The sequence below is a fragment of the Corynebacterium rouxii genome (assembly GCF_902702935.1).
Classification (GTDB): domain Bacteria; phylum Actinomycetota; class Actinomycetes; order Mycobacteriales; family Mycobacteriaceae; genus Corynebacterium; species Corynebacterium rouxii.
In genome coordinates this window covers 1,892,147-2,007,489 of sequence record NZ_LR738855.1, presented here as the reverse complement: position 1 = coordinate 2,007,489, position 115,343 = coordinate 1,892,147, and the positions used below count along the sequence as shown (strand labels likewise).

The following is a 115,343-nucleotide window of genomic DNA, read 5'->3' as shown; positions in this document are numbered from 1 at the left end:
ACCGTCTTTAAACGGCGTGACCAGCATAATGTCCGCAGCACGATACAGTTTATTTAACTCACTGCGATCCATATGACGATGGTGATAATGCACCACAGAACGACCAATAGAACCAAAACGTCCATTGATACGCCCCACGGCCTCTTCAACCTCAGAACGAGCCTGCTTATAATGCTCAATTCGCTCCCGCGAAGGAGTAGCCACCTGCGCAAACACAGTGGTATTCGGATCAACAGCACCGCTTTCGAGCAGCTCCTCAAAAGCCAACAGACGCTGCAAAATGCCCTTCGTGTAATCGAGACGATCCACACCCAAAATCAGCGTCTCTGGGTAGCCAAACTCAGCACGGATCTCATCACGATTACTATGTGTAGCAATCAAAGGCTCCACATCAATAGAAATCGGATACGCTGCCACGCTGACCACGTGGCCGTCGCCAGCCGTCACCGTCGCGCTCACCTCACGGACCTCCGCGCGCCCCTGAGCTTCTAGGCCAAGAGCCGCAGCCAAGTCCAAGAAATTATTCGCGCTGGATGTCAGATGGAAACCAACCAAATCCGCTCCTAACAAACCACGGACGATCTCCTCGCGCCACGGCAACTGGCGGAACAAATCCGAATGCGGGAACGGAATATGTAAGAAAAAGCCGATCGTAAGATCAGGACGAATCTGGCGCAAAATACCAGGAACTAGTTGCAACTGATAATCCTGAACCCACACCACAGCGCCCTCGGCGGCAACCTCAGCAACCGCCGAAGCAAACTTCAAATTCACCTCACGGTAGGCCGTCCACCAATCGCGGTTATACACCGGCGATACAATCAAATCGTGGTACAACGGCCACAAGGTGGCATTAGAAAAGCCCTCGTAAAAGCCCTCAAAATCATGATCGCTCAACGCAACCGGATGCACCCAAATGTTCGTGTCAGTACGAAACGGATCAGGAGCGGGGCCAGTGCCGCCATGCCAGCCCACCCAACAACCACGGTTGCCAGCAAGAACAGGCGTTAACGCAGTGACCAAACCACCAGGGCTAGCCACCCAACACGGCGACCCATCAGCAGACGTGCTTAAGTCAACAGGCAACCGATTAGCAACCACGACAAAGTCGAAAAGTTGCTCGCCCTCATTCGATTCGATCGCAGACACGATGCCCACTAGGCCTTTTTAGTGGTCTTTTTGGTGCTCTTCTTAGCAGTCTTCTTAGCAGCCTTCTTCGTCGTCTTCTTTGTCGACTTCTTGGTGCTCTTCTTTGTCGACTTCTTAGACGTCTTCTTCGCACGAGTCTTCTTAGGAGCGTTAGCTTCCTCGTACTCTGCTGCAACCTTGCGGTATGACAACCCCTCCGGCTCCACACCCAACATGCACATCAACGTCACACCATCAAAGAAATCGGTGGCGTAACCTGCGACAATACGGCGTGCTGCGGCAGCGGTTTCCGCCTCAACAGCATGCAAAGATTCAGCAGAGTTAGTGTGGGTATCAGTGACCTTGGGGGGCAAGGCTCCTCCTTTAGGGAGATAAAGATGTTGTAGCTACTAGTGCAAAACAAGTATTCTACGCTAAAAACCGCGCTTTCGCTTACTAGGACTCGTCATAGGCAGCCGACCCTTAGCAAAACGACGCCGCCTATCCGCACGCTCCTCAGCCTCATCCTGCGCACGACGCTGCGCCGCCAACTGGGCCTGACGGAAAGAATAACGGTGCGAACGTCGAAAAGCCGTATATGGCTTGAAACTCTGTGGCCTGCGAATACGGCGCGCAATCCACTCGCCCAACACCACACCAGCAGCCAACGAACAACAAATAGACAATGCCATCGCAACGTTCGTAAAACCGAGCAACGTCTGCTCATTCAACGCCGCATACATACCCCGATAAATCGACAAACCCGGCAACATCGGCGTAATACCAGCAACCGCAGTAATCAACGGCGGAATCAAAAACCTACGCGCCAACAAACCGCCACCAAAACCAATACACGTCGCCGCAATAGCCGTAGCAACCACAGGGCCAATACCCGCAGGAATCAACAAGTAGTAATACACAAACGAACCCGCAGCAGCAGTCAAACCAGACACCACCACCGCAGACAATTCCGCATAACAACCCACCGCAAAAGCCGCCGACGCCGCAGCACCAGCAAACACCTTCACCCACGACGGACTACCGCCTAACAACGCAGCCTGCTCCAACGGTGGCAACGTAATACCCAACGACGCCGCCAACTGGATACCCACACCAACACCAGCCACAATCGCGCCAGTAATCAGCAACGTCTCAAAAAAGCGCGCACTCGCCGTCACCGGAGCACCTGTAATGCCATCCTGCAACGACTGCACCATCGTCAAATTTGCCATCATCACCACAATGCCAGCGGCAACAATATGGCTCGGCGAAATAGACACCCCATGCGACGTCACCGCACTATAAAGCAACGCCGCTGGAAACGTCGCAATGAAACCACCAAAAATATTCTGGAAAAACAATGGCAACGAATTACGATCCAGCCACACACTGCCGCCCATAATCACCAACGCCACCACGAACGACGCCAACGCCACCAGCCACGAACCCCCCAACAACACCGACACCGCAGCGCCCAAAAACCCCCACCCAAACACTGCCGTACGGAACCGATACTTCGCCCGAGTCTGAAACAATTCATTCAAAATCTTCTCAGCCACATCAGGGGGAGTAGCACCCGCCTGAATCGACCGAATCAACCGGTCAACCTCACTCAACTTAGAAAAATCCGTATTCATCGAGCGCACAACACGAAACACACTCACCGGGATCTTCTTCTCAGACCCAATAGTGGTAAACACCGTAATCGTGTTCAACGTGATATCCACATGGCAATACAACAAACCATAAGCAGCCGTCACCGCGTGAATCTGGGCCTTCGTATCACGATTAGCCGTACCCGCCGACAACAAGATGTCGCCAATACGAGCCGCCAAATCCATCACACCCGCCACTTGGGCAGGATCCGTCAAATCAATAGGAGCCAGCGGCGACGGCGGCGGTGCAGCCTTAACAGCATCAATCGTTGCAATACGGCCAGAACCTGCGAACCAACCACGCAGCTTCTCAAACAGACCCACGATACGGCCCCTTTACTTCCCACACATTTCCAGCCACGACACTACAGACTCTCGCGCGGCTTTGCTTGACGGCCACATATTCCTGTAGACTGTCACCCCAGTGCGAACTTGTAGAAAAGAACGCGCGTGCTGGAGTGGCGCAATTGGTAGCGCAACGCACTTGTAATGCGTAGGTTGTGGGTTCAAGTCCCATCTCCAGCTCAAAACATAAAGGTCAAGTACTGTTTCTGAAATTCAGTACTTGACCTTTTTGGTTAAGTGTCTAAAAAATGTTTGAAAATGCGGGGGAGCGCTGGCGATTCGCCTCCTTGACCTCAAGAACACGAAAACCCAAGGGCGGCAATTTCGGGTGTTTTTCGCGTCCTTGGGTTTTTGTGTTCTCGAGTTCGAGCTCGCGGATTTACAGCATGCGCCACGCGGCCGCCTAGTGGAATACGTTTCGACGTCGTGCGCGCATGATCCGCACCGCCACTTTGCGGTAATGGGCCAGCGACGGTGGGCGTCGTAACCTGCGCGCGATCCATTCACCAAAAACCACACCGGCGGACAATGCGGTAGCAGCGGCAAACGCATAGGTGAGGTTGGAAAAACCGACGAGGATCTGCTCGTTGAGCAAACCGAATAAACCGCGGTAGATCGCAGAACCGGGCAACAAGGGGGTAATGCCCGCGATAGAAATGACCAGCGGGGGGATCTGATAACGGCGACCGAGTAAACCGCCAACTAGTCCGATGATGACAGCAGTGGTAGCGGTGGCTGTGATGTCCTTGACGCCGGTGGGGACTAGCGCGAAGTAGAACAGTGAGGAACCCATCATTGCTGTCACTCCAGAGATGACAACGGATGGCCAGTCGGCGTAGCAGGAGCGAGCGAAAGCTGCAGAGGCGAGGGTGCTGCCGATCACACGGACGGTTTGGCTGGCGAGGTTGGGTACCGGCAATGTTTCCACAGGTGGCAGGGGGTATCCGAGGGTAGCGGCGAGGGATGCGCCGATGGCGATGCCAGCGACGATGCCTGCGGTGATGATGATGGCGTCGAAAAGCCTTGCGGTGCCTGAGATAGGGGCCGCGGTGACCCCATTTTGGATGGCTTGGACAAGTGTGAGGCCTGCGACCATCACGATGATCGAGGTTGCGATGATCATGCTGGGGCGAAGCTGGAGTCCGAAGAAGAGGCCCCATTTGTAGGCGATGGCCGCCAAAATGGCGACGAAGATTCCGCCGGCGGTGTTTTGGAAAAAGATGGGCAGGCCAAGGTCGCTAAGCTTGGCGCTCATCCACATGATGGTGCCACCGGCGAGGGTGGAGATCAGGGCGACGGGGATGTCACCGCCGAGAAGAAGTGCCACGGCACCAGACATGACGGCGAAGGAGGCGACGAAGCCGAATAGTCCCATGGGGTCTTTGGAGCGGTCGATGGCGTCGAGGCGGGTTTCGGCGTCGATGGGGGAGGCCTTGCCGGAGTGGATGTCGCGGATGAGGCGGTCGACGAGGATCAGCTTGCGGAAGTTCTGTGCTGCCGGGGTGATGATGCGAACTACGGCGACAGGATTTCGACGATCATCGGAAACGTTTGCAAACAAACGAATCCGGTTTGAGGTCATATCCACGTGGCAATTCCAGAGTCCAAAAGATTCTGTGACCGCCACCACTTGTCGGGAAGCGTCCGAGTTGGTTGTGCCCGCAATGATGAGGATCTCACCAATGCGCGCAGCGATCTCTAAAGCACCGGTGACCTGCCCACGGTCGGTCAGATCGACGGGGGCGATGGGGGCGAGAGCGGGGGCTGCGGCAACGTCGATAGTTGCGGTGCCTGTCGACGCCTCTTGCCTTCGTTTGAGGGTGCGGAAGAGGGGCGCGTCGAAAAGCTTGAGCATGCTGTCGATTCTGTCACAACTCACGCGGCGGTGTGGGATTGGAGTCGATAGGTGGCGGCGCCGCGGAAATTGGGCGAATGATAGATGTATCAACATAAGAAAGGTTTCGAGTATGGCAAAGAATTTTGCGGAACAAATCGTAGAAAGCTTGGAAAACCAAGGAGTAAAACGCATCTATGGTTTGGTCGGAGACAGCCTCAACCCGATCGTGGATGCAGTACGGACCTCCAACATCGAATGGATCCACGTCCGCAATGAGGAAACAGCAGCCTTCGCAGCAGAAGCAGAAAGCCTGCTCACCGGCGAACTAGCCGTCTGTGCAGCCTCCTGCGGCCCCGGAAACACCCACCTCGTCCAAGGGCTTTACGACGCCAACCGCAACGGCGCCAAAGTACTTGCCATCGCCAGCCACATTCCCTCACGCCAAATCGGCTCACACTTCTTCCAAGAGACCCACCCCGAAGCCCTCTTTGCTGAGTGCTCCGGCTACTGCGAGATGGCAAACTCCGCACTCCAGGGCGAAGTAATCCTGCACCACGCCATCCAATCCACCATGGCTGGCAAGGGCGTATCCGTGCTGGTTCTCCCAGGTGACGTGACCATGCAAGACGTAGAGGACGACACCTTCACCGGTTCGCGTATCTCCAACGCGCGCCCTATCATGTACCCAGACCCAGCTGAAGCCGCTGACCTCGTCAAAGCCATCAACGAGGCCAAAACCGTCACCTTGTTCTGCGGTGCCGGCGTGCGCTACGCCCGCAAAGAGGTACTGGAACTCGCCGAAAAGATCAAGGCACCAATCGGCCACGCACTCGGCGGAAAAATGTACATCCAGTACGACAATCCCTTCGACGTGGGCATGTCCGGCCTGCTCGGCTATGGAGCTTGCCACGACGCTTCCAACGACGCCGACCTGCTGATTCTCCTCGGCACCGACTTCCCCTACAACGACTTCTTGCCACGCAAGAACGTCGCGCAGATCGACATCGACGGCTCCCACATCGGCCGCCGCACCCGCATTACCCACCCCGTGGTTGGCGATGTTGCCGCTACGATCTCGAACATCTTGCCGCACGTCGAGGAAAAAACAGATCGATCCTTCCTTGACCGCATGCTGAAAAAGCATCACCGCAAGCTTAACGACGTGATCGAGGCCTACACCTCAGGCGTAGAAAAGCACACCCCAATCCACCCAGAATTTGTGGCCAACATTATCGACGAAATCGCTGCAGACGATGCCGTATTCACCATCGATACCGGCATGTGCAACGTCTGGGGCGCGCGCTACATTACGCCTAACGGCAAACGCGAAATGATCGGATCCTTCCGCCACGGCACCATGGCTAATGCGTTACCGCAGGCCATTGGTGCGTCTGCTGCTAACCCAGGACGCCAGGTGGTTACCTTCTCTGGCGATGGCGGACTCGGCATGCTCATGGGCGAGTTGCTCACCGTTAAGCTGCACAACCTGCCCATTAAAACCGTGGTGTTTAACAACTCCTCGCTGGGCATGGTCAAGTTGGAAATGCTGGTGCAAGGCATGCCAGAGCACGAAACTGATCACGAGCATGTGGACTTTGATGCCATTGCTGCTGCGGTGGGCATCGAGCACATCAAGATCACCGATCCTGCAAAGGCGCGTCAGCAGCTTCAGGCAGCCTTTGACTATGACGGCCCTGTGCTTATCGACATCATCACCGACCCCAATGCACTGTCTATCCCACCGAACATCACGATGGATATGCTGATGGGCTTCTCTCGTGCCGCTACCCGCACTGTTTTCGGTGGCGGCGTGGGCCACATGGTGGATATGGCAAAGTCCAACCTGCGTAATATTCCAAAGCCTTAGTTCTGGTTGGTGCTGTTGATACAGCAAACCCCTCCGGGTTCTCAATCATGTTGGTTTTCCATGTTGAGAAGCCACGGAGGGGGTTTCTTTTTTATTTACTCAACCTCAGTAAATTTGCGATCCCATGCTGATCGCACTGGGTTGGCATCGGCGAGAAGAATATCGAAGCGGTCGTTAGCGATCTCGACGATTTCGGTGAGGGCTGTTCGGTGCTCTTGCACATCGGAGTTTGCTAGTCGACGCAAGCCGGCGTCCACGATGGAGGCGACGGTGTCGTTGGTGTCGAGGAAGTACACGAATGGCATGTTGAAACGCTCACGGTACGTCTTAGACAGTTCCAACACCTGCTGTATTTCCACATCATCAAGTTCGTTGATACCCAGCGAACCACGATCAGCACTGATTGCTCGAGATTCAGCATCGGTTGCCAGCAGAACTGCTGAGGTATCCGGGTAGTCGTGGATGAGTGCTTCGCGTTGTTCGTTAGGCGCGGTAAGTACTGCCACTTGGATAGCTTCGCGCAGCTCATGGACGTCTGCGAACGGGCGGGATTCCCATGCTTGTTCCAGTGGCCACGTCTCTTTGTTAAACAGTGGGCGCAAAGTTGCTACGAACTCATCGCGGTTCAATGCGTTGATCTCATCGAGTGTTATGCCGTCACCGGAAACGTTGCGTGCAACTGCAGAACCGGACTGCTTTCCTACGTGGAAGAACAGCAAGTTCAGCAGGATTGCGGTGATAGCACCGATGGACATGCCAGAGGAAACGAAGATACGTGCCCATTCTGGGAATGCTTCTGCAACCGATGGTTTGAAGGTAACCAGCATTGCTAATCCCAAAGCAGTGGTAACGATCGCAGCGTTACGGCTATCTGCTAGGTCGGTCTTGGCGATGGTCTGTAAACCAACCCAAGCAACGTTGGCGAACAGCGCGAGGGACGCAGCTCCCAAAACTGGGGATGGAATTGATGCGACGATTGCGCCGGCTTTAGGTAGAAGTCCGAGGATAATCATGAATCCAGCTGCGGAAGCTGCAACCCAGCGAGACTTCACACCAGTGATACGAACGAGGCCAACGTTTTGAGCGAAGCACGTGTAGGGGAAGGAATTCATCACACCACCCAAGAAGGTGGAAAGACCATCGGCGCGCAGGGCTCGCTGCACATCAGACTTGCGGATACGCTTTTTCACGATCTCGCCGGTAGCAAATACGTCACCGGTGGTTTCCACCATGGTGATGATCATGACGATGATCATGGAGAAACATGCGGTGATATTGAACTGTGGCATACCGAAGTAGAACGGGGTGGTAATACCAAACGCTGCCGCATTACCGACTTCGTCCAAGTTGGCATGGCCTAGGAGCAGTGCGATAACTGTGCCGCTGACCAATCCGATAAGCACTGCGAGAGTACCCAAGAATCCACGGAAGAAACGCTGAGCCAAGATGATGACAGCAAGCGTGCCAAAAGCATAGAAAAGATCGCGGGTCTCCGGCTGAGCTTCAGCGTAGTTAATAAAGTCATTTGCCGACACCGCCAAAAGGGACGTACCCATAACCAACAGCACTGATCCAGTAACTACTGGCGGGAAGAACCGAAGGAACTTGGCAAAGACAGGGGTGGCAAAGAAAGTAAACAAACCAGCGACGATGACGGCACCGTAGACGGTAGGAAGCGATTCGACGCCACCTTGGCCATCAGTGACACCTAAACCAATAGCGATGATGGGTGCTACTGCTGTGGTAGTCACGCCTTGAACGATGGGCAAGCGCACACCGACGTGCTTGCCAATGCCTACCGATTGGATCAATGTTGCAATGCCACAGGTCAACAAATCTGCGTTGATCAAGTGGATAGTAGTTGCAGTATCGAGATTAAGAGATGCTGCGATGAGAAGAGGGACGATAACAGCGCCAGCGTAGAATGCAAGAACATGCTGCAAACCCAAAGCTACGAGCTTGGGTGCTGCGGGAACTGCGTCCACGGGATGGACGGGAGCTGCGGACAAGAGGGGACTCCTTGAATGTGTAACCAGTTGCAGACTCGATTACCTTAGCAATCTTCTACTCAATCCCCGAAGGAGAAAGAGAATCTGATGTGCTGCGGAACGAGTAGGGAGGGAAAACAATATCGACATGCGCCGGTAATCGACCACTGTCCCATTGCACGGAATCGATAAATGCACATGCCTGTTCCACAATTAGCTGTCGTTCCGTGGCGCTCAGCGGGGTGGGATTTACGTGGTCGCTCGTCCAAAGACCGTCGGCAAGCGTGAGGATAAATAGTGCTGCGGAATTTTCTGCAATTCCCTCTGACCAAGGCTGCCACGCATCTGTCCAAATGCGTCGAATCTCTGGATCGGGAAGAGACTGCAGCGTGAGGAATAAATCAGCGCGTCTGGCTGAAGTCGATTGATTGATCACAATCGCTTTTAAACGCAACGGTAAATCCAATTGCTGTGGGGGAGCGCCGGCAATGTCCTCCAACGCTTGGGTCCACAAGCTGGCCGAGTATTTGTTGAGCTCGACTTCTAATGCGCGCCGGGACGGGAAATGATAAATCAATCCGGATTTTGAGGTACCAGTAGCTGTGCTCAGGGAATCATAGGTGAGTCCTTGTAACCCATCGGATTCCACGATATCCATAGCGGTTGCCAGCAATTGTTGTTTCTTATTCGTGCGCATATTCAGTTTCCTTAGGGTTGTTGCGGAGCAGCCAAGCCGTAGCTAAGGCGCAGGTGAGCCCAATCGCGGCCGCTATCCAGATCACGGTGGCATACGACTCGTTCATCAAAAGCCTGGCATTGATGTGCAGTTCTGGGTGCTGAAGGCCTTGATCGAACGATGACGCAATTTCTGCTGGAGCGTTAACGCTGTAGAAGAAGCTGAAAAGCGAACCGAACAGGGCCACAGAAATGAGAGCACCGAATTCGTAACTTACTGCTTCCATCGCAGAGGCCATACCGGAATCGCGAGACGGTGCTGATCCAATCACAGCGGTAGAGGAAACGGACATCACCATGCCGGCTCCGAAACCGCATAGCAATAAACCGGTGATCAAGAGTGGGAAAGTGTTGTGGGGAACCGAGAACGCCGTGAGTGCACCTCCCGTACACATAACCAAGAACCCGCCGCTAATAAGAGGGCGGAATCCCACCTTATGTACGATCGCGCCACCGCCAATGGAACTGGGGAATGCTGCGAGCGCAGTGGCTGCAGAAAGTAGACCTGCTTGAAGCGGCGTAAATCCTTCTGCCAGCTGGAAACGTTGGGTGGTAAGAAGCTCGGTGCCGGACAGAATTAACATCGCGCAGGTTGCTGCCAGTACTCCCGCACTAAAGAGGGAATTACGGAAAACTCCGAACCGAAGTAAAGGCTCTTCGAGGTGGAGATGTCGCCACCCAAATAGGGCGGCACCTACAGCCATAAAAGCAAGCCCCAAAGCGAGCATGGCGAAAGATATTGGCGTATGAGCACATTCCTTGATGAGGAGTACAAGGCCCACCATGAAAAACATTGCGAACACTGAGGAGAGGAAATCCCAGCTTCGTTGTGGATTAGGTCGGTTTTTCGGTGCCATGAAGTATGTGCATACCAGCGCGATGATAACGACTGGAACGTTGATGAGAAAGATTGAGCCCCAGTAGTAGTGCTCTAAAAGGAATCCACCGAGGACTGGGCCTAAAGCAGCACCGAGTGTTGCTACTGCTCCCCAAATGCCGATGGCCGTGTTGCGTTCACGAACATCGGTAAAAGTAATTCTCAATAGTGCTAGTGAGGCGGGCATCATCGTTGAAGCGCCTATTCCTAGCAGTGCACGAGCAGCGATAAGTGTTGCTGCATTGGGTGAAGCAGCAGCCAGAATGGATGCACCCGCAAATACCGATAGCCCAATTTCAAACATGCGGCGATGGCCAATTTTGTCACCCAGAGTGCCAGTTCCTAGTAGGAGTCCTGCGAGCACGAGTGAGTAGGCATTGATGATCCACAGGCCTTCGAGCTCCGAAGTATGAAGATGCACGTGGAGCGCGGGTAGCGCCGTGTAGAGCACTGAGTTATCTGCGCCGACTACGAACAGTCCAAGTGAGATAATTCCAAGAAAAATCCACCGCTGGTCGTGGGACTTAAGTCCTGCAGACTTTTCTCCTGTGGGGATGCTGTGCGACGACATGATTGAAACAATACCGAACGTTCGTTATAGTTTCAATGGTAAGGTGTTTGACATGGCTGCAGGGAAGATGTTTTTCTTTAGCGGTGCTGGTCAGTGGGGGGTGGCGAGGGGGGCAGATGGTGCTGAGGTATTCACAGTTTGTTGACAGGTGTGCAGCAGAAACTAGCCAGTTCAATCAGTTGTACTGAGAACCAATAACGATTCATATAATAAAAAATTCAAAATGCTGAGGTAGGCAGGGTAAAAATGGAAACCATGAATGAACATGCAACTCGGGTTTTGGTGGTTGACGATGAGCCAAACATCGTTGAGCTGTTAAAAGTGAGCCTGAAATTCCAAGGCTTTGAGGTAGAAACCGCCCAGTCGGGGCTCGAAGCCTTGGAAAAAGCCCGTTCTTTTCAACCCGATGCTTTTATCTTGGACGTGATGATGCCGGGCATGGATGGTTATGAATTGCTGCCCAAGTTGCGTGCTGAAGGCTTTGAGGGGCCAGTGCTTTACCTGACGGCAAAAGATGCAGTAGAGCATCGAATTCATGGCCTCACCATTGGTGCGGATGATTATGTGACTAAGCCATTCTCGCTTGAAGAGGTGATTACCCGTCTGCGTGTGATTCTGCGTCGTGGATTGCGCCATGATGACGTAGACGATTCCGCAACCTTGGTGTATGCCGATTTAACCTTGAATGATGATACTCACGAGGTGACTAAAGCTGGGCAAGTTGTCGAGCTATCGCCAACGGAATTTAACCTACTGCGCTATTTAATGCTCAATGCAGAAGTGGTGCTGTCCAAGTCGAAGATATTGGACAATGTTTGGCACTACGACTTCGGCGGAGATGGCAACGTTGTTGAATCTTATATTTCCTATTTGCGTCGCAAAGTTGATACTCAAGAACCTGCGTTGATTCAAACGGTTCGTGGTGTTGGGTACGTACTGCGTAAACCTCGGTCGTAGAAGCAAGGATTCGTCGATAGGAAATCTAGACAAACATGAACAATCCTTATGCCAGAGCGGTTGTTTCGGAACCAGTGGATGAATCTCAGTGCTCATCTGCTGGGGATCACCGGTACCCGAAGGATCACCGGTACCCGAATTTTTCCAAGAAAAATCAAGAAGACCACAAACCTTCTTGGATCAGCACAGCAGTGCGTACTCTGCGAATTTCGGCGTCCAATTTTTCGGTGATCGCGGCTATCAAACATCTACGTTTGAGCGGAATTCCCCTGCGCTCAGGCTTGATGGCGATTGTTCTTGTCGTCTCTGCAATTGGATTGATCGGAAGTTCTTTTGCAGTAAATCGAACGATGCAGCAGTTGTCCTATTCGCGCATTGATATGGAACTTGAAAGCGGACTCAACGGCTGGGCTGCGCAAGACTCTTTGTTTGAAACTCAGCGTAACGGTGCGCTAGTTCGCCCACCCACAGAATTCTATGTGGTGAAAATTTACCCCAATGGCACAACGAGCATCTATAACGAGGGAAAATCGAGCCCTGATCTTGGAAGTGTCGTCATTGGTAAAGGGGCACAAACTGTTGATTCCTCGGATGAAAGCGTTGCAAACGTGGAATGGCGGGTTATTGCAGAGCGCCGTGCTGGGGTAGCCATTGTGGTGGCCAAAGATATTACTCAAGAAGCAAATGTCTTGAAACGACTCGCGTTAGGTCAGGTCATCATTGTTCTAGCAGTGCTTTTGCTCATGGCGTTGTTGGCCTATGTGCTTATCCAGCGTGCGCTTCGTCCGTTACGTGAAGTCGAAATGACCGCCAAGGCGATTGCTGCGGGCGATTTGGATCGTCGAGTGCCCAACACTACGGCAGATACCGAAGTAGGAGCGCTGTCGAATGCACTGAACAGTATGATCTCTCAGCTGCAAGGATCCATTGTGGAGCTACGAGACAAAGAAGCTCAAATGCGTCGTTTTGTCGGCGATGCTTCACATGAGTTGAGAACCCCACTGACCTCGGTCAAAGGTTATGCCGAGCTGTATCGCTCGGGTGCCACAACGGACGCAGACCTTGTGATTGAAAAGATCGAAGACGAGGCTAAGCGAATGAGTTTGCTGGTAGAAGACCTCTTAGCGCTCACGCGCGCAGAGGGGGCGCGTCATGACTCTAAGCATGTTGATCTTCTTGACCTAGCCCTTAATGTTTTGTCTTCACTTCGCGGAGCCTATCCCGATCGTGAAATCGATGTTCGTTCTGAATGTGCGGATGTGCCCGTGGTTGAGGGAGACGCAGCACGCTTGCACCAAGTTCTGACCAACCTAGTGGCAAACGCCTTGAAGCACGGTGGAGACTCGGCACGAGTCACCATCAAACTGGCTGATGCGGGATCCAATTTTGCCGTCAAAGTGATCGATGACGGTGTAGGCCTCAGCGAAGAAGATGCCTCGCACATTTTCGAACGCTTCTACAGGGCAGACAGTTCGCGCGCCCGCAGCACAGGCGGAAGTGGACTCGGGCTCGCCATCGTGAAATCACTCGTGGAATCCCACGGTGGTGAAGTATCAGTGGAATCTGAGCAGGGGCACGGAACCACATTCATTGTGGAACTACCCAAAGCTGCACCGAAAGAGCTTAAAGAACTGAAACAATCGGTAACAAAGAAGCGCTCGGTAGAAGAAAACTAGAAAAGTGCTAAAGCACGCGAGGTACTAGTCGCTAGCGGTGTCGGTTTCCGCAGGGTAACCGAGAGCCTCCACAATGACGTCAGCTTGTCGTGGCAGATCCTCGTGGCGAATACCAGTGATCTCAATAAGCTCACCAAGCGCACTAGATGCAGCAGGAACAATGCGGTCGGCAGTCGAATAGATCGACACCAACTCCACGCCATCTGGCAGCGTAGCTGGGATTTCTTGTGTTAATTGAATAACCGCTTGCCCAGTAATCAGCTTGACCACAGGTTTAAATCGCACGGTTCTAGGAACCCCACGAAAAGCGGCACCCAAACCAATGAGTTTGCGCACAAAACCTGGGCGCGCATGAGCAATGCGTAGTCCCTGCAGTCCACCGGCCGAATGGCCGACAATATCGACCTGTTTAATACCCATATCGCGGAGGTGATCCACATAGCGCAATAGCTCGGCAGTCGAACGATCCAAATCGGCGGTGCCATGCTCACCATAAGCAGGGGCAAAAAATGGGCGCCCAAGCTGGGCAAGCCGTTGGGCCGGGCGCTCAAAATTGCCAGGAGATCCCAGCGTTCCATGCAGGAACAATACGGGGACTGAATCAGTGGAGGCGTCGGCAAGCGTTGTAGCTACCCACTTCGGTGACAACGGCAACGTGCCCCGAGCTGGTATCCATTTCAACAGTGCCATGCAAACAGCTCCTCCTATTTCACAGTTCCATCCTCGCGGGTGCCTAGAGCTTCGCGTAGTTTCTCAGCTGCCGCATCCATAGCGGCAGGATCGGTTTCGTCCATGCTCATGGCGCGTGCGAAGTCATAATCACCCATCTTGCCAGCTGGGAAAATGTGAATATGGGTATGCGGAACGTCAAAACCGGCAATGATGTAGCCGGCGCGGGGAGCGTCGAAAGCCGAAACAACAGCCTGACCCACCTTTAGGGCAACCGCATTGAGCTTGGACCACAACTCAGGTTCTAGATCAGTCCACTTGTCAACCTCTTTTACCGGCACAACCAGCACGTGGCCGTAGGCGAGAGGCTCGATGGTAAGAAATGCCACGATGTTGGAATCGCGGTAAACAAATCGGCCAGGAAGTTCACCGTTGATGATTTTGGTAAATACGCTACTCATGGTGTCTACGGTACCGCGCAGTGCGCACTATTGTCAGGGGAGGAATGTCGGACGTAGACCCTGTAGGATCTACAGACCATGCGCATTCTTGTTATCGGTTCGGGCGCCCGTGAGCACGCCCTCGTACTAGGTTTGTCCAAGGATCCTTCTGTTTCTGAGATCCATGTTGCCCCAGGCAACGCAGGCATGGAGTCGATTGCTACGGTTCATGCTGATGCTACCGCCGTGGATGATCCAGCTCAGATGCTGCAGGTCGCACAGGACGTTCAGGCGGATTTGGTTGTGGTTGGCCCGGAGATTCCCCTGGTAGCAGGTGTGGCGGATGTTCTTCGTCAGAACGGTTTTGCGGTGTTTGGCCCTAACAAGGATGCGGCTCGCATCGAGGGGTCTAAGGCTTTTGCCAAAGATGTGATGGAAAAAGCTGGTGTGCGTACGGCTCGTGCTGAGCAGATTTTGCCGGATGCGAGCGATGAGCAACGTGACGCTGCGTTGGATCGTTTCGGTCCCCATTATGTGGTCAAGGATGATGGTCTTGCTGGTGGCAAGGGTGTTGTGGTCACTGATGATCGTGCGGCGGCGCGCGCTCATGTCGACGCGGTGCTAGATGCTGGTAATCCGGTGCTTCTGGAGAGCTTCTTGGATGGCCCTGAGGTGTCCTTGTTCTGCTTGGTTGATGGCGAGACTGTTGTTCCGTTGATCCCTGCGCAGGATCACAAGCGTGCTTACGATAACGATGAGGGCCCAAACACGGGTGGTATGGGAGCTTATACTCCGTTGCCGTGGTTGCCTGCAGATGGTGTGCAGCGCATTGTCGACGAGGTCTGCGTGCCTGTGGCTCGCGAGATGGTGCGTCGTGGTTGCTCGTATTCTGGTTTGCTGTACGCCGGTTTGGCGTGGGGCGCTGAGGGGCCATCGGTGGTTGAGTTCAACTGCCGCTTTGGTGACCCAGAGACTCAGGCGGTGTTGGCGTTGCTGCGTACCCCATTGGCTCAGGTGCTACAGTCGGTGGCTGAGGGGACGTTGGCGCAGGCTCCGGCGTTGGAGTGGCAGGATGGCTACGCCTTGACTGTGGTGTTGGCTGCTGAGGGGTACCCAGAAAGCCCACGTAAGGGTGGCGTGATCACGGGTGCTGATGTGGCTGATGCCTCGGGTGCCACGGCTGTGTTGCATGCTGGTACTGCACGTGATGAGCAGGGCAACGTGGTGGCCAACGGTGGCCGTGTTCTCAATGTTGTGGGTACGGGGGCAACGCTTGCCGACGCCCGTGATAACGCCTACCGCGTGTTGGAAGGCATCAAGCTGGAAGGTTCGCATTTCCGCTCTGATATTGCGCTTCCGGCAGTTGAGGGTCGTATTTCGATTTAAGCGGTTATGTGACTTGCTGCAGGGAGGGCTTAACAGTGCCCCTAGTGTTGTGAGTTGTCGCATGGGCGGAGTATCGTCGCCTCGTGCGTAAGACTCCTGCTCGGCTTGTCGCCGGTTGTTTTGCAGCGTTGGTGCTGTTGGGCACTGTGCTGTTGTTGTTGCCTGTGTCTCGTGAAGGCCATGCCCAGGCTGACGTCGTTACGGCTCTTTTTACTGCGACGTCGGCTGTGTGCCTGACGGGGCTCACGGTGGTAGATACTGCCACTTACTGGTCCCATTTTGGTCAGCTGATCATTTTGGCGTTGATCCAAGTGGGCGGTTTGGGCATCATGACCCTGACCACGTTCGCCGGCTGGGTGCTGGTGGGGCGGATCGGTGTAAAAGGCCGGTTAAATGCGGCGGCTGAGGGCCGTGGTAGGGAATTGGGGGAGGTCACAGGGCTGCTTATCGCTACTATCGGTTTTACGCTCGTTGTGGAATCGACGGTGGCTGTGGCGTTGACCTTGCGTTTTCACGCTATGGGCTTTGATTGGTGGGCGAGTCTGTGGGAGGGGGTTTTCCACGCGGTTTCGGCGTTTAACAATGCGGGCTTTGGCTTAAGGTCAAACAACTTGATGTCTTATGTGGGCGATGGCTGGATCATTTTGCCTATTTCGGCAGCGGTGATCGTGGGTGGTTTGGGTTTTCCCATGCTGTTGGAGTTGCATCGACGTGTGGCTTTTCGTCGTCAAGGCCAAGCTATTCGCCGGATGTCGTTGACTTCGTTGTTTACTATTGCGGGCACGGTGGTGTTGCTTGTCGCTGGCACGATTGGCATTGCGGTGCTGGAGTGGCGTGGCGTGCTTGCCCCGTTTGATGGCCCGACGAAGATGCTGGCTGCGTTTTTTCATTCGGTGACCTCGCGTACTGCTGGGTTTAACTCTATTGATATGTCGCAGTTGCATCCGACGAGTCTGTTGCTCACGGATTCGTTGATGTTTATCGGTGGCGGTTCTGGTGGCACCGCGGGTGGCATCAAGATCACTACTGTTGGCGTGTTGTTGGCAGTGATGGTCGCGGAGGTCCGTGGTGATGATCAGATTCTGATTCGGGGTCGTCGTATCCCGAATCGAACTGTGCGCCAGGCGATGGCTGTGTCGATGTTGGCGGTGTTGACGGTGGGAATCGCAGTGGGTGTGGTTTTGGTTTTGGCCCCTGAGTTTGGTGTTCTCGATCTTTCATTTGAGGTGGTCAGTGCTTTTGCCACTGTGGGTTTGAGCACGGGTATTACGGGTTCGTTGCCCAGTGCTGCACAGTTAGTTTTGGTGGTGTTGATGTATGCCGGCAGGATCGGACCAGTATCCTTAGTGGCGGCGCTGGCTGCGCGTTCAAGTAAGAGGCAGTATTCCTATCCTGTAGAAAGGCTGATCATTGGTTAGCTTCCGTTCTCGTTCCAATCCGGCTGTGGTGATTTTGGGGCTGGGTCGTTTTGGCATGGCTTTGGGGGAGGAGCTGGTGCACTCTGGCGTTGAGGTGATGGGTATTGACACTAATCCGGCGGTGGTGGATAAGGCTTCAGCTATTTTGACGTATGCCGCGGTGTCGGATACGACTAGCGAGGAGGCGCTGCGTCAGCTGGCGGTTAATGAGGCATCACGTGTGGTGATCGGTATTGGCGCAGATATGGGTGCTTCGTTGTTGACGGCTTCGGCGGTGGTGGAGTTTAATATTCCGTCGATTTGGGCGAAGGCGTTGAATAATTCGCATGCGAAGATTTTGAAGCAAATTGGTGTGCATCACATCATTCGTCCAGAGCAAGACACGGGTCGTCGTATTGCGCATCTGATGAACGGTCGGGTGCAGGAGTATGCGGAGTTTGATCGGGATTATGCGATTGTGAAGATTGCGCCGCCGGTGTCTGCCTTAGGTAAGAAGGTGAGTGATTTTGATCGGGTTCAGATTATTGCGGTGCGTCCTGCTGGTGGCATGTTTAGGCAGTCGAAGCCGGAGATGGTGTTGCGCTCGGGGGATCTGATTCTGGCTGCGGGTAACCCCGATGAGCTGGAGAGGTTTGGCACTTTGGACTAGCGTGTCTGCTATGTTTCCGAGTGATCGCAGCCACGTTGACCCGTTTCGAGTGATGCAGATTTTGGGGGAGGCGCAGTTACGCGATGATGCGTTGTTGTTGTGCGTGGGGCAGCCGTCGACGGGCGCGCCGCGTGCGGTGATTGAGCGTGTCCATTCGCGTATCGACGCCTCTGCACTCGGTTACACTGCCACGCTGGGGATTCCTAAGCTCCGAGAGGCTATCGCGCAGTGGCATGCGCAGACGTATGACACCGACACTTCTGCACGCAATGTTGTGGTGACCACTGGGTCTTCCGGCGGGTTTGTTGCTTTGTTCTTAGCTGCTTTAGATCATGGCGATCCGATTGCGATGACGCGTCCTGGGTATCCGGCGTATCGCAATGCGTTGAGGGCTCTAGGTGCAAAGATTATCGACTTGCCCTGTGGCGCAGAAACTCGCTTCCAGCCCACGGTGGACATGCTCGAGGCGTGCGTCGAAAAGCCCAAAGCGCTGATTGTGACCAGCCCTGATAATCCTTCGGGAACGATCATTGATCCTGCTGAGCTGGAGCGCATCGCCGCATGGTGTGAACGTAACTCGTGTCTGCTGATCTCAGACGAGATCTACCATGGCATAACCTATGGTCGTGAGTGTCATAGCGCGCGGGAGTACTCCAACAAGGCGGTGGTCGTTGGCTCGCTCTCTAAATACTTTTCCATGACCGGCTGGCGGCTAGGCTGGCTCATTGTTCCTGACGAGCTGGTAGAAGCCCTCGATAATTTGCAAGCAAACCTTACCTTGTGCCCACCGGCGGTGTCTCAAGAAGCTGCGCTGGCTGCATTTAGCTCTGAGGCGCGCGCCGAACTGGAAGGTCACGTAGCGCGCTACGCTCGCAACCGTGCTTTACTTCTTAAGCGCTTGCCCGAGCTCGGACTAGGTAAGTGTGCGCCACCTGATGGCGGCTTTTATCTCTATATTGATGTATCGGATCATACTGAGGACTCGGAAATCTGGGTGCGTGAGCTTTTAAACGCGACCGGTGTGGCGCTTGCTCCTGGTATTGACTTCGACCCCGTCGACGGACACCGCTTCGTTCGGCTGAGTTTCTGCGGAGAATATGAGGAAATTCTTCAAGCATGTGAGCGTTTGCGCACGTTCATGCCATAATGAGCTACGTGGCTGAGAAGAAGAAGATCGCAAACGTCCTGTCCAACCGCTACGCCTCTGCCGAGCTCACCGAACTGTGGAGCCCAGAGGCAAAGATCCTCCTGGAGCGCCAGCTGTGGATCGCAGTAATGAAGGCCCAGAAGAATCTGGGTGTTGATATTCCAGCAGAAGCAATTTCTGCCTACGAAGAAGTGATCGACCGCATCGACCTCGATAGCATCGCGCAGCGCGAAAAGATCACCCGCCATGATGTGAAAGCTCGTATCGAGGAGTTCAATGCTCTCGCAGGCTACGAGCACATCCATAAGGGGATGACTTCCCGCGACCTCACCGAGAACGTGGAACAGCTGCAGATCTACCGTTCGCTTGAGATGATGCGTAACAAGTCGGTGTCTGTTGCTGCTGCCATCGCACAGCACGCAGCACAGTACCAGTCCTTGGTCATGGCTGGCCGCTCCCACAATGTGGCTGCTCAGGCTACCACTTTGGGTAAGCGTTTTGCTTCTGCCGCCGAGGAAATTTTGGTGGCCATTGACCGCGTTGAGGACCTTCTGAGCCGCTATCCACTGCGCGGTATTAAGGGACCTATGGGCACCGCCCAAGATATGCTCGATCTTGTTGGTGGCGACGAGGCCAAGCTTGCCGCATTGGAAACTCAAATCGCTGATCACCTAGGTATTGCCCGCGTGTTCGATTCAGTGGGGCAGGTTTACCCCCGCTCTTTGGACTTCGATGCGGTGTCTGCTCTGGTTCAGTTGGGTGCTGGCCCATCCTCGTTGGCTCACACCATCCGCTTGATGGCTGGCAATGAGACGGTGACTGAGGGCTTCAAAGAAGGCCAGGTCGGTTCCTCGGCTATGCCACACAAGATGAATGCACGTTCGTGTGAGCGCGTCGGTGGCTTGCAGGTGATCTTGCGTGGTTACCTCACCATGGTTGCTGATCTTTCTGGTCAGCAGTGGAATGAGGGCGACGTGTTCTGCTCGGTTATTCGTCGTGTGGCTCTTCCGGATGCGTTCTTCGCGCTGGACGGCATGTACGAGACATTCCTCACAGTGCTGTCTGAGTTTGGTGCATTCCCAGCAATGATTGATCGTGAGCTTGAGCGCTACCTGCCGTTCCTTGCTACCACCCGCATTCTGATGGCTGCTGTTCGTGCTGGCGTTGGCCGTGAAACTGCGCATGAGGTGATCAAGGAGAACGCTGTGGCGGTTGCCTTGAACATGCGTGAAAACGGTGGTGAGCAAGACCTCATTGATCGCCTTGCGGCGGATGAGCGGTTGCCGATGACTCGTGAGCAGTTGGATGAAGCTTTGGCTGATCGCCATGCCTTTATTGGTGCCGCAGAATCGCAGGTTGCTCGCGTTGTTGACCGCGTGAATGATCTGGTTCGTCGCTACCCAGCGGCTGCCCAGTACACCCCAGGTGACATTCTCTAACAACTGCTTTTAAGTACAAGTCATATCGCATCTGTGGGTGTTGCGATATGACTTGTTCTTGTTTCAAGGTCTAGACTGCTTGATTATGCGTCCTGAACTCTCCCAGTACACTCATGTCTCCGCTGGCAAGGTGCGTGAGATTTACGAGATCGACGATGAACGCCTCCTCATGGTTGTTTCTGATCGTATCTCTGCTTACGACCATATTTTGGAACCAGAGATTCCAGACAAGGGTCGCGTGCTCACTGCTATGAGCATGTACTTCTTCCACAACATCGATTTTCCGAACCACCTTGCAGGGCCTATCGACGACCCCGCAATCCCAGAAGAGGTGCTCGGCCGTGCCATGGTGTGCAAGAAGCTCAAGATGCTGCCTTTCGAGTGCGTTGCACGTGGTTACCTCACCGGCTCCGGCTTGAAGGAATACCAAGAAACCGGCACGGTTTGTGGTGTGGAGCTACCCGAGGGCTTGGTGGAGGCTTCTAAGCTCCCAGAGCCGATCTTTACCCCTGCTACGAAAGCAGAGCTTGGCGATCACGACGAGAACGTCTCTTTCGACGTTGTCGTGGAAAAGCTGGGCGAGGCGCGTGCGAACGAGCTTCGCGACGCTACCCTGCGCATCTATTCCGAGGCCGCAGCGTTGGCGGAAGAGCGTGGCATCATCTTGGCGGACACCAAGTTCGAGTTCGGTTTGGACGAGGATGGCACCTTGGTGCTAGCCGACGAGGTGCTTACCCCAGATTCTTCGCGCTACTGGCCAGCGGATGGCTATGAAGAGGGCAAAGTGCAACCAAGCTTTGATAAGCAGTACGTTCGTAACTGGTTGACCGGACCAAAATCGGGTTGGTCTACTGACGATGTCACCCCTCCGCCATCACTGCCAGGTTCTGTTGTGGAAGCCACCCGTGAACGCTACGTGGAAGCCTTCGAGCGCATTACTGGTAAGAAATTCTCCGAGTGGATCGGGTGCTGCGTTTAAAACGTTGAACTCTCAAGCTTTGTAGTCACAAAAATACTCCCCATGACTGTTGTCGTGGGGAGTATTTTTTAAAGCTTACTTAGCAACCTTCTCAATCAAGGTCAGAAGTTTAGAGATTAGCTCGATGACCTTGGAGATGATGTTTAGATCAGAAGCGGTAGACAGCTCAGCGAGGTGCACAATGGACCTTTCATTCGGAAGTGTAACTTGCCTTGTAATGTAGGCGATCTCTCAGGCAATAGCAAGGTTTCGGGGCTACATTTTCGCTATCGGCTACGATCGTTACCATGCGTGAATCTCACAATGTCCTACCTCCGGTAGCTCCAGTCCGTCCCATTACTCGTACCCACCACGGGATTGATTTCGTAGATAACTACGAGTGGTTGCGGGATAAGGAGAATCCGGAGACGATCCAGTATCTCGAGGCAGAGAATGCTTTTGTTGAGCAGCAGACTGCGCACCTTTCGCAGTTAAAGGACAATATTTATCACGAGATTAAGTCGCGGGTGAAGGAAACAGATATGTCTGTTCCACAGCGTGCTGGTGATTTTTGGTATTACGGTCGATCCGAGGAAGGGAAGAGCTACGGCTATTCTTGCCGTATTCCGGTGAGCGAAGGCGCGGATGCGTGGGTACCGCCGACTATTCCTGAAGGGGAGCCGGTTGCGGGGGAACAGATCATCCTTGATGCCAATGAGTTGGCCGAAGGTCATGAGTTTTTTGCTTTAGGTGCTTCGACGGTGACCACATCAGGGCGTTACCTTGCTTATTCGGTTGACACTGAAGGTGATGAGCGTTTTACCCTGCGGGTCAAAGACTTGACAACGGGTGAACATCTTGTTGATGAGATCCCCGATGTGTTCTATGGTGCCACGTGGGCTGGCGAGGAATACTTGTTCTACCAGCGCGTTGATGCTGCGTGGCGTCCGGATTCGGTATGGCGGCATAAGATTGGCACGGATCCGGCGACGGATGTGCAGGTGTTCCATGAGGCCGATGAGCGTTTTAACACGGGTGTGGGTGCTACTCGCTCGGAGCGTTTTTTGATGATTGAGTCGGCTTCGAAGATTACGTCGGAGATCTGGGTCTTAGATCTGGATAATCCTACGGGGGAGTTCCGTTGTGTGCTGCCACGAAAAGCGGGCGTGGAATATGACATTGACCATGCTGTTGTTGCCGGTTGCGATACATGGATTGTGACGCACAATGCTGCTGGCCCGAACTTTGAGGTGGGCTGGACTCCGGTCACCGACGAGGAGATTTCTCTTGATTCTCTCGAGGTTTTGGTGCCACACCGTGATGATGTTCGAATCGAGGGTGTGGACACGTACCGTGATCACATTGTGTTGGCGTATCGCTCGGGGGCGATCGGTCGCGCAGCTGTGATGCAGTTGTCTGCTGATGGCTTTGGTGTTTTTGAAGAGATTACTTTCGACGAAGAGCTCTACACGGTTGGTGTGGGCGGACACCCTGAGTGGGACACCCCTGTGGTGCGCATGGTGTATGTGTCGTTTACGCAGCCAAGCCAGGTGTTTGATTATTGGATTGCTGATGGGCGACGCACCTTGCTCAAGGAGCAGGAGGTTGTCGGTGGCTATAACGCGGAGGATTACACGGCGTCGCGACTGTGGGTTGAGGCTCACGACGGTGTGCGTATCCCCGTGTCGTTGATTCATCGCTCTGATCTTGATCTGAGCAAGCCGAACCCTACGCTGTTGTATGGCTATGGTTCTTATGAGTCTTCGATCGACCCAGGTTTTTCCATAGCGCGGCTATCTTTGATGGATCGCGGCATGGTATTTGCTATCGCCCATGTGCGCGGTGGTGGTGAGATGGGCCGTGGCTGGTATGACACTGGCAAGACTGTGACGAAGAAGAACACGTTTACGGACTTCATTGCGGTAGCTGATTACCTGATCGAGTATGGGGTTACCACTTCTGAGATGTTGGTGGCAGAAGGCGGGTCTGCTGGCGGCATGCTCATGGGTGCGGTGGCAAACATGGCGGGTGATCGTTTCAAAGCGATTGAGGCTGTGGTGCCTTTCGTAGACCCATTGACGTCGATGTTGATGCCGGAGTTGCCGTTGACGGTAACGGAATGGGATGAGTGGGGTGACCCGCTGCATGATGTCGAGGTGTATAACTACATGGCCTCTTATGCACCTTATGAAAACATTGAGGCAAAGGCATACCCCAACATTTTGGCGGTGACCTCGCTCAATGATACTCGTGTGCTCTACGTTGAGCCGGCTAAGTGGATTGCACAGTTGCGTGCGACGGCAACGGGTGGACAGTTCTTGCTTAAGACGGAGATGTCTGCTGGTCACGGTGGTGTTTCGGGCCGTTATGAGAAGTGGAAGCAGACCGCGTTTGAATATGCTTGGCTGTGCCATCAAGCAACCGGAAAGGAATCCTAGGATGAATATTTTTGATACCGAGGTCACGCTGATTAACGGAGAGAAAACCTCGATGGATCAGTGGGCTGGTCATTGTTTGTTGATCGTGAACACTGCATCAGAGTGCGGGTACACCCCGCAGCTGGAGACTCTCGAGGAGCTCTACGAGGATTACGCTATGCGTGGTTTCTTTGTGATTGGTGTTCCTTGTAACCAGTTTGGGGAGGAAGAACCTGGCAAGGATGCTCAGGTGGCGCGTCGATACGAAGAAAAGTTTGGGGTGCGGTTCCCGCTTTTGGCTAAGTCGGACGTGAACGGACCGAACACCATCGAGCTGTATAAGAAACTCAAAGGCGATGGCCCAGATATTGAGTGGAACTTTGAAAAGTTCGTGGTGGCACCAAGCGGTGAGGTAGTAGGTCGTTTTGCGCCGTCGCTGGATCCTGATGATATGAAGATCATCAACGTGCTAGAAGAGTATCTCCCTATTTAATTACGGGTTATAAACATAAAGGTGGGCTGATAGCAATTGCTATCAGCCCACCTTTATGTCCCTCAATCCCAAAGGAAAGATGCCTCAGAAAGGTTACGCCAGTGGATGTTGATTCAGCCTGTAAAGATCTGCGCCCCTCAACGCCTATCCTCGATGGCCGGTATTGAATCACTATGGGTCCAATGGGGTTTATGGTGTTCATACTCGGAGTCCCTCAACAACAAGCATGATCCTTATAAGCCCGCTGGCGTATATGGATTGCGGTTTTAGCTACAAACCTCAACCCGAGAGTTAGCTGTCAATGAACCTCTCCTTCCCGAATGCTTCTTCTATATTCCCTCAACAACTTGCGCTGTTGATGTCTCCTAGTGTGCACCCAATCCGATGGTGATGCAAGGGGAGCCCCACTCTCGTCAAAAACCCTTCTACCTGCATAAATGCTGTTCTCTGGCAAAACTCTGTGATGTCTGCTGAGTTGCTGGATCACGGGACTGACCTGCGTCTTCGCACGTCATGTGACTGTGAACGGTGGGGTTAATGTGGCGGTATTGGAGTTTGCTGTCAATATGCTTGAGAGTAGGTATATATGTGTTGACCTGCTAAAAGTCCCAGTCTTCTTCCGTGGTTTCTTCCGCGGTTCCGATGATGTAGGCAGAACCGGACCCCGAGAAGAAGTCATGAGTTTCATTGGATTCTGGGGTTAAGGCCGCAATAATTTCGGGGCTTACGTGTGCTGCTTGTTCTTCGTATGCCGGCTCGTAGCCTAGGTTCATCAGTGCTTTGTCGGCGTTGTAGTACACAAAAGACATCACGCCGTCCAAGGTGAGGCCTTCTAGGGCATTGGCTTGGTCGGCTGGGACGTAGAGGTCGGCGGTGTAGGCCTTTTCCATCTCGAGGAGTTCGTCGCAAAGCGAGTAGGTGAACTCTGCCATTTCATTGGCGCGTTCGGGTTTGAGCTCGAGCCCGCGTTGATATTTATATCCGGAGTAGTAGCCGTGGACGGCTTTATCGCGCAGGATGAGGCGGATCATGTCGGCGGTGTTCATGAGTTTTCCGCGTGTTGATAGCCAAAGTGGCAGGTAGAAGCCTGCGTAGAGGAGTAGAGAAGAGAGCAGCGTGGAAGCGACTTTTCGTTTGAGGGGATCGTCGCCGTAGTAGTGTTCGATGACGCGGGTGGCGCGGCGCTGGAGAAGGGGGTTGGATACGGCCCAGGTGTAGGCGTCGTCGATCTCCGTGCTGGAGCACATGGTGCTAAACACTGAGGAGTAGCTGCGGGCGTGGACGGCCTGCATGAAGGCGATGTTGGCGTAGACGGCTTGTTCGTGTTCGGTGTGGGCGTCGGGAATTTGGCTGATTTCGCCGACGCTTGCTTGGAGTGTGTCAAGCAGCGTAAGCCCTGTGAAGGTGCGGGTGACAAGCTCGCGGTAGACGGGTGTCATGGTGCGCCAGGTAGGGAGGTCGTTGGATAGTGGCACTTTTTCTGGTAGCCAGAAGTTTGCGGTGAGGCGCTGCCACACTTCGTTGTCTTTTGCGTCTTGGGTGCGATTCCAGTTGATGGGGCGCAGTGGGGTGGTGGGGTTGTGTAGCCATTGTGGCGGGGTGATGGAGTTGTCGATGTAGCTCATTTGGTGGTCCTTTCGTTGAGTATGGCGATCACGGTGTCGTGGACGTGGCGGGCATCGGAGTTGGTGCCGAGTAGTTCGAATCGATGGATTTCGGGCACCTTGCATTTGTGTGCGATGGTGGTGCCGGCGAAGCAAAAGGCGGGTCCGAAGTTGCGATTTCCGCTGGTTATCACGCCTTTGAGGAAGTGTCGGTTTTGTTCGACGTTGAGGAATTTGATCACTTGTTTGGGTACGGCTTTGGCGAGGTCACCTCCTCCGTAAGTCGGGGTGATGAGCACGTAGGGGCCTGTTGCGATGATGGGGTTGTCGCGGGTGCGGAGCCCGATGCGTTGGTGGGTGAGTTTGGTTTTTTGGATGAAGCGGTGAGTGTTTTCCGACACTGAGGAGAAGTAGATCACCTGCGGGTTTGTCGACGCTTCCACTGTGGCCTCCTTGCGGTGTTTTTGTGGGGCGGTGTGTGGAAATGATGCACCACACAACCAAAAGTTCAAAGCATTGAACTTTTGGCGATGATCGCAATGTACGCCACAGTGGCCGCAAAAGAAAACCGCGTGCACGACCGTGGGGCGTGGCGTGGAAACCTACGCAGTGGTAGGTTTTGGATTCACATACATTCGCAGTCTCACCGCCACGAGAGGAATGCCAATGACCGCAGCACCGCCAACCCAGATGGTCGAATATCGCCGATGGTTCTACGACCGCGGCCCCCGCCCCATCACCCGCGGCTGGTTCCACCTCGTGGCCGCATGGTGTGCCCTCGTCTCAGGCTCAGTACTGTCCACCTTTGCCTTCATTTACCGCCCTTGGCCACAGGCGCTCGGCGTACTGATCTACGCCATCGGGGTAGTAGCCCTCTTTGGTGTATCCGCCGCATATCACCGCGGCCGCTGGAAAACCCCCGAAACAGTTGCGTGGTGGCGTCGCGCCGACCACGCCACCATTGCAATATTCATTGCAGCAACCTACACGCCCCTATGCCTGATCGCCCTCCCGCAATCGCTCTGGGTGCTCTACCTTGCATGGGCAGGAGCCGCAGGTGCACTCATCCTCAGCATGGTGTGGATCACCCACCCGCGCTGGCTAGCGGCCACCATTTATATCGCTTTAGGCTGGCTGATAACCCCACTGATCCCTGCACTTTGGCACGCCGAAGGCCCAGCCGTGGTATGGCTGCTGTTTATCGGCGGCATTGTTTACTCCGCAGGCGCTATCGTGTACGCCCTACGCTGGCCAGGAAGAAACGCCACCATCATGGGCTACCACGAGGTATTTCACGCAGCTACCATCGTGGCCGCAATCGTTCACCTCGTCTCTGTCTGGATGGTGGTCATACCCAACGCCTCGTAGCCTTAGTCGATGCGCTGCGTGGTCTTTTGTGCGATCAACGGCATAGGGGAATACTGTGCGCGCAACTCGCGCAGCACATTGGCATGCTCTGCCAACTGCAGATCCTCCTGCGTACGCGGCACAAACTGGCGCGCCGGCAGCGGATTGCCATCAATATCAACCGCAACATAACTCACCGTCGCATGAATTGCAGTATGAAGATCCTCGCGCCCGCCGCGAGGATTTCCGGAACGCACAAAAATTGACATCTGCATGCCGCGATTGTCAGTACGCATCATCCGCGCATCCACCTCAATCAAATCGCCAATCTGAATCGGGCGATAAAAACGGATACCACCAGCATAAACCGCAACCGTATGCTCCCCAGACCATTCCATTGTGCAGGCGGCACCGGCCTCATCGATCCACTCCATGGCCGTACCACCGTGAACCTTGCCGCCCCAGTTCACGTCCGTAGGCTTAGCCAAAAAGCGCGTGACCAGCCGTGGCGCATCGGAAGGGCCAACGTAAGTCTGCTTCTCCATCTCCTCCTCGATAGCCTTGCGCAGATCGATACGAGACAACGCAGACTCCAGCACCCGCTGCTCCTCAGGACCATCAGGCGTAAACGACGGCACCGGCATGGCCCCGCCCGTTTCCGGATCCTTAGCCACAAAAATCACCAAGCAGTCACACGCACGAGTAAAAACACCCTCGCGTGGATCCGCCGACAACACCTCATTAACAATGTGCATCGACGACCGCCCCGTCATCGCAATTCGCGAGCGCACCTCCACCATGTGCCCCGACGGAATCGGACGCGTGAAATGAATATGGCCCACATACGCGGTCACACAGTACGTCCCCGACCACTGCACCGCGCACGCATAGGCAGCCTTATCAATCCACTCCAACACACGACCACCACCCACGCCATGGCTACCAGCCATCAATACATCGGTGGGAGCAGCAAGAAAACGAAGGGTAACGTGAGGGGAGCGTGTATTCATGCAATAGAAAATACCGGAGGTACAAGCACATGGCACGACGAGCCCCAGATCCTGCAGAAACACGAGCAGCGGTACTCGCCATCGCCGATTGGATCGCACACCCGGAAAGCGTCGAAAAGCCCCCACGCATGGCCATCGCTACAGCTGTACGCCTGACCGTAAGGACCGTCGAAAAGCTCGCGCCGGGCAACTCCGTGGAACTCAGAGTGCCGCCATTTGTTGCCGTGCAATGCATCGAAGGCCCACGGCACACCCGCGGCACCCCACCCAATGTTGTAGAAACCACGCCGCTTGCGTGGCTGCGGCTTGCTACTGGGTTGGATCCCTACGCTGGCAACCCGCAAGTGTCGGCTTCGGGCACCCGTGCAGGGGAGATCGCATACTGGCTGCCCGTGGTGACGCTTAATCAGCATGGCCCTGTATAACGCGGGGGTAAGCGTGCAAAATCTAAAGCATTAGTGCAACGTGGCAATGCACGTTACTATGGGCAGCGTGGCACAAACTGACCAGCCCCAAAAAGACAATCTTCCGTTTGATTCCACTACCGTACCCTCAACGTTGACAGACCTTGACGACCGCGGCGAACAGGCTCCGCGCGAGGAATGTGGCGTTTTTGGTGTGTGGGCGCCAGGCGAAGAAGTATCCAAGCTCACCTATTTTGGACTTTTCGCCTTGCAGCACCGTGGACAAGAAGCTGCGGGAATCGCCGTCGGTGACGGCGATCAAGTCGTGGTATTCAAAGACTTGGGGCTTGTGTCCCAGGTGTTTGACGAACCTACCTTGGAATCCCTCAGCGGCGACGTGGCCATCGGCCATACCCGTTATTCCACTGCGGGTGGAGTGATGTGGGAAAACTCCCAACCAATGTTCCGTGTAACCCCAGAAGGAACCGATGTGGCGCTGTGCCACAACGGCAATCTGGTGAACTACCTCGAGCTCATGGCAGAAGCCGCCGAGCACGATTTGGTAAAACCTGACACTGAGCCCTCCGATTCCGATGTGATGACAGCCCTGCTGGCACACGGAGTATCGGAGGGTACATCTTTGATCGAATCCGCCCGAGCACTCCTGCCTCGTATGCGTGGTGCGTTCTGCTTGACCTTCACCGATGGTCACACCATGTACGCAGCCCGCGACCCGTGGGGTGTGCGCCCGCTCGTCCTTGGTCGACTGGAGCGCGGCTGGGTGGTTGCCTCGGAGACCTGTGCACTCGACATCGTGGGCGCGTCGTTCGTACGCGAGATCGAGCCAGGTGAACTCGTTGCTATCGACGGCGCCGGCATTCATAGCGAACGCTTCGCACATCCACAGCGCAAGACGTGCGTGTTTGAGTATGTCTATCTTGCTCGCCCTGATTCCACGATTCATGGCCGCAACGTCAATGCAACCCGCATGGAGATCGGCCGTCGACTAGCACGAGAATCGCCTATCGACGGCGACCTTGTTATCCCAGTCCCAGAATCCGGCAACCCTGCTGCGGTCGGCTACGCCCAAGAGTCGAGGATTCCTTTCGGTCAAGGTTTGGTGAAAAACGCCTACGTTGGCCGCACCTTTATTCAGCCGTCGCAAACCCTGCGCCAGCTGGGTATTCGCCTCAAGCTCAACCCGCTGCGTGAGGTCATCCAAGGCAAGCGCCTTATCGTCGTGGACGATTCCATCGTGCGCGGCAACACCCAGCGAGCCCTGATCCGCATGCTGCGTGAGGCCGGTGCCGCCGAGGTTCACGTGCGCATCGCTTCGCCGCCTGTGAAGTGGCCATGCTTCTACGGCATTGACTTTGCAAGTCCCGGCGAACTGATCGCAAACGCTGTCACCGGTGACAACGAAGCCGAGGTGGTGCAGTCGGTCTGCAGCGCCCTTGGTGCGGACTCCTTGGGCTATGTCTCCACCGATGCCATGATCGAAGCCACGCAACAGCCTCGCGCTGAACTATGCTGCGCATGTTTTGATGGTGAGTATCCCATCGGTATGCCTGCCGGAAACAAAAACGCCGAACTCGTATCCGCGATGAAGCGCAGCTCCTGCGCGAGCGTCGACTAGCTGCGAATCAGCACACTCTACTTACACCCCAACGTACATAAGGATTAAAGGTCCCCCACATGACGGAAAAGAACGACAACGTTTCCTACGCCGCCGCAGGCGTGGATATTGAGGCCGGCGATAAAGCTGTTGAGCTTTTCGCCCCTCTAGCCAAGAAAGCAACTCGCCCAGAGGTTCGCGGCGGCCTCGGCGGATTCGCCGGCCTATTCGCGCTTGGTAAGTACCGTGAGCCATTGCTCGCGGCCGGTTCCGATGGCGTGGGTACCAAGCTGGCTATCGCCCAGGCAATGGACAAGCACGACACCATTGGTATCGACCTCGTTGCCATGTGCGTGGACGACCTCGTTGTCTGTGGCGCGGAGCCACTGTTCCTGCAGGACTACATCGTCATCGGCAAGGTTGTACCTGAGCACGTGGCACAAATTGTCTCCGGCATCGCCGAGGGCTGCATCCAGGCTGGTTGTGCATTGCTCGGTGGCGAAACCGCAGAACACCCAGGCGTGATGGAGCCTGAGCATTACGACGTCTCCGCAACCGCCGTGGGCGTTGTCGAAGCAGATGAGGTCCTCGGCCCAGACCGCGTGCGCAACGGCGACATCGTGATCGCTATGGCATCGTCTGGTCTGCATTCCAACGGCTACTCCTTGGCTCGCCACGTCTTGCTAGAAAAGGCCGGTTTGCCTCTCGACGGCCACATGGAGGAGTTCGACCGCACCCTGGGTGAGGAGCTGCTCGAGCCAACCAAGATCTACACCAAGGACTGCTTGGCGCTTGCCGACGAGTGCGAAGTACACACCTTCTGCCACGTCACCGGTGGCGGTTTGGCCGGCAACTTGGCTCGCGTTATCCCAGAAGGCCTTACCGCAGAGCTTTCTCGTGCCACCTGGACCCCTGGCCAGATCTTCCGCACCATTGAGACCATCGGACAGGTCCCTCAGGTTGAGATGGAAAAGACCTTCAACATGGGCGTGGGCATGGTTGCTGTTGTTGCTCCGAAGGATCGCGATCGTGCACTAGCTATCTTGACTGCTCGTCACATTGACGCGTGGGAGCTGGGTACCGTGCGCGCTACCGAGGGCGAAGAACCATCGGTCATCCTGACGGGTAACCACCCAGGCTACTAAGCCGAAAACTCGCGTTAAAAGCGGGGGAGGCTGGCGCGGCTACTTTAGTAGCTGGGCCAGCCTCCTTTTTGTGGCACAAGTAAACCCCGAGTAGCACTCGGGGTTTACTTAGCTAGGCTAGGGAAGAACTACTTTTCTTCCCAGTCGCCATAATCGGCGTACTTGTCGGCTACGTCCTCATAGTCATCCACATAAGAGTCAGAGTGGCTCTTGCTCGAACTTGGGGACTTCTGGGCCAGCTCCCTTTGCAGAGAGTCCAAATCCATATCTGGCGTGTTGTACTTAAGCTGGCGTGCAACCTTGGTCTGTTTAGCCTTCGCGCGACCGCGACCCATGGCATGACCCCCTTGGAGTGAACAGGAGAAGGGATGGGAAAGCCTGCTTCTCCATTTAGCTATTTATTCGACGTGTTTTTTCCTATAAGACACAATAGCCCGAAACGGAGCAATTTGTCGCACTGAAAGTGTACCGCACGGAAATTGTTCCCCCAACAAAGGCGTAGTTAAAACTTTACGCATGGGTATTTTCGCAGCTCACAATGAGGAAGAGTATTTTCTTACAGTCCACGCAATTTGTTGATTGCTGCGCGTCCAGCTTTCTCTCCTTCGTCGTGTGGCAGAGAATCGGGGTCAATACTCAGCGCCACATCGTCGCCAGCTTGCAAAGTGGCAGACTTCAACGCAGAACGCTTCACTACCGCAAGACCAATGGGGCCGAGCTCGAAATCATCCACCACGGTGCCCAAGAACCCCACGGTGCGTCCACCAACGGTAAGCGGCGTTGCGGGCCGAGGCTGCTCCGGCGCGGAGCCGTCGATAAGTACCATGACGAGCACTCGTGGCGAACGCCCCAGATTTTCTACGCGTCCCACCGTCTCTTGACCGCGATAGCACCCTTTATTTAGGTGCACCGCGCCGATGTGCTCGTCGCGCCCAATCAACGAAGCCGCCTCGTGAGGAATCGTTGTGGCATCCATGTCCAAACTCATCGCTGGTTGGAGGGAACGAACTCGTGCCGCGGTATAAGCCATCATGCCAGCAGGATGGAAACCACGCTCTTGCAAAGTAGCAGCTACTGCCATAAGGCTGGCACGTGGAACCACCACGTCGCGACGCGGCAACGAAAAATCTACGACAGGACTTATTGCTAATGCCTCGGGGAGGGGAGCGTCGATAAGCGCATCAAGATTGCGAGCACTGATAACGCTAATTACTGCCGCATCTGTCACCTCAATAGCGACCTTCGACCAAAAGATCATGCGTGTTAAAAAGGTGTGCAAGGATTCCAACTGAGCCGCGGGAACATGTACGTAGAACACGCCCTCTGCAGCGATGATCTCCATGTGATGGACAATATGGCCTTGGATATCAAGATCAAGAGCCTCGCCAGCCCACAAGGAAGGAAGATCAGTGAGCTTTTGAGACAGCAAATTATTCAAAAAAACTGCTGCATCCTCGCCGCTGACGCAGAGCACGCCGCGATGCGAACGATCAACAAATCCGCCGCTGCGTTCAAAATAACGCTGCTCGACTAGGGGGTCACCATAGTGCCAAGCAACACCGGTGTATTCGGGAATCTCGTTGCCGCCTTGAGGCTCAGCTGCACCGGGCAGGCTCAAAAGGGGGCTGGAATATGTAGCGAGTGATTCAGGATTTGTCACAAAATAGATCGTACATCCCAAATGCGTGCGCTTCAGCGGGCATAATGAAGTACATGGCGACAGACACGTCTTCACCTAAGCATGAGCCGATCATCATTGCCGTTGAGCCCTATGGTGGATCGGTGCGCGATCACAGCCCCCTTCTGCCCTTGGTGTACTGGGACGATGCGGCAGTAACGCGTGGCGATGGCGTGTTTGAGACGATCCTGTTCCGACACGGTCGCGCATGCAATTTAGAACGCCACGCGCAGCGTTTTCGTGACTCAGCGGCGTTGTTGGATTTGCCAGAGCCTCGCCTAGACCACTGGCTGCATGCCACATCGATGGCGGTAGAGAAATGGTTTCAGCGCTCGGAGCGAGACGCCAAATGCGTATGGACGTACACCCGTGGGCGTGCCAGCACCGGACATCCCTCGGCGTGGCTCACCATTACAGCGGTGCCGGATTCTATCTTTGAACAGCGGGAAAAAGGCGTGCGTGTAATGACTACCCCACGTGGCTATCACATCGACACCAGCAACGCGGTGCCTTGGGTGGTCATCGGAGCTAAAACGCTGAACTACGCCTCAAATATGGCTGCCTTGCGGTGGGCGAAAAAAGAAGGCTTTGACGACGTCATCTTCATCGAAGAAAGTCGCATATTAGAAGGAGCCACTTCAACCGTGGTGACATTCCGCGGAAATAAAATCCGTAGTCCTTTCCCCGGTGGCGACGTGTTGCCAGGCACCACCCAAGCAGCGCTTTTTGATCACGCCACTGCCCAAGGCTGGAACTGCAAACTCAAAGACATGGACGAGGTGTACCTCACTGAAAAAGCCGATAGTGTGTGGCTGATTAGCTCCGTTCGAGGAGCCACGAGGGTGCGACGGATAAATGACACAAAACTGCCCCGACCAGACAACGAATCTGAGATTCGCGAGCTGATCGAGGCAGCACTGACAGCACCGTAGCTGTTATTAACCGATCACGCGGGAAAGTTCTGCGGACATCCGGGGACGCATCTCGCCATCGACCATGCGCTCATCTACCCAACCTAGGTTGTTGTTTGGCATCAAGCCGTAGAGACGCTTGCCAGGGCCGAGAGTAGCTGGTCCTTGAGCGGTCACCATGGTGGAGGCGGATTCAATCTGCCATGCGCGCTCGTTCATTGGCTCGCCGTAGAAGATCTCGGCTACACCAGTGGAGTGCGTGAGTACTACTTCGATTTCGTCTTTGAGGCTAATGCGCCAGAAACCGGACTCGCGGTAATCTAAATCGGTGGAGTTGCCTTCGTTGTCAAGCTTCCAGATACGCGACTCGTAGGTGAGGTAGTTTTCGCCGTCGTGAGCGAAGGTAATCTGCTGGCCAAATGCGTACTGGCCATCTTCGGCGGTGTCCGCGTGTCCGGTACCGCGCCATACGCCAACGAGTGGAAGTAGCGCGAGCAGACCGTCGTGAAGGTTAGGACCCTCGCGAAGGTTGGCGGTGTCATCAGGGATAGGTAGGTCGCCTAGGCCTGGGATGTTACGGTGCGCGGATTCTTTCCACTGCTCGGCAGCACGGTTAACTGCGTCGTTACCGCTGAGCGCGGTGGGCTGTACTTCATCGTTGGTGTGTTCACTCATAGTCCACCAGCCTACTGGTTTGGTTGGCATACACCACAAATGTTCGCGTTTGGCGATAAGGTGGGTGGCGTGCGCGCCCTTATTATTAACAACCCGAACTCAACGACGCAGTCCGTTGAGATGTTTCGGCATGTGATTCCCACACTGCGCGCAGTGCCTGGTCTTGAGCTTCGTGCCCAGATGACCCACTATGCGGGACATGCTCGACATATGTGTAAAAACCTCACCGTAGAGGATTATGACGTGGTCATCGCCGTGGGCGGTGATGGCACGGTTAATGAGGTCATTAATGGACTGCTTGGCGATCTACCTACGTCCCCACCGGCGTTAGCGGTGATCCCTACTGGCTCGGCGAACGTGTTTGCCCGTGCATTGGGTTTTCCTGCAGATCCGGCCCATGCTGCTGAGGTATTGGCAGATGCCTTGCATAGGGGAAGCAAGCGGCGGATCAATTTAGGCAAGTGGGGTAGTCAGTGGTTTGCGGTCAATGCGGGCTTTGGCATTGATGCCGATGTGATCGCTGCAGTGGAAAGAGTGCGTCGTCGCGGCTTTGCGGCTACTCCGCTGCGTTATGCTCACGCTGCGATTCGCTCGTGGCTGAAGCTGCACCGGCACACGCCTCGGATGAGCGTGCGGGCCATCAACCGCAAGGGTGAGGAATTCGTGTATGACGATCTCCCCATTGTGGTTGCGTCTAATACCAATCCTTGGACGTTTTTAGGGCCGCTGCCTGTGGTGACCAATCCGCGTAATTCTTTTGATTTGGGGTTGAGCCTGTGGGCGATTACCGATTTACGCGGTATTGGCGGTGTGGCATCGATGGCACACCTTGTGGGTATTGGCCACAATAAGGTCATTGCCGATGTGTTGCAGCGGCGTACCTTGATGTTTGATGATGCCACCGAGGTCAGCATCGTGTGCCACGAGAACCAGCGCTTCCAAGCTGATGGCGAATATGTTGGCCAGTTTGATGGGGTGACGTTAAAAGCGGTGGCGGACGCTATTGAGGTTTATGCGCCGACAGAGCCGGTGAAACCAACTCCATTATCCATGCTCAAAGTGGGGTTGAGCTTCTTCGATCCACGCTTGTGACGCACAGTTTTATTCCACAACCACTTTGTTGTTGGTGGAGCGCAGCGGCGAGAGGTCTTCAAGGTGAAGGGTCACGTTGCGTTCTTGAGCTTCGAATCGGATGGTGCCACCAGAGAAATACACGTAGCTTGCTTGGGCGTTAATGGGCAGGGTGCGGGTATTGAGTGTCCAAGCAAAAGCTGCAAGGATTTCGTCATCGCTGGCGGTGTTATCGCCACGGTCCATGACAGTGGTGGGGGTGAGGAAGAAATCTTCGCCTTTAAGGCGTAAGTCTGCCTGTACAGTCACAGAGCTGTGAAAATCACGAGGGGTGCCGCGAAGTTGAACTTCGCTGGAGTTGGTACCGGAGGGGGAGATGTCGTAGGGGTTGGATAGGTCGAGGTCGTCGATTCCTAGCTGTTTTCCTACGGCTACACCATCGAATCCGACGTTGCGCGATACGAGCTGTGCTTTTGCGCCGTCTACGGAACCGCTGAGTACGTCGCTGGGGTTGAGTCTGAGGTCGGTGACTGAGGTTCCAGCAACCAGCAGGCCGAAGTCTGCTACTTCTACGTCGGAGACGTTGACGGATAGTTCTGGGACTTTTCCTGTAATCAGCGCCGCAGTATAAGGTGCTCCGCCCACATATACACCTGGGTTTTGATCGAGCTGTGCGTTGCTGCGGACCGCTTGGGAGATGCGGTGTTCGGCTCGCGCGGCGATGGCTGCGTCGATAGCCCACAGGATCAGGCCAACTGCGATGAACATGATGATGGTGATGAGTAGGGCGTGGGCGCTACGACGGCGCGCTCGGGGGTCGGAGTCGGTGTGCACGCCTTTATTTTTACCACTAGGTGCGTAGGGTGGGTCACATGAAGATGATTGAAACGTCCTTAGCTACGACCTCGGTAGCGCTTCGTGATCGAGTAGATGAGATTATTGTGGCGGCTACCCGTGCTGATGGTATCGCCCCGTTGTCGGAGAGCTTTCTTAATGGGCTACGGCGGGAAGACGATGGGCATGTTCATTATTGTGTGACGGATAGCGACGGTCTGGTTGTGGGGATAGCAGCTCAGGATGCTGAGAGTGCTGAGGTGGTTGTCCACCCAGAGTGCCGACGTCAGGATTATGGCAGCTTCCTTATCCGGCACCTTATGTCCAAGGGGGTGAAAAATGTGTGGGCTCACGGTGACGGCTCTGGTGCGCGTGCGGTGGCGAAGGCGCTGCACCTAGTTCAGAGCAGGCAGCTTCTTGTGATGGCTGTTGAGGGGGAACAGTTGGCGGAGTCTGCGCAGTTGCAGGTTCCTAATGGTTTTAGGGTGTTGGCCTTGAATGAGGCCTATGAGAGTATTCCGGATATTGAGCAGCAATGGTTGCGGGTAAACAATGAGGCGTTTGAGTGGCATCCTGAGCAGGGCGGTTGGGATAGCGCCAGGTTGGCTAAGACGCGCGATGCGTCGTGGTTCCGCGAATCGGATGTGTTGTTTCTTATCGATACCGCCAAGCGCACTGTTGCCGGCTTCCACTGGACGAAACGCCACGGTGATCTGGAAGAAGGCGCCGATGGCGAGGTGTACGTTGTGGGCCTAGGAAGCGCTTATCGACGCCGCGGCCTGGGGGACCTGTTAATCCGCATGGGTTTGCACCACTTGGAATATGAGAAGGCTCGCCGCGTCATTCTCTATGTGGAAGGCGATAATCAGTCGGCGCGCAGAGCATACGATGCTCTTGGTTTCCACGTGACGGAGTCTCATGTGACGTATTCTCCGCAGCCCTCCTTATAACGAGCCGCTAGGTAATGTACAGGTGAAAATAGTCGAATTTTGTGCATCCTCGCAGCAAAGCGCGATGGATTACTACAACGTGTCGGGTGTAGATCACCTGAACTTGCCTAGGGCGTCACGCTTCCCGATACCAAGATTCCAAGCTGGAAGAACTCGGCTACATCCCTGTTCAAGGCAAACACCTCGGACGCTTTGTGCTTTGTAAAGGATCTTAACGCCTGGCGCGCTCTTCAGTGGGCACGGTTTTCCAGAAGGCTAACCCCTTTCCCGCCATGTTTATCGCCGACAACGTGGTCGCTGGTCTGCGCCTAACCGGTGTGAAGGATAAAAAGCGTCTTGATAAACCAGGCGGTGGACTTTTCAGGTGGTCAGCAGCAACGACCATCAGCAGTTGAAGAAGGACTTCACCATTGTGATCGTGATTATGCAGCAGGCGGCACGTATTTCCGACTACACTGCCTTCTTTTCTTTGGAAGCAACCGGCAAATCAGGTTATGTTTTCTACGCCACATTCTCATCGATTCGGATAAAATCTGCAGGTCACAGCCTTGGGATGGAAAAGTTAACAGAGCGGCCGAGAAAGTTAACCTAGTGTTTACCTAAATGGCCCTTGGTGTCTACCTCGGGGTTCTAATCTAGGTTTCGTTGCCCACCACCGTGGGCGGTAGAACAATCCTAGTAAAGCGAAGGACCTGTTATGTCGAGCACCGTCACCGCAACCAAGCTTGATCTTCCTACCGCAGATCAGCTGATGAACGCGGCCGATGTGGCATTCAACAACATGTACGCACAGCGTGAGCGTCGAGCATTCAACCTCGTAGATTTTCTCACCTCGCCTTTCAAGCGCATGGGTGCTCACATGGAAGCTACGCTGGAAGCCCCATCTACATTGGGCGTATCCCACGCATAACTTATAGCGAATAAAGCAAGCCTCTTGGATAGTGGTATCCAAGAGGCTTTAGCCATTTTCGGGGGTGGCCCAGCTTTTAGTTCACACCAAATCGAGTGCAACTCCCTAGTTTTGCCGGATTTGGTGTGAAGTGCGGTGCAATCTCCCCCCTTAATCGGCTGGTTTGGGCCAGTCGTAGTTGGCGAATTGCTCTTCTAGTTGTGCAAAGCGGGCTTCCATCTCGTCGGGCTCGAAGCCGTCGTCACGCTTCTTTTTGTATTCCTCAGGCATAAGCCCCGTGGTGAGGTACACGATTTGTGCGGCCACGTTGACGGTGTGGTCGGCAAAGCGCTCGTAGTAGCGGGCGAGCAAGGTGACCTCGACAGCAGCGCGGGCGGAAAACGGCCATTCCTTCTTGGTCAGAAGCGTCATGATGTGTTCGTGGATGTCGTCGATGGCATCGTCGTCGGCGGCGAGCACGATGGCAACGTCTGCGTCGGGGTCGACAAGGACGCTGCGGGTTTTGTCTGACATTTCGGAGCACAGCCGTGCCATTTCGTGGAAGTATCCGCGGATAGGCTCTGGGACGACGAGGTCGGGGTGGCGGCGTCGTGCCATGCTGGCGATGTGCATGGCTAGGGAAGCCATGCGGTCGAAGTCCTCGATGATGTAGATCGAGGAAACAATTTGGCGGAGGTCGCGGGCGACGGGTGCTTCGAGGCTGAGAAGTTGGACGGCGCGTTTGGTGGCGCGGTTTTTTACTTCGTCGAGCTCATCGGAGAGGGAGAGCGCGTGCTGGGCGGATTGTAGTGATCCTTCCAGCAGGCCTGTCGACGCCCCCTCCACCACGGCGGCAACGGTGTCGCACATGGTGATCAGATCTTGTGCAAATGCGTCTAGATGCTCTCGATACGTTGTACGCATACGGCAACTATATAGGTGTTATCCGCCGGAGTGCATGATCTCTGCGCCTTCGGGCACCGTGGCGTCGTCGGGGTCGTCGAGCCAGCCGTCGGGGAGTGCAACTTTAGCGGGTGAGCCTTGGCGGCCGCGGGCGCTATCGGCATCGGCTGCGAGTGCATCGGAGTCTGCGAAGGGTGCGAGAACCTCGCGAAGCTCGGCAAGCGAGTTGATCCTAGCGAGTGCTCCGCGGAATTCACCGCCGACGGGGAACCCGCGCATGTACCAGCCCATGTGTTTGCGCATATCGCGGCAGGCTTTCTTTTCGCCGTCGTGCTCGGCGAGCAACTCTGCGTGACGGTAGATGATGCGGGTGACTTCTCCCAGGGTGGGTTCTGGGGGGAGTTCTTCGCCGCGCAGGGCTGCGGAGATTCCTGCGAATAGCCAGGGGCGGCCGAGGCAGCCGCGTCCGACGACAACGCCGTCGCAGCCGGAGGCGTCGAGCATGGCTTTGGCGTCTTCTGCTTTGAAGATGTCGCCGTTGCCAAGGACGGGGATCCCGGAGTCGCGCATGTGATTTTTGAGGGTACCGATAGCGTCCCAGTGGGCGTCGCCAGAGTATCGCTCTGCTGCGGTGCGGGCGTGCAAGGTAACGGCTGCGGCACCTTCTTCGGCGGCGATGCGTCCGGCATCGAGGTAGGTGAGGTGGTCGTCATCAATGCCCATGCGGAATTTTACGGTGACGGGGATGTCGGTTCCTTCGACACCTTTGACGGCCGCTGCGACGATGTTGCCAAATAGTCGACGTTTATAAGGTAGTGCGGATCCGCCACCGCGTTTGGTTACCTTGGGGACGGGGCAGCCAAAGTTCATGTCGATGTGGTCGGCCATGTTGTTCTCAGCGATCATCTTGGCGGCTTTGTAAGTGTATTCGGGGTCGACTGTGTACAGCTGCAAGGAGCGGATGTCCTCTTGCGGGCCGAAGGTGGTCATGTGGAGGGTTTTCTCGTTGCGTTCTACAAGGGCGCGAGCGGTGATCATCTCGCAGATGTAGAGTCCCGACACGGTTCCGGTGCGTTCTAGTTCTTGTTCTCTGCACAGGGTGCGAAACGCAATGTTGGTAACGCCTGCCATGGGGGCAAGCGCTACTACGGAGTCGAGTGCTAGGGAGCCGATCGTCAAAGTCACCTGCACTATTGTTCCCTCTCGGCTATGAGTGACACAAACGTGACCTGAGGCAGCACACGTGCGATGTGGGGGTGATATGGCGAAATTGTCTGTTTGAACTGCGTAGTCGCTAAAAAATAGCCGAAAATTGCCCATGTGTGGGGGTAAAAAATGTGCTTTAGTGAACTAGGCAACACGAAGAGAGGATCTTCGGTATTGTGGTGTCCGTAACTATATGCCGGTATCTCGGACGTTTTCACATTGAGGCGTTTAAAGTGCTGGTTATTAACCAAAAATCTGCCACATACTGCCTGCCTCTCCTTTGGCATGCACTGCGGCAGACGTTGTTGAGGAGGATTTAATGTCTGATCGTATTGCGAACGCTCAGCTTCGTGGCAAGGTTATGTCGGCTGAAGAGGCTGCGCAGTTTGTCAATCACGGTGACAAAGTAGGCGTGTCCGGATTCACCGGCGCTGGTTACCCGAAGGCTTTGCCTACTGCTATCGCCGAGCGTGCTAAAGAAGCACACGCGCGTGGCGACGAATACATGATCGACCTATTCACCGGTGCATCCACCGCACCAGATTGCGATGGCGTGCTCGCAGAGGCTGACGCGCTGCGCTTCCGCACCCCCTACCAGTCCGATCCGATCTTGCGTTCCAAGATTAACGACGGCACCACGCTGTATGCCGACTACCACCTCTCCGAGTCCGGCATCTACGTTGAGCAGGGCTTCTTTGGGCAGATGAACGTTGCCATCGTTGAGGCAGTTCGCATCACCGAAGAGGGCCACATCGTGCCATCCTCCTCAGTGGGTAACAACGTGGAATACCTCGACAACGCCGAGAAGATCATCATCGAGGTCAACTCTTGGCAGTCCGAGGAACTCGAAGGCATGGCGGATATCTACCGCATAAACAAGCTGCCTAACCGACAGCCGATCCCGATTACCGAGGCAGGCCAGCGAATCGGCACCACCTACATCGACATCGACCTGTCCAAGGTTGTTGCCGTCGTAGAAACCGATGCCCCCGACCGAAACGCACCATTTAAGCCACTGGATGAAACCTCTAAGCAGATCGCAGGCCACTTCCTCGACTTCCTCGAAGGCGAAGTCGCAGCAGGACGCTTGACTTACGACGGCTACGTGATGCAGTCCGGCGTGGGTAACGTGCCAAATGCTGTGATGGCAGGTCTGTTGGACTCCAAGTTTGAAAACATCAAGGCCTACACTGAGGTCATCCAAGACGGCATGGTCGACCTAATCGACGCAGGCAAGATGAGCGTTGCTTCCGCAACCTCCTTCTCGTTGTCCCCTGAGTACGCAGAGCGTATGAACGCAGAAGCAAAGAACTACGCCCAGAAGATCATTCTGCGTCCACAGCAGATCTCTAACCACCCAGAGGTCGTTCGCCGTCTCGGCCTTATCTGCACCAACGGACTTATCGAGGCCGATATCTACGGCAACGTCAACTCCACTAACGTCACCGGCTCCCGCATGATGAACGGCGTCGGCGGATCCGCAGACTTCACCCGCAACGGCTTTATCAGCTCCTTTATCACCCCATCGGTTGCCAAGAACGGCGACATCTCCGCATTCGTGCCATTCGTCTCCCACGTCGACCACACAGAGCAAGACGTCAAGGTTCTCATCTCCGAGTACGGTTACGCCGACCTGCGTGGACTGGCACCACGTCAGCGTGTAGAAAAGATCATCGCAATCGCACACCCTGACTACCGACCACTCCTGCAGGACTACTACGATCGCGCCCTGGCATTTGCCAAGGAAAAGAAGATCATGCAGACCCCACACCTGCTGGGCGAAGCACTGAGCTTCCACCAGCGTTTCCAAGAGACTGGTTCCATGAAGAAGTAATCTCCTTCAACACCAACGGGGGCCGGTACCATCACAGATCCAGTGAAGGTACCGGCCCCCGTTGTCATACAACAAGCTAGGACAAATGCGTAACCACCACAACGCTGCGCTCGGGGAGCGCGCCGGGTAGGGGCTCATGCACCAGCATGTGGAGTAGGCGCCGGCCGTCGGCGTCGTCGATGTGGGCGGTAGGTTCGTCGAGAAGCACAATAGGTGCAGTCGAACACAATGCGCGGGCGAGTAGGAGGCGGCGGCGTTGACCACTCGAGATGGATTCCGCTCCATCATTGAGAATGGTGTCGAGGCCGTCGTGGGTATCGAGCCACGGGCCTAGACCTACAGCGCGGGCGGTGGCATACATGAGCTCGTCGGTGGCATCAGGACACGCTACGAGGATGTTTTCGCGAATGCTTGTGGCAAAGATGTAGCCGTCTTCGGCAAACAGCCGCGTCCATGTTCGCAGGCTTTGTGTGTCTTTGTGGCCTGCGATTGTGACCGATCCAGAAACCACGGGGCTAAGCCCTGCGATGGTACGCAACAGTGTTGTTTTGCCGCAGCCGCTCGGGCCTCGAATCACATGGCGTTGACCGAACTCGAGGTCAAAGTTCCACGTGTTGTCGCCCCAGGCGCAGGTCAGATCCTGCACGCGCAGGGTGGGAGACTCGGCCGCGTTGGCGATGCCAGGTGCCGGGAAGTGCACCGCTTGCTCCATAAAAGCTGTCATTCGCTGCGCCGCTTTGGTGCCGATCACATGATGTGTTGCGGCTTCGACAAGCGGCGCGTGGGATTCGAACGCGGACATTGCGAGTAGAACGAGCATGCCAAGCCACATGGGCGATCCTTGGTAAAAGTGCAGTCCTAGCCATGTGATCAGCACGAGCGTGCAACCAGAAATCGCGACCACGGTGGCGTCGATAGCCGCGAGGCGTTTAAGCCTGTTAGCGCTGACTGTTGCCATATTCTGAGAATCTGCGACCACGCGGGCGTTTCTGCGTTGCTTAAGTCCTGCCGCCTGAAACTCCACGCGGTGATTGAGCACCGCGTCTAAAGATTCATCTAGCTGATCTCGCGCTGCGACTTCCGCAGTATGGACTGCTTGCCACCGATCCGAACTCACCCAGCGCGGGATCACCACGCCGGTGAGCAACAATCCGAGCGCCAACACCAATCCCGCGAAGGGCAATAAGCACACAGCTCCTGCAACAGCGAGCACGCTGAGTACGATAGCCACCCCGCGAGGTACGATGCTGCGCACGATGAGATCAGTGACGCGTTGAGCGTCGGCACCAAGTGCACGCTGTGCCTCAACGTCAGGAGTATTTCCTTGGGAAACCGCAGCTTGGAATACTTGTACGCGCAGGCTGCTCAGTGCGGACAACGCATAGCGGTGGGTGACAATGCGATCAACGTAGCGCATGACGGAACGCGATAATCCCAAGGCCCGCACAGCAGTAATCGCAACTGCAAGATCAAGGATCGGCGGAGCCTGCCACGCGCGGGTAATCAACCACCCAGAGAGCACCATGAGCCCTAGGGAACTCAGCAAAGTCAGCGAAGCAATAGCAATCGCGCCGGCAAGGGCACGGCGGGAAACATGCTGAAATAACAATTCGGTGGGTTTCATAGAACAATCACCTGGTCGGCGTAGGCGCTATTGGCAAGGTCGTGGGTCGCTACGATCACCGTGGCACCGTGGCGGGCAAGGCCGCGGATGTGCTCCCACATTTTCCGCGCGGTTTCAGGGTCTACGTGGGCGGTGGGTTCGTCGAAAAGGTACACGGCGCACTCCTGCGAGCAGGTGCGTGCGAAAGCCAAGCGTTCTATCTGCCCACTCGATAGGCCCTCGCCTTGGTAGGTCACGGTGTGAGAAAGCGGAATATCGAATCCGATTGTGTGTAACAACGCTGTAGCAGTGTCCCGATCACGCGGTCCCAACAACGAGAGGTTGTCAACCAGCGTTCCCGTACACAGGGCAGGGCGCGCCGGGAGGTATCCGATGTTGCGCGGCGTAGCAATCGTGCCTTCGTAATCGATCATGCCCATGATGGCGAGCAGCGTGGTGGATTTGCCACAGCCGTTGCTACCAATGAGCGTTGTGATTTCTCCAGGGCGGGCAGTAAAACTCAAGTCGCGTGGTCGTATGCCATCGCGGCCATGCACGCTGAGCTTATCGACGTTCACCTCACCGCCCGCAGCAATCGTTGCAGCATTCATCGGGGTAACGTAGGCGGTCTGAGGTGTGGATTCGATAAGGCCCAGCGCTGTTTCTACTGCTGTCATGCCATCAGCAGAGGAATGGTAGGCGGCGCCCACTGCCCGTAGTGGGTTATACACCTCCGGTGCCAAAATCAATGCGATAAGACCTGCATGGAGCGTCATGGAGGAATCTACCAAGCGTACGCCGATGCTTACCGCTACAAGTGCTACCGAAAGCGTGGCCACAAATTCCAGTGCAAAAGATGACAGGAAAGCAAGCCGCAGCACAGTCATCGTCGCCGCAGCGTGCTGGCGCCCGCTATGTCGTACTTGGGCTTGAGCCGCAGAAGTATCACCAATTTCTTGGAGTGTGCGAGCCCCACGTAACAAATCAATGATATGCCTATCCAACACCTGAGCACGATGTAACCGCTGCTTCGTTTGATCTCGCGTCAACGTCCCGATCAAAATCATAAAAATAGGGATCAGCACGAGAGTGACCACGGCAAGCACCGCCGAGCGGACGTCGATAAGCGCGATAACGACCAGCACAATCGGCGTAGAAATTCCCGAAGCCAACGCTGCCGGAATATACGCCGACAAATACGGGCGTAGCCCCTCAACACTTTCTGGGCCCGCCCCCAACACCACTTTCCATCGACTGCTGTTTTCCTGCACCACCCTAGGATCCGTAGCATTCAGCGCCGTTAACGTGCGGGAACGTACATCTGTGATCACAGCGCCAGCCCCCGTTGCCGACCACCAGCGCTGCGCCCACGCCATCGCACTCACACCGATAACACTGATCACCAACACCGCAGCCCATGTGCCAACATGAGGCATAGGATCCGGCCACTGCTCAATAGTGCCCGCGACCAAGAAGCCCACAGAAAGACCGCGCCCCACGACGAACACCACGGACGCTACCTGAATAACAGCAGCAACCATAATGAACGTTCGCGCGGGACGAATCAACGATAAAAACCGGGTGTTCACACGCGCACTCGTTGCCTAAAGACCCAGTACGTCCAGCTCTGATACAGCAACACCAGAGGCGTGACAAGTACAGCAGCCCACGTCATCATCGTGAGTGTGTACTGCGAAGAGGACGCATTGTAAATGGTCAAGCTGGTGCCGTCGGCAAGCGTGGTGGGCATCAAGTTCGGGAACAATGATCCAAACAACACAGCTGCAACACAAAGGATAACCACCGAGGTTGCGGCAAATGCCCAACCGTCACGATTGCCACGAATACCTACCGCCGCAACGACCAAGCCAACCACTGCGATGAGCAACGGTGCCCACGTCCAGCCGCGGCCATGTGCGAGCTGAGTCCACACCAAAAATACTGCGCCCACAACTGCCGCCGGAATAAACAACCGACCAGCCAAGGAACCCATGACCGTAATCTCAGTCTTAAGCTTGAGGAACAACGCACCATGCAGTAAAAAGACCAGCACAAACGCCACGCCACCGAGCAAACCGAAGGGGTTCAGCAATGCGATAAGCCCAGTCAGGCTGGAATCAATATGGAACGAAGAATCAATAGCCACGCCATGAACAACATTGGCAAATGCCACGCCCCACAACAAGGCGGGAACCCAGCTACCGATACCGATGCCGATGTCGCAACGATCACGCCACACATCAGTATCAACCTTGCCGCGCCACTCCAATGCAGCACCGCGTAGAATCAGCCCGATCAAGATGAGGAATAGCGGCAGGTAGAAACCCGAAAACATGGTGGCGTACCACTCTGGAAACGCAGCAAAAAGAGCGCCACCAGCGGTAATGAGCCACACTTCGTTGCCGTCCCACACAGGTCCAATGGCTTTAATCGCAGCGGTACGTTCCTGCTTGCTCAAAAAGGGAAGCAGCATGCCCACGCCGAAGTCAAAGCCTTCGAGGACAAAGTAACCAGCGAATAGAACCGCAACTAACACAAACCACACTGTTTGAAGATCCATGATCGTGTTACTCCTTACCGTCCGTAGCGTGAGCGCCGAGGTGCAATAGATCATCGGCAGGGGATTCGGCGTGATCACCGCTGTGAGGGCCATAGCCAAGCATGCTCGAGGAGTCCTCGCTGGCACCTGCTACAACCTTCTTCTTCATCAGCCAGAACCACACGCAGGCAAGCGAACCGTAAACAACGGTGAAACCAATCAAGGATGTCCACACGACCCACGTTGGATGCGAAGAAACACCGAAGTCAACGATCAAATGAATGAGGTCTTCGCCATCGGGACTGCCAGGAATAGCTTCAGGGTTTGGAGCAACGATCCATGGTTGACGACCCATCTCTGTAAAGACCCAACCAGCGGAGTTAGCTAAGAACGGGAACGGCACAGCGATAAGAGCTGCGGTACCCAACCAGCGCAGTTGCGGAATGCGACCCTTGCGAGTCATCCATAAACCAACGATCGCCAACACTACCGACGCCGCCATCAGGCCGATCATTGCGCGGAACGACCAGTAGGTGACAAACAAGTTTGGAACGTAGTTGCCAGGACCGTACAAAGCCTCGTACTTTTCCTGCAGCTGATTAACACCCTCAAGGGTGACACCACTGAGCTTGTTCTGCGACAAAATACTGAGCACGCCCGGCACGTCGATCAAGTGCTTTACGGACTCGCAGTTGTTGTGCGTACCTACCGAGAGCACCGAGAACGAAGGATCGAGCTCTGTCTCGCACAGTGATTCCGCAGCAGCCATTTTCATGGGCTGCTGAACAAACATCAGCTTGCCTTGGATATCACCGGTGAGCGACAAACCCGCTACGCTTGCGAGTGTGGTCCATGCGCCAAGGCGGAAATTCTTACGCCAAAAGGCGGCATCTTCTGTTCGCTGTGCTCGACGCTCACGAATCATCCACCAGCCGGCGATACCAGCAACAAAAGTGCCACCGGTGAGCAGGGAACCGGTCACCGCATGTGGCCATGCAGCCAGCGCCGTAGGGTTAGCCAGCAGCTTGCCTAGCGACACGAGCTCGGCGCGACCAGTCTCTGGATTAAACCGTGCACCGACGGGGTGCTGCATAAACGAGTTGGCCACGATGATGAAGTAAGCCGATACGTTGACGGCGATCGCAACTAGCCAAATCGACGCCAAGTGGACAGCCTTGGGGAGCCGCCCCCAACCAAAAATCCACAATCCTAGGAATGTGGACTCGATGAAGAAGGCAATCAAGCCTTCGAGCGCAAGAGGTGCGCCGAATACGTCTCCCACAAAGCGGGAGTACTCGCTCCAGTTCATGCCGAATTGGAACTCTTGAACAATGCCAGTGACTACGCCCATGGCGAAGTTCACGAGAAAAAGTGTGCCAAAGAACTTTGTGGACCGAAGCCACATGTCTTTCTTGGTAATAAACCAAGCAGTTTGCATCGCTGCGACGATCGGAGCCAAGCCGATTGTCAGCGGTACGAAAAGAAAGTGGTACACAGTCGTAATACCGAACTGCCACCGTGAAACATCCACTAAGTCCATCAGAGGAGAACTTTCTGCGATTATTCGAGGTCACCATGATGGCATGCACACGACACGAGGGGATGACGGCTTGGCGGCCATTCGTACCTACTGCACGCCCATGGGGACCCACACCCAAACCAACGTGAGGTGCGTAAATATATAGTCGGTTGTTTTCTTAGAAAGTTCCTACAAAGAGGGATAGATAACATTTCCGCTACGCGTCGAAAAGTGTGCAAAAGTGGAGGATTGTTCGAAAAAATATGCTGTAAGATGGGGTTATATTAAATATTTTCATTTTTGCCTACCGCGAGCGGCTACCCCTTTTAGGAGTCCATCTTTTCTTAAGGTTGCGGAGGTGTTGTGTCACTTGGGGCTCGTGATCTGAGCGGGTAAATCTGCACTCTGGAGGGGGTGGGTGGAGCTGTATTGTCGTTAAAATTGGTGAGTGTGACGTGCGGATTAGGTGCCTTTGGAAAAACGCGGTACAATGCTCCTCGTACTATTCAGTAAGCGCAACGCTTAATGAATGTGCTGTGGGCCTTTAGCTCAGTTGGTAGAGCTACGGACTTTTAATCCGCAGGTCCCGGGTTCGAGCCCCGGAGGGCCCACAAATAAAACAGGTCAGACGTTTTAAGCGTCTGGCCTGTTTTGCATCTTTTGGATCGAAGTGCGGGTTAAGTAGCAAAAACCCCTTAGAAAAGCTACTGAGCATCTTCAACACCGTGGTGTTTCTCGTCTGAAGGAAATATTTTGCACAGCATACAAAGCATGGAGGCTAGGAGCCAGGCACTGACGGCGTTGCTTCGGGCACGATGGAATTTCGTTTCGGATCAGCAGATAAAGGAACCTACAGGCAAGGACTTCTTCTCACAGTACCTGGGCAAAAACTATCCAACCTGACACACGTCTAATTCTCATATGCCGAGTTAGAGAGGGGGCGTGGCTCTTATGCTCGCATGGGGTGTAAACGGTAAGGTGAGAGGGCCTCAACTTCGCAGACTTAGGTGTTGAGACCACTCCATTAGTACCTTTATCTCAAGGGTTGGGTTCCACTATGGCTTTAGCGAAGTAAACATTCAAGAAGGAAAAACGGACTGATCACATGACGCAACGCCTCCAGCTCACCTGGTACAACAAAGACAAAGCGCTCATCCCTACAGAGACCGGTAAGTACGGCTACACGTGGGTTGATCCGTCCGATCCCCGCTATTGCGAGACCCATACCCTTATCTTCGATGACTATGTGCAGGGCGCGCAGACTCCGAAGTCGGACGAGTTTGAATACTCTGAGCGCGCTGATCTGCAACCACAGGATGACAACCTGTTGATTCTTGGTGAATCAGGCGACGTTCTCGAAGCCCTTACCCGAGTGCCCGAGCTGGCCGAAAAGTATGTAGGCAAGGTCAAGCTGATCTACATTGATCCGCCTTTCAATACCGCCCAGACCTTTGCGAATTACGAAGACAACTTAGAGCACTCCGTCTGGCTGACCATGATGCGCGACCGGCTGCTGCACATGAAAAAGCTGCTTGCCGACGACGGCTCGATCTGGGTGCATCTGGATGACGTGGAGAATCACCGCATGCGCCTGCTTCTCGACGAAGTGTTTGGTGCACGCAATTTTGTTACGGAAGTGTGCTGGGAGAAAGCCTACGCAGCAAGCAATAATGCTTCGGGAATTCCGATGGTGACAGATAGTGTGCTGGTTTATCAGCAGTCAGATTTTTTCCGGCGAAACAAGTTACCTCGCACCGCAGCAATGGACGCACGGTATTCGAATCCCGATAATTCCATCAGGGGGCCGTGGAAACAAGATAATAAGAGCGCGCGTCACAATATATCGAAACGTCAACACCCCGGTGTATATGGGATTCAGCACCCAGTGACTGGAGAAATGGTTTATCCCGCAAAAGCTTCAAACTGGCGATTTGAACAACCAGAGATGCTGAGGATTATGCGCGAATGGGCTGACTACGAACTGGGTGAAACAAATGAAGCAGAGCTTGCGGCTCGGAAAGAAATCGAAGGACCGTCGGTCGAACTAAGAACTGATATTAAGCCCCTAGTTATTAGGGACTGGTCCCCCAAGGTCTCCGATTCTTCGATCGAACGATACAAACAGGGGAATTGGCCAGTTTATTATCCTGCTTCGGAGGGCTTTGGAGGATTCCAAAGAAAGATTTATCTTGCGGATGTTGAAGGAACTGTCCCTAAGAACTTATTTACCCACCAAGAAGTTGGCCACAATGACTCTGCAAAAAAGGAAATTCAAGCCCTATTTCCTAAAACGGTCGCTTTTTCTACTCCTAAACCTGAGCGTCTCCTCGAACGCATCATTCACATCGGCTCGAACCCTGGAGATATCGTGCTGGATGTTTTTGCTGGATCAGGTACGACGGCGGCGGTAGCTCAGAAGATGGGGCGTCGTTGGGTAACATGTGAGCTCTTGGAATCGACGTTTGCTACGTTCACACGCCCACGTTTAGAAATGGTGGTAAGAGATCAAGACGCTGGTGGTGTCACTTATACGAAAGACCGAGTCTTGAAACCGTCTTCCATTCTTCCTGAGAAGTTTGAGACGAAGGATCTTCAACAAGCTACAAAGCTGCTAAACGCTGTATCCAAAGATCCTGACATTTCTGACGACGATGTCGCGGCAATTAAGGCCGTGAAGCGATTACTTGCCACTAGTCCGTCGAAAACTCGGAACTGGCGTGGCGGTGGTGGTTTCCACGTTGCACACCTCTCACCCGCCTGTTTCGATTACGACCCCGGTTTAGATCGTGTGATGTTGACTGCTGAGGCTACCGGTCAGGTTTTGATCGACTCCGTGGCTGCTAATCTTGGTTTTACGTTGCTTCATGCAGATGACGATTATATCTTCGACGGGCGCCGGGGTAACGCGCTGTTGAAGGTAGTAGAGGGAGTAGCCACGATTGAGTTGGTGGACTCGCTGACATCTCATGTTCAGCCTGGGGAGACAATTGTGCTGGCCGCAACGGCTGTGATGGACGGAGTGCGTCAGCATCTGCGCAGGGCGGTGAAAGGCTCGCGGGTGGTCGCTCTGCCTGATGATATTTTTCGCTACAGCGAAGGCGGTAACAAGTAATGGCAACCCGGCTCAACATCAGTTTTGACTCCGATTTGCTCGAGTCGATCAGTTCCGAGTTTGATTTGCGTGCCCCGAACAAGGAAGCGCTGCGTCAGCTGGTCTTTACACTTGACGGGGATTATGAACCGTCGATAATGCAAGTGCTTAATCTAGCAACGGGCGTGGGCAAGACCTATTTGATGGCTGCTTTCGTGGAGTACCTTCGCCGCCAAGGCGTAGGCAACGTTGTGATAGTGACTCCGGGTAAAACGGTTCAGGTCAAAACAGTCCAGAACTTTACGCCTGGCTCGCCTCGCTACATCACCGGTTCTGTTGTGCCGCCGGAGGTTGTTACCCCACAGGATTATTCGGCATGGGTAGCTAGACAAAATGGTGCTGCTCAGCTGTCTTTTGGTCGTGAAGTGCCAATATTGGCGTTTATCTTCAACATTCAGCAGCTCATCGCGCCGAAGTCCACTGAAGGTGACACGCATGGTAATACGCAAGACGCAATGCGTCGTAAGCCCCGCCGTTTCGACGAGAACGCAGGTGTGCTCTTCGACTACCTGAAGAGCCTCGATGATCTGGTTGTGATCGCCGATGAGTCACACCTTTACGGGTCCAGTGCAATCGCGTTTAACGCAGCGCTCAAGGAGCTAGATCCGGCGGCAACGATTGGGCTAACCGCTTCGGTTGATAAGAAGTCCGATCATGTCATTTACCAATACCCGCTCTTCCGTGCCATTCAGGATAAGTATGTTAAAGCCCCAGTGCTAGCTTTCCGTAAGACGGGTTATGGCACCGATGAAGCATCTGAGGAACAGCAGTTGCGGGATGCTTTACAGTTGCGGTCAATCAAGCAGGCCTATTATGACTCCTTTGCTGCCAGCGAGAACCGAAAGCATGTGAACGCGGTAGTTTTTGTGGTCTGCTCAGATGTGGACCATGCCACCCAAGTGACTGAGTTACTTCGTAGTCCGGAATATTTGGGTAGCGACGATGCTGTGTTGCAGGTTGACTCGAAGCATGAGGATGAACGTACTCAACGTCGGCTGAATGAGCTTGATCGTCCGAATTCCCCTGTGCTTGCTGTAGTGAGTGTGAACAAACTTAAAGAGGGGTGGGATGTTAAGAACATCGCGGTCGTGGTGACATTGAGAGCGATGGCTTCAGAAGTGCTCACCCAACAGACGATGGGGCGAGGGTTGCGATTGCCGTTTGGACGTTACACGGGCGTGTGGCAGATTGACCAGCTTGACATCATTGCCCACCAGTCCTTTACTGAGCTGCTGAACGCGGAGAATGTTCTCCAACAGTTTGGTTTGGAAGAAGCTGTCGCCGATCTTGACAAGGCACAAGTCGAAGCGGCGATTCTCAAGGCCGCCGAAACTGCTACCTCTCCAAGAATGGGTACCTCTTTGACAGACACCGGTGTCATGCAAACAGGCGACGTGGCTCCTCACGAAGCCGGTGTATGGCCTATCGGAGATAGCGTCAACGGTGATGATTTACAGGCAGGAATAGTGCCCGTCGGCGGAGAAAACTTTACCAGAACGCCAAGTGTGGGAGTACGTGAAATAACCAATTCCGCTCCGGAAGGTGGCACGGGATGGGAGCTAATCTCGATTGAACGAAATCCGGCGTTCGCAGATGTCACGTATCAGTTCCCGGTGACGACGATGACCGTGCAGCAGCCATCTATTGACCTCTCGGAGATCGGTGACGACACTATTAACCAGGCCGCCCGCCGAGTGACCTCAGCTGGCGATGTGTTGCTTCGCAAAGAGATTATTGCGATGTTAGGAAAGAAACTACGCGCGGAGGATCGTGAGAGTGCCGAGGTAGATTCCGTCCATGTCGACGATGATGATGCAAAGAATGCACTAGTTAAACTGGTGCTGAATATGCCGTTGGTGCCTAAAACGGAGCAGACGGCTCGTTATGTAGCCACATTCCTCGTACCGAAGTTTATGCAATCGGTGATGTTTAGTGGTTGGACGGTGAAGTCTTTGGATTCGGCGCGCACTGAGCTCCTCAAACTCATCCAGAATTATACCGTTGAGACGTTGCGTTCCACCCGCGAGGTGCCGAGCATTCACCCGAAGCCGATGCCTAGTAATGGTTATACGTTGCCGCTGGGGCAGAAGGTGCATGATCAGATTGAGACACGTGAGCAGTTCGTACGTGGCCAGGTGTATGGGGGCTGGTTCAAGTCGTTGTTCGCTGAGGAATCTTTTGACTCCTTCACCGGCGAGTACCAGCTGGCGCGCTTACTGAACACTTCGCCGGGGATTGTGTGGTGGCATCGGCTGCATCCACAAGACCAAGCGTTTGTGTTTTACAATGCTAAGGATCGCTACTTTCCAGACTTTGTCGCTATGGATGTTAACGGAGTGCACTGGATCATCGAAGGGAAATCGGAGCGCGGCCGCGACGACGCTCAGGTACAGGCCAAACGCAAAGCAGCCGAAGCGCTGGTGCGCCGCCTAGTAGCTGAGGATGCCTACGCCGATCAGCTTTGGGGCTATTTGATAGCCTACGAGCAAGACACAGCCCGTGCTGACTCTTGGGAAGACTTGAAAGCCTTCGCTAGCCCAGTCAACAATGCCCTGTAGCAGCATAACCGCCACACCGAAGCGTTCCTCCATGGTCTTTTGTGTGGTTAAGTTTTCGAGAAGGAAGTTGGCACGGCCGGTTCTCTATTCGTGTTAGGCGGTTAGTAAGTGGTCGTATCACTCATGGCATTGCGGCAGGTACACACGCTGTGATCAGGGGGCTAATAGCAGGTTGACTTATATTTTGGTGTTTCGTTGTTGTTCTCGGTCTTAGTGGTTTACGTCCTTTCATAACGTCTCCGTGACATGTCAGCGAACAGAGCCGGGTCTTCCGCGTAATTCGTAATTTTTGGGGCATATCCCGGCCTGTCCCTTGGATGATTCTGTTGAACCAGCGGCATTAATGCCGGAGCAGTTGGCAAATAATAACTTGCCGGATGTTATATGCAGTTTTTCGATCAGCACTGCTGACGAGTGTGAGCAAGCCTGCACTGTGATAGTTCGCGACGATGAACAATTATCTACTGTGCTACCGTGAACTCTGTGACTCGAACTCGCTTAACAATCGGGATCCTGTGTATTTTCCTTGTTCTAACCCCCGCGGCAACCGTTTCGCTTGGTCCAGCCGCAGTGCCGTTTTTTCAAGTTTATGCAGTAATTGCTAGTCACATTCCAAGTGTCCCAGTTACCATAACGTGGGATCATGCTACTGATGCCATTGTTTGGCAGACTCGGTTGCCGCGTATCGTTTTAGGGTTAGCAGTAGGTGCCACTCTTGGTGTTTCGGGTGTTGCTTTCCAAGCCTTGATCCGTAATTCGTTGGCTGAACCCTATGTGCTAGGTGTGAGCTCAGGCGCTGGCGCAGGCGCAGCATTAGCACTCATTTCTTTTGGCGTAAGCAGTGCTTTCGGGGTAGGAGCGTTTGCTTTTGTTGGTGCTGCCCTGGCCACCACTGCAGTCGTTATTATCGCTGGCGGGGGAGCCCATCCCCTTAAGCTTATTTTGTCTGGTTTGGCTGTAGGGTTTGGTGCTCAATCGTTGACAAATCTAGTGATCTTTTCTTCGGGCTCACCTGAAACGAATCAGGCTGTCATGTTTTGGATGCTGGGCTCTTTGAGCAGAGCACGCTGGTCTACAATCGGCATCGTATGCGTGGCTGCCGTCATAGTTATGCTTGTGTTAAGCCTTTATGGGCCTATTCTTGACGCCCTTGCTAGCGGTGACTCCACTGCGCGATCGGTAGGTGTACATCCAGTGCGTACCCGTGCGTTTTTACTGCTTGGCGTTAGTGCTGCTGTCGCTATTACGGTGAGCGCTGCGGGAGGAATCGGCTTCGTAGGTCTTATCATTCCGCATGTGATGCGACAGTTGGTCGGGTATTCCCACCGTGTGCTTGTGGTTGCATCAGGGCTTGCATCGGCTGTTTTTCTCGTGTGGGCAGATGCCTTTGCACGGATTGTTTTTAGTCCTCAAGAGCTACCTATCGGCGTGATCACGGGGCTTATTGGCGCTCCGTGTCTGGCCTTGATAGTGAGAAATCAAAAGAATCAAATGTAAAAAGAAAAAGGAGTAATAATATGACGTTGTCATGGAAGCCGCTGGCAGCAGTAACGTGTGTTGCTGTTTTATCGTGTGGTTTGACTGCGTGTGGTGAAAGTGCTGTTGATAAGGCTAACAAGTCTGAGCACAACATGGGGGAATCTAAGCAGAATCAGCAGATCAGCATTAAAAGTTGCGGTGAAACTCTGACCTTTGACAAAGCCCCAGAAAACGTACTCATGCTCAGCGAGATGAACGTTTCGATTCTGCATGAGTTAGGCGTTCTGGACCGAGTAAAGCACCGTGCTGGAGAGAAGCGTGTGAATAAGCTGGATGCAGATTTGGAAGCCGCCATCGCCAATATTCCTTCTGTTAAGGCAGGCGATACAGGTACTGGTGGCGCAAAGATGTCCACTGAGTCCATTGTTGATCTACATCCTGATTTGGTTATCGGCTATGACACCGGTGCGGATCGCCAGGCGCTCAAAGATGCAGGTATCCCTCTGTACTCTCCAGACGCTTTGTGTCCAGATATTGAGTTAACTCCTGCAAGCTGGGACAAGGTGACTGATGAGGTCGATAAGATGGGATCACTTTTCCAGGTGGAGGGCAAAGCCAAAGAACTAAAGGAAAAGATCGCCAAGAAGACACCGCAGGTTTCTGCTTCCACAGCTAATGGTGTGGTGCTATATATCACTCCTGGCTCAGATGTGTTCTATACCTATGGCAATACCTCTATGGTTCAACCAATTCTTGAGGCCAATGGTTTGAAGAACCCCTATTCTGATAACAAAGAACGGGTTTTCGATGTCTCCATGGAGGATTTGCTTGACAAGAATCCTGAGTGGATTGTGCTGTTAAGTGAGACTGGTGATGACAAAGCTGCTATGGAGACTTTCCTCGGTTTTAATGGGGCTCGTAGCTTGAAAGCTGTGCAGGAGCATAAGGTGGTTCATATGCCTTTCATTCTCACTGATCCACCGAGCACGCTCTCGGTTGAAGGAGCTGTATATCTGCAAAATCAGATGAAAAACGCGGGAATGTAACGTGCAGTGATAAGTGCGAGTGATGTTGTAGTAGATCGTTGTGGTCGTTTGGTTGTCCATGGTGTGACTTTGCGTGTGGGCGCTGGCGAGATTGTCGGCATCGTTGGCCCAAATGGTTGTGGAAAATCCACTTTGTTGCAAGCGATTCATGGAGCCCTGGAACTAGCTGGGGGCAAAGTTATCGTCGATGGCAATGACATACATCAGCTGCGGGTTAAGGATATTGCTAAGCAGATAGCTGTGGTTGCGCAGGAGCGCGATCAAGCATTCCCTCTAACGGTACGCGACGCTGTTGGGTTAGGTGCTCTTGCGTATCGACGACTACTCGATTTTAATACAGATGCAAACGAAGCAATTGTGAGTAAAGCTCTTGAGCAGGCCTCGTTGACATCACTACAACATCGTCTTATCACGGAACTTTCAGGTGGTGAGCGTCAACGTGCACTTATAGCTCGCGCCATAGTTCAGCAAGCGGATCATTTATTACTAGACGAGCCCACTAATCACTTGGACTTAGCGCATCAGTTTGAGTTGATGGAATTAGTGCGGGATTTACGTTGTGCAACGATTGTCGTGCTTCACGACTTGAATCTTGCAGCACGTTACTGTGATCGTGTGGTGGTGCTGGGTTCCGATGGGCATGTGGTGGCTGCCGGAGAGCCTGCCGATGCATTTACGTCAGAAATGATTACGGATGTATTTGGGGTGGCTGTGGAGCGCGTGGTTGTAGGAGGACGGATGCATCTAGTTTTCGATTCTTTGACTATCTTATAAAAAAGCTTGTTTACCTCGCGTTTTGCGTATTTTAGGAATTCAAGTATAGTTCTTCTCAGTCCGCACGACAGCTTGGCTGTCTTGTAACAGGCTTGCTCCCATCGTCTAGGGGCCTAGGACACCGCCCTTTCACGGCGGCGACACGGGTTCGAATCCCGTTGGGAGTACCACCACTTTTCGTGGTCATATAAATATGGCCCTGTGGCGCAGTTGGTTAGCGCGCCGCCCTGTCACGGCGGAGGTCGCGGGTTCAAGTCCCGTCAGGGTCGCATTTATTTTAAAATACCGAGGCATGGAAATGCCTCGGTATTTTTTATTTCTGGGGGCTGTCATCTTGGTGATGTCGGAAGCACGAATGTCTTCTCATCGGGTCCCTGTGTTGGGCAGTGTTGGATGTCGCGCGTATGATGGTCGATTAATTCCATGTCCACTAGATGGGATTTATTATTTCATTTACGGCTTACTCGAGGTGGTTTTATGCCTTACTCTTTGCAATTACCGGGATACAGCATTGGCGATAGTGCTTATGAAGAGATTGACGCAATTGTGTCGACCTATGGCTCTTCGGTGGTCGTGATTGGTGGCAAGACTGCTCTAGAAAAGTCGCGCCCGCGTCTCGAGGCTGCATTGGCTCATAGCGGAATTGAAGTCGTGGACTGGATTGTTTATGGACATAACTGCACCTACGAGCGTGTCGACGCCCTGTGCGATATTCCTACAGTGCAGCAAGCCGACATGATCTTTGGCGTCGGCGGCGGTCGTGCCGTCGATACGGTAAAGGTGGTTGCGAACCGTCTGGGCAAGCCATTATTTGCATTCCCTACGTTGGGTTCGAACTGTGCCGCGGCAACGAATTTGTCTGTGGTGTACAAGGATGATGATTCCCTTGCTGGCTATGACTTCCAGCGCGGGCCGTGCCACCACGTGTTTATTGATACGACGGTGATCGCACAGTCCCCAGCAGAACTGTTGTGGGCTGGAATTGCAGATGGCATGTCTAAGGAGTGCGAGGTAAAGCTGCAGTCGCGGGGCCGCAATTTGTCGCATGCGCCTTTGATGGGGCGCAATGTGTGTTCGGCGGTGACGCCTGCACTGATGGATTTTGGTTTGCAGGCGTTGGAGGATTGCCGTGCGGGTAGGTCGTCGCAGGCAATCGAGGAAGTCGCGTTAGCGATCATTATGACCTGTGGTTACGTGTCTAACATGACGGTGGATCCAGGGCAGGCGTATTATTACAATTCTTCGCTTGCGCATGCGTTTTATAACTCGTCGACGGCATTTCCTGAGTGCGTCGGCAAGCATCTGCACGGTGAAATTGTTTCTTATGGCGTGCTAGCGTTGTTGCAATATGACGGCGACTTGGAGACTAAGCGTCGTTATGTTGAGTTTTATAAGCAGATGGGATTCCCGCTGACTCTGGCGGATCTGGACTTACAAGAATCGGATATTCCGGAGCTGGTGTCCCATGCGCCAGCGACCACGGAGTGGAAGACGGGGGATTTTGATCTTGAGCGTTTTGCGCAAGCGATTATCGACGCTCAGGTATTTGCTTAATGGTTTTTATCCTAAGAAATCCGTGTTGACCTTTGGATTTGTGGGTGTGAACATTATCTGTGTAAAGTAATGGCTCGTGCAAGGGAAGGAAGTGATTCTCTCCTAGGTACAGCCTTTAAGGCCCTGTGGCGCAGTTGGTTAGCGCGCCGCCCTGTCACGGCGGAGGTCGCGGGTTCAAGTCCCGTCAGGGTCGCAAGACTGTTCTTGCAGTCTTTGGCCAGATAGCTCAGTCGGTAGAGCACACGCCTGAAAAGTGTGGGGTCGCCAGTTCGATCCTGGCTCTGGCCACAAATTAAGGTCCCAGTCATTTTGGCTGGGACCTTGTTTGTTTTCTTCTGGTAGAAATAGTGGGAATTGCTACTGAAACTAGAGGAGGAAGATATGTCTGATATTCAGGTTCGGCACGAGAAAGCTGACAAGCAATTTGTAATCGCCGTCGATGGTGAGGATGCGGGCTTTGCTGGATACACGGAGCGTGATGATCGCCGGAATTTTAGCCATACGGTCATCGATCCACGTTTTCGCGGCCAGGGGCTTTCTCAGCTGCTAATTCAGCAGGCTCTGGAAGCAACCCATGCGGATGGTCTCGGTGCAATCGCAACGTGCTCTGCTGTGGTGGGGTTTGTGCAAAAGAATCCTGAGTTTCGTGACTACCTTGCATAGGGTATAAAAATGCCACCTCGTGGTGTGAGGTGGCAAGGGGGCTTCCCTATGTTTTTGTCAAGTGTTGTGCTGATGTTGACGCGCGTAAGACCCAGGGGGGTCAGGCATTTCTAGGAACCGGCCAGTAACATGCTGGTCGGTTGGCTCAGTTGACGTTATGCCGCGATGTTGCGTGGGGGAATTTCGCGAAAGAACTGCTTATTTTTCAACATCGCATATATTACGTTGCACCGGCATCTAGCTAGACATATGACGGCTTCGTTGTGACGTTTACCTTCGGCGCGTTTGCATTCGTAGTACTGCCTTGAAGGTTCGTGGGCGCATATGGCGGCGAAAGCGGAGTAGAACAGTGCGTTTTCAAACGTTTGTTTCCTGATCTGGCGGGGAATTCGCCTCGGATCGATGAACCCAGATCGTCTTGTGACGGGGGGCAATTCCCGCGTAAGCGGCCAGGTGACCGGCGCTATCGAAGTCGGAGCCATCACTGATTGCTAGGAGGATCTGCGCTGCGGTCTTGATGCTGACCCCGGACATACTCATCGAGACCTCACAAAGAGGGAATTCATCGAGCATCCCTTCAACCTGCTCAGCAATTGTTTTTACGCTGTTCTTTCAGTGACTTGATGTTTGCAGCCAGTTGAGGAATTACTAACTCGGCAGCTGAAGTGCCCTGGGTTTTGTTCCTAGGCATTTGCCTTGATTTCTAATATTTCTCGACCGGTGTGATGCTCCCAAAACTCGGCTTCGACCTCAGCCAAGATGCGATAGCCCAAACTCTGGTGAAGCCGTAACTCATTCCACCACGTAACCCACTCGAACGTCACGATTTCCACGTCGACCACATCATTCCAAGTGCGGGTATGAATCAGCTCATTCTTGTGAGGGGCCGTTGACATTCTCAGCCAAAACATTGTCATAGCAATCACCCACCATCCCAGTAGACGCTGCGATACCGTGCTCAGCCAAGCGCTCATTGTAGACAATGCTCACATATTGTCAGCCGTGATCTGAATGGTGAATCAAACCCGTTATTTCCTTAACACACAATCACCTGATTGAGTGCCTGCAACGGCAACGCCTCGGTGCGCATCGAATCAGACAACACCTACCCGATGATCCTCCGAGAGAATACATCGGTCACGAATGCGGTGTACACGAAGCCTTTCCTGGTGCGCACATAAGTAATGTCCGCCACCCACAGTCGATGAGGGCTAGGAGCCTTAAATTCACGATTGGCCAAGTCAGGGCGAAAGATCTGGGCCCTTGGATTGGCGGTAACCACGCAAGCTAAGAAAACCGCCTTCGCGATGCGTGTTTAACGTCTGGCATATGAACTCGACACGGAAACGATCCCGGTATTTATCGATGAACTGGATCATTTCTTAACGTTTTAGGTCTGGTTCGGATGCGAAAAAAGCTGAGGTGGCTTTCAGTAACTCGTTGGTGTCGCGTAGCTGGTGTTTTTCTCGACGCAACCGTGCGTTTTCTGCCACAAGGTCCTCAGGCAACCGTTTAGTAACGTGTCCCCTCGCGTCGAGCTGGCTTGCGTTTATTGCCTTGCTGTGTGCCACGAAACACCCAGCTTTGGTGCCACGATCTTGCAGGCTGCCTGCGTCGAAATGTTTTCCGCCAGGATGCGGTCTTCTACCAAGCGGACGACTCGGTCTTTGGCTTCCTGGTCAAATTTTCCTTGGCATGTTCGAGGATGTTCCCATCTACGCAAACGGAACAAAACCTAGGGCACTTCAGTGTGGAAATAAGTAAACTCTCTGGTCAAACCCTGCAGATAACTAAATACGGTATCCGTTATCTCTAAATAGCAGTTGTTTCCATTTTGGAAAGTTGTTACAATAGGTGAAACTAAGGAGGTCTTTAATTATGAGCACAGGTCGATTCACAGATAAAGCTAAAAGTGGTCGAACGCCATTCCCTCAGCAAGTATCTAAAAGGGAGGGGTACTGGATCTTACTAGCGTCAGCGCTAACGTTCTTTTTCGTTACTATCCGTTTGATGTCGCTAGCCTCTTCCTCCACATGGCTTTCTATTGGTTATATATTGTCCCCATTCCTTTTTCTTCTTTCTATTTTTTCCATAGCAGTTATGATCGCTAAAGCGAGGAGAGTTCAGCCTTACGGTTGGAGAAAGGGGTATTTCATAGCTACAGTTTTCTCCATTATCACCGTCATAATTGGTGAGTGGTTCTGGACATGGGGTGGCGTGAAAACAGATTTTCTAATGCTTCCTTTTCTAGTAGGAATGCTAGCGGCCGCCCCGTTTGCTGGTCTTGGTTTTTGGAAAATTAAGGCAGGCAGTTAATGAAAATGAATGAAGCTTTCGAAGGGATCGATCCTCTAATTCATTCTCCAAACCGGCTAGGCGTGATGGCATGTCTCGCTTCGGTAGATTCGGCTACATATCAGTCCCTAAAAGAAGAACTAGGGCTTAGCTATTCTTCTTTATCGAAAAGCATTAGCTCTTTAGAAGAATCAGGAATGGTGAATGTTTCGAAAAGATTCATTGGGAAAAAGGCTACAACTGACTTATTTTTGACTAGGCAAGGAAAGAAGGCCTACTTTTCATATCTTGCATGTCTTGATCGCATCGTTATGGGATTTTCCCCTTCGGAAAAGTAATGAATGGTGGAGATGAATACACTATATATTCACATACTCAAAGAAAGATTAGTGCTGCTCATGGAACTGAAAGGCGCAATATTTTTTCCATTGCTATGTTCAAGATCTTTATCCAAGTGATGGATGATCCTTTCTATCCATTCGCGAGACGGAAAAATAGCTGTGTGCAGCATAACGCTCCCCTGTTTTCCCTCACATTCTTTGTTAAGGGGTCCAGCTGAGTGTATTCCAACGATTTTATTTCTAGAGTAAACTGCTCCGCCCGAATCTCCGCTACAGGTTCTCGAATCCGTGACTGAAACCGTTTTGAATGACTGCTTATATTTTTGCCAAAGGACATAGTTATCTTGAACTCCTTCAGTAACAGATACTTGCGCTTCTGACGCGTAAGAGTGCACTGCAGCAAAACCAATTAGGGTTAATACATCGGAAGAATTCGGGTTTTCTTCAGGAAGGGTAAAAAAATCTGAGGAAATAGCCGGATTGTCGGTTTCTAGGATTGCCAAGTCAACCCCTTCTTCGGCAAAGTGCACTTTTTTAATAGTGGCTCTATCTCCGTCGGACTGTATGATTTCCCTTTTCTCTTCAGTGCTCGTTAAGCAATGTTTTGCCGTTATCCATAAACCACTACCTAAATGGTTCGCCGTGCAAGCTAGAACTGTTTGTTGCTCGGTCTTATCATTTGGGATTTTTTTTATCTCGATTCTTGCCACACGGTCATCATGAACGGGCGTAGTACTGGAAGCTTGAGGATAGAGCTCATCCCATGGTTGAGACTCTTCAGCAGCTATCACACCTGTAGCCGAAGAGATGAAAACTGTACCCCCTAAGGTAATGAATATAGACACTCCAAGAGCCATTTTCTTAATGGAAAACATGTTATGAATTACCTGATTTCTATAGTTTGAATGACATCTGATTGCACTTCAAAATGTGACTTTCGCCACAAAGGGGAAGATCTCTCAGAACTCCTGAAAAACAGGGCCGTGACTGATATGATTTCCAATTAGATAACAGGTTTCCAATATGGAAACAAGTTATTCCAAAGGATTTCTTCAATACAAAATTTTGGAAGGTATGACATGACCACGTTACATGGCCACTGTAGTCTGCCGATGACTAAAATTTTTCTAGTTATCGGTGCAGTCCTAACTATTTTAGTTACTATACTTTCCTCGCCGTATACTGCTGAGGCGGGGGAGCGTATACATGTAGATGCCAATGGGACTGCAATGACAAAGATGACCGAACAGGAGTTGAATGGATTCTTAGCAGACCGAGATTTGAGTATATCAACTGATTCTGGTTTTGAGTATGACCCAGGATCAGCAGCTGGTTGGTATGTCGAAGATACTGGGGTGTATATCTCATATAATTTAATTAGGGATGAATCCCTTCAGTTTGGAACTATCGGTATTTTATTCAATAAAGATGGATCTACGACACAGAGCGAGATCACCGCGGTGGGAGATAAAAATGGCGGTGTAGGAAAAATGTGGATAGATCACCAGTTGGTATCAGACAAGAGTTTTAGTGAATCTGACGCGGATGATGCTATGGTTCCCCAGTCTAATGCTTTTCTCGATTCTCTGATTGTATGCAATCTAGAGGAGTTCCTGGCTGGGTTATAAATACTATAACTATTGGATGCAGTGCAGTATGCGTGGTGACCGTTGGAACGGGGTGTGTAGCTTGTATCTCGTCTGTAGCTGCAATCCATAGTGGAAATATTGGCTACTGCTTAATGCAGGTTTAGGTGATCCACGATGCATGTATCTAGAGTACGCCGAACTGTAATTATTTTTCTTAGCTTGGTTCTCGCAATAGTATCGTCATTTGCGATTTCTTCTGCGAATGCTTTCACAGATTCTGACATGGGGGAAGTGCACTCAAAGAATGACCCTACCTATTTCTCTCAGACAGCAGTCCCGCTTCCGGAAAATCTAAAGGAATCTTTTACATCGAGAATGGAAAACGATTATCCAGGTATAACCGGTTTCGCAGCCCGAGAATTCATGCTCTCAGAACCAATCGATGGAACTGGGATAAGAGTCGCTTCCTTCCTAGTAGAGGGAGGAGAATACGGCGAAGGTTCTTATGCAGGAGCGGTTATCACTCCGGAAGGAACGATCTCGAGTACAATGCTTGCACAAGCTACTTGGAATTCCGATAGATCTGATTTGCATATCGATATGTTTTCAGACGGGGAGAAAACTCAAGCTAAAGACTTCAAAGTTGATGATCTGATGGTACCGCAATCTAACAAGTTACTGACTTGCCTGCAAGCAGCTGGTGTAACTACTTATGCTGCCATAAGCATAATTGCAACCTGCGGTGGATTGTGCGCCGTGACTGTTGGCGCCGGTTGCGTTGCTTGTGCTGTTGGTTTTTCTGCAATGGGCGGAACCGCAGTCGGAATGTGCTTCGGGGCTTAACTCGTTCCTTATTCAAACAATCCTTATTGTCAGATAGCTAAAGGGATTTTATCGCTATCTGACAATAAGGATTGTTTGAGTCTGAACTCTCGGTTCCTAAGCGCGTTGATATGAAACTGAAGTGCCCTGGGTTTTGTTCCTAGGCATTTGCCTTGATTTCTAATATTTCTCGACCGGTGTGATGCTCCCAAAACTCGGCTTCGACCTCAGCCAAGATGCGATAGCCCAAACTCTGGTGAAGCCGTAACTCATTCCACCACGTAACCCACTCGAACGTCACGATTTCCACGTCGACCACATCATTCCAAGTGCGGGTATGAATCAGCTCATTCTTGTGAGGGGCCGTTGACATTCTCAGCCAAAACATTGTCATAGCAATCACCCACCATCCCAGTAGACGCTGCGATACCGTGCTCAGCCAAGCGCTCATTGTAGACAATGCTCACATATTGTCAGCCGTGATCTGAATGGTGAATCAAACCCGTTATTTCCTTAACACACAATCACCTGATTGAGTGCCTGCAACGGCAACGCCTCGGTGCGCATCGAATCAGACAACACCTACCCGATGATCCTCCGAGAGAATACATCGGTCACGAATGCGGTGTACACGAAGCCTTTCCTGGTGCGCACATAAGTAATGTCCGCCACCCACAGTCGATGAGGGCTAGGAGCCTTAAATTCACGATTGGCCAAGTCAGGGCGAAAGATCTGGGCCCTTGGATTGGCGGTAACCACGCAAGCTAAGAAAACCGCCTTCGCGATGCGTGTTTAACGTCTGGCATATGAACTCGACACGGAAACGATCCCGGTATTTATCGATGAACTGGATCATTTCTTAACGTTTTAGGTCTGGTTCGGATGCGAAAAAAGCTGAGGTGGCTTTCAGTAACTCGTTGGTGTCGCGTAGCTTTTGATTTTCTCGACGCAACCGTGCGTTTTCTGCCACAAGGTCCTCAGGCAACCGTTTAGTAACGTGTCCCCTCGCGTCGAGCTGGCTTGCGTTTATTGCCTTGCTGTGTGCCACGAAACACCCAGCTTTGGTGCCACGATCTTGCAGGCTGCCTGCGTCGAAATGTTTTCCGCCAGGATGCGGTCTTCTACCAAGCGGACGACTCGGTCTTTGGCTTCCTGGTCAAATTTTCCTTGGCATGTTCGAAGATTTTCCCATCTACGCAAACGGAACAAAACCTAGGGCACTTCAGAGGCCGGATCGGTTCCTGCTCACTCTGATAGCGATTGAGTCTTCGAGGGGCGTAAAGGGTTCGAGTAGTTATGTTCTGGATGGAGAAAGATTTGTTGGTAAAGCATACTAGTTGCTGATGAGTTTTTTGGGGGTGTCAGATGTAGTAATCGGGGTCGACGAGTTTGATTTTTTCGTCGGCGCCACGGGGGCGGTTGGTGGCGGGGATTCCGACAGCAATGTGGTTGGCGGGGACGTCCTTGGTCACTACGGCGTTGGCGCCGATGGCGCTGCCCTTGCCGATGGTAATGGGGCCTAAGACTTTGGCGCCTGCGCCGATAACCACGTCGTCTTCAACAGTAGGGTGGCGTTTTGTTTGGGTAAGCACCTGTCCGCCTAGGGTTACGCCGTGGTAGAGCATAACTCCGTCGCCAATTTCGGCGGTTTCGCCGATGACGATACCCATTCCGTGGTCGATGAAGAATCGACGTCCGATGGTGGCTCCGGGGTGGATTTCTACACCGGTGAGAAATCGCGTGAATTGGGCGAGGATCCTAGCGGGACCTTTGAGGTTTTTCTGCCACAGTACGTGGGCGATGCGGTGGCTCCAGATTGCGTGGAGCCCTGAGTAAACGATGGCGTTTTCTGCGTCGCTGCGAGCCGCTGGGTCGTGTTCGCGGGCGTTCGCTAGGTCTTCGCGGATCGTCTTGACAAGCCTGTACATGGAAACCGACTTTATCAGTTTGGGCTTATCTACGCCCCGACGCATGAAAAAACGCCCTGACCACTTGTTTCTGTGATCAGGGCGTTTGGTGCTTGCGAGCTAATTAATTAGTCGCGAATATCGTCGAACAAGACGGTGGAGACGTAGCGCTCGCCGTAGTCAGGTACGACGGTGACGATGGTCTTGCCTTCGTTTTCTGGAAGCGCTGCAAGCTCAAGTGCTGCCTTGAGGTTAGCGCCGGCGGAGATACCGCCCAGGATGCCTTCTTGTGCAGCGAGCTGGCGTGAAGTGGATATTGCGTCCTCGTTAGTGACGGTGATGACTTCTTCGTAGACCTTCTGGTTAAGAACGCTTGGGATGAAGTTTGCGCCAAGGCCTTGGATCTTGTGCGGGCCTGCCTTGCCGGTGGTGAGTAGGGCGGAGGCTGCTGGCTCGACGGCGTAGACCTTGATGTCTGGGTTGTGCTTCTTTAGGGTTTCACCAGCGCCGGTGACGGTTCCGCCGGTACCCACGCCTGCGACGAAGATGTCGACCTGTCCGTCGGTATCGTTCCAGATTTCTTCGCCGGTAGTACGGCGGTGGATTTCTGGGTTGGCAGCGTTTTTAAACTGGCTGGCAAGGATGGCGTTTTCGCGTTCTGCGACGATTTCGTTTGCCTTGTCTACGGCACCTTGCATGCCGGCGGCGCCGGAGGTGAGGACGATCTCGGCACCGTAGGCACGTAGCATGACGCGGCGCTCGAGGGACATGGTTTCTGGCATGGTGAGCACAACGTTGTAGCCGCGGGCTGCACCAACGAGTGCGAGTGCGATACCGGTGTTGCCAGAGGTTGCTTCTACGATGGTGCCGCCTGGCTTAAGTTCGCCGGAGACTTCTGCTGCGTCGACGATTGCCTTACCAATGCGGTCTTTCACAGAATTTGCAGGGTTAAAAAACTCAACTTTGACCACAACGTTGCCGGGGAGGTCTTTGTCGAGGCGATTAAGCTTAATCAGTGGGGTATTGCCCACGGTGTCGAGGATGCTGTCGTAAATTTTAGCCATGATATGACGTCCTTTATTTCATTGCGTTTATCGTTTGACCTGCATAAAAGGGTGTATCTTTTTTCCCTTTTGTAGGTTCGGCTGTCTACTCTACGCTCAACAAAACTAAAATGCTAGACAGAATTGTCTTAGTATGCGTACCGATCGGTCTATTTAAAATAATTTGGCAAAGTTTGGCCAATATTGAGTGATGCTCATCACTAAAAAACAATAAAATCTAACGATAAACAGATATATGCGGACATTTAAATTGTCCGAATTGTGGTTTGGGGGTGTGGAATTAGGCATGTATTCGAGTTCATTATTTCCACCTGTGGACTAGCTGAAAACCGCCCGAAAATGAGGGTCAACACATCTCATCATTTGGGATGGAAACGAGCTTTTTTATGTATTAATGCACGTTGTGGAAGTTTTTAAGGGTCCATCATGTGAGATTTGGGACTCATGTGGTGGGCGGGTGCAAGGGTGTAATTTGTGGGGGCAAGGGGGAGTTTGTTACCCCTTGTCCGATGTGTAATCGGGCAAAATTATGCAGAATTGCTTCACGAAGGAGCTTTTGAATACCCCCGTGAGCCAGTTATACTTTTGCCAGTTGCATGATCTGCCCCAAGGTTTTGCGCACCAGAATGACGCAAATGGGTGTGACGCAATCAGAGTAGTTTCTGATCAGACAGGAGTCTCATGGTGGAAGCACAACGAGTCAAAGAAGACGAAGACGCGATCCGTCAAGCGCTTGCATCGCTAAAAAATGCCACGGGCATTCCCGTGACGATGTATGCCTCAGTTCAGTCCGACAGTCGTCTACTGATTAATCAGTGGGTAGGGCTGCGCACACCTGCTCTTCAGAACTTGATTATTGATAATGGCGTTGGCGTCGGCGGTCGCGTTTTAAAGACCCGTCGCCCAGTTGGTGTGAGTGATTACACCCGCGCCAACGTGATTTCCCATGATCTCGACACTGTTATTCAAGATGAAGGTCTGCATTCCATTGTCGCTGTTCCTGTGATTGTGCAGCGCGAAGTACGTGGCGTTCTCTACGTCGGCGTTCACTCCCCGGTGCGTTTGGGTGACAAGGTGATCGAAGAGGTCACCATGACCGCACGAGTTTTGGAACAAGAACTTGCCATCAATTCTGCTTCTCGACGCAACGACAACCCTCGCGGTGGCGCAGCAAAGCAAGGCCGCATGATGAATGGAGCTGAGTGGGAGCAGATTCGTTCCACTCACTCCAAGCTGCGCATGCTGGCTAACCGTATCGAGCAAGAAGAGCTGCGCCAAGAACTTGAAGAGTTGTGCGATCAGATGGTGGCACCTGTTCACGTCAAGCAGACCACCAAGCTATCCGCCCGTGAGCTTGATGTGCTTTCGTGTGTTGCGCTGGGGCACACCAACGTTGAAGCGGCAGAAGAAATGGGCATTGGTGCAGAAACCGTGAAGAGCTACCTGCGTTCTGTCATGCGTAAACTTGGTGCACACACCCGTTACGAGGCCGTTAACGCTGCTCGTCGTATCGGCGCACTGCCTTAGTGCAAAAAGAAATAACCTCGGATACTTCTGGTGGAAATATCCGAGGTCTTTTTTATGCGCGGCTTCCGCCTGGAACCCATTTCACATCGTTGCTGTCGTTTGCGAGCCTAGACATGATGAACAGCAAATCACTGAGACGGTTGAGATAACGTGCGGGAAGTACCGAAGTTGTCTCTGGAACTGCCTCGACTGCTGCCCATGCGGCGCGTTCCGCACGACGTGCGATGGTGCGTGCAACGTGAAGCATCGCAGCGCCTGGGGTGCCGCCTGGCAAAATAAAGGAGTTGAGTGCTTCGAGCTGCTCGTTAAATCGATCACAGTCGGCTTCGAGGGCGTCGATGTAGCTTTGCTCAATACGTAGCGGTGGGTACTTAGGGTGTTCTTGTATCGGAGTGGATAGGTCCGCGCCGGCGTCGAAAAGCTCGTTTTGGACGCGCTTTAGTACGGTAACCACGTCCTCGGGAAGCGTCGTTAATGCAAGAGCTTGGCCTATCGACGCATTCAATTCGTCGCAGTCTGCGTAGGCCGCAAGGCGTGGATCGTTTTTAGAAACTCGGGAAAAATCGGACAACGCAGTCGTGCCGTCGTCGCCAGTTCGTGTGTAGATCTTTGTCAAATGAACAGCCATACTCCAAACCTACGCGATAACTCAGTAGGGTTGGAGGGGTGAAGGAAAGATTTCTAGTTACCGGCGGTGCTCGTCTTGAAGGAACCGTCCACGTCAGCGGCGCAAAGAATAGCGTTCTTAAGCTGATGGCGGCTGCTCTTCTTGCCGAAGGCACCACGACGTTGACCAATTGCCCGAAGATCTTGGACGTTCCATACATGGTGCGCGTCCTCGAAGGGCTGGGTTGTTCCGTTGTCCACTCCGGTTCAACGGTGGAAATTACAACACCAGCCGAAATTTCCAGTAATGCCGACTTCGATGCCGTGCGACAATTCCGCGCCTCCGTGTGCGTGCTCGGTCCACTGACCTCGCGCTGTGGCAAAGCTGTGGTGGCATTGCCAGGTGGCGACGCCATTGGATCGCGCCCATTGGATATGCACCAAAGCGGCTTGGAAAAGTTGGGCGCTAAAACCCATATCGAGCACGGTGCGGTTGTCGCCCAAGCCGACCAGTTGCGTGGCGCCAATATCCACCTTGACTTTCCATCGGTGGGAGCGACCGAAAATATATTGACTGCGGCCGTACTCGCAGAAGGCACGACCGTTCTTGATAACGCTGCGCGCGAGCCAGAAATCCTCGACTTGTGCCTCATGCTTAAAGAAATGGGAGCGGATATTGAAGGCGAGGGAACCTCGACCATCACCATCCGTGGCGTAGAAAAGCTGCACCCCACCCAGCACGAAGTCATCGGCGACCGCATCGTTGCAGGTACATGGGCTTATGCCGCAGCGATGACCCAAGGTGACATCACGGTTGGCGGCATTGCGCCACGCAACCTTCACTTGGCATTGGAAAAGCTCAAGGTCGCTGGTGCTGAAGTAACAACGTACGACCATGGCTTCCGCGTACGTATGGATCGTCGCCCTCAGGCGGTTGACTACCAGACGCTGCCGTTCCCAGGATTTCCCACAGACTTGCAACCCATGGCCATTGGCATATCGACGGTTGCCGACGGCGTCTCGGTTATCACGGAAAACATCTTCGAAGCACGCTTCCGCTTTGTCGACGAACTCGTCCGCCTTGGTGCCGACGCCACTGTCGACGGTCATCATGTGGTTATGAGGGGAGTGGAGAAACTTTCATCGACACCAGTGTGGAGCTCGGACATTCGGGCCGGAGCCGGACTTGTTCTGGCGGCATTGTGCGCTGATGGCGTGACAGAAGTAAACGATGTGTTCCATATCGATCGCGGTTACCCCAACTTTGTAGAGGATCTTCAGCGCTTGGGTGCACAAATCGAACGAGTGCAGGTCTAAAAATCTCGCTGACCTGCGGGGTTGTGTCAACAGGTTGTGGTGTGTACATTTATGTGAGTCGCCGCGACCGACACCGCCCCTCACGAGGTGAGAGTAGGCGGGAGGAAAACAAGCTGGTAGACAAAAATACAAGTAATTCTTCACTGGGCATCATTGTTTTTATGGTGGTGTGTGGTGGTGTGATTGTGTTGTTTGAGAACTCAATAGTGTGCCAATGTACTTTTGATTCCCATCCTTGATTGATCGTGGGTGGGGGTTGGATTCTAAGAAAAAGATACATGCAATGATAACAGGCATGATGTGTCATACGGCCGGCAAGTGTGCCATGGCTTGTAAATAACATTTGTGGTTGTTGTGAATTGTTGTATTGGTGGTCATTGTTATTTTTTCCCCGTCAAGGGATGGTGACCATGTTTGATAGAGCAAATCATTATTTTTTTATTTTGCCAGTTGCAAGCAATTATTGTTTGACGGTTGTTGTTTGTGGTGGTTTTTAGCCAGTTGGTTGGGCTTGTTCCAGCTTGAAGGTTGGTCTTTTGACTGATTTTTTATGGAGAGTTTGATCCTGGCTCAGGACGAACGCTGGCGGCGTGCTTAACACATGCAAGTCGAACGGAAAGGCCTCAGCTTGCTGGGGTACTCGAGTGGCGAACGGGTGAGTAACACGTGGGTGATCTGCCTCGTACTTCGGGATAAGCCTGGGAAACTGGGTCTAATACTGGATAGGACCATGCTTTAGTGTGTGTGGTGGAAAGTTTTTTCGGTACGAGATGAGCCCGCGGCCTATCAGCTTGTTGGTGGGGTAATGGCCTACCAAGGCGTCGACGGGTAGCCGGCCTGAGAGGGTGGACGGCCACATTGGGACTGAGATACGGCCCAGACTCCTACGGGAGGCAGCAGTGGGGAATATTGCACAATGGGCGCAAGCCTGATGCAGCGACGCCGCGTGGGGATGACGGCCTTCGGGTTGTAAACCTCTTTCGCTAGGGACGAAGCTTTTGTGACGGTACCTAGATAAGAAGCACCGGCTAACTACGTGCCAGCAGCCGCGGTAATACGTAGGGTGCGAGCGTTGTCCGGAATTACTGGGCGTAAAGAGCTCGTAGGTGGTTTGTCGCGTCGTCTGTGAAATTCCGGGGCTTAACTTCGGGCGTGCAGGCGATACGGGCATAACTTGAGTGCTGTAGGGGAGACTGGAATTCCTGGTGTAGCGGTGGAATGCGCAGATATCAGGAGGAACACCGATGGCGAAGGCAGGTCTCTGGGCAGTAACTGACGCTGAGGAGCGAAAGCATGGGGAGCGAACAGGATTAGATACCCTGGTAGTCCATGCCGTAAACGGTGGGCGCTAGGTGTAGGGGTCTTCCACGACTTCTGTGCCGTAGCTAACGCATTAAGCGCCCCGCCTGGGGAGTACGGCCGCAAGGCTAAAACTCAAAGGAATTGACGGTACCGCACAAGCGGCGGAGCATGTGGATTAATTCGATGCAACGCGAAGAACCTTACCTGGGCTTGACATATGCAGGATCGGCGTAGAGATACGTTTTCCCTTGTGGTCTGTATACAGGTGGTGCATGGTTGTCGTCAGCTCGTGTCGTGAGATGTTGGGTTAAGTCCCGCAACGAGCGCAACCCTTGTCTTATGTTGCCAGCACGTGATGGTGGGGACTCATGAGAGACTGCCGGGGTTAACTCGGAGGAAGGTGGGGATGACGTCAAATCATCATGCCCCTTATGTCCAGGGCTTCACACATGCTACAATGGTCGGTACAACGCGCTGCGAGCCTGTGAGGGTGAGCGAATCGCTGAAAGCCGGCCTCAGTTCGGATTGGGGTCTGCAACTCGACCCCATGAAGTCGGAGTCGCTAGTAATCGCAGATCAGCAACGCTGCGGTGAATACGTTCCCGGCCTTGTACACACCGCCCGTCACGTCATGAAAGTTGGTAACACCCGAAGCCAGTGGCCTAACCTTTGTGGGAGGAGCTGTCGAAGGTGGGATCGGCGATTGGGACGAAGTCGTAACAAGGTAGCCGTACCGGAAGGTGCGGCTGGATCACCTCCTTTCTAAGGAGTTTTATTGTTGGGTGACAGTTGTTACCTGTTTTGTTTTTTTTTTATCCGGGTGGATGCGTGTGACCTGTGATGGTTTTTTTTCTGCACTGTGTGGTGTGGGGTGTCATGGTTGTTGTGTGTGTTGTGTTGTTGTGTGTTTTTTTCTTAAGGTTTGTGTGTTGGTGCGCTGTTGGGTGTCTGGGCAACGTGGTTGTTCTGGTTGATCACTCACGTGGTTTCGTGTGGTGTGGCTGGTTGTGTGCTGGTTGTGCTGTCATGGGGTCTTGTGGTTGGTGTGTTGTGTGAGAACTGTATAGTGGACGCGAGTAATCTTTATTCTTTAATTGTTCTTGGTGTTTTGTTTGTTATATTCGTGTTGTTTGTTAAGGGCACACGGTGGATGCCTTGGCATTATGAGCCGATGAAGGACGTGTAAGGCCGCGATAGGCCTCGGGGAGTTGCCAATAGAGCGTTGATCCGAGGGTGTCCGAATGGGGAAACCTGGCCATGGTTATGTGTGGTTACCCATCAGTGAATTCATAGCTGGTGTGGGGGGGTGACGCGGGAAGTGAAACATCTCAGTACCCGTAGGAGAAGAAAATAATTAATGATTCTGCTAGTAGTGGCGAACGAACGTGGATGAGGCTAAACCGTATGCGTGTGATACCTGGCAGGGGTTGCGTGTGTGGTGTTGTGGGGCGTTGTTGGAGGAGGCTGCCGGCTCCTCGCTTGTGATATGTGTGTGTTAGCGGAAGTGGTTTGGAATGGCCTGCCGTAGTGGGTGAGAGTCCCGTACGTGAAAGTGCATGCATGCGAGTGGATGATGTTCCCGAGTAGCAGCGGGCTCGTGGAATCTGCTGTGAATCTGCCGGACCACCCGGTAAGCCTAAATACTTGTGATGACCGATAGCGGATTAGTACCGTGAGGGAATGGTGAAAAGTACCCCGGGAGGAGTGAAATAGTACCTGAAACCGTGTGCTTACAATCCGTCAGAGCCTTTTTTTGTGGGGTGATGGCGTGCCTTTTGAAGAATGAGCCTGCGAGTCAGCGGCATGTCGCGAGGTTAACCCGTGTGGGGTAGTCGTAGCGAAAGCGAATCCTAATGAGGGTGTTGTTAGTGGCATGTCCTGGATTACGAAGCGGGGTGATCTACCCATGGCCAGTGTGAAGCAGCTGTAAGAGGTTGTGGAGGCGCGAACCCACTTAGGTTGAAAACTGAGGGGATGAGCTGTGGGTAGGGGTGAAAGGCCAATCAAACTCCGTGATAGCTGGTTCTCCCCGAAATGCATTTAGGTGCAGCGTTGTGTGTTTCTTGCTGGAGGTAGAGCTACTGGTTGGTTGAGCGGGACTACAATCTTAGCAATGTCAGCCAAACTCCGAATGCCGGTAATGTTAAGCATGGCAGTGAGACTGCGGGGGGATAAGCTCCGTTGGTCGAGAGGGAAACAGCCCAGATCGCCGGTTAAGGCCTAAGGGTGTACTAAGTGGAAAAGGATGTGGGATCGCGAAGACAGCCAGGAGGTTGGCTTAGAAGCAGCCATCCTTGAAAGAGTGCGTAATAGCTCACTGGTCGAGTGGTTCTGCGCCGACAATGTAGTGGGGCTCAAGTACACCGCCGAAGCCGCGGCAGTCAGCATTTTTTTGTTGGTTGGGTAGGGGAGCGTCGTGCACTGCTGTGAAGCACCTGGGTGACTTGATGTGTGGAGTGTGTGCGAGTGAGAATGCAGGCATGAGTAACGAATGAAAAGTGGAAAACTTTTCCGCCGGATGACTAAGGGTTCCTGGGTTAAGCTAATCTTCCCAGGGTGAGTCGGGACCTAAGGCGAGGCCGACAGGCGTAGTCGATGGATAACCAGTTGATATTCTGGTACCCGTGTATGTGCGCCCAGTGGTGAATCAATGGTACTAACCATCCGCTGATCTTCTGGTCATGCTTTTGTGTGGTTGGTGGTGATGTGCGTGGGATCTTCGTTGGTAGTAGCCAAGTGATGGGGTGACGCAGTGAGGTAGCTGAGCCACTTAGTGGATTGTGGTGTAAGCGTGTGGCTGTGGCATAGGTAAATCCGTGTCGCATTGTGGGTGAGGCGTGATGCGTAGACCGTTTGGTTGATGTTGGTGATCCTGTACTGTCGAGAAAAGCCTCTAGCGAGTGCATATATGGCTGCGTACCCATAACCGACACAGGTGGTCAGGTAGAGAATACTAAGGCGATCGGGTGAACTGTGGTTAAGGAACTCGGCAAATTGCCCCCGTAACTTCGGGAGAAGGGGAATATTTGCTGGTGACCGACGTGGTTGAGCTGGTGGTGGTCGCAGAGAATAGAGGGAAGCGACTGTTTATTAAAAAACAGGTCCGTGCGAAAACGTGGAAGTTGATGTATACGGACTGACGCCTGCCCGGTGCTGGAAGGTTAAGATAATATGTTAGGACTTTTTTGTGGTTCGAAGCGGAGAATTTAAGCCCCAGTAAACGGCGGTGGTAACTATAACCATCCTAAGGTAGCGAAATTCCTTGTCGGGTAAGTTCCGACCTGCACGAATGGCGTAACGACTTCCCTGCTGTCTCAACCACAGGCTGGGTGAAATTGCAGTACGAGTAAAGATGCTCGTTACGCGCGGCAGGACGAAAAGACCCCCGGGGGCCTTCACTATAGCTTGGTATTGGTGTTTGGTTCGGTTTGTGTAGGATAGGTGGGAGACTGTGAAGTGGTCACGCTAGTGGTTGTGGAGTCGAAAGTTGAAATACCACTCTGATCGGATTGGATACCTTAACCTTGGCTATGATCTGGGTTGGGGACAGTGCCTGGTGGGTAGTTTAACTGGGGCGGTTGCCTCCTAAAGTGTAACGGAGGCGCCCAAAGGTTCCCCAGCCTGGTTGGCAATCAGGTGGTGAGTGTAAGTGCACAAGGGAGCTTGACTGTGAGACTGACAGGTCGAGCAGGGACGAAAGTCGGGACTAGTGATCCGGCACCTACTTGTGGAAGTGGTGTCGCTCAACGGATAAAAGGTACCCCGGGGATAACAGGCTGATCTTCCCCAAGAGTCCATATCGACGGGATGGTTTGGCACCTCGATGTCGGCTCGTCGCATCCTGGGGCTGGAGTAGGTCCCAAGGGTTGGGCTGTTCGCCCATTAAAGCGGCACGCGAGCTGGGTTTAGAACGTCGTGAGACAGTTCGGTCTCTATCCGCCGCGCGCGTTGAAACTTGAAGAAGGCTGTCCCTAGTACGAGAGGACCGGGACGGACGTACCTCTAGTGTGCCAGTTGTCACGCCAGTGGCAGGGCTGGTTGGCTACGTACGGGAGGGATAACCGCTGAAAGCATCTAAGCGGGAAGCCTGTTTTGAGATGAGGTTTCTTTTGAGGTTCCCTCTAGACTAGGGGTTGATAGGCCAGATCTGGAAGCGTAGTAATGCGTTAAGGTGACTGGTACTAATATGACCGAGTAATAACATTGTGTGTAACGAGCAAAAATATATAGCATTATTGAGCGTGTCACCTGTTGGGTGATAGTGAAGGTATGAAAGTGTTTCTCGCGTCTGCTGTGCAGTGTCTGGCATGACACGCCTTCTTCGTGTGGGTGGTTGGTTGTGTGTGTTGGTGGTTATTGTGTCGGGGGTACGCCCGGTCCCTTTCCGAACCCGGAAGCTAAGCCCGATTGCGCTGATGGTACTGCACCTGGGAGGGTGTGGGAGAGTAGGTCGCCGCCAACCTAAAACTTAACAATAGTAAATGATGGTGTGGTAGATAACAATAGTGTGTTGTTGTCTACCACACCATTTTTTGTGCACACGTGTGCGTGTGGGGGTGGGGGGTGCGCCCCTTTTTTTTGCCCGCAGTAAGGGGTGGGTTGGTTTTTTCGTGTTCTCGTATTCGAGACTACGTAAACCCATGCTCGGGGCTGGGGTGTGGGTGGGGTGGTGTTGGGGTTTTCGTGGTCACGGATTCGTGGTGGAGATTCCAAACACACCACCAACACCAGAAACAGCCCTTGGTGTGTGTTCGGTTGATTGTTAAGTGCGGTGCTTATGCAAACACCGCACTTTTCGTGTTGAATGGACTAAGTAACGTGCCGCCCACCACTATCTTTGGTGCGGCTTTCCTAGTTTTCTGATTGGAAATGTATGACTGAAAACGGCCATTCGCTACCAGCTGCTCGCGCCGAGGGCCTTGTAAAAACCTACGGCCAAGGCGAGACCCGCGTCGTGGCCTTGGATTCTATTGATGTCGAATTTGCCGCTCATCAATTTACTGCCATTATGGGTCCGTCTGGTTCTGGTAAATCGACCCTTATGCATTGCATGGCGGGTCTGGATTCCATTTCTAGCGGTAGCACCTTTATCGGTGATACTGACCTTTCGTTGCTCAAAGACAAAGAGATGACGGCTCTTCGCCGGGATCGTCTTGGTTTTATCTTCCAGTCATTTAACCTGGTTCCTACGTTGACTGCGGCTGAGAACATTACTTTGCCACGCGATATTGCGGGTAAGTCCGTTAATAAGGAGTGGTTCGACGAGGTCACTTCTCGTTTGGGTCTTACTGAGCGTTTGAGCCACCGCCCGTCTGAGTTGTCTGGTGGTCAGCAGCAGCGTGTTGCGTGTGCACGTGCGTTGGTTGCACAGCCGGAGATCATTTTTGGTGATGAGCCAACCGGTAATCTCGATTCGAATTCTTCGGCTGAGGTGTTGTCGATTCTTCGTACTGCGGTGGATCAGGATGATCAGACAGTGGTTATCGTTACGCATGATCCACGTGCTGCGTCGTATGCCGATCGTGTGGTGTTCTTGGCTGATGGTCGGATTGTTAAGGAGCTGATGCATCCGACGGCTGAGGAGATTTTGTCCACGATGGCTACCATTGAGGAGCTTGCATAGTGGGGTCGCATGGTACATCTACTGGCTCGAAGAACGCGATGCTGCGTTTGAGCCTGCGCTCGGTGGCTGCGCATAGGGTTCGTCTTGCGCTGACCATTTTGGCGGTTGTGTTGGGCACGGCGTTTGTGTCGGGTTCGTTTATGTTTACGCAATCGCTGAGTAATACGTTTGACTCTGCGATTGATGATCAGTTGGCGAATGTGGACGTTGTGATGAGCGGCGAGAAGGCCCCTATGCCACGCGGGCTTATCGACGAACTCCGCAATGATAAAGAGCACGTTGCGGCAGTCGCCGTTCAGGCTGCTACGTCTGCAGTTCTTGCTACTGAGGACCGTAAGGCTATTCAGACGGGTGCGGCTTCCCCGACGATTGGTATTTTCTACGGTGAGGGTAGTGCTGCTACCACTCCGGAGAAGATCACCTCTGGTAAGGAACCTCATGAGGCACATGAGGTTTTGGCTCCGGAGAGCGCTTCTGAGCTTGGTATCAAAGAAGGCTCTACGTTGGTGGTCGTCGATGAGGCTGGCCAGCGTGAGGTTAAGGTCGTGGGTACGTATTCCACGGAGGCTACTACTCATCCTGGTGTGAACCTGTTGATGGAGGAGAAGGCCTTCTTGGATCGTTACCAGCCGGAGTTTATTGGCAGTATCTTTGTTAAGAAGGCGGATGGTTCTTCTGAGGATGTTGTCCAGTATCTGAAGGGCAAGTACCCAGATTTCAAGGTGGATACGGGCGCATCATTAGCAGAAGAGCTGACTAAGACCATTAAGAAGGCATTGAGCTTTGTTAATTACTTCTTGGTTGCCTTCGGCCTGATTGCTTTGTTAGTTGGAACGTTCATTATTGCTAACACCTTCTCGATGATTGTGGCGCAGCGTCTCAAGGAGTTCGCGCTCATGCGTGCGCTGGGTGTGTCTCGTAAGCAGTTGACGTGGTCTGTGGTTCTCGAGGCCGTGATTGTCGGCATCATCGGTTCAGCTGTTGGTGTTGTCGCTGGCGCTGGTCTGGTGAAGGTCATTCAGTTTGCGATGAAGCAGTTCGGTATGGAGATTCCGAATGCAGGGCTCGGACTGTCTGCCCAGTCGATTTTGGTGCCGCTGGTACTTGGTACCGTCGTCACGGTTATTAGCGCGTGGGCTCCTGCACGTCGTGCTGGTGCGGTGCGCCCAGTGGAGGCAATGCGTTCGACGGAAAGTTCGGCCGAGACATCGCTTAAGGCTCGTACCATCGCTGGCGCTGTGGTGTTCTTGATCGGTTGTGCGGCGGCTGCGCTTGGTGCTTTCAATGATGGCCCTGAGACAAAGACGCGCGCGATTCTTGTCGGCGTTGGTGCTTTGTTTGTGATCGTGGGTGTGTTCTTGGCGTCTCCTGCGATCTCCATTCCGGTCGTTGGTGGGTTGGGGCGTATCGTCGGTGCTCCGTTTAAGGCGGTGGGCAAGCTTGCGGCAACGAATTCGCGTCGTAACCCGCGTCGTACTGCGACCACTGCGTTTGCGTTGACGCTAGGTATTGCGTTGGTCACCAGTATTGGTATGTTGTCGGCAACCATGAAGTCGAGCATTAGTGGCTTGATTGACAGCGAGGTCAAGGCTGAATTCATTTTGTCGGGTCCGACGAACGGCCGGTTCCCAGTTCCTGCCGAGGCAGAAAAGAAGCTGCATGACACCAAGGGCGTTGGTGCTGTTACTGCGCTGGAGGTTGCGCCTGTTGCTATTGGTGAGGTTCCTCCGAATGCGCCGGAGCAAATGTTTGGTAGCCGCTTGATGTCGGGCAACATTAATACGGTTGTCAGCGTGGAGGAGCCACAGGGTGATTTCAACTTGGATCAGCCGAACGTGATCGTCGCAAAGCAGAGCTACTTGGATGACAAGAAACTCAAGATCGGCGATACGGTTCCGGTGATTGATTCCAACCACAATGAAATCGCTATGGCGAAAGTTGTGGGAAGTTTCAAAGAGAGCAAGGTCTTGGGCAACGTGATTTTGTCTGCTAAGACTTTGGACAACACGGGGGTACAAAAGACCACGAACTCACTGTTTGTTAACGGTGATGGTTCTTTGAAACCCGATGAGCTGAAGCAAGAGATCGAGAAGGCCGTTGAGGATTACTTGGTGGTTCGGGTTCAAACCGCTAAGGAGTTTGCGGGCGAGCAAGCGTCGGCGATCTCGCAGATGATGAACATCTTGTATGCCCTGTTGGGATTAGCAGTCATCGTTGCTGTGATCGGCATTATTAATACCTTGGCGCTGAACGTGATTGAGCGACGTCAAGAGATCGGTATGTTGCGTGCCGTGGGTACGCAGCGTGGTCAAATCCGTACGATGATCTCTATTGAGTCGGTTCAGATTGCCCTCTATGGTGCCGTGATGGGCATCGTCGTGGGCTTGGGTCTAGGCTGGTCGTTCCTCAAGGTTTTGTCTAGCCAAGGGCTTGATAACGTCAGCGTTCCGTGGTCGCAGATGGTCTGGCTCCTTGTGGGCTCTGCTGTCGTGGGCGTGATTGCTGCAGTGTGGCCGGCACGCCGTGCTGCTAAGACACCACCGCTGGACGCGATCGCTGATTAGATCTGAAATCCACACCATACGGCCACCATTCCACCGAGGATGGTGGCCGTTGCGTATCCCAACAGCATTTTCCAGCGTCGCTGCCGTATGAGCGTGCCGAGTTCCTTGGCAAGCGTGGACCAGGTGGACAATGCTCCAGCGAAACCGGTGCCCACGGCTGCCATAACGAGGGGGGAAGCATCTCTTACCGCAGCTAGGACTACGCATGCGGCCATGTTGGCGATGAAGGTTCCAACATAAGGGCCGGTCTTGGATAACAGGAAGCGCAGCATGCCGCCGAGGGCTGCCGAAAGAAACAGGGCGGGGATCATGCTGCGAATCTATCGCCGAGTAGCCATGCCGCGACGCAGCCGACGACTGTCACCGCAGCGTAGAGGTAGTGTCCGTCGAACATTACGAGGGCGAAGGCCGAGAAGCTGGTGAACCCGCCGAGGAACCCCGTTCCCCAGAACACGTTGGGTCGAAGCCATCCCATGAGGAAGGATCCGAGAAGGTTGATGCCTAGCAGCGCGAGGGGGGCGTCGATAAGCATGCTGAGCTGATAGCGAGAGATTGCTCCTAAACCGGCACCGAGTCCTGCTAAAACGCACTGCATGGGCTGTGATTTTACTACGATGGTAGGCGTTAAGACTTTCGACTATGCGTTGCAGGAGCAGCTTCATGGCACACGAACGAGCAGGTCAACTTGCGCAACCCCAGGACCTCATTGATATAGCTGAGGTGGTTACCGCCTATTACACGCGGACACCAGACGCCGATAACCCAGATCAACAGGTAGCTTTTGGTACCTCGGGCCACCGCGGTTCTTCGCTGGACACAGCTTTCAATGAGAATCACATTCTTGCCATCACCCAAGCGATCGTGGAATACCGTGCGCAGCACCACATTAGCGGTCCGATCTTTATTGGTCGCGACACGCATGCGCTGAGCGAGCCGGCAATGATTTCTGCCCTTGAGGTGCTGTTGGCCCATGGCGTCGAGGTGCTTGTCGACGACCGCGGCCGCTACACCCCAACGCCAGCTGTCTCTCACGCGATCTTGGCGTACAACGCACAGCGCAGCGACTCGTCACAGTATTCCGATGGTATCGTGATTACTCCTTCGCACAATCCGCCTCGTGATGGTGGTTTTAAGTACAATCCACCCAATGGCGGACCTGCTGATACCGATGCCACTGACTGGATTGCGGATCGCGCCAACACGCTGCTGCGCGAAGGCTTGGTATCGGTGAAGCGCACCTCGGTTGCGGGTGTGCTCGACCCACGCGCACATCGTCACAACTATATGGAGAACTACATCGCGGATCTTCCCAATGTGGTGGACATCGACGCAATTCGTGGTTCCGGCCTAGCAATTGGCGCTGATCCCATGGGCGGTGCTTCGGTGGACTACTGGGGCGCGATTGCTGAGAAGCATTCACTTAACTTGACCGTGGTCAATCCGCTTGTCGACGCCACCTGGCGGTTTATGACCCTTGACACCGATGGCAAGATCCGCATGGACTGCTCGTCGCCGGACTCGATGGCCTCGCTGATGCATAACCGCACGAAGTATGACATCGCCACGGGTAACGACGCCGACGCTGATCGCCATGGCATTGTCACACCTGATGCTGGATTGATGAACCCTAACCACTATCTTGCTGTGGCCATCGACTACTTGTTCTCGCACCGCCCGCAGTGGAACACCTCAACGGCTGTGGGCAAGACCTTGGTGAGTTCTTCGATGATCGACCGCGTGGTCGCCGACCTTGGCCGCAAGTTGGTGGAGGTGCCTGTGGGCTTTAAGTGGTTCGTCCCGGGGCTTGTCGACGGCTCCGTGGGGTTCGGTGGCGAGGAATCCGCTGGCGCGTCCTTCCTTCGACACAATGGCACCGTGTGGTCGACTGACAAAGACGGCATTATCCTAGATCTGCTTGCCTCGGAAATCACTGCAGTGACCGGAAAGACGCCGTCGCAACGCTACGAAGAACTTGCCGCTCGTTTCGGTTCCCCTGTCTACGCACGTACCGATGCGCCAGCTACCCGTGAGCAAAAGGCAGTACTCAAGAAGCTCTCGCCCGAGCAGGTAACCGTCACTGAGCTGGCCGGTGAGGCGATCACTGCGAAGCTCACCGCTGCTCCTGGCAATGGCGCTGCTATCGGCGGATTGAAGGTGACCACCGAAAACGCGTGGTTTGCGGCACGTCCATCCGGCACGGAAGACAAGTACAAGATCTATGCCGAGTCCTTCCTAGGGGCGGACCACCTCGCGATGGTACAGCGCGAGGCGCAGAATCTCGTTTCTGACGTTTTGTGATTAGACTGACCAAGGTGACTGGAACTTCAAAGAAGCGAGTGTCTTTACACCTTGTGCTTGACTGCATAAGCGCATTCGCGCGGTTTTTCATGGCATATATTTGGCTTGCGGCCGGTATATCCAAAATCAACAACCGCATGGAAACAGCCCAATCGATCAAGGCCTATGAAATTTTCACAGATGCTTGGTCGAACGGGCTGGCGAGCGTCATCGGCCCCCTAGAAATCGCTGGTGGTGTGCTGCTCCTGTTCGGTATTTTCTTACGCAAGGCAAGCTGGATCTCGGTCACGGTCCTTGTTTTGTTCATTGCTGGTATCGCACAGGCATGGGCACGCAACCTTGGTATCGACTGTGGATGCTTCGGCCCGCAGGGGCTAGGGGAAAACACCGCGCGTGACTACGCGTTGATTATTCTTCGTGACATTTTCTTTATTGCGCTGTCGTTGTGGACTGTCTATCGTCCATTTAAGAAATTTGCGCTCTACGCATAATTGTTCTGTAGCATGAGCTGCGATAAATAAACCAACCCAAGGTGAAAACGTGAGTAAAAAAGCTGGTTCTAGGAAAATTAAGAACCCAACTGAAAAATCCAATGGATTTCTGTGGGCTCTTCTGGCACTACTCGTCGTGGTTGTTGCCGTTGTAGCCTATGTTGTTGTGCAAGGCAAAGCACACCAGGCTAACAAGTACGCTGATTATGACAAAGAATCTGTTAGCTTTACTGGTAGTGTGACCGATTCTGCCATTGTTCTCAAAGCAGATAACGCTAAGAAGGATGCGAAGAAGATCGACTTCTACGAGGACTTCTCGTGCCCGCACTGCGCCGAGCTTGGTGAGGTCACCGACGGCCCCATGAAAAAAGCCATCGAAAACGGTGACATCGTTGTTAACCTTCGTATTTTGAACTTCCTTGACCGCGACAGCCAAGACGGCAACTCCACCAAGGCTGGTGCCGCCGCACTCGCTGTGGCGCAAAGCGGTGACTGGGAAACGTACTGGAACTACCGTGCTTTGCTCATGAAGGAGCAAAAGACCATCTACGGCCAGTGGGGCGATAACGACTTCGCTGACGTTGCCAAGAGTCTTGGCGCATCTGATGAGGTAGCTCAGAAGATTCGCGAGGGTGGTGCCAAGGAGGACTTCCGTAAGTTTGCTGAGGCCAACTCCAAGAAGCTGGAGAAGGACGGCGGCAGCGTTTCCTCGCCACGCGTCTTTATCGACGGCCAGGAAGTAGAAAACGGAATCGAAACCTGGGTTGAGCAAGCAACCTCTTAAAAACCGCCCGTGATGTGCAGATTTTGCCATCATGCCATGCTGCAGTAATATCAACCACGAACAAAGATCTTTGATCTTGTTTGTCGGGGCTATGGCGCAGCTGGTAGCGCATCACACTGGCAGTGTGGGGGTCACGGGTTCGAATCCCGTTAGCTCCACCGACAACCCCTCACCTAAACCGCAGGTGAGGGGTTATTTTTATACCCACAACACGCAAGACTTTTACGATCCCACGACATTTCCACGACATCCGCCAAAATGCCTCCCAGAGTCTCACCAACAGAATCCAGATCGTCATCAAAAAGAGCCGCATATGTATCCAACGTCATGGCCACCGAAGCATGCCCCAACTGCTTCTGAACCACCTTCACATTCGCCCCAGCCGACACCAAAAGCCCCGCCGCCACATGCCGAAGCTTCATGCGGGGTAAGGCTTGGAAAGCTAGAATCTTCCCCTGGACCCTCTCAACCGCCGCACGAAACCACCCAGTCGTAGCATTCACAGGGCGCAGCGGCTCACCATTAGCACGCGTAAAACCCACATATCTTGAGACTTCCCACGGCACTGCGCGTACAGCATCCGCGAGACCGGCAGACTCATAGAAACCTCGCGACGCTCATGTGTCTTAGGGGGCAGACTCCACCCAACTCGTCTTCACATACGACACCGAGCGCCTCACAGTAATCCTTGCACGGTCAAAATCAATATCACCCACCTTTAGGCCTGCCAGCTCACCCCAACGCAGTCCCACAGTGCCTAAAACCCACACGATGGTCCCGCAGTCCCTACTGGAGTCCCCCGCGGCCTTAGCGAGCGTAGAAAGCTGCCTAGGGGTGAGAAAAACCTTCACAGGAGCACTCTTCTTTGGCAGCTTCACCCCATGCGCAGGATTAGTCAGGATGAGCCCATCCGCCACGGCCACATCAAGGATTTGGGAGAGCATATTGTGAAAATTACGAACCGGGGACCCGGACTTCCCCATTCCAGATACCCACGCCTGAATGCTAGAGGTGCGAATCGCACCAACCTGCCATTCCCCCCCCCCATTGCTTGATAACGCGAGCACGGATGGGCTTGTCGCGGTCAAGTGTAGATGCCTTGAGATGCTGTCGGCCTTCCCACCAGATTTCAGCGAGATCCGCTACACGGGTTTTCCCATGCTGCGGATTAACCCACGACCCCTCGGTATAATCGTCGTGGCGTTTTGTCGGCCCAGCGCTGTGCTTCTGTCTTGGTGCGGAACCCTTGCTTGGTGTGCGATCTTCCATCGGGGCTACGGTATTGGACGCGCCAGGCGGTGCCTTTAGCGGTGGTGCACTTCTTGATAGAGGCCATGAGGGGATTTTTCGTAGGGGTGGTGTTTGACGGGGTGGTTGATGTTTAAGAGATCGTTTAGCACATTAAAATGTTGTAGCGCCCATAGTAAAAAGCTAGGCACCTACCCGTAAGAATAGGGAGGTGCCTAGCTTTTAACCTCAGGGATTAGTCGTTGTTACGTCTTTTCTGGTTTGTAAAGAATACGATTATTCCGCCAATAGCTGATAACAGGATCGCGAACAGGGCTATCCAGATAACAGATGCACCTGTTTTTGCAAGCACACCTTTACCGCGTTCTGGCTGTGGAGCTGTAGGTGATGGCTGCGCTTGAGGCGTAGCTGTCGGAGTTGGGGGGTTCGGTGCTGGGGGCACTATTGAGGGGGTAGGGATTGTTGGTTCTGTGGTCGTTGTACTTGTGGACGAAGAGGTTGTTGGTTCTGTGGTCGTTGTACTTGTGGACGAAGAGGTTGTTGGTTCTGTGGTCGTTGTACTTGTGGACGAAGAGGTTGTTGGTACTACAGGAGGTACCACAGGGGTGTACTTATTCACTGCAGTTACAACCAATGGAAGCTGGACGCTTTCATCACGCGGGGTTACCGTGAACGGATTCTCAGAACCGCTCTTTTCGCCATTGGTTAGCCAGCTCAAAGAATGCGTATAACCTTCTAGCTCCACAGGAGTTTCAGTGATCTTACAAGTCGAATTGAGAAGGAGATTCTCAATCTTTGCCTCCTCATTATGAGCAAGCGTGTTTTCACCGCTAACCTTTGCACCCTCGTTAGCTGTGCATTCCCACTTGAACGTGAACTTCTCTGAAGTTTCTACACCCTCTACTTTTTTCTTAAGGGTGAAACTACCAGTTTGCTTTGGCTCAAATTTGTTCGTTGCAACGAGATGGACGGCCTCTTCGCTTGGATCTTCAATCGTGATGTCGACGGTAGCAGTGGAATTGAAGCTAGTGGCCTTATTATCTTTGTCGATTACAACCCAAGATGTCGTAAGCTTCCGGCCTTCTCTTACCTCTGGGGTTTGTTCTTTGACTGTGCACTTTAGACCTTTATCCAAGTCTTTAATATGGGCGAATTCGCCGTGTTTTACCTTAACTTGGCCATTTTTATCCATTCCACCATTAGCAGGCGTGCACTGGTAGTCGAATATGTATTCTTTGGCTTTGTCTTCTTCTGTTCCTACAACGCTTTTCTCGATGGTGAAACCACCTTTGCTGCCTCGTCCTAGGCCACCGGCGTTGGGGAAGCGAACGTGTCCTTCGACCTCGACGTTGTCGATTGTGGCCTTGTTTGTCACGATGCTACCTGGTGCAGGCTTGGTTTTTGTCACAGCTGTAAGCGTCAGGATAGGGCCGGATTGTTCGTATAAGCCACGTGGGAATTCAACGGAAACTTCGCCCGAAGTGCAGTTAATTGTGTAATTATGGCCTTGTTGAGCGGCTTCATTTTTTAGATTAGTGACACCATTGATCGTTCCACCGCTGGGGTTGCTATCCTTATCGTAAATTGCATGTTTTACATGCTGTGCTTGTCCGTTTCCTCCCTGAACGAAGGAAGATACAAAGACTGGATAATAGCCGTTAGCGTCGTTCGCGTCGCAGGTAAACTTCCATCCTTCAGGGGCTTTATCTGTAACAATGACTCGGTAATCATTGTGTTGGTGCTTTTTAGGATCGATTCCTACTGACCACTGGATTTTGTAGTTGCCAGTTTTCTCATCGTAACCGGTGTATTCACCGATTTTTGAGTCATCGTGGAAAAGTCCACCCTCACGTTGCTCAAATTTGCCAAGCAGACTGTCGCTATTACATCCTGTGAAATTCAGGCTACCGTCGAAACTGCTACTTGTATTCCATGCAACAGAGACGAATGCACTGCCCTCAACATCGAAGTTACGATTCTGGAAATCGGTGAGCGTGATGATGAATTCGTCGCCGGACCATGAACCAGTGGCGACGATCTCGCCGTTTTTATCTTGAAGCGGAACTGTTCCAGTATTGACAGCTTTTAGTTCTTTTGGAAGTTTGATTGTGATGGTATCGCCGGCTTTGGCGTTTTGGTTGGCTTTCCAATCAAATTGGACTTCTGCGAATCCGCCCGGACCTACGTATTTTCCGTTGTTGATGTTCGGACTATCGTCTTTCCATTTGATATTCGACCAGGTGCCACCTGTGCACTGTGTTTGTGCTATCGCGGAGGGGGAGCGCTGGATGACGAAAGGCACGACGGTTGCTACGATCAGCAAGGCGAATAATGCAGCAAGCCATGGGCTTTTAGCTAGGGCCTTTAGTGTGGTGTGTCTTAGTTTAGAGGTCATAGTCTTTTCATCTTACGGTGTAGGAAATCAGGGGGAGGCATTGCAAAATGATATAAATTTAGTGTATTTAAATATTTTGATAACGGTATGCTCAGATTCTATGTTTGTGGGCGTATACGCACAAGTTCGGTAACGAAGCAACAAATGTCTTATTGGGCACAGGGCGAAGGAATGTGCGTGTTTTCCAGTTTGAGGCTATATTTCAGGGGAAATGGTTCACGGAAAATTTTTTAGAGTGATATAAAGATTCCCTAGTCATAACTGTAACCACCTGCGCAATAAGTGAAAATGGTACGCACCAACTCCTAGTTAAAAACTGAACTTTTTCTACCGCACAGGAGCCCTCACCATTCTAGGTGTGTCCGATCTTATGGAAGAAGATGCCGCAGACGTTCCAGCTTTCATCGATCCACACTGTGACAGAAACTGGCTTATCACACGTATTGCAGAGCAAGGAGCTCACCTAAAAGAGATTGGCGCAAATTTTTGGACAGTCTGACCTAGAAACCATCATGAGGGTCTACATGAAAACTCGAGCCGGGCGAACCGACACACTCATGGGTAAGATCAACGACAGCATGGGGTAAAAGACTCAGGGAAAACTAGATAAAGGCATGTTATAGTTCAAAACAGTTCCTCTTTGTGGTGAGTAGGAGCAAAAATAAACCCCGAGGTAGAGCACAGCTTCCTCGGGGTTTACCTCAAGATGTGATCATCGGCGGGTTCTAGGGGGCGTGGAAACACCTGGCAAGAATTGGGTGATTTCATGGGCTCGAAGTGGGATCCAGAGTCTGCGGTGGTAGCGCGCTTGCGCGCATTGATAAAAGCAAGAAGTTCGGTGCGGGCGGCTGCAGCGGCAGTGGAATTGCCGCACTCAGTGGCTTATCGGCTCGCTCGTGAATTCGGGTTGCTTATAAGGCAGGTAAGGCGGGTAAAACCGGCTGAAAGCGATAAGATTGCCCAGCTGTGACTTAAAGGTCTAGCGCCGATGGATATTGTGCGCGAACTGTCTGTCAGTCCGAGCGTTGTCTATCGCATCGGTATTGGGCTGGGCTTGTGGCACCGTAATGAGCATGGGCGCACTGCGAAAGCTACGGCACGTCGATGTGAGTATCTTCAACTGCGTGCCCATGCTCTTGGCCGTAACGATGCGGCAGCTGTGTGGCATTCATCCGCGTGTCGCGGCCGATATTGATAAAGGGCTCGTCAAGTTGACAACAGGGCGCAAGCCTTGCGTGCCCCACGGGCCGGATGTGGCACTGTATAACAGGCTTATGCATGTCATCCCCCTATGTTGACGGCCGTGAAGCGGTTCCCGTCCAGATTATCCCGCAGGAGCGTATCGATCAGCGGATTTCACCGAGGTACCTATCCGTGGAGGAGTGCGAGATCATCTTCGATATGAAACGATGCGGCGCAGGAGTCCGCGAGATTGCCCGACACTTAGGGCGCTCAGCTGGCACGATCAGCAAAGAGTTTGCGCGCAACCGTGACGAATTCGGGCTGTATCTGCTTTCGTATGCGCATCGTCAATCAGTCCTACGGCAGTTTCGGCCTAAAAGCGCAAGGTGGATGCCAATCCGCAGCTTCGCAACGCAGTGCGGTCGATGTTTAAAGGTAGGTATTCTCCGGAGCAGATTTCCGGAAGGTTGCGCAGGGACTATCTTGGCGATGACACTATGTATGTGTGTCCGGAAACTATTTATCAATCATTGTTCTTCTAGGCCAAGGGGGCTGAAGAAAGAGATCGCTGCGGCATTACGCCGCGGTCATACGTAACGTAAGCCGCGTGGTCAGCGTGTTTCTCGTCAGCGTTTTGTTGACCTAATGATTATGATTTCCAACTGGCCGGCTGAGGTTGCAAGCCGTGCTGTTCCTAGTCACTGGGAAGGGGATTTCATTCTTGGTAAAGGAAACAAGTCAGCAATCGGTACCCTCGTTGAGCGTAGTGCGAGGTATGTCATGTTGCTTCATTTGCCTTATGGTCACGGCGCCCAAGAAGTCCGAGAAGACTTGGTCAAAGCTATTGGTGGCCTGCCGCAGCATCTTAAAGGATCTTTGACATGGGATCAGGGAAGTGAAATGGCTGGTCATCAATCTTTTTCTATTGCTACTGATTGTCCGGTGTATTTTTGTGATCCAGGCTCGCCGTGGCAGAGGGGAACCAATGAAAACACTAATGGCCTGTTACGGCAGTATTTTTCCTAAAGGAACCGATCTGAGTATCCACACCATTGAAGAACTTGAATCCGTTGCTATGTAACTCAATCGTCGGCCACGCAAAACTCTCGGTTACGATACACCAGCTGAACGAATGGTTGTGTTGTTAGAGTCAACTGAAATATAGGACGTGTTTTCCACGAACCCTAGAATCCGCCCAAATGGGGTAAATGTCACACAGCGACGTAGATCCTTGCCATGATGGGAATTATGAGCGATCCAATTACCATTCTTGATTTATCTGATTCGTTGTCTCGACTGTCGTCGGAGTCGGTGGGCCGTCTTGTTGTGCACCGCAAGGATGATCTCGATATTTTCCCCGTAAATTTTGTGCTTGATAATTCTGCTGAGCAGCCTCGGGTGTATTTCCGCACGGCTGAAGGCACCAAGTTGTTTAGTGTGAACCTCAATTCTGATGTGTTGTTTGAGGTGGATCGCTTTGATGATGCAGAGGGCTGGTCGGTGGTCCTTAAGGGTAATGCGCATGTGGTTCGTGATACTGAAGAGGCTCGACATGCGGATACACTCGGCCTGAAACCATGGCTGCCAACGTTAAAGTACAACTTTGTGCGTATCGACGTCCGCGAGGTATCCGGCCGAGCGTTTGTCTTTGGGGAGGAACCGGAGCGCTACTAGTTCCACCAGGTGTCATCGGGTTCGACGGGCAGGTGGCGCTTATGTTCGCCAATCTTCCAGAGGTGCTCGATGCGCTGTTGTGCCTCGGGTGAGACTTCTCCATGTCCCTCGATGTAGGCGTCGATTTCTCGGTAGGTTACGCCGAGTGCTTCTTCGTCGGGAAGCGCTGGGCGATCCTCTTCGAGGTCGGCGGTGGGGACTTTTTCCCACGTGGATGCTGGTGCGCCTAGGTGTTCTAGGAGGGCGGCACCTTGGCGTTTAGATAGGCCTGCAAGCGGGAGGATGTCGGCGCCGCCGTCGCCGAATTTTGTAAAGAATCCGGTGACGTTTTCTGCGGCATGGTCGGTGCCAATCACGAGCAGTTTCTTTTCCCCAGCGAGTGCATATTGGGCGATCATGCGTTGGCGGGCTTTGATGTTGCCTTTATTGAAGTCGCCTACGTCTTGAAGCCCCAATGCTTGGGCGGTGGCGCGGGCGGCTGCGTCGGTCGCTTCTTTAATGTTGATGACCACACTGTGGTCGGGCTGGATAAATTCTAGGGCGATGCGGGCATCGTCTTCGTCGGCCTGTACACCGTAGGGGAGGCGGATTGCCCAGAATTCGGCGGGGTAGCTGGCCTCTCGTAGCTGTTCTACTGCGAGTTGGGCGAGGCGGCCTGCGAGCGTGGAATCTTGTCCGCCGGAGATCCCTAGCGCGAAACCTTTGGTGCCAGAGTGCTTGATGTAACGGGTGAGAAAGTCGACGCGGGTGCGGATTTCTTCCGCTGGGTTGATGGTCGGTTTAGTTCCTAGTCGGTGGATGATGTTGTTGCGCATGGGGGAAGTAGTCATGGTGTAATCTTATGCACCAAGTGGCACGGTTTGGCATTTGGTTGTGCTATGGGATAGTATTGTTCCTCGTGTCATGGCAGGCTTTGTCGGAGTCTCGCCGTCGTAAACTGTAAAGCCCGTTCAAGGCTTTTGTGGAGAAGAAAGGAGCGCCCGATGAAGGTCCGTAAGTCCCTTCGGTCGCTGAAGAACAAGCCGGGCGCTCAGGTTGTGCGTCGTCGCGGCAAGGTCTATGTGATCAACAAGAAAGACCCACGTTTCAAGGCTCGTCAGGGCTAATTCGTGTTATAACTTCAAAGACCGTCACCGAGAGGTGACGGTCTTTTTTGTTATCTCTGCAAAAGATCCTATGCTTCTTTGATTCGTGCGATCACGTTTTCTGCGGAGATCAAGCACATGGGCACACCGACACCGGGTACGGTGGTGCCGCCAGCGTAGTAGAGGCCTTTGACTTTCGATGACATGTTTTTGCCTCGGAAGAACGCGGATTGCATAAGGGTATGTGCCGGTCCGATAGCGCCGCTAGACCATGCGTGGTAGCGCTCGGAAAAGTCGGCGGGCCCAATTGTTTTGGTTACCACTATGCGCTCGGCGAGGTCGCTGATACCGGTCCATGTGGCGATCTGTGCGATTGTTGCGCGGGTGATTTCTTCGACTCGTGGGGAGGCGGTGCGGTGGTAGGTGTTGCCGTGGCCGATGGCGTCGTTGGCGGGGACGGGCACGAGGATGAAGAGGTTTTCGTGTCTCTCGGGGGCGGCGTCGTGGTCGGTTGCGGAGGTTTTGGAAATGTAGATGGAGCGGGACGCATCGAGTGGTCGGGAGGAGTGAGGGCCAGAATAGACGGCGGCGAAATCGGGGTCCCAGTCTTTGCTGAACAGCAGATTGTGGTGAGCGAGTTCGGGAAGCTGTCCGCGTACGCCGAGCATGATGAGGACAGTGCCGAGGCCTGGGTTGCGTTTGTGCCAGTAGTCTTCGGGGTAGCTGCGCAGGTGGGGCGGTAGCAGGTGGGTTTCGGTGTGGTGGAGGTCGGCTGTGGAAACAACTACGTCGGCGTCGAAAGTGGAGGTGCCGTGGGGGCCGGTGGCGGTGATTCCGCAGGCGCGACCGGATTCGATGGTGATGTCGGTGACTTCGTGTTGGTAGTAGAACTCCACGCCGGCGTCGCGGTCGATTTTTTCGATGGCAGACATGATCGCAGCGAATCCACCGCGGGGTAGCGCACGCCTTCGACGAGGTCGGTGTGGCTCATGAGGGAGTAGAGCGCGGGCGCTTGGGTGGGTTGGGTGGATAGGAAGACTGCGGGGTAGCTCAGTATTTGTCGCAGGATGGGGTGGTGGAATCGGTTGCGTACCCAGGTATCAAGTGAGCTGCTTAAGAGTCGTGCGAGGTAGGGGAGGCGGCGAAGGATGTCGGCACGCAGGAAGTCGCGTGGGTTGCTAAAGGTGGTGTAGAGGAAGTAACGCAGGGAGAGGTGGTACACCGTGGAAGCGTCGCGTAGGTAGCGTCGTATTTTTTTGCCGGCGCCGGGGTCGAGGGCGTCGAAAAGCGTTGCGACGTTTCCCACGCCACTATCCACGTCGATTGCTGGGGATCCTTCGGGAAAGAGCCGATAGGCGGGGTGGAGATCGACAAGTTCGTAGGCCTGCTCGGTGGTGGTGCCCATGAGCTCAAAGAAGCGGTCGTAGGCTTCGGGCATGAGGTACCAGGAGGGGCCGGTGTCCCAACGGAAGCCGCTGTCGATGAGTTGGCCGGCGCGGCCGCCAGGGGCGTCGAGTTTTTCAAAGACGCGCACGTGGTAGCCCTCGCGTGCAAGGAGTCCGGCGGTGGCAAGACCTGCGACACCGGCGCCAATAACAATTGCGTGTTTAGCCATGTAATGCTCTCCAGGGGGCTTGGGTGATGATGGCGATTTTTTGGGCTTTGGGGATACGGATCCGAGTGTGGGTGACTTCGACAGCGGAGGCTTGGTGGATACGGTCGGTTAGGGCTGTAAACAGGTCTGCGGCTGCTTGGACACCGACACGGGCGTCGAAAGGCAAGAGTGGGATACAGCGGTAGGCGGCGGCAAGGTCGGTGCGGATGTCGGCGACGAGGAGCGCCTTGGTGGCGTCGGTAAGCTCGCCGGTGAGCTGGGGGAAATAGTTGCGTCCGAGTACGTGGGTGTCTTCTTCGAGGTCGCGCAAGAAGTTGATTTTTTGGAAGGCTGCTCCGAGGCTGCGGGCTCCGTGTTCCATCAGGGTGCGCTCGTGGGGGCGGGGGTGCTGTTCTACGAGGAAGGCGTCCAAGCACATAAGGCCTATGACCTCGGCGGAGCCGTAGACGTATTCGTTGAACTCGGCTGCTTCGTAGGTGTGCTTGTGCAGGTCGTTGCGCATGGAGGCGAAAAATGCCTGGATTTGTTCAGTTTTGAATTTGCAGCGCCTAGCGCTTAGCGCCCAAGCGTGGAGGACGGGGTCGGCGTGGAATCGTTGCGCGGGGGCGGCGAGGACGGCTGCTTCATAATCGTCGAGCAGCTGGGAGATGGCGTGGGGGTCTAGGCCTGCCATGTGTGCTGTGCCGTCGACGATTTCGTCGGCGATGCGCACCATGGCGTAGAGGTTGCTGATGTCCGTGCGGATGCGGCCACGCAAGAGTTTTGTGGCTAGGCCGAAGCTGGTGGAGTAGCAGCTGATGATTTCATGTGCTGCTTTGCATGCCGCGGTGTCGTAGCGAGAGAGGAATGTTTGCCGGTGGTCCACGTGTCCTGATCCTATCAGCAACGCCAATATAACAATCTGATAACGTCCGTGCTGGGCTTATGCGGATGTGTTTTGGGTGAGCTGGGCATATGTGAAACGGCTCGTTTTGACCCTCGCTGGGTCCAACCTCAACATGTAGGGGTCCTGCGCACGTGGTTGCTGGGGGTTTGTTAAACAGGGATACTAGATATTGTGCCGGTTGCGGAAAAGTACCACAAAGTATAGTGTCTTTTCATGTCGCCGAGAGTAATCTCGTTCCCTCGGTAATCTCATAATTTGTTAAGAAATAGGAAGTTTGCGCTATGTCTATCACCGTGTATACCAAGCCAGCTTGCGTCCAGTGCAACGCAACCAAAAAGGCTCTCGACCGAGCCGGATTGGATTACACCCTCGTAGATATCAGCGTTGACGATCAGGCCCGCGACTACGTCATGGGGCTCGGGTATCTGCAGGCACCTGTCGTTGAAGCAAACGGCGAACACTGGTCAGGCTTCCGTCCTGAGCGCATCAGTTCCTTGGCGGCACAGGTAGCGTAGCGCCACACATCACTTTGTGCCGCCACGGCAGCAACTGGGTTGTTCCGTCGGCGGCTTTCCTTATGTCTATATAAAGGAAGGGATATCGGCGAAATGCTGATTGTCTATTTCTCTTCGGCTACTGAAAACACCAAAAGGTTTGTAGAGAAACTGGGATTTCCGTCCCAGCGCATCCCCCTCACTAGGACTGACACCCCGCTGCGTGTCGACGAACCCTACGTTCTTGTGTGCCCAACGTACGGCGGGGGAGCGTCGATAAGCGGAAACAACACAAAGCCAGTACCAGTTCAGGTGATTAAATTCCTGAACAACGAACATAATCGCAGTTTTATCCGCGCGGTCATCTCGGGCGGAAACTCCAACTTTGGCCTTGACTTTGGTAAAGCTGGGGATGTGATTTCGCAGAAATGTTCGGTACCCTATGTGTATCGATTTGAACTCATGGGCAACGATGAAGATGTAAGGCTAGTGCGCGACGGTCTGCGAGAAAACGCAGCGGCACTAGGTCTTGAAAAGTAACTGAATATTTTCCCCTATCCATCAAGCAATCTTGTAAGGATTTGTCTCGTGAATCAATCTATGGGAAGGCACGTTGCTGAGCCAGTATCCCGCTCTGAGCAACTCGACTACCACGCACTGAACGCACTGTTGAACCTTTATGACGCAAACGGACGAATCCAATTTGATAAAGACCGCGAAGCGGCCAACCAGTTCTTCTTGCAGCATGTCAACCAGAACACGGTGTTCTTCCACGATCTAGAAGAAAAGATCGAATACCTCGTAGAAAACAACTACTACGAGCCCGAAGTACTGGACAAGTACTCCTTTGCGGACATCAAAGACCTATTCAAACAGGCCTATGCGCATAAGTTCCGCTTCAAGTCATTCTTGGGTGCCTACAAGTACTACACCTCGTACACACTCAAAACCTTCGACGGTCGACGCTACCTCGAACGCTTCGAGGATCGCGTGTGCATGGTGGCGCTAACGCTTGCCGACGGTTCCATCGAGCTGGCTCGTAACCTCGTTGACGAGATCATGACCGGACGTTTCCAGCCGGCAACCCCGACCTTCCTCAACTCCGGTAAGGCCCAGCGCGGCGAGCCGGTATCCTGCTTCCTGTTGCGTATCGAAGACAACATGGAATCGATCGGACGTTCCATTAACTCCGCACTACAGCTTTCTAAGCGCGGCGGCGGCGTGGCTTTGCTACTGAGCAACCTGCGTGAATCCGGTGCGCCGATCAAGAAGATCGAGAACCAGTCTTCCGGCGTTATCCCCGTGATGAAGCTGCTCGAAGACTCCTTCTCTTACGCAAACCAGCTCGGTGCCCGCCAAGGCGCAGGTGCTGTGTACCTCAACGCACACCACCCCGACATCTTGAGCTTCTTGGATACCAAGCGCGAAAATGCCGATGAGAAGATCCGCATTAAGACGCTGTCGTTGGGCATCGTGATCCCGGACATCACCTTTGAGCTGGCCAAGCGCAACGAAGACATGTATCTGTTTAGCCCCTATGACGTTGAGCGCGTCTACGGAAAGCCATTCGCAGATATCTCTGTCACCGATCTCTACGCTGACATGGTCGAAGATCCTCGCATCCGCAAGACCAAGATCAATGCGCGTTCGTTCTTCCAGACCATCGCAGAGATCCAGTTTGAGTCCGGCTACCCGTACATTATGTTCGAGGACACCGTTAACCGCGCCAACCCCATCGAAGGCCGGATTAACATGTCCAACCTGTGTTCGGAGATCCTGCAGGTCAACTCGCCATCAGTTCTTAACGCCGACCTCACCTACGAACACGTTGGCGAGGACATTTCCTGCAACCTTGGCTCTATGAACATCGCCATGGCCATGGATTCCGCCGACTTTGCTAAGACCGTGGAAACCGCAATTCGTGGCTTGACCGCTGTCTCCGAGCAGACCTCCATCGATTCGGTGCCGTCCATTAAGAAGGGCAACGACGCAGCTCATGCCATTGGCCTGGGTCAAATGAACCTGCATGGTTACTTGGGGCGTGAGCACATCTTCTACGGTTCTGAAGAAGGATTGGACTTTACCAACGCCTACTTCGCGGCTGTTTTGTACCAGTGCCTGCGTGCGTCGCACAAGATCGCTGTCGAGCGTGGCCAGCGTTTCGAGGGCTTTGAAACATCCGAGTACGCTGATGGCAGCTACTTTGATCGCTTCGACCCCGCCGATTTTGCGCCTAAGACCGCTAAGGTTCAAGAGCTATTTGAGAACTCCACCATTGTTGTGCCAACAGCGCAAGACTGGGAAGAGCTCAAGCAGTTGGTCATGAAGGACGGTTTGTTCAACCGTTACCTGCAGGCTGTGCCTCCGACCGGTTCGATCTCGTACATCAACAACTCCACCTCGTCGATTCACCCGATCGCTTCTCGCATCGAGATCCGTAAGGAAGGCAAGATTGGTCGTGTGTACTATCCAGCGCCACACATGGATAACGACAACTTGGAGTACTACCAAGATGCCTACGAGATCGGCTTTGAAAAAGTTATCGACACCTACGCGGTAGCAACCAAGTATGTTGACCAGGGACTTTCGTTGACGCTGTTCTTCAAGGACAACGTGACTACCCGTGACATCAACCGCGCGCAGATCTACGCATGGCGCAAGGGAATTAAGTCCTTGTATTACATCCGTCTACGCCAAGTTGCCCTTGAGGGCACCGAGGTCGAGGGGTGCGTGTCCTGCATGCTATAAAAAATCCCCCTCACGGGGGATTTTCGTAGAAGCTAGCTGGGGGAGGGGATTAACGCTCTCCCAGTTCGGCGTCCATGCGCAATAGGCCGGTTCCGGTGTCTGCCATACGCAGGCGATCGAGGATTTCCTTCACGGTTGCTTCTTCTTCAATCTGCTCTTGCAGGAAGCTATCGATCAGTGGACGGGAATCGTGGTCCTTCACAGACATGGAAAGATCTGCAAGTTCGCGGATCATGCTGGTAATCTTCTGCTCGTGAGCAAGGGATGCCTCAAATGCTTCGATAGCGGTTGCAGCATCAAGCTTTGGAGGTGCGATGTCGCCGATCTGTGGACGGTAGTCGCGGTTCAGAAGGTGCTTGGAAAATGCTGCGGCGTGATCAAGTTCTTCCAGGTGTTGCTTCTTCATCCAGCTGCTCATTCCGGTCAAGGAAAGATCATCCAAGATGTAGGAGAGCTGGAGGTAAACCATGGAGGCTTCCAACTCGGCGGTGATTTGGTCGTTTAGTGCTGCTGTCAGCTTCTCATTGATGCTCATGCTATTGATGTTAAAAGTCCAATAAGGAACTGTCAGCTTAAGATAGCCCAGCATAACTAGGGTTTTTGAGTTTGGATGCCCTTGCTTAACTAAAAATTTTTCAGCTTGAATAATTGCTTAGCGTTTGTCTAAGTGGGCTGGTTGAGTGACCTGTCGTGGTGAGATTTACCACGTTTTGCTGCAATTGAAAATCAATCACCAATAAACATAGCCAAACCAAACCCCGTTCTGTTTGATGTGTTAAAGATCACATTTTGGGGTTGTGGTGTAAGCTCAAAAAGACTTGCCAAAAAAGGAGTGTGTAACAACCTGTGACTACGTACAACGCATACTTTGAATCTCATCCGAAGCCGGTAGCGGCAATTAACTGGAACTCCATTCCGGATGAGAAAGATCTTGAAGTTTGGGACCGCCTGACGGGTAACTTCTGGCTTCCAGAAAAAATCCCAGTGTCTAACGACATCAAGAGCTGGAACACCCTTAATGATCTGGAAAAGCGGACCACCATGCGCGTGTTCACTGGCCTGACACTGCTGGATACCATTCAGGGAACCGTTGGTGCTGTGTCGATGCTTCCTGATGCTGTGTCTCTTCATGAGGAGGCGGTGTATACCAATATTGCCTTCATGGAAAGCGTTCACGCGAAGAGCTATTCCAATATCTTTATGACGCTTGCGTCCACACCGGAAATTAACGACGCATTCCGCTGGTCTGAGGAAAACGAAAACCTCCAGAAGAAAGCCAAGATCATTCTCTCTTACTACGAGGGTGACGATCCGCTGAAGCGCAAGGTTGCCTCGACGCTGTTGGAGTCCTTCTTGTTCTACTCGGGCTTCTATCTTCCGATGTATTGGTCTAGCCACGCCAAGCTTACTAACACCGCGGACATCATTCGCTTGATCATTCGCGACGAGGCTGTGCATGGCTACTACATCGGCTACAAATTCCAACAGGCGTTGCTCAAGGAAACTTCAGAGCGTCAAGCTGAGCTCAAGGAGTACACCTTCGACCTGCTCTACGATCTCTATGACAATGAGATCCAGTACACCGAAGACCTTTATGACGATCTTGGCTGGACGGAAGACGTGAAGCGCTTCTTGCGGTACAACGCCAATAAGGCCCTGAACAACTTGGGTTATGAGGCATTGTTCCCTGCGGATGAGTGTCGCGTGTCTCCGGCAATTCTTTCTGCGCTGTCCCCGAATGCTGATGAGAACCACGACTTCTTCTCGGGCTCTGGTTCTTCCTATGTAATCGGCAAAGCTGAGAACACCACGGACGACGACTGGGATTTCTAATTTCATGAAAACCGCTGTGCAACTAATTTAGTTGCACAGCGGTTTTCTTTGTTCAACCTTTAGGTTGATCGCGGGTGGGGGTGAAGTCGGGGTCGCATTCTATCGCCCTAAAAAATTGACTTTTTGCCCAAAAAATGTGGCGACAGTCACCTGAATTGGATTATCTCGGAGGAAACTCCAGTACAAAGGCGTTGCGACGTCTCCCTGACTGCTGGATCACACTTTGCAATGTTAATGGTGTGAAACGTGGTTCTAGGGTAGTGGCTGGATTAGTGCCATAGCCTGCCATAAGATGTCACAGTGTAAATCTGGTCACCTCATACCCGCCGTGGTATGGGGTACCCACAAGTCAGGAGGATCGTATGACCGCTGTGGCGCCGAGGCTCGAAAATTATGCCGAGCCAACAAGGCCCGCACCAACCGGTGGTGCCCGCAAGGGAACGCTGGCGTGGAAGATGCTGACCACAACTGACCACAAGCTGCTGGGCATGATGTACATCGTCATGTCCTTCGTGTGGTTCTTCGTTGGTGGTCTGATGGCTCTGCTTATTCGTGCCGAGCTCTTCAGTCCAGGACTTCAGTTCCTGTCTAATGAGCAGTTCAACCAGCTGTTCACCCTTCACGGAACCATCATGCTGCTGGCCTTTGGTACGCCAGTCGTGTGGGGCTTTTCTAACTATGTTCTGCCATTGCAGATCGGCGCACCTGACGTGGCATTCCCACGTCTGAACGCTTTCGGCTTCTGGATCACACAGATTGGCGTCGTCGCAATGCTGGCAGGCTTCCTCACCCCAGGTGGTGCGGCAGACTTCGGCTGGACGATGTACCTGCCTTTGGCTGACTCCATCCACTCCCCAGGCGTGGGCGGCGACTTCTGGATCATCGGTGTGGGCGCAACTGGTGTGGGTACCATTGCTTCCGCCGTGAACATGATCACCACCATCCTGTGCATGCGTGCACCAGGTATGACCATGTTCCGTATGCCAATCTTCTGCTGGAACATCTTCGTTGCTTCCGTCATCGTTCTTCTGATCTTCCCACTGCTCACCGCAGCAGCTTTGGGCGTTATGTACGACCGTAAGCTCGGCGGCCACATCTACGATCCAGGCAACGGCGGTGCCATCCTGTGGCAGCACCTCTTCTGGTTCTTCGGCCACCCAGAGGTGTACGTCCTTGCACTGCCATTCTTCGGTATCGTTTCCGAGGTCATCCCAGTGTTCGCTCGTAAGCCAATGTTCGGCTACATCGGCCTGGTTTTCGCAACCTTGTCGATCGGTATGCTCTCCATGGCTGTGTGGGCTCACCACATGTTCGTTACCGGCGCAATCCTGTTGCCATTCTTCTCCTTCATGACGTTCCTCATCTCGGTTCCTACCGGTGTGAAGTTCTTCAACTGGTTGGGCACCATGTGGCGCGGTCACATCTCTTGGGAGACCCCAATGACGTGGACCATGGGCTTCTTGGTGACGTTCCTCTTCGGTGGCTTGACCGGTATTATGCTGGCATCCCCACCACTGGACTTCCACATCTCTGACACCTACTTTGTGGTTGCACACTTCCACTACACCCTCTTCGGTACCGTGGTATTCGCTTCCTACGCTGGTGTGTACTTCTGGTTCCCGAAGATGACCGGCCGCATGCTCGATGAGCGTCTGGGCAAGATCCACTTCTGGATCACCTTCGTTGGCTTCCACGGCACCTTCTTGGTTCAGCACTGGGTTGGTAACGAGGGCATGCCACGTCGTTACGCTGACTACCTCGAGTCTGACGGATTCACCACCTTGAACCAGATTTCTACCGTGTTCTCCTTCTTGCTTGGTGTCTCGGTTATCCCATTCATCTGGAACGTGTTCAAGTCCTACCGTTACGGTGAGATCGTGACCGTAGACGACCCATGGGGTTACGGCAACTCTTTGGAGTGGGCAACTTCTTGCCCTCCTCCACGCCACAACTTCACGTCGCTGCCACGCATCCGCTCTGAGCGTCCTGCTTTCGAGCTGCACTACCCACACATGGTGGAGCGCATGCGCCGCGAGGCTCACATTGGACACCACTGAGCCAGTGAACAAGCGATAAACTGATCGCTTTCTGACTTTGAACGAGGACCTAGGTTTTCCTAGGTCCTCGTTTTTGTGCTACCCAGTACAGGGGTGACGATGGGATATGAGTCACAGCTCATGCGACAATAGCGACGTGACTTTTCCAATAACTTCAGTTCCGCTGCGCCAAGACCTCACCCCAGTTGTTATTACGGTGACTGGCGCAGACCGCCATGGTGTTACTGCTGCAACTTTCCGAGTTCTTTCTGTGAACGGTGTGCAGATCCTCGACGTGGAACAGTCTAAGTTCCGTGGGTTTTTAAGTATTGCAGTGTATGCCGGTATTAAACCCGACATGATTGACTCTGTTGAGCAGGGTTTGCGTGACACTTTGAGCGTGCATGGTCAATCTGTTTCCCTGTCCGTAGAATCCCATACCGAGGTTTCGCGTCCTCGTTCGACGCATGTGGTAGTGATCTTGGGTAATCCGGTAGGTGCCGAGGACATTTGGAAGATTGGCCAAACAATGGCTGATTTTGGTGCCAACATTGATGGCATTCGTGGAATTTCAGATTATCCAGTGACTGGTCTCGAGTTGCGAGTGACGGTTGCAGATCCTGCCCCTGGTGCGGCGGAACCATTGCGAAAGGCATTGGCTGCACTTACCACTGAGCTCGGTGTTGACATCGTGATCGAGCGTGCTGGTTTGCAGCGCCGTTCGAAGCGCTTGGTGTGTTTCGATTGTGACTCCACTTTGATTACTGGCGAGGTCATTGAGATGTTGGCTGCGCATGCTGGCAGGGAGGAAGAAGTTGCGGCGGTCACCGAGCGTGCGATGCGCGGGGAGCTTGATTTTGAGGAGTCTTTGCGCGAGCGTGTGAAGACTTTGGCTGGGCTGGACGCTTCTGTTATCGACGAAGTTGCCCGCGACATCGAGCTCACTCCTGGTGCGCGCACGACGATCCGCACTCTTAAGCGTTTGGGTTATAAGACAGCTGTGGTCTCGGGTGGGTTTATCCAAGTTTTGGAAGATCTTGCTCAGGACTTGGATCTTGATTATATTCGCGCTAACACGTTGGAGATTGTGGATGGCAAGCTGACGGGCCGCGTGATCGGCAAGGTCGTGGACCGTGCGGCTAAGGCAGAGTTTTTGCGTGAGTTTGCTGGGGATTCTGGGCTTCGGATGTATCAGACTGTCGCTGTCGGTGATGGTGCGAATGATATTGACATGATTTCAGCAGCCGGCATGGGCATTGCGTTTAATGCCAAACCAGCGTTGCGAGAAATCGCTGACACCTCGGTCAATACTCCGTTCCTGGACGAGGTTCTTTACATGTTGGGTATTACCCGTGATGAGATCGACGCTGATGGGAAGTCTCGTCGCGTGCCTTTGGAACCGCATGAGTAACCTACGTATTGCCTATGATCGTCTGCGGTCGATGTCGCTGACGGAAGACAATCCTACTGTTCAGGCCATGCAGATCGCGTTGCATATTCCGAAAAATGATCCTCCTGCGCGTTCCGAGATTCTGCAGGCTGCAGCCCAGGCGGTTGTTGCGTGTTGTTTGAGTGAGGAATCGGTGACGGATGAGTGGTATGGCAACCGGTTGCAGCAATGGTACGACCATCGCATTCGGAAGGTGGCGCGCCGTGGCAGAAACGCTGCTTGGGAGCGCGTGACGACGCTTCCTGGGGTTTCCTCGGTGTCTGGTTCTGCAGAGGCTCGCGCTTTTGTGCCAGGGCCTGTGGATTCGGTGGATCCGTTGTTGAAGAAACTGCAGATTTCTCATACCGATATTCCTTTCGATTCGCCTGCCGATCCCGCTGAGGGGCCGGTGTTGTATGTGGACCGCAGTTTGGGTATGTCTGTAGGAAAGACGGCAGCCCAAGTTGGGCATGGGTCGATGCTTCTTGCCGCAGCGCAACCTTTTGAGTGGGTTGAGCGTTGGGCAGGCCAAGGCTACCGCCTGAGTGTGCGGGAAGTTGAGCCTGATGTGTTCCGTAAGGCAGCAGAGCAGGTGGGTGCTGTTCATGTAATCGATGCTGGTTTTACAGAAGTAGCTCCTAGCTCATTGACTGTGGTGGCTTTACCTACGCCGCTTTTTTGATTTTCTTTTCTCTGCGTTGCCTAAACGTTTGCCCCGCTAGCACCCCCTCTGGTGTGGTAACCACCGTACGATCACCGATCTGCCACGACACCACACCATAAGCATCAATCTCACAATCCACCCGACGAGACGTCTTCATATTATGATGATGTCGGCATAAACACTGGGCGTTAACAGCACCAGTAACACCACCATGACCATATTCTTCAACATGGTCAATATCGCACCACTGCGCTAACACCCCACAACCAGGAAAACGACACACCCCATCACGACCTTGAATAAACCTACGCATCGCTTCCGTAAACCGGTAACCGGCCACCACAGCAGTATCAACATCACCAAGCACACGAATAACAGCATGCTCAGGCACCGTCGGCAAGGCCGTTCCTTGTGGAGTGTAGGTAATTCCAGTACCAGTGTCGTAGACGTTGATCACCACACTGGTTTTATCCTCTAACAGTAGTTGTAAGGCTGTGGAGTCATCACAATCGTGGGTCTTTTTAATGCTACGCAGGGTGGTCTCGAGTAGTTCTGCGACACCGGCGTGGATGAGAGCATCGATACCTGCCAGTCCGTGTCCAGCATCGTAGACGTAGAGGTATTGTTCTGGTTTTCGGGTGTTGTCGAGGTGATAACCAAGAGCTGTGATGGTTTTGCGTAAAAATCGAATAATAGCCCTGGTGCTAGGGATGGTTTGTGCGGGTTGCGTGGGTGTAAGCCAGCGCGTGAGATGGGCATCGATCGCATCAAAGTAAGTGGTTGGTAGTGCGGAGATGATTCTGGTGATGGCGATCAGTCGGGTGTCGTCGAGGTGCCAGAGTTGTTGGTAGAGGGTGTGTAGTTGTGGGAGTTGGGTGAGGTAGTAGATGGCGTCGAGGTGGTCGCAGACGTAGCGTTGGGTTTTGCCGATGCGGGTGGCGATGTCTGCGGTGTAGGTGTCGACGTCGTCGTTGTCATCGGGTTGGAGGCTGTGCCAGCGGTGGTAGTCGAATTGGGTGTGGAGTCGTTGTGCACGACATAGTGGGTCGTTCATGTCGCAGTGACTGTAGAACGGTTGTGTGTTGGTTGTATCCCCTGTGGTGTTCATGATGTGGCCCCTGGTTGTTCATGTTGGTTGCAAGTGTATCGCAGAATCACAACAACCGAAAGAGCATTCGAACAGATGGGGGTAGTCTAAAAAGTGATGGAGTATATTGCTAAATCATAGATGGATCCGCGATGGAGTTCGGCTTTATGTGCGATACTTTCGAAAGTTGCTCCGGCGCGCTCAGTGGTACGTCGAGAAGCAATGTTTGTGGTACGTATCTTGATTTCGACGCGGTGAAATCCGACGGACAATGCGTAGTCGCTTACTAGCCCCTACAGCCTTCGGCATAATGCCGAGGCCGCGGGCGTGGGGGTGAAGCGAATAACCAATATCGACGCAAATGGGGGACTGAACATGCATCTCAATAGTACCTAGATAGGTACTGGGCTTATCCACAGCCGCGATTGCCCATCGAATAAGAGAATCGGTGGGAACTGAACTAGAAGAAATGAACTCTAGGGCGTTTTCCACAGGAAAAGGGGAGGGGATTGTTGTGAAATCACGCATAGCTGGATCTTGGGCCAGTTCAACTAACCGAGGCGTGTCTTCGGTCTGGAGTTTTTGCAGGATAAGCGACTTGTTACTCAGAATCGGAAGAGCGTGCGTAGTCCACATTTTACTTTTGAACCAATCGTTTCAAAGCACCTTGGACTACAGAAGAATCTGTTGTGCGCCAAAAAGCAGGCAGGGAGGACAAGAAGAAGGAACCGTAACGTTTTTTCACGATACGTGTGTCCAAAATTGCGACGACTCCGCGGTCCGTGACGTGGCGCAGCAAACGGCCAGCACCTTGTGCCATGAGCAAGGCCGCATGGGTAGCTGCCACCTCCATGAAACCGTTCCGGCCATCGGCATCGACTGCTTCCTTGCGGGCTTGCAACAGTGGGTCGTCGGGGCGTGGGAACGGTATCCGATCGATAATTACCAAGGAGCACGACTTACCAGGAACGTCTACTCCCTGCCAGAGACTCAATGTGCCGAACAAACAGGTGTTTTCTTGTTTGGAGAACTGCGATACCAAGGCGCCCGTCGAGTCATCGCCTTGGCACAGGATGTCGAAAGGCAATCGCTTGCGCATCTCCTCGGTAGCTTGAATAGCTGCTCGCTTGGAAGAAAACAGGCCCAGCGTGCGGCCTCCTGCAGCCATGATCAAATCGTAGATTTCATCAAGCGTTTCTGGCGAAAGCCCATCGCGCCCCGGGTCAGGAAGATGCCGGGCTGTGTACAAAATACCCGACTTTGCTGGATCAAAAGGAGTACCAGCATCGAGGGAATCCCAAGTTCCTTTGGGCAAACCCCAGCTAGCAGCCATGGCATTGAAATTGCCGCCAATGGTCAATGTAGCCGACGCCAAGACCACGGTGTTTTCTCCGAAAAGGCGGGTATGCAGGAGTCCAGCGACCGACAGTGGTGCGACTTTGAGCATGACACCTCGACGCTCGTCGTGGATGACCCACACTACATCCTCATGCGTGCTGGGGTCTTCTGCTTCGAACACCTCCAAGATACGGACGACGGAATCATGCTGGTCGTTCAGGTGGTTAGACAAGGACATGCGTTCTGCATGCCGTTCAGGATCGTTGGCAGCCTCGCCGTCAGGAGCGTGTCCGACCTGATCGCGCAGGGACCACAGGGCATCACGAAGGGATACCAGCTGGGACCGCAACGAATCGGGAAGATCAGTGATACGACCAGACTCAATGGTCAACATCTCGTCTTCCCATTCTTTAGCGATATCAACAACTTTTTCGTCTTTGCCATTAGCACCGAGCTTGCCGGCGCGTCGTGCAGACATCGACAGCGCTGTCACACCGATTTCGTTGGTTGCCACGGCTGTGATCCGGCCGTCGAGCTCATGAGCCTCATCCACGATCACAACATCATGCTCGGGCAATACATTGACCTCAGACAAGGCATCGATCGCCAGCAATGCGTGATTGGTTACGATCACATCGACCTCATGTGCCTTTTTGCGGGCTCGTTCCGCAAAACAATCTTCACCATGAGGGCAACGCGAGGCACCAATACATTCTTGAGCAGAAACGCTCACTTGGCGCCACGCCAGATCAGGAACACCCGGTTCGAGGTTGTCACGGTCACCGGTTTCGGTGTCGTTGGCCCAATCATGAATACGCGCAACATGTTTGCCCAACCACGAGATGTCTTCTTCATCAATCAAAGCATCTTCTGGGCCTTCAGCTGCTGCTATTTTGTTCATGCACAGGTAGTTTGCGCGACCCTTCATGATGGCGAAAGTAGGGCGGCGCTCCAACAGCGGTTCCAAAGCGTCCGCCAGACGTGGCAGATCGCGGTCGACGAGCTGGCGCTGCAGGGCAATCGTTGCGGTAGAAACTACAACTGTGGTGTTGGTGGCTTGGGCATGCCGAATCGCCGGAACCAAATAGGCAAGCGACTTTCCCGTGCCGGTCCCAGCTTGAACAGCGAGGTGACGTTCCGTTTCCAAAGCATTGGTCACGGCGTTGGCCATCGAAACTTGGCCTTTACGCGTAGAACCTCCCAATGCAGCAACGGCTGCACTGAGAAGTTCGTCAGTGGAAACTACCAATGGGGAAACGGAACTCATGCCGAATATGGTACGGCGTGGCAGCTAAAAGTTACTGATCGAATCCCACATGGCGCGTTGCCAAGACAGGTTCGTCGCGGCTTAGTGCCAAGCCTTCCCAGGGGATGGTGATGAGTTGCTTGGCCAAGTAAGCACGGGATTCTTCCAAAGTAGGAAGCCCCTCCACGACCACGCCATCACGCATGAGTGGAATGGTGAGTTCTACCGACGTGAGGGTGCCAACCTGGGGAACCGGATGTTCATAGGGGAACACGAGTTCTTCCACAGCGGTTCCAGACGCACGGTGAGTACGTGCTGCACGCTTAGCACCACCGAGCATGCCTTTGCCACGAGAACGCTTGGAGACGGGGTTGCCATCTACTTCGACAAGTTTGTACACCATGCCTGCTGTAGGGGCGCCGGAACCAGTAACAACAGATGTGCCAACACCAAAAACATCAACCGGATTGCCGCGAAGACCAGCAATGGCATATTCATCCAGATCAGAGGAGACCACGATTTGAGTGTTATGAGCACCAAGATTATCCAGCTCTTGGCGGACCCTGCGAGTCATCACGCCAAGATCACCGGAGTCAATGCGCACGGCGCCGAGTTCTGGGCCAGCCACTTCGATGGCGTTGCGTACTCCTTGAGCGATGTCGTAGGTGTCGATGAGCAATGTAGTGCCAGTGCCCTGGGCTTTCACCTGCGATTCGAACGCACTCTTCTCATTAGGAGTGCCATCCTCATTGACATGCAGGAGGGTCCACGCATGCGCTGCCGTGCCAGAACCTGGAATGCCATAGCGGTGGACGGCTTCGAGGTTGGACGTAGCGCTGAATCCTGCCAGATAGGCCGCACGAGTTGCGGTAACGGCAGCGTATTCGTGGGTGCGGCGGGAACCCATCTCGATGATGGTGCGACCATCAGCCGCAGTAACCATGCGGGCGGCGGCGGTGGCTACAGCAGAATCAGCGTTCATGATGGACAAGATGACGGTTTCCAGGATCACACATTCTGCGAAGGTGCCACGAACGGTCAAAATGGGGGAATGTGGGAAGTACAGTTCGCCCTCGCGGTAGCCGTCGATATGCCCTGTGAAACGGTAGTTGCGCAGGTATTCGAGGGTGGTGTCGTTGAGGAAGGTCAGGCTGGCAAGCTGAGCTTCGGTGAAACGGAAGTTTTGAACCGCTTCGAGAACACGGGGTGTACCTGCGACAACGCCGTAGCGTCGTTCGTTAGGGAGGCGTCGGCCGAAGACCTCGAAGGTGCATTGGCGCTCTGCGGTGCCGTCGGCAAGCGCTGATTGCAACATGGTCAGCTCATACATGTCGGTGAGAAGCGCAGTCGATTGATTATGAGTCACGACTCACAGCTTAGCCCCCGAAACAACGTGACGGTGGCAATACCTACTAGGCTGGTGAACTATGTATGGCGCGACGAATGACGTGAATGCCCCTGACGTGGTGCTTTCTTCACACATGGCTACCCCCTCCCTTGATGAGGAAATGTCTGTCGAAGTGGCATCCAGCGAAAATCTGCCGTGGATGTGCATCGTGTGGGATGACCCAGTCAACCTGATGAGCTACGTCACCTATGTGTTTCAAACAATTCTTGGATACAGCAAAAAGCGAGCCACTGAGCTGATGATGCAGGTGCATACCGAAGGCAAAGCAGTTGTCTCTTCCGGTGAACGAGACAAAGTAGAAGCCGACGTAAAAAAGCTGCATACCGCAGGCCTATGGGCCACCATGCAGCAAGGCGGCTAGGAAAGGACAAACCGGCGTGGAAGCCTGGAAAAAGAAAAAGGGCCTGTTCAAGGGGGCACGGTTTCAGTGCACGCTTGAACCTATTGAACGGGAAGTGCTGGGAAATCTAGCAGCAAATGTGTCGGAGGTTCTGATCTCCAGAGCACAGTCGGCGCCCAAAGATGAACTGGCAGAGTTAACTGGCATGGGTGGTGGGCATACGGAAGCTCCGGAAGATCCGGGTCTTGCACGTTTGCTGCCTGATTTCGAGATGGAAGGTGATGAGGAATTCGACGGTGACAATTCGTTGCTGCGAAGTCTTCACGAAAACGACATCACGCGCGCCAAGCTCGCCAACCTGCAAACCATTGGCCAAGCGCTCGGGCCAGACGGCAGCGTGTTCGTCACCGTCACCGAGGAGGAAGCCCAAGCGTGGGTGGCTGGTCTCAACGACATTCGCCTGTACCTAGCTTCGAGTGAGGTACAGGATACGGAAGATCGTGACGCGCTCGTCGAGTGGCTTGCTTTTGCACAGGAATCCCTGCTCACGGCGATGATGGGGTCGTTAGATTAATGGGCGGGCTTATCGACGTCCCCGGCGTACTCGTCGGTCACCGCAGCCTTGGCGATACTGGCTGCACCGTGGTGGTAACACCTGAGTCTGCAATCGGCGCGGTAGATGTTCGCGGTGGCGGACCAGGTACGAGAGAAACAGATCTGTTGGAGCCGCACAACACAGTGCAGCGAGTGCATGCGGTGGTGCTATCGGGAGGATCCGCATTCGGTCTTGCCACTGCTGATGGCGTGATGCGCACACTCGATTCGCGTGGCATTGGGTTCCCCGTGCCAGGTGGGGTAAGTGTGCCCATCGTGCCAGGGGCTGTCATCTTTGATCTACTAGTAGGGGATCCGCGCCACCGTCCAACGGCTGCCGATGGAGAAGCAGCAGTGCAAGACGCATTTGATGGCGGTTCGGCCACCGCAGTGGGCTCGGTTGGCGCTGGATGCGCTGCTACCGCGGGGGTGCTCAGAGGTGGGTTCGGGCAGGCGTCGCAACGCGTGGGAGATTATGTGGTTGCCGCTGGTGTGGTGGCTAATCCAGTGGGATCCGTGGTGGATCGGAGCACTGGGCGGATGTGGGCTGATCCTGACATGCGCGTAGATCCGGAGAAGTTCTCCCAGCTCAAGGGTCTAGAAACCAAGCTCAATACGACTATTGGTGTGATTGCCACTGATGCGCCGGTAACCAAAGCACAAGCGCAACGGCTCGCCATGGTCGGCCACGACGGGATTGCTGTGGCAATCCGACCTGCGCACTCGCCGTTGGACGGGGACACGCTGTTTGCCATTTCGACGGGTGACGGCGCTGGCGTGGACGTCGATACGCTGGCACAGCTATCGCGCGCGGCTGCGGAAGTGGTAGCCCAAGCCATCGTGTCCGCGGTGGTCAATGCAACATCGGCCTATGGACTTACAGCACTATCGGAAATCGCGGTGACTCAATGAAAACAGGCGTGCTTGCAGCCCTTGGCTATGTCATAACAATCTGGGCCGTCCACGTTATCAATATCGTATTTTTTGGCGGCTACCTAGCGCAGATCCTCGGCATCCATCCGTTAGATATTCCCAGCGTGTGGCATATTTTCACCTCGCCATTCATCCATGGCAGCCAAGCGCACCTGATGGCCAACACTGTTCCCGGCGCGATCTTTGCGTTCCTCGTCGGCCTGTCCGGCAAGCGGGCGTTCTGGGAGGTGACGTTCATCGTAGCAGTGCTCGGCGGGTTAGGTACGTGGGTTTTCGGTGGCATCGGCACAAGCCATATTGGTGCATCGGGAATGATTTATGGCTGGCTGGCGTATCTTGTGGTGCGAGGGATGTTTAACCGCAGTCTCGCACAGGCGGCGCTTGGCGTGGTCTTGGCATTTATGTATGGCGGCTTGGTGTGGGGTGTGCTGCCGCTGGAGCCAGGGGTGTCGTGGCAGGCGCACCTGTTTGGGGCTGTTGGCGGGGTAGTAGCGGGTGCTGCTATTTCGTCGGATGATCCGAAACCGCGTAGGAAGGAATTGCAGTGAATAACGCACCGATCGGGATTTTTGATTCTGGCGTCGGCGGGTTGACCGTGGCGCGGGTGATCATGGAACAGCTGCCCAACGAGTCGGTGATCTATATCGGGGACACTGCCAATAGCCCCTATGGTCCGAAGCCGATTGCGCAGGTTCGTGAGTTGTCGCTGGCGATCGGCGAGGAGCTGGTGCGCCGCGGCTGTAAGATGATCGTGATTGCCTGCAACACGGCAACGTCGGCAGCTTTGCGGGATTTACGGGAGCGTTTCGACGTCCCCGTCTTGGGTGTGATCCTTCCCGCTGTGCGCAGGGCAGTCTCGACAACTCGCAACGGGAAAATCGGTGTGATTGGTACAGAAGGCACGATCAAGTCGGGGGCGTATCAAGAACTTTTTGCGGCCAGCCCCTCGGTGGAGGTGTTCGCGCAAGCATGCCCAAGCTTTGTCAGCTTTGTGGAACGCGGTATTACTTCGGGCCGCCAGATTTTGGGTGTGGCCCAAGGCTATGTGGAACCTCTGCAAGCCGCAGGCGTGGATACTTTGGTGCTCGGGTGCACCCACTACCCGTTGCTGACGGGGGTGATTCAGCTGGCGATGGGCGATCACGTCACGTTGGTGTCGTCGGCAGAAGAAACCGCAAAAGATGTGCTGAAAACCTTGAGCATGACAGACATGCTGGCCAGCGAGGATTCCACGCCTGTGCGAACCTTCGAGTCGACAGGGGATCCGGTGCTATTCGCACAGTTAGCGGAGCGGTTCTTGGGGCCTCATGTGACGCACGTGGAAAAATTCGCGGGTATGTAATGTGTGTTCCTTGTGTTCACTTTTTACATCAAAACGTGGCAATGTTAGCAGCATGAAGCTGACCATTCTCGGAAGTTCTGGAAGCGTAGGTGCGCCAGACAATCCTTCCTCCGGCTACCTCATTCAGTTCGAGAATTCCCCGAGCATTGCGATGGACTTTGGCCACGGTGTGATGGGCGAACTCCAACGGATTCAGGACCCCAACGACGCCCACGTGGTGTTTTCACACATGCACGCCGACCACTGCATGGATTTCCCTGCGCTGATGGTGTGGCGTCGCTTCCACCCAACGCAGCCCGCGCCGGGACGAAACCTTTGTGGCGGCCCGAAGGATGCGCCAGTGGTGTTGGGCCGGCTCAGCAGTAATTCCATCGACAAAGTGGATGACATGTCGGATACGTTCGCGTTCATCCCGTGGGAGCCTGGTAAGGAAGAACTCTTTGGCGCGGTGACCATCACCCCATGGCCGACGATTCACCCCATTGATTCCTATGCGCTGCGTTTGAAGGAAACACGCACCGGAAAAGTGATCGCGTATTCCGGTGACGCAGCCTACGCGGAAAACTTGATCGATTGTGCCCGCGACGCTGACCTTTTTCTGTGCGAGGCCACATGGGGAGCTACCAGCGAAGGCAAAGCCCCGAACATGCACATGAGTGGTGCTGAGGCTGGTCGGTTGGCGCGCCTTGCTGGTGCGAAGAAACTCGTGCTCGTGCACATCCCACCATGGAGTGACACCAGCGAGGCTCTTGCTGCGGCACGCACCGAATTTGACGGTGAGGTCCTCGTTGGCGAGCACGGTCTGGAGCTGACAGTGTAGCGTAAACCGCATGACTGATTTTTCTCGTGCAGACGGCCGCGCCGTCGACCAGATGCGTACTGTTAAAATCACCCGCGGTTTTACCTCTAACCCAGCCGGCAGCGTTCTTGTAGAGTTCGGCAACACCCGCGTGATGTGCACCGCCTCCGTTGAGCTCGGTGTGCCTCGCTTCAAGCGTGACTCCGGCGAAGGCTGGCTCACCGCCGAATACGCGATGTTGCCAGCTGCCACCGCTGAGCGCAATGCTCGCGAATCTATGCGCGGCAAGGTCAAGGGCCGCACCCATGAGATTTCTCGTCTGATTGGGCGCTCCCTGCGTGCCGCTGTTGACCTCGGCGAGCTTGGTGAAAACACCATCAACATCGACTGCGACGTTTTGCAGGCCGACGGTGGCACCCGCACCGCTTCGATCACCGGCGCATACGTGGCCCTTGCCGACGCCATCGCGGTGCTCAAAGAACAAGGCGTAGTCCCTGGTAATCCTCTTAAGGCACCAGTAGCTGCGGTGTCTGTCGGTGTGATCGATGGCCAAGTGTGTCTCGATTTGCCCTATGAGGAAGATTCCCGCGCAGACGTTGACATGAACGTGATCATGCAGGGCGATCGCTTTGTGGAAATCCAGGGCACCGGCGAGCACAACACCTTTGATCGTGACGAGCTGGCTGTGATCTTGGACTTCGCACACAAGGGATGCCAAGAACTGTTCGCCGCACAGAAGGCAGCCTTGGAACTGTGAAAGTACTCGTAGCCTCCAACAACGCCAAGAAGCTCGGCGAGCTGCGCACCATCTTGGAAAACGCAGGTCTGAGCAGTGTCGAGGTTGTGCCGCTTTCGGCTATCGACGCCTACGACGAGCCCGTGGAAGACGGCCGCACCTTCGCCGACAACGCCTTGATCAAAGCCCGTGCCGGCGCTAGCCACAGCGGGCTCATCACGATTGCCGACGACTCTGGGTTCGCCGTCGAAGAGCTCAACGGAATGCCAGGGGTACTGTCTGCTCGCTGGTCTGGACAACATGGCAACGACGCAGCCAACAACGAGCTGGTGCTGGCACAGATGAAACATGTACCAGAGGAGCGTCGACACGCGGCGTTTGTGTCCGTCTGTGCGCTCGTGACCCCCGACGGCGACGAACACGTTGTAGAAAGCCGCTGGGAAGGCCGCATGCTCACCGCACCCCGCGGCGCCAACGGCTTCGGCTACGACCCACTGTTCGTACCCGCTGAAGAAGATACAGCCGGCACAGGGCGCACCTCAGCAGAAATGAGCCCGGCGGAAAAGAACGCCATCTCACACCGCGGCAAAGCTCTCCAGCAACTCGTTCCCATCATCGCGGGATACAACGCATAAAAAATGTGCTGAGGAATTGATCTCCTCAGCACATTTTTTTAATTGCGATCCAACTGGAACGTCTCAGTCACATCCTTACGACGCCAGTGCTCAACAAAGAAGGACAAGAACGGCACCACACCACCAAGGGCAGTGACCAGCCACTTAACCGGCGACCAGCGCGCCTTGGTGCCCAAGTTCAACGACGTGATCAGGTAAACGATGTAGAACAAACCATGAACCTGGGCAATGTACTTCGCCCACTCAGGGATCTCCATGTGCAAACCGTACTGGCAGACCATGCGGACAACCAGCACAAGGAGCATGACACCGGTTGCCCATGCGGCGATCGAAAAATAGCGCAAAGCTTGGGCTACACGACGCTTACGCTCAGGGTGAATGGTTGGGGTAGTCATGAGAAAAGAAAACTCCTTTATTGTTTCCTATTGTTTCCGGCGTTCAGGCTGATTCAAACGATTGAATTCCTCCACAGTGAGTTCCCTACGCTGAGGGAGGAAAGACTCATCGATTTCCGTAGGCGATTCGATATCCTTCTTCGGTCCAAAAAGCTCATCGTCACCCAGCAAACGCTGGTTCTCGTATTCCACAAACTTGCGGTACGCGTAGACGAAAAAGCCACCGAAAAACGGCCACTGGATGGCATAGCCCAAATTCTGGAATGTGCCAGTGCCAGACTGGAACCGGGTCCACTGCCACCACGCCAAGCCGAACGTGCAGGCCACCAAGATTGCAAGGAACAAAACATGCCACAAGCGGATCTTAAAACGGCGAGGTTGTTGGTCAGGGCTAGTACTCACAGCAACTAACCCTACCGCGAACCGCCGGAAAAGCCACGAGGAGGAGGATTTGCACAAAGTAATCCAGAACGTATATTCTTTGTCGAAGCAACGCGCCCGTGGCGGAATTGGCAGACGCGCTGGATTTAGGTTCCAGTGTCTTAGGACGTGAGAGTTCAAGTCTCTCCGGGCGCACAGTAGGACAGCACCGCCTGAATTGATCAGGCGGTGCTTTTGTTTTCCCTGTCGCTCCGAGAACTTGAATTCAAGAACACAAAAACCCATGGTCGGCATTTTGGCGAGGTTTTCGCGTCCTGCGGTTTTCGAAGTCTTGAGGTCGAGTTCTTGGATTCGTGTTAAGGACCACTACTGGTCCTAAAACTGGAACGGGTGAAAGGCAGGCGACGACTATGAACATCTTGAATTCACTACAATTTCATAGAGTCACGACCCTGTTTGTGTAACGGTTCTGTGGGTTCATTAAAATACGCAAGGATTTGCTCACATTGTTGAATCGTTGCGTAGTCAATTCGGGGTGCTTTGCTGAATGGCAAATATTTTCCAATTCTTCCTCGAACGTATCTACGCTGGGAGGGGGTAGCTCTTTTGCACTCATCTGTGTTGGGATCAAACTCGACTAGAGGTAATAGGGGTGTTGTTTCGGGATTGAGCGCAG

At 53.7% G+C, this 115,343-nt stretch carries 103 protein-coding genes, 8 tRNA genes, 3 rRNA genes and 5 pseudogenes (2 of these 119 running past the window's edge); 69 read left to right on the top strand and 50 right to left on the bottom strand.

What is annotated here, in order from left to right:
• The 3 genes in view from CIP100161_RS09890 to thrE are tightly spaced (at most 60 nt apart) and all read right to left on the bottom strand, a layout consistent with a single transcriptional unit that may run on beyond the window.
• Positions 1-1,158, bottom strand: the 5' portion of a protein-coding gene (locus CIP100161_RS09890; RefSeq protein ID WP_155874018.1) for an alpha,alpha-trehalose-phosphate synthase (UDP-forming). 291 nt of this gene lie to the left of the window's left edge; 1,158 of the gene's 1,449 nt are visible here — the first part of the coding sequence; the start codon lies at positions 1,156-1,158; the stop codon falls past the left edge of the window.
• Positions 1,158-1,502, bottom strand: a complete 345-nt coding sequence (locus CIP100161_RS09885) for a hypothetical protein (RefSeq protein ID WP_155874017.1) — start codon at positions 1,500-1,502, stop codon at positions 1,158-1,160. Before CIP100161_RS09885 ends, CIP100161_RS09890 begins: the two co-directional genes overlap by 1 nt.
• Before the next feature lie 60 nt (positions 1,503-1,562).
• Positions 1,563-3,107 (bottom strand): threonine/serine exporter ThrE, encoded by a 1,545-nt coding sequence (gene thrE / locus CIP100161_RS09880; protein WP_155874016.1) that lies wholly within the window; start codon positions 3,105-3,107, stop codon positions 1,563-1,565.
• Between the two features lie 128 nt (positions 3,108-3,235).
• Here thrE and CIP100161_RS09875 point away from each other — a divergent pair.
• A tRNA-Thr gene (locus CIP100161_RS09875) sits at positions 3,236-3,308 on the top strand.
• Positions 3,309-3,531: 223 nt separating this feature from the next.
• Here CIP100161_RS09875 and CIP100161_RS09870 read toward each other — a convergent pair.
• Complete coding sequence (locus tag CIP100161_RS09870; protein ID WP_155874015.1) at positions 3,532-4,983, bottom strand: threonine/serine exporter family protein; 1,452 nt, start codon at positions 4,981-4,983, stop codon at positions 3,532-3,534.
• A 112-nt stretch (positions 4,984-5,095) separates the two neighbouring features.
• On the opposite strand from CIP100161_RS09870, the gene CIP100161_RS09865 reads away from it, so the two are divergent.
• Entirely contained in the window at positions 5,096-6,832 is a 1,737-nt protein-coding gene (locus tag CIP100161_RS09865) for a pyruvate dehydrogenase (RefSeq protein ID WP_155874014.1), read from the top strand.
• A gap of 95 nt (positions 6,833-6,927) precedes the next feature.
• Here CIP100161_RS09865 and CIP100161_RS09860 read toward each other — a convergent pair whose 3' ends face one another.
• From CIP100161_RS09860 to CIP100161_RS09850, 3 genes are read right to left on the bottom strand one after another with little or no spacing between them, the layout of a single operon-like run.
• Positions 6,928-8,841 carry a solute carrier family 23 protein gene (locus CIP100161_RS09860; protein WP_155874013.1) on the bottom strand — a complete coding sequence of 638 codons (1,914 nt, stop codon included), beginning with the start codon at positions 8,839-8,841 and terminating at the stop codon, positions 6,928-6,930.
• Between the two features lie 55 nt (positions 8,842-8,896).
• Complete coding sequence (locus tag CIP100161_RS09855; protein ID WP_155874012.1) at positions 8,897-9,517, bottom strand: TetR family transcriptional regulator; 621 nt, start codon at positions 9,515-9,517, stop codon at positions 8,897-8,899.
• Entirely contained in the window at positions 9,504-11,003 is a 1,500-nt protein-coding gene (locus CIP100161_RS09850; RefSeq protein ID WP_155874011.1) for an MFS transporter, read from the bottom strand. The genes CIP100161_RS09855 and CIP100161_RS09850 overlap by 14 nt, the downstream gene beginning before the upstream one ends.
• Before the next feature lie 246 nt (positions 11,004-11,249).
• Here CIP100161_RS09850 and CIP100161_RS09845 point away from each other — a divergent pair, with 246 nt between their 5' ends.
• Both CIP100161_RS09845 and CIP100161_RS09840 read left to right on the top strand, forming a co-directional pair.
• Complete coding sequence (locus CIP100161_RS09845; protein WP_155874010.1) at positions 11,250-11,960, top strand: response regulator transcription factor; 711 nt, start codon at positions 11,250-11,252, stop codon at positions 11,958-11,960.
• Positions 11,961-11,995: 35 nt separating this feature from the next.
• A complete protein-coding gene (locus CIP100161_RS09840; protein WP_155874009.1) occupies positions 11,996-13,636 on the top strand; it encodes a sensor histidine kinase in 1,641 nt (546 codons plus the stop codon).
• 24 nt (positions 13,637-13,660) lie between these two features.
• Here CIP100161_RS09840 and CIP100161_RS09835 read toward each other — a convergent pair whose 3' ends face one another.
• Positions 13,661-14,326, bottom strand: a complete 666-nt coding sequence (locus CIP100161_RS09835; RefSeq protein WP_155874008.1) for an alpha/beta fold hydrolase — start codon at positions 14,324-14,326, stop codon at positions 13,661-13,663.
• A 14-nt stretch (positions 14,327-14,340) separates the two neighbouring features.
• A complete protein-coding gene (locus tag CIP100161_RS09830; RefSeq protein WP_155874007.1) occupies positions 14,341-14,766 on the bottom strand; it encodes an HIT family protein in 426 nt (141 codons plus the stop codon).
• A 78-nt stretch (positions 14,767-14,844) separates the two neighbouring features.
• Between CIP100161_RS09830 and purD the strand changes: the two genes are divergently transcribed.
• The 8 genes from purD to CIP100161_RS09790 all read left to right on the top strand — a co-directional run bounded on the left by purD (position 14,845) and on the right by CIP100161_RS09790 (position 24,652).
• The gene (purD, locus tag CIP100161_RS09825) at positions 14,845-16,131 is read left to right on the top strand and encodes a phosphoribosylamine--glycine ligase (RefSeq protein WP_155874005.1); all 1,287 of its coding nucleotides are present in this window, start codon (positions 14,845-14,847) and stop codon (positions 16,129-16,131) included.
• Positions 16,132-16,214: 83 nt separating this feature from the next.
• Positions 16,215-17,549 (top strand): TrkH family potassium uptake protein, encoded by a 1,335-nt coding sequence (locus CIP100161_RS09820; RefSeq protein WP_155874003.1) that lies wholly within the window; start codon positions 16,215-16,217, stop codon positions 17,547-17,549.
• Positions 17,542-18,198, top strand: coding sequence for a potassium channel family protein (locus tag CIP100161_RS09815; protein ID WP_155874001.1), 657 nt, complete (start codon positions 17,542-17,544; stop codon positions 18,196-18,198). The genes CIP100161_RS09820 and CIP100161_RS09815 overlap by 8 nt, the downstream gene beginning before the upstream one ends.
• A gap of 10 nt (positions 18,199-18,208) precedes the next feature.
• Positions 18,209-19,345 carry a pyridoxal phosphate-dependent aminotransferase gene (locus tag CIP100161_RS09810; RefSeq protein WP_155873999.1) on the top strand — a complete coding sequence of 379 codons (1,137 nt, stop codon included), beginning with the start codon at positions 18,209-18,211 and terminating at the stop codon, positions 19,343-19,345.
• Positions 19,345-20,784, top strand: coding sequence for an adenylosuccinate lyase (gene purB, locus CIP100161_RS09805; RefSeq protein ID WP_155873996.1), 1,440 nt, complete (start codon positions 19,345-19,347; stop codon positions 20,782-20,784). The genes CIP100161_RS09810 and purB overlap by 1 nt, the downstream gene beginning before the upstream one ends.
• Positions 20,785-20,869: 85 nt before the next feature.
• Positions 20,870-21,763 (top strand): phosphoribosylaminoimidazolesuccinocarboxamide synthase, encoded by an 894-nt coding sequence (locus CIP100161_RS09800; RefSeq protein ID WP_155873994.1) that lies wholly within the window; start codon positions 20,870-20,872, stop codon positions 21,761-21,763.
• Between the two features lie 287 nt (positions 21,764-22,050).
• On the top strand, positions 22,051-24,180 hold the full coding sequence (locus CIP100161_RS09795) for a S9 family peptidase (RefSeq protein ID WP_155873992.1): 2,130 nt from the start codon (positions 22,051-22,053) through the stop codon (positions 24,178-24,180).
• Position 24,181: 1 nt separating this feature from the next.
• On the top strand, positions 24,182-24,652 hold the full coding sequence (locus tag CIP100161_RS09790; RefSeq protein WP_155873990.1) for a glutathione peroxidase: 471 nt from the start codon (positions 24,182-24,184) through the stop codon (positions 24,650-24,652).
• A gap of 599 nt (positions 24,653-25,251) precedes the next feature.
• On the opposite strand, the gene nrdF (CIP100161_RS09785) is transcribed toward CIP100161_RS09790, so the two are convergent.
• Together nrdF (CIP100161_RS09785) and nrdI (CIP100161_RS09780) are read right to left on the bottom strand one after the other, a co-directional pair.
• Positions 25,252-26,277 (bottom strand): class 1b ribonucleoside-diphosphate reductase subunit beta, encoded by a 1,026-nt coding sequence (nrdF, locus tag CIP100161_RS09785; protein WP_155873988.1) that lies wholly within the window; start codon positions 26,275-26,277, stop codon positions 25,252-25,254.
• Positions 26,274-26,699, bottom strand: coding sequence for a class Ib ribonucleoside-diphosphate reductase assembly flavoprotein NrdI (nrdI, locus tag CIP100161_RS09780; RefSeq protein WP_155873986.1), 426 nt, complete (start codon positions 26,697-26,699; stop codon positions 26,274-26,276). The genes nrdF (CIP100161_RS09785) and nrdI (CIP100161_RS09780) overlap by 4 nt, the downstream gene beginning before the upstream one ends.
• Before the next feature lie 223 nt (positions 26,700-26,922).
• On the opposite strand from nrdI (CIP100161_RS09780), the gene trhA reads away from it, so the two are divergent.
• Positions 26,923-27,624 carry a PAQR family membrane homeostasis protein TrhA gene (gene trhA / locus CIP100161_RS09775; protein ID WP_155873984.1) on the top strand — a complete coding sequence of 234 codons (702 nt, stop codon included), beginning with the start codon at positions 26,923-26,925 and terminating at the stop codon, positions 27,622-27,624.
• Between the two features lie 2 nt (positions 27,625-27,626).
• Here trhA and CIP100161_RS09770 read toward each other — a convergent pair whose 3' ends face one another.
• Positions 27,627-28,613 (bottom strand): acyl-CoA thioesterase, encoded by a 987-nt coding sequence (locus tag CIP100161_RS09770; protein ID WP_155873982.1) that lies wholly within the window; start codon positions 28,611-28,613, stop codon positions 27,627-27,629.
• A gap of 29 nt (positions 28,614-28,642) precedes the next feature.
• Between CIP100161_RS09770 and CIP100161_RS09765 the strand changes: the two genes are divergently transcribed.
• The 3 genes from CIP100161_RS09765 to purM are packed head-to-tail and all read left to right on the top strand — an operon-like array spanning position 28,643 to position 31,777.
• Positions 28,643-29,038 carry a sterol carrier family protein gene (locus tag CIP100161_RS09765; protein WP_155873980.1) on the top strand — a complete coding sequence of 132 codons (396 nt, stop codon included), beginning with the start codon at positions 28,643-28,645 and terminating at the stop codon, positions 29,036-29,038.
• Positions 29,039-29,096: 58 nt separating this feature from the next.
• Positions 29,097-30,653, top strand: coding sequence for an amidophosphoribosyltransferase (gene purF / locus CIP100161_RS09760; protein ID WP_390884966.1), 1,557 nt, complete (start codon positions 29,097-29,099; stop codon positions 30,651-30,653).
• A 59-nt stretch (positions 30,654-30,712) separates the two neighbouring features.
• Positions 30,713-31,777, top strand: coding sequence for a phosphoribosylformylglycinamidine cyclo-ligase (gene purM / locus CIP100161_RS09755; RefSeq protein ID WP_155873978.1), 1,065 nt, complete (start codon positions 30,713-30,715; stop codon positions 31,775-31,777).
• 128 nt (positions 31,778-31,905) lie between these two features.
• Here purM and CIP100161_RS09750 read toward each other — a convergent pair whose 3' ends face one another.
• On the bottom strand, positions 31,906-32,112 hold the full coding sequence (locus CIP100161_RS09750) for a DUF3073 domain-containing protein (protein ID WP_155873976.1): 207 nt from the start codon (positions 32,110-32,112) through the stop codon (positions 31,906-31,908).
• A 221-nt stretch (positions 32,113-32,333) separates the two neighbouring features.
• The gene (gene ygfZ, locus CIP100161_RS09745; RefSeq protein WP_155874577.1) at positions 32,334-33,395 is read right to left on the bottom strand and encodes a CAF17-like 4Fe-4S cluster assembly/insertion protein YgfZ; all 1,062 of its coding nucleotides are present in this window, start codon (positions 33,393-33,395) and stop codon (positions 32,334-32,336) included.
• Between the two features lie 95 nt (positions 33,396-33,490).
• On the opposite strand from ygfZ, the gene CIP100161_RS09740 reads away from it, so the two are divergent.
• Complete coding sequence (locus CIP100161_RS09740; RefSeq protein WP_155873974.1) at positions 33,491-34,387, top strand: aminodeoxychorismate lyase; 897 nt, start codon at positions 33,491-33,493, stop codon at positions 34,385-34,387.
• A 6-nt stretch (positions 34,388-34,393) separates the two neighbouring features.
• On the opposite strand, the gene CIP100161_RS09735 is transcribed toward CIP100161_RS09740, so the two are convergent.
• Complete coding sequence (locus tag CIP100161_RS09735; protein WP_155873972.1) at positions 34,394-35,041, bottom strand: FABP family protein; 648 nt, start codon at positions 35,039-35,041, stop codon at positions 34,394-34,396.
• Between the two features lie 69 nt (positions 35,042-35,110).
• Here CIP100161_RS09735 and CIP100161_RS09730 point away from each other — a divergent pair, with 69 nt between their 5' ends.
• Positions 35,111-36,133, top strand: a complete 1,023-nt coding sequence (locus CIP100161_RS09730; protein WP_155873970.1) for a diacylglycerol/lipid kinase family protein — start codon at positions 35,111-35,113, stop codon at positions 36,131-36,133.
• A 9-nt stretch (positions 36,134-36,142) separates the two neighbouring features.
• Here the strand turns inward: CIP100161_RS09730 and CIP100161_RS09725 are convergent, their stop codons facing one another.
• Positions 36,143-36,946: an LmeA family phospholipid-binding protein gene (locus CIP100161_RS09725; RefSeq protein ID WP_155873968.1), complete on the bottom strand. Its 804-nt coding sequence runs from the start codon at positions 36,944-36,946 to the stop codon at positions 36,143-36,145.
• Positions 36,947-36,984: 38 nt separating this feature from the next.
• Here CIP100161_RS09725 and mshD point away from each other — a divergent pair, with 38 nt between their 5' ends.
• The 3 genes and pseudogenes from mshD (at position 36,985) to CIP100161_RS09710 (ending at position 38,806) form a co-directional block, all read left to right on the top strand.
• Positions 36,985-37,896 carry a mycothiol synthase gene (mshD, locus tag CIP100161_RS09720; protein WP_155873966.1) on the top strand — a complete coding sequence of 304 codons (912 nt, stop codon included), beginning with the start codon at positions 36,985-36,987 and terminating at the stop codon, positions 37,894-37,896.
• A 224-nt stretch (positions 37,897-38,120) separates the two neighbouring features.
• Positions 38,121-38,389 (top strand): annotated as a pseudogene (gene pstB / locus CIP100161_RS09715) (phosphate ABC transporter ATP-binding protein); the annotation flags it as partial.
• A 204-nt stretch (positions 38,390-38,593) separates the two neighbouring features.
• Complete coding sequence (locus CIP100161_RS09710) at positions 38,594-38,806, top strand: hypothetical protein (protein WP_155873964.1); 213 nt, start codon at positions 38,594-38,596, stop codon at positions 38,804-38,806.
• Positions 38,807-38,956: 150 nt separating this feature from the next.
• Here the strand turns inward: CIP100161_RS09710 and phoU are convergent, their stop codons facing one another.
• Positions 38,957-39,709, bottom strand: coding sequence for a phosphate signaling complex protein PhoU (gene phoU, locus CIP100161_RS09705; RefSeq protein WP_155873962.1), 753 nt, complete (start codon positions 39,707-39,709; stop codon positions 38,957-38,959).
• A gap of 18 nt (positions 39,710-39,727) precedes the next feature.
• Positions 39,728-40,873: a tRNA dihydrouridine synthase DusB gene (gene dusB / locus CIP100161_RS09700; protein ID WP_155873960.1), complete on the bottom strand. Its 1,146-nt coding sequence runs from the start codon at positions 40,871-40,873 to the stop codon at positions 39,728-39,730.
• Between the two features lie 340 nt (positions 40,874-41,213).
• On the opposite strand from dusB, the gene CIP100161_RS09695 reads away from it, so the two are divergent.
• Positions 41,214-42,728 carry an acetyl-CoA hydrolase/transferase family protein gene (locus tag CIP100161_RS09695; protein ID WP_155873957.1) on the top strand — a complete coding sequence of 505 codons (1,515 nt, stop codon included), beginning with the start codon at positions 41,214-41,216 and terminating at the stop codon, positions 42,726-42,728.
• A 76-nt stretch (positions 42,729-42,804) separates the two neighbouring features.
• On the opposite strand, the gene cydC is transcribed toward CIP100161_RS09695, so the two are convergent.
• From cydC to CIP100161_RS09675, 4 genes are read right to left on the bottom strand one after another with little or no spacing between them, the layout of a single operon-like run.
• On the bottom strand, positions 42,805-44,352 hold the full coding sequence (cydC, locus tag CIP100161_RS09690; RefSeq protein WP_155873955.1) for a thiol reductant ABC exporter subunit CydC: 1,548 nt from the start codon (positions 44,350-44,352) through the stop codon (positions 42,805-42,807).
• Positions 44,349-45,920, bottom strand: a complete 1,572-nt coding sequence (locus tag CIP100161_RS09685; protein ID WP_155873953.1) for an ABC transporter ATP-binding protein/permease — start codon at positions 45,918-45,920, stop codon at positions 44,349-44,351. The genes cydC and CIP100161_RS09685 overlap by 4 nt, the downstream gene beginning before the upstream one ends.
• Positions 45,917-46,891 (bottom strand): cytochrome d ubiquinol oxidase subunit II, encoded by a 975-nt coding sequence (gene cydB / locus CIP100161_RS09680; RefSeq protein WP_155873951.1) that lies wholly within the window; start codon positions 46,889-46,891, stop codon positions 45,917-45,919. The genes CIP100161_RS09685 and cydB overlap by 4 nt, the downstream gene beginning before the upstream one ends.
• A gap of 7 nt (positions 46,892-46,898) precedes the next feature.
• Positions 46,899-48,410 (bottom strand): cytochrome ubiquinol oxidase subunit I, encoded by a 1,512-nt coding sequence (locus tag CIP100161_RS09675; protein ID WP_166443169.1) that lies wholly within the window; start codon positions 48,408-48,410, stop codon positions 46,899-46,901.
• A 517-nt stretch (positions 48,411-48,927) separates the two neighbouring features.
• Here CIP100161_RS09675 and CIP100161_RS09670 point away from each other — a divergent pair.
• From CIP100161_RS09670 to CIP100161_RS09615, 12 genes are all read left to right on the top strand, one after another.
• Positions 48,928-49,000: transfer RNA gene (locus CIP100161_RS09670), tRNA-Lys, on the top strand.
• Between the two features lie 494 nt (positions 49,001-49,494).
• Entirely contained in the window at positions 49,495-51,501 is a 2,007-nt protein-coding gene (locus CIP100161_RS09665) for a site-specific DNA-methyltransferase (protein WP_155873947.1), read from the top strand.
• The gene (locus CIP100161_RS09660; RefSeq protein ID WP_155873945.1) at positions 51,501-54,098 is read left to right on the top strand and encodes a DEAD/DEAH box helicase; all 2,598 of its coding nucleotides are present in this window, start codon (positions 51,501-51,503) and stop codon (positions 54,096-54,098) included. The genes CIP100161_RS09665 and CIP100161_RS09660 overlap by 1 nt, the downstream gene beginning before the upstream one ends.
• Positions 54,099-54,581: 483 nt before the next feature.
• Positions 54,582-55,595 (top strand): FecCD family ABC transporter permease, encoded by a 1,014-nt coding sequence (locus CIP100161_RS09655; RefSeq protein WP_155873943.1) that lies wholly within the window; start codon positions 54,582-54,584, stop codon positions 55,593-55,595.
• A gap of 20 nt (positions 55,596-55,615) precedes the next feature.
• Positions 55,616-56,623, top strand: a complete 1,008-nt coding sequence (locus tag CIP100161_RS09650) for an ABC transporter substrate-binding protein (protein ID WP_155874576.1) — start codon at positions 55,616-55,618, stop codon at positions 56,621-56,623.
• Between the two features lie 6 nt (positions 56,624-56,629).
• A complete protein-coding gene (locus CIP100161_RS09645; protein ID WP_155873941.1) occupies positions 56,630-57,397 on the top strand; it encodes an ABC transporter ATP-binding protein in 768 nt (255 codons plus the stop codon).
• A gap of 94 nt (positions 57,398-57,491) precedes the next feature.
• Positions 57,492-57,567 (top strand) — tRNA-Glu (locus tag CIP100161_RS09640).
• A gap of 25 nt (positions 57,568-57,592) precedes the next feature.
• A tRNA-Asp gene (locus tag CIP100161_RS09635) sits at positions 57,593-57,666 on the top strand.
• 208 nt (positions 57,667-57,874) lie between these two features.
• A complete protein-coding gene (locus tag CIP100161_RS09630) occupies positions 57,875-58,951 on the top strand; it encodes an iron-containing alcohol dehydrogenase family protein (protein WP_155873939.1) in 1,077 nt (358 codons plus the stop codon).
• A 119-nt stretch (positions 58,952-59,070) separates the two neighbouring features.
• Positions 59,071-59,144: transfer RNA gene (locus CIP100161_RS09625), tRNA-Asp, on the top strand.
• 22 nt (positions 59,145-59,166) lie between these two features.
• Positions 59,167-59,239 (top strand) — tRNA-Phe (locus tag CIP100161_RS09620).
• 93 nt (positions 59,240-59,332) lie between these two features.
• Complete coding sequence (locus tag CIP100161_RS09615) at positions 59,333-59,614, top strand: GNAT family N-acetyltransferase (protein WP_155873937.1); 282 nt, start codon at positions 59,333-59,335, stop codon at positions 59,612-59,614.
• A 155-nt stretch (positions 59,615-59,769) separates the two neighbouring features.
• Here the strand turns inward: CIP100161_RS09615 and CIP100161_RS09610 are convergent.
• From CIP100161_RS09610 to CIP100161_RS09600, 4 genes and pseudogenes are all read right to left on the bottom strand, one after another.
• Positions 59,770-60,284 (bottom strand): annotated as a pseudogene (locus CIP100161_RS09610) (transposase); the annotation flags it as partial.
• Between the two features lie 13 nt (positions 60,285-60,297).
• Positions 60,298-60,510, bottom strand: a complete 213-nt coding sequence (locus tag CIP100161_RS09605) for an integrase core domain-containing protein (RefSeq protein ID WP_155873926.1) — start codon at positions 60,508-60,510, stop codon at positions 60,298-60,300.
• 209 nt (positions 60,511-60,719) lie between these two features.
• Positions 60,720-60,791, bottom strand: a complete 72-nt coding sequence (locus tag CIP100161_RS12600; protein ID WP_390884965.1) for a hypothetical protein — start codon at positions 60,789-60,791, stop codon at positions 60,720-60,722.
• Between the two features lie 205 nt (positions 60,792-60,996).
• Entirely contained in the window at positions 60,997-61,185 is a 189-nt protein-coding gene (locus CIP100161_RS09600) for a transposase (RefSeq protein WP_166443125.1), read from the bottom strand.
• A gap of 307 nt (positions 61,186-61,492) precedes the next feature.
• Here CIP100161_RS09600 and CIP100161_RS09595 point away from each other — a divergent pair, with 307 nt between their 5' ends.
• Entirely contained in the window at positions 61,493-61,930 is a 438-nt protein-coding gene (locus tag CIP100161_RS09595; protein ID WP_155873935.1) for a hypothetical protein, read from the top strand.
• Positions 61,930-62,247 (top strand): transcriptional regulator, encoded by a 318-nt coding sequence (locus CIP100161_RS09590; RefSeq protein WP_155873933.1) that lies wholly within the window; start codon positions 61,930-61,932, stop codon positions 62,245-62,247. Before CIP100161_RS09595 ends, CIP100161_RS09590 begins: the two co-directional genes overlap by 1 nt.
• 29 nt (positions 62,248-62,276) lie before the next feature.
• On the opposite strand, the gene CIP100161_RS09585 is transcribed toward CIP100161_RS09590, so the two are convergent.
• Entirely contained in the window at positions 62,277-63,125 is an 849-nt protein-coding gene (locus tag CIP100161_RS09585; RefSeq protein WP_155873931.1) for a S1 family peptidase, read from the bottom strand.
• A gap of 204 nt (positions 63,126-63,329) precedes the next feature.
• On the opposite strand from CIP100161_RS09585, the gene CIP100161_RS09580 reads away from it, so the two are divergent.
• Positions 63,330-63,878 (top strand): hypothetical protein, encoded by a 549-nt coding sequence (locus tag CIP100161_RS09580; RefSeq protein ID WP_155873930.1) that lies wholly within the window; start codon positions 63,330-63,332, stop codon positions 63,876-63,878.
• Positions 63,879-64,121: 243 nt separating this feature from the next.
• Positions 64,122-64,682, top strand: coding sequence for a hypothetical protein (locus CIP100161_RS09575; protein WP_155873928.1), 561 nt, complete (start codon positions 64,122-64,124; stop codon positions 64,680-64,682).
• A gap of 139 nt (positions 64,683-64,821) precedes the next feature.
• On the opposite strand, the gene CIP100161_RS09570 is transcribed toward CIP100161_RS09575, so the two are convergent.
• From CIP100161_RS09570 to cysK, 5 genes are all read right to left on the bottom strand, one after another.
• Complete coding sequence (locus CIP100161_RS09570; protein ID WP_155873926.1) at positions 64,822-65,034, bottom strand: integrase core domain-containing protein; 213 nt, start codon at positions 65,032-65,034, stop codon at positions 64,822-64,824.
• A gap of 209 nt (positions 65,035-65,243) precedes the next feature.
• Positions 65,244-65,315: a hypothetical protein gene (locus tag CIP100161_RS12595; RefSeq protein ID WP_390884965.1), complete on the bottom strand. Its 72-nt coding sequence runs from the start codon at positions 65,313-65,315 to the stop codon at positions 65,244-65,246.
• Positions 65,316-65,520: 205 nt separating this feature from the next.
• Positions 65,521-65,709 carry a transposase gene (locus tag CIP100161_RS09565; protein WP_166443124.1) on the bottom strand — a complete coding sequence of 63 codons (189 nt, stop codon included), beginning with the start codon at positions 65,707-65,709 and terminating at the stop codon, positions 65,521-65,523.
• A 313-nt stretch (positions 65,710-66,022) separates the two neighbouring features.
• On the bottom strand, positions 66,023-66,589 hold the full coding sequence (gene epsC, locus CIP100161_RS09560) for a serine O-acetyltransferase EpsC (protein ID WP_155873924.1): 567 nt from the start codon (positions 66,587-66,589) through the stop codon (positions 66,023-66,025).
• A gap of 107 nt (positions 66,590-66,696) precedes the next feature.
• Positions 66,697-67,632, bottom strand: a complete 936-nt coding sequence (gene cysK / locus CIP100161_RS09555; RefSeq protein ID WP_155873922.1) for a cysteine synthase A — start codon at positions 67,630-67,632, stop codon at positions 66,697-66,699.
• Between the two features lie 681 nt (positions 67,633-68,313).
• On the opposite strand from cysK, the gene ramA reads away from it, so the two are divergent.
• On the top strand, positions 68,314-69,159 hold the full coding sequence (gene ramA, locus CIP100161_RS09550; protein ID WP_155873920.1) for an acetate metabolism transcriptional regulator RamA: 846 nt from the start codon (positions 68,314-68,316) through the stop codon (positions 69,157-69,159).
• Between the two features lie 52 nt (positions 69,160-69,211).
• Here the strand turns inward: ramA and CIP100161_RS09545 are convergent, their stop codons facing one another.
• Positions 69,212-69,787, bottom strand: a complete 576-nt coding sequence (locus CIP100161_RS09545; RefSeq protein WP_155873918.1) for a cob(I)yrinic acid a,c-diamide adenosyltransferase — start codon at positions 69,785-69,787, stop codon at positions 69,212-69,214.
• Positions 69,788-69,825: 38 nt separating this feature from the next.
• Here CIP100161_RS09545 and murA point away from each other — a divergent pair, with 38 nt between their 5' ends.
• From murA to CIP100161_RS09515, 6 genes are all read left to right on the top strand, one after another.
• Entirely contained in the window at positions 69,826-71,082 is a 1,257-nt protein-coding gene (gene murA, locus CIP100161_RS09540; RefSeq protein ID WP_155873916.1) for a UDP-N-acetylglucosamine 1-carboxyvinyltransferase, read from the top strand.
• A gap of 547 nt (positions 71,083-71,629) precedes the next feature.
• Positions 71,630-73,146 (top strand): 16S ribosomal RNA (locus CIP100161_RS09535).
• A gap of 361 nt (positions 73,147-73,507) precedes the next feature.
• Positions 73,508-76,590 (top strand): 23S ribosomal RNA (locus CIP100161_RS09530).
• A gap of 139 nt (positions 76,591-76,729) precedes the next feature.
• Positions 76,730-76,846 (top strand): 5S ribosomal RNA (rrf, locus tag CIP100161_RS09525).
• The 16S, 23S and 5S rRNA genes sit together here, the layout of an rRNA operon.
• A gap of 411 nt (positions 76,847-77,257) precedes the next feature.
• Entirely contained in the window at positions 77,258-78,007 is a 750-nt protein-coding gene (locus CIP100161_RS09520) for an ABC transporter ATP-binding protein (RefSeq protein WP_155873914.1), read from the top strand.
• Positions 78,007-80,571: an ABC transporter permease gene (locus CIP100161_RS09515; protein ID WP_155873912.1), complete on the top strand. Its 2,565-nt coding sequence runs from the start codon at positions 78,007-78,009 to the stop codon at positions 80,569-80,571. The genes CIP100161_RS09520 and CIP100161_RS09515 overlap by 1 nt, the downstream gene beginning before the upstream one ends.
• On the opposite strand, the gene CIP100161_RS09510 is transcribed toward CIP100161_RS09515, so the two are convergent.
• Together CIP100161_RS09510 and CIP100161_RS09505 are read right to left on the bottom strand one after the other, a co-directional pair.
• Complete coding sequence (locus CIP100161_RS09510; protein ID WP_155873910.1) at positions 80,568-80,882, bottom strand: fluoride efflux transporter FluC; 315 nt, start codon at positions 80,880-80,882, stop codon at positions 80,568-80,570. The genes CIP100161_RS09515 and CIP100161_RS09510 overlap by 4 nt on opposite strands.
• A complete protein-coding gene (locus CIP100161_RS09505) occupies positions 80,879-81,166 on the bottom strand; it encodes a fluoride efflux transporter family protein (RefSeq protein WP_155873908.1) in 288 nt (95 codons plus the stop codon). The genes CIP100161_RS09510 and CIP100161_RS09505 overlap by 4 nt, the downstream gene beginning before the upstream one ends.
• A 65-nt stretch (positions 81,167-81,231) precedes the next feature.
• Between CIP100161_RS09505 and pgm the strand changes: the two genes are divergently transcribed.
• The 4 genes from pgm to CIP100161_RS09485 all read left to right on the top strand — a co-directional run bounded on the left by pgm (position 81,232) and on the right by CIP100161_RS09485 (position 84,302).
• Complete coding sequence (gene pgm, locus CIP100161_RS09500) at positions 81,232-82,869, top strand: phosphoglucomutase (alpha-D-glucose-1,6-bisphosphate-dependent) (protein WP_155873906.1); 1,638 nt, start codon at positions 81,232-81,234, stop codon at positions 82,867-82,869.
• 38 nt (positions 82,870-82,907) lie between these two features.
• Positions 82,908-83,360, top strand: a complete 453-nt coding sequence (locus CIP100161_RS09495; RefSeq protein WP_155874575.1) for a MauE/DoxX family redox-associated membrane protein — start codon at positions 82,908-82,910, stop codon at positions 83,358-83,360.
• Between the two features lie 49 nt (positions 83,361-83,409).
• Positions 83,410-84,144 carry a DsbA family protein gene (locus CIP100161_RS09490; protein WP_155873904.1) on the top strand — a complete coding sequence of 245 codons (735 nt, stop codon included), beginning with the start codon at positions 83,410-83,412 and terminating at the stop codon, positions 84,142-84,144.
• Positions 84,145-84,229: 85 nt separating this feature from the next.
• A tRNA-Ala gene (locus CIP100161_RS09485) sits at positions 84,230-84,302 on the top strand.
• 15 nt (positions 84,303-84,317) lie between these two features.
• Here CIP100161_RS09485 and CIP100161_RS09480 read toward each other — a convergent pair.
• The 4 genes from CIP100161_RS09480 to CIP100161_RS09465 all read right to left on the bottom strand — a co-directional run bounded on the left by CIP100161_RS09480 (position 84,318) and on the right by CIP100161_RS09465 (position 87,787).
• Complete coding sequence (locus CIP100161_RS09480; protein WP_408609465.1) at positions 84,318-84,566, bottom strand: tyrosine-type recombinase/integrase; 249 nt, start codon at positions 84,564-84,566, stop codon at positions 84,318-84,320.
• 204 nt (positions 84,567-84,770) lie between these two features.
• On the bottom strand, positions 84,771-85,088 hold the full coding sequence (locus tag CIP100161_RS09475; protein WP_166443167.1) for a tyrosine-type recombinase/integrase: 318 nt from the start codon (positions 85,086-85,088) through the stop codon (positions 84,771-84,773).
• Between the two features lie 224 nt (positions 85,089-85,312).
• On the bottom strand, positions 85,313-85,480 hold the full coding sequence (locus CIP100161_RS12590; RefSeq protein ID WP_390884962.1) for an Arm DNA-binding domain-containing protein: 168 nt from the start codon (positions 85,478-85,480) through the stop codon (positions 85,313-85,315).
• A 147-nt stretch (positions 85,481-85,627) separates the two neighbouring features.
• Positions 85,628-87,787, bottom strand: a complete 2,160-nt coding sequence (locus CIP100161_RS09465; RefSeq protein ID WP_155873895.1) for a DUF5979 domain-containing protein — start codon at positions 87,785-87,787, stop codon at positions 85,628-85,630.
• A gap of 391 nt (positions 87,788-88,178) precedes the next feature.
• Between CIP100161_RS09465 and CIP100161_RS12205 the strand changes: the two are divergent.
• From CIP100161_RS12205 to CIP100161_RS09455, 3 genes and pseudogenes are all read left to right on the top strand, one after another.
• Positions 88,179-88,374, top strand: a pseudogene (locus CIP100161_RS12205) (site-specific integrase); the annotation flags it as partial.
• Between the two features lie 533 nt (positions 88,375-88,907).
• Positions 88,908-90,134 (top strand): annotated as a pseudogene (locus CIP100161_RS12195) (IS30 family transposase).
• Positions 90,135-90,205: 71 nt separating this feature from the next.
• Positions 90,206-90,643, top strand: a complete 438-nt coding sequence (locus tag CIP100161_RS09455) for a pyridoxamine 5'-phosphate oxidase family protein (protein WP_155873893.1) — start codon at positions 90,206-90,208, stop codon at positions 90,641-90,643.
• On the opposite strand, the gene nadE is transcribed toward CIP100161_RS09455, so the two are convergent.
• On the bottom strand, positions 90,640-91,473 hold the full coding sequence (nadE, locus tag CIP100161_RS09450) for an ammonia-dependent NAD(+) synthetase (RefSeq protein ID WP_155873892.1): 834 nt from the start codon (positions 91,471-91,473) through the stop codon (positions 90,640-90,642). The genes CIP100161_RS09455 and nadE overlap by 4 nt on opposite strands.
• 153 nt (positions 91,474-91,626) lie before the next feature.
• Between nadE and ykgO the strand changes: the two genes are divergently transcribed.
• Positions 91,627-91,749: a type B 50S ribosomal protein L36 gene (ykgO, locus tag CIP100161_RS09445; protein ID WP_003852698.1), complete on the top strand. Its 123-nt coding sequence runs from the start codon at positions 91,627-91,629 to the stop codon at positions 91,747-91,749.
• Positions 91,750-91,817: 68 nt separating this feature from the next.
• On the opposite strand, the pseudogene CIP100161_RS09440 reads toward ykgO, so the two are convergent.
• Positions 91,818-93,343: pseudogene (locus CIP100161_RS09440) on the bottom strand (phytoene desaturase).
• On the bottom strand, positions 93,336-94,208 hold the full coding sequence (locus CIP100161_RS09435) for a phytoene/squalene synthase family protein (RefSeq protein WP_155873891.1): 873 nt from the start codon (positions 94,206-94,208) through the stop codon (positions 93,336-93,338). The pseudogene CIP100161_RS09440 and the gene CIP100161_RS09435 overlap by 8 nt, the downstream one beginning before the upstream one ends.
• 302 nt (positions 94,209-94,510) lie before the next feature.
• On the opposite strand from CIP100161_RS09435, the gene nrdH reads away from it, so the two are divergent.
• The 3 genes from nrdH to nrdE all read left to right on the top strand — a co-directional run bounded on the left by nrdH (position 94,511) and on the right by nrdE (position 97,471).
• Positions 94,511-94,744 carry a glutaredoxin-like protein NrdH gene (gene nrdH, locus CIP100161_RS09430; RefSeq protein ID WP_010935390.1) on the top strand — a complete coding sequence of 78 codons (234 nt, stop codon included), beginning with the start codon at positions 94,511-94,513 and terminating at the stop codon, positions 94,742-94,744.
• Positions 94,745-94,837: 93 nt separating this feature from the next.
• Positions 94,838-95,263, top strand: coding sequence for a class Ib ribonucleoside-diphosphate reductase assembly flavoprotein NrdI (gene nrdI, locus CIP100161_RS09425; RefSeq protein ID WP_155873885.1), 426 nt, complete (start codon positions 94,838-94,840; stop codon positions 95,261-95,263).
• A 60-nt stretch (positions 95,264-95,323) separates the two neighbouring features.
• Positions 95,324-97,471, top strand: coding sequence for a class 1b ribonucleoside-diphosphate reductase subunit alpha (nrdE, locus tag CIP100161_RS09420; protein WP_155874574.1), 2,148 nt, complete (start codon positions 95,324-95,326; stop codon positions 97,469-97,471).
• 49 nt (positions 97,472-97,520) lie between these two features.
• Here nrdE and CIP100161_RS09415 read toward each other — a convergent pair whose 3' ends face one another.
• Positions 97,521-98,006 carry a ferritin gene (locus CIP100161_RS09415; RefSeq protein ID WP_155873884.1) on the bottom strand — a complete coding sequence of 162 codons (486 nt, stop codon included), beginning with the start codon at positions 98,004-98,006 and terminating at the stop codon, positions 97,521-97,523.
• Between the two features lie 311 nt (positions 98,007-98,317).
• Here CIP100161_RS09415 and nrdF (CIP100161_RS09410) point away from each other — a divergent pair, with 311 nt between their 5' ends.
• From nrdF (CIP100161_RS09410) to CIP100161_RS09395, 4 genes are all read left to right on the top strand, one after another.
• On the top strand, positions 98,318-99,304 hold the full coding sequence (nrdF, locus tag CIP100161_RS09410) for a class 1b ribonucleoside-diphosphate reductase subunit beta (protein WP_155873883.1): 987 nt from the start codon (positions 98,318-98,320) through the stop codon (positions 99,302-99,304).
• A 362-nt stretch (positions 99,305-99,666) separates the two neighbouring features.
• The gene (ctaD, locus tag CIP100161_RS09405) at positions 99,667-101,361 is read left to right on the top strand and encodes an aa3-type cytochrome oxidase subunit I (RefSeq protein WP_014318111.1); all 1,695 of its coding nucleotides are present in this window, start codon (positions 99,667-99,669) and stop codon (positions 101,359-101,361) included.
• Positions 101,362-101,467: 106 nt separating this feature from the next.
• On the top strand, positions 101,468-102,751 hold the full coding sequence (gene serB, locus CIP100161_RS09400; RefSeq protein WP_155873877.1) for a phosphoserine phosphatase SerB: 1,284 nt from the start codon (positions 101,468-101,470) through the stop codon (positions 102,749-102,751).
• The gene (locus tag CIP100161_RS09395; RefSeq protein ID WP_155873875.1) at positions 102,744-103,451 is read left to right on the top strand and encodes an aminoacyl-tRNA hydrolase; all 708 of its coding nucleotides are present in this window, start codon (positions 102,744-102,746) and stop codon (positions 103,449-103,451) included. The genes serB and CIP100161_RS09395 overlap by 8 nt, the downstream gene beginning before the upstream one ends.
• On the opposite strand, the gene CIP100161_RS09390 is transcribed toward CIP100161_RS09395, so the two are convergent.
• The 4 genes from CIP100161_RS09390 to CIP100161_RS09375 form a co-directional block, all read right to left on the bottom strand.
• Positions 103,435-104,541 (bottom strand): HNH endonuclease signature motif containing protein, encoded by a 1,107-nt coding sequence (locus CIP100161_RS09390; RefSeq protein ID WP_155873873.1) that lies wholly within the window; start codon positions 104,539-104,541, stop codon positions 103,435-103,437. The genes CIP100161_RS09395 and CIP100161_RS09390 overlap by 17 nt on opposite strands.
• A 180-nt stretch (positions 104,542-104,721) precedes the next feature.
• Positions 104,722-105,156: a GNAT family N-acetyltransferase gene (locus CIP100161_RS09385; protein ID WP_232053145.1), complete on the bottom strand. Its 435-nt coding sequence runs from the start codon at positions 105,154-105,156 to the stop codon at positions 104,722-104,724.
• A 1-nt stretch (position 105,157) separates the two neighbouring features.
• Positions 105,158-107,125 (bottom strand): ATP-dependent DNA helicase, encoded by a 1,968-nt coding sequence (locus tag CIP100161_RS09380; RefSeq protein WP_155873871.1) that lies wholly within the window; start codon positions 107,123-107,125, stop codon positions 105,158-105,160.
• Positions 107,126-107,156: 31 nt separating this feature from the next.
• The gene (locus CIP100161_RS09375; RefSeq protein WP_155873869.1) at positions 107,157-108,470 is read right to left on the bottom strand and encodes a nicotinate phosphoribosyltransferase; all 1,314 of its coding nucleotides are present in this window, start codon (positions 108,468-108,470) and stop codon (positions 107,157-107,159) included.
• Between the two features lie 61 nt (positions 108,471-108,531).
• Between CIP100161_RS09375 and clpS the strand changes: the two genes are divergently transcribed.
• Genes clpS through rdgB form a run of 8 tightly spaced genes read left to right on the top strand, consistent with a single transcriptional unit; the run spans position 108,532 to position 113,891 of the window.
• On the top strand, positions 108,532-108,873 hold the full coding sequence (clpS, locus tag CIP100161_RS09370; protein ID WP_155873867.1) for an ATP-dependent Clp protease adapter ClpS: 342 nt from the start codon (positions 108,532-108,534) through the stop codon (positions 108,871-108,873).
• Positions 108,874-108,889: 16 nt separating this feature from the next.
• The gene (locus CIP100161_RS09365) at positions 108,890-109,426 is read left to right on the top strand and encodes a DUF2017 domain-containing protein (protein WP_155873865.1); all 537 of its coding nucleotides are present in this window, start codon (positions 108,890-108,892) and stop codon (positions 109,424-109,426) included.
• The gene (locus tag CIP100161_RS09360; protein WP_155873863.1) at positions 109,426-110,358 is read left to right on the top strand and encodes a P1 family peptidase; all 933 of its coding nucleotides are present in this window, start codon (positions 109,426-109,428) and stop codon (positions 110,356-110,358) included. The genes CIP100161_RS09365 and CIP100161_RS09360 overlap by 1 nt, the downstream gene beginning before the upstream one ends.
• Positions 110,355-110,927 carry a rhomboid family intramembrane serine protease gene (locus CIP100161_RS09355; RefSeq protein WP_155873861.1) on the top strand — a complete coding sequence of 191 codons (573 nt, stop codon included), beginning with the start codon at positions 110,355-110,357 and terminating at the stop codon, positions 110,925-110,927. The genes CIP100161_RS09360 and CIP100161_RS09355 overlap by 4 nt, the downstream gene beginning before the upstream one ends.
• On the top strand, positions 110,924-111,721 hold the full coding sequence (gene murI, locus CIP100161_RS09350) for a glutamate racemase (RefSeq protein ID WP_155873859.1): 798 nt from the start codon (positions 110,924-110,926) through the stop codon (positions 111,719-111,721). The genes CIP100161_RS09355 and murI overlap by 4 nt, the downstream gene beginning before the upstream one ends.
• A gap of 52 nt (positions 111,722-111,773) precedes the next feature.
• A complete protein-coding gene (locus CIP100161_RS09345; RefSeq protein WP_166443166.1) occupies positions 111,774-112,541 on the top strand; it encodes an MBL fold metallo-hydrolase in 768 nt (255 codons plus the stop codon).
• A gap of 10 nt (positions 112,542-112,551) precedes the next feature.
• Entirely contained in the window at positions 112,552-113,277 is a 726-nt protein-coding gene (rph, locus tag CIP100161_RS09340) for a ribonuclease PH (RefSeq protein ID WP_155873855.1), read from the top strand.
• A complete protein-coding gene (gene rdgB, locus CIP100161_RS09335; RefSeq protein ID WP_155873853.1) occupies positions 113,274-113,891 on the top strand; it encodes an RdgB/HAM1 family non-canonical purine NTP pyrophosphatase in 618 nt (205 codons plus the stop codon). Before rph ends, rdgB begins: the two co-directional genes overlap by 4 nt.
• Before the next feature lie 38 nt (positions 113,892-113,929).
• Here the strand turns inward: rdgB and CIP100161_RS09330 are convergent, their stop codons facing one another.
• Entirely contained in the window at positions 113,930-114,286 is a 357-nt protein-coding gene (locus tag CIP100161_RS09330) for a DUF3817 domain-containing protein (RefSeq protein ID WP_155873851.1), read from the bottom strand.
• Positions 114,287-114,313: 27 nt separating this feature from the next.
• The gene (locus CIP100161_RS09325; RefSeq protein WP_155873849.1) at positions 114,314-114,688 is read right to left on the bottom strand and encodes a hypothetical protein; all 375 of its coding nucleotides are present in this window, start codon (positions 114,686-114,688) and stop codon (positions 114,314-114,316) included.
• 92 nt (positions 114,689-114,780) lie between these two features.
• Here CIP100161_RS09325 and CIP100161_RS09320 point away from each other — a divergent pair.
• Positions 114,781-114,862, top strand: a tRNA-Leu gene (locus CIP100161_RS09320).
• 233 nt (positions 114,863-115,095) lie between these two features.
• Here the strand turns inward: CIP100161_RS09320 and CIP100161_RS09315 are convergent.
• Positions 115,096-115,343 carry the 3' portion of a hypothetical protein gene (locus CIP100161_RS09315; protein WP_155873847.1) on the bottom strand. 127 nt of this gene lie beyond the right edge of the window, so 248 of the gene's 375 nt are visible here — the last part of the coding sequence; its start codon lies beyond the right edge, outside the window; it ends in the stop codon at positions 115,096-115,098.

Excerpts from the sequence above, each read along its gene's own strand:
- rph (WP_155873855.1), top strand. The coding sequence starts at position 112,552 with ATGACTGATTTTTCTCGTGCAGACGGCCGCGCCGTCGACCAGATGCGT.
- cydB (WP_155873951.1), bottom strand. The coding sequence starts at position 46,891 with ATGGATCTTCAAACAGTGTGGTTTGTGTTAGTTGCGGTTCTATTCGCT.
- CIP100161_RS09545 (WP_155873918.1), bottom strand. The coding sequence starts at position 69,787 with ATGGCTGTTCATTTGACAAAGATCTACACACGAACTGGCGACGACGGC.
- serB (WP_155873877.1), top strand. The coding sequence starts at position 101,468 with ATGAGTCACAGCTCATGCGACAATAGCGACGTGACTTTTCCAATAACT.
- cydC (WP_155873955.1), bottom strand. The coding sequence starts at position 44,352 with ATGAAACCCACCGAATTGTTATTTCAGCATGTTTCCCGCCGTGCCCTT.
- trhA (WP_155873984.1), top strand. The coding sequence starts at position 26,923 with ATGACCGCAGCACCGCCAACCCAGATGGTCGAATATCGCCGATGGTTC.
- CIP100161_RS09870 (WP_155874015.1), bottom strand. The coding sequence starts at position 4,983 with ATGCTCAAGCTTTTCGACGCGCCCCTCTTCCGCACCCTCAAACGAAGG.
- CIP100161_RS09480 (WP_408609465.1), bottom strand. The coding sequence starts at position 84,566 with ATGAAGCTTCGGCATGTGGCGGCGGGGCTTTTGGTGTCGGCTGGGGCG.
- nadE (WP_155873892.1), bottom strand. The coding sequence starts at position 91,473 with ATGACTACTTCCCCCATGCGCAACAACATCATCCACCGACTAGGAACT.
- CIP100161_RS09455 (WP_155873893.1), top strand. The coding sequence starts at position 90,206 with ATGATGGGAATTATGAGCGATCCAATTACCATTCTTGATTTATCTGAT.
- CIP100161_RS09840 (WP_155874009.1), top strand. The coding sequence starts at position 11,996 with ATGAACAATCCTTATGCCAGAGCGGTTGTTTCGGAACCAGTGGATGAA.
- epsC (WP_155873924.1), bottom strand. The coding sequence starts at position 66,589 with ATGTACAGGCTTGTCAAGACGATCCGCGAAGACCTAGCGAACGCCCGC.
- CIP100161_RS09770 (WP_155873982.1), bottom strand. The coding sequence starts at position 28,613 with ATGAATACACGCTCCCCTCACGTTACCCTTCGTTTTCTTGCTGCTCCC.
- ctaD (WP_014318111.1), top strand. The coding sequence starts at position 99,667 with ATGACCGCTGTGGCGCCGAGGCTCGAAAATTATGCCGAGCCAACAAGG.
- purD (WP_155874005.1), top strand. The coding sequence starts at position 14,845 with ATGCGCATTCTTGTTATCGGTTCGGGCGCCCGTGAGCACGCCCTCGTA.
- CIP100161_RS09855 (WP_155874012.1), bottom strand. The coding sequence starts at position 9,517 with ATGCGCACGAATAAGAAACAACAATTGCTGGCAACCGCTATGGATATC.
- CIP100161_RS09660 (WP_155873945.1), top strand. The coding sequence starts at position 51,501 with ATGGCAACCCGGCTCAACATCAGTTTTGACTCCGATTTGCTCGAGTCG.
- nrdH (WP_010935390.1), top strand. The coding sequence starts at position 94,511 with ATGTCTATCACCGTGTATACCAAGCCAGCTTGCGTCCAGTGCAACGCA.
- clpS (WP_155873867.1), top strand. The coding sequence starts at position 108,532 with ATGTATGGCGCGACGAATGACGTGAATGCCCCTGACGTGGTGCTTTCT.
- CIP100161_RS09710 (WP_155873964.1), top strand. The coding sequence starts at position 38,594 with ATGTCGAGCACCGTCACCGCAACCAAGCTTGATCTTCCTACCGCAGAT.
- CIP100161_RS09360 (WP_155873863.1), top strand. The coding sequence starts at position 109,426 with ATGGGCGGGCTTATCGACGTCCCCGGCGTACTCGTCGGTCACCGCAGC.
- CIP100161_RS09590 (WP_155873933.1), top strand. The coding sequence starts at position 61,930 with ATGAAAATGAATGAAGCTTTCGAAGGGATCGATCCTCTAATTCATTCT.
- CIP100161_RS09580 (WP_155873930.1), top strand. The coding sequence starts at position 63,330 with ATGACCACGTTACATGGCCACTGTAGTCTGCCGATGACTAAAATTTTT.
- CIP100161_RS09850 (WP_155874011.1), bottom strand. The coding sequence starts at position 11,003 with ATGTCGTCGCACAGCATCCCCACAGGAGAAAAGTCTGCAGGACTTAAG.
- CIP100161_RS09675 (WP_166443169.1), bottom strand. The coding sequence starts at position 48,410 with ATGGACTTAGTGGATGTTTCACGGTGGCAGTTCGGTATTACGACTGTG.
- ykgO (WP_003852698.1), top strand. The coding sequence starts at position 91,627 with ATGAAGGTCCGTAAGTCCCTTCGGTCGCTGAAGAACAAGCCGGGCGCT.
- CIP100161_RS09790 (WP_155873990.1), top strand. The coding sequence starts at position 24,182 with ATGAATATTTTTGATACCGAGGTCACGCTGATTAACGGAGAGAAAACC.
- CIP100161_RS09380 (WP_155873871.1), bottom strand. The coding sequence starts at position 107,125 with ATGAGTTCCGTTTCCCCATTGGTAGTTTCCACTGACGAACTTCTCAGT.
- CIP100161_RS09575 (WP_155873928.1), top strand. The coding sequence starts at position 64,122 with ATGGGGGAAGTGCACTCAAAGAATGACCCTACCTATTTCTCTCAGACA.
- CIP100161_RS09865 (WP_155874014.1), top strand. The coding sequence starts at position 5,096 with ATGGCAAAGAATTTTGCGGAACAAATCGTAGAAAGCTTGGAAAACCAA.
- CIP100161_RS09650 (WP_155874576.1), top strand. The coding sequence starts at position 55,616 with ATGACGTTGTCATGGAAGCCGCTGGCAGCAGTAACGTGTGTTGCTGTT.
- CIP100161_RS09615 (WP_155873937.1), top strand. The coding sequence starts at position 59,333 with ATGTCTGATATTCAGGTTCGGCACGAGAAAGCTGACAAGCAATTTGTA.
- nrdI (WP_155873885.1), top strand. The coding sequence starts at position 94,838 with ATGCTGATTGTCTATTTCTCTTCGGCTACTGAAAACACCAAAAGGTTT.
- ramA (WP_155873920.1), top strand. The coding sequence starts at position 68,314 with ATGGTGGAAGCACAACGAGTCAAAGAAGACGAAGACGCGATCCGTCAA.
- pgm (WP_155873906.1), top strand. The coding sequence starts at position 81,232 with ATGGCACACGAACGAGCAGGTCAACTTGCGCAACCCCAGGACCTCATT.
- CIP100161_RS09665 (WP_155873947.1), top strand. The coding sequence starts at position 49,495 with ATGACGCAACGCCTCCAGCTCACCTGGTACAACAAAGACAAAGCGCTC.
- CIP100161_RS09835 (WP_155874008.1), bottom strand. The coding sequence starts at position 14,326 with ATGGCACTGTTGAAATGGATACCAGCTCGGGGCACGTTGCCGTTGTCA.
- cysK (WP_155873922.1), bottom strand. The coding sequence starts at position 67,632 with ATGGCTAAAATTTACGACAGCATCCTCGACACCGTGGGCAATACCCCA.
- CIP100161_RS09475 (WP_166443167.1), bottom strand. The coding sequence starts at position 85,088 with ATGCTCTCCCAAATCCTTGATGTGGCCGTGGCGGATGGGCTCATCCTG.
- CIP100161_RS09330 (WP_155873851.1), bottom strand. The coding sequence starts at position 114,286 with ATGACTACCCCAACCATTCACCCTGAGCGTAAGCGTCGTGTAGCCCAA.
- CIP100161_RS09630 (WP_155873939.1), top strand. The coding sequence starts at position 57,875 with ATGCCTTACTCTTTGCAATTACCGGGATACAGCATTGGCGATAGTGCT.
- phoU (WP_155873962.1), bottom strand. The coding sequence starts at position 39,709 with ATGCGTACAACGTATCGAGAGCATCTAGACGCATTTGCACAAGATCTG.
- CIP100161_RS09695 (WP_155873957.1), top strand. The coding sequence starts at position 41,214 with ATGTCTGATCGTATTGCGAACGCTCAGCTTCGTGGCAAGGTTATGTCG.
- CIP100161_RS09795 (WP_155873992.1), top strand. The coding sequence starts at position 22,051 with ATGCGTGAATCTCACAATGTCCTACCTCCGGTAGCTCCAGTCCGTCCC.
- CIP100161_RS09595 (WP_155873935.1), top strand. The coding sequence starts at position 61,493 with ATGAGCACAGGTCGATTCACAGATAAAGCTAAAAGTGGTCGAACGCCA.
- CIP100161_RS09345 (WP_166443166.1), top strand. The coding sequence starts at position 111,774 with ATGAAGCTGACCATTCTCGGAAGTTCTGGAAGCGTAGGTGCGCCAGAC.
- purB (WP_155873996.1), top strand. The coding sequence starts at position 19,345 with ATGAGCTACGTGGCTGAGAAGAAGAAGATCGCAAACGTCCTGTCCAAC.
- CIP100161_RS09520 (WP_155873914.1), top strand. The coding sequence starts at position 77,258 with ATGACTGAAAACGGCCATTCGCTACCAGCTGCTCGCGCCGAGGGCCTT.
- nrdE (WP_155874574.1), top strand. The coding sequence starts at position 95,324 with ATGGGAAGGCACGTTGCTGAGCCAGTATCCCGCTCTGAGCAACTCGAC.
- nrdF (WP_155873988.1), bottom strand. The coding sequence starts at position 26,277 with ATGAGCTACATCGACAACTCCATCACCCCGCCACAATGGCTACACAAC.
- CIP100161_RS09465 (WP_155873895.1), bottom strand. The coding sequence starts at position 87,787 with ATGACCTCTAAACTAAGACACACCACACTAAAGGCCCTAGCTAAAAGC.
- mshD (WP_155873966.1), top strand. The coding sequence starts at position 36,985 with ATGAAGATGATTGAAACGTCCTTAGCTACGACCTCGGTAGCGCTTCGT.
- CIP100161_RS09810 (WP_155873999.1), top strand. The coding sequence starts at position 18,209 with ATGTTTCCGAGTGATCGCAGCCACGTTGACCCGTTTCGAGTGATGCAG.
- CIP100161_RS09355 (WP_155873861.1), top strand. The coding sequence starts at position 110,355 with ATGAAAACAGGCGTGCTTGCAGCCCTTGGCTATGTCATAACAATCTGG.
- CIP100161_RS09830 (WP_155874007.1), bottom strand. The coding sequence starts at position 14,766 with ATGAGTAGCGTATTTACCAAAATCATCAACGGTGAACTTCCTGGCCGA.
- CIP100161_RS09390 (WP_155873873.1), bottom strand. The coding sequence starts at position 104,541 with ATGAACACCACAGGGGATACAACCAACACACAACCGTTCTACAGTCAC.
- CIP100161_RS09505 (WP_155873908.1), bottom strand. The coding sequence starts at position 81,166 with ATGCAGTGCGTTTTAGCAGGACTCGGTGCCGGTTTAGGAGCAATCTCT.
- CIP100161_RS09510 (WP_155873910.1), bottom strand. The coding sequence starts at position 80,882 with ATGATCCCCGCCCTGTTTCTTTCGGCAGCCCTCGGCGGCATGCTGCGC.
- CIP100161_RS09845 (WP_155874010.1), top strand. The coding sequence starts at position 11,250 with ATGGAAACCATGAATGAACATGCAACTCGGGTTTTGGTGGTTGACGAT.
- CIP100161_RS09740 (WP_155873974.1), top strand. The coding sequence starts at position 33,491 with ATGGCGACAGACACGTCTTCACCTAAGCATGAGCCGATCATCATTGCC.
- CIP100161_RS09750 (WP_155873976.1), bottom strand. The coding sequence starts at position 32,112 with ATGGGTCGCGGTCGCGCGAAGGCTAAACAGACCAAGGTTGCACGCCAG.
- CIP100161_RS12590 (WP_390884962.1), bottom strand. The coding sequence starts at position 85,480 with ATGGCCTCTATCAAGAAGTGCACCACCGCTAAAGGCACCGCCTGGCGC.
- CIP100161_RS09385 (WP_232053145.1), bottom strand. The coding sequence starts at position 105,156 with ATGTGGACTACGCACGCTCTTCCGATTCTGAGTAACAAGTCGCTTATC.
- CIP100161_RS09800 (WP_155873994.1), top strand. The coding sequence starts at position 20,870 with ATGCGTCCTGAACTCTCCCAGTACACTCATGTCTCCGCTGGCAAGGTG.
- CIP100161_RS09585 (WP_155873931.1), bottom strand. The coding sequence starts at position 63,125 with ATGTTTTCCATTAAGAAAATGGCTCTTGGAGTGTCTATATTCATTACC.
- purM (WP_155873978.1), top strand. The coding sequence starts at position 30,713 with ATGACGGAAAAGAACGACAACGTTTCCTACGCCGCCGCAGGCGTGGAT.
- CIP100161_RS09395 (WP_155873875.1), top strand. The coding sequence starts at position 102,744 with ATGAGTAACCTACGTATTGCCTATGATCGTCTGCGGTCGATGTCGCTG.
- CIP100161_RS09570 (WP_155873926.1), bottom strand. The coding sequence starts at position 65,034 with ATGTCAACGGCCCCTCACAAGAATGAGCTGATTCATACCCGCACTTGG.
- purF (WP_390884966.1), top strand. The coding sequence starts at position 29,097 with ATGGGCAGCGTGGCACAAACTGACCAGCCCCAAAAAGACAATCTTCCG.
- CIP100161_RS09735 (WP_155873972.1), bottom strand. The coding sequence starts at position 35,041 with ATGAGTGAACACACCAACGATGAAGTACAGCCCACCGCGCTCAGCGGT.
- CIP100161_RS09765 (WP_155873980.1), top strand. The coding sequence starts at position 28,643 with ATGGCACGACGAGCCCCAGATCCTGCAGAAACACGAGCAGCGGTACTC.
- CIP100161_RS09605 (WP_155873926.1), bottom strand. The coding sequence starts at position 60,510 with ATGTCAACGGCCCCTCACAAGAATGAGCTGATTCATACCCGCACTTGG.
- CIP100161_RS09415 (WP_155873884.1), bottom strand. The coding sequence starts at position 98,006 with ATGAGCATCAATGAGAAGCTGACAGCAGCACTAAACGACCAAATCACC.